We start from the raw sequence: 115,223 nt of genomic DNA, 5'->3' as shown, positions 1-115,223 counted from the left end.
TGCGATCCGATGATTTTCTCCCTCCCCCCTTGGGGGGGAGGGCTAGGGAGGGGGGTAACCTCCCTTCCTCGGACGCGATCCTCACATCGGGAGGAAGCTCACCCCCCACCCTAACCCTCCCCCTCAAGGGGGGAGGGGACAAAGCCGGTCGTCGCTCGTGTGAGGTGTTCGCGATGTCGTCGTTCCGCTACACGCACATCGACCACTGCTCCGTCCTCGTCACGGACGTGGCGAAGGCGCGGCACTTCTACGGTCAGCTGCTCGGCCTGACGGAAATCCCGGCCCCGCGGGAGTTCGACTTCGTCGCCCTCTGGTACGACCTCGGCGGCACGTACCTGCACTTGTTGCTGAAGCCGCAGCCCGACACCATCAGCCCGCGGCACTTCTGCCTGCACGTCACGGACGCGGCCGCCGCCCACGCCGACCTGGCGGCGAAGGGCGTGGCCATCGACGAGACGGTCAAGATCGCGGCGGCGGATCGCTTCTTTGTCCGCGACCCGGACGGCAACCGAATCGAGATTCTCCAGTGGCACCGGCCCTACACGCCAGAAGCGGACGGCCGGTATCGGGCGTGAGGCGGATCAGTTTCGCAGACGGAGCCGGGCACAATAAACCTGAACGTCGCCGGGCACGTCGCCTCGTCACGGGCGGCATCGGCCGGGCGGCCGCCGGGGTCGGGGGCCTCCAGGTCGTAGCGAACAGCTCCGGGGTGAACGTCCGCGGCCCCGTCGCCGCGCGAATCATCATCGGCCCGGCAAGGCCGCTGATTCCCGCCCGCTGCCGGGAGGTGCTTCACCGCGGCCGGCCGGTGTGGTACAATCGGGCCGAACCCCGCCGACTCGTTCGGTCCCTCGCCAGACCGGCCTCATGAACCACCGCCCGGACACGTCCGTCGATTCGCTCCCGACCGCCCGCCTGCCCGCCAGCGATCCCCCGCGGGGCGGCCCCGACCCCGCGCCGACCGCGATCGCCGGGTACAGCATCCTCCGGGAGGCCGGGCGGGGCGGGATGGGGGTCGTCTACGAGGCCGTCCAACTCAACCCGTTGCGACCGGTCGCCTTGAAGATGCTCTACCCGGAGCAGCGGAAGTGCGCGGCCGCCGTCGCCCGATTCCGGACCGAGGTGACGGTCGCCGCCCGGCTCCACCACACGAACATCGTCCCGGTGCTCGCCGCCGTCGGCGGCCCGGACGGGCCGACCGCCTACGCCATGCCGTTGATCCGCGGGGAGTCCCTCGCCGCCGTCCTCCGGGCGGTCCGCGCCGCCGGCGGGGAGCCGGCGTCCGCCGTGACGGCGCGGGTGTCGGCCCTCGCCGCGACCGACCGGGCCGGGTACACGCGGGCCGTCGCCGAGTGGGTGCGGCAAGCGGCCGAGGCGGTCGCCGCCGCCCACGCCGCCGGGGCCGTCCACAGGGACGTGAAGCCCGGCAACCTGCTGCTCGAATTCGACCGCACCGGCCGGCCGCACGTCTGGCTCCACGACTTCGGCCTGGCCGTCCAGGACGGCGACCCGGCCACCGCGGACGACGCCATCCGCGTCGGCACGCCGGGCTACCGCAGCCCGGAGCAGGTCGCCGGCGACCCTGCCGCGATCCGCCCGCCGACGGACGTGTATTCCCTGGGCGTGACGCTAGCCGAACTGCTGACCCTGACCAGTCCGAAGGAGGGAATGCCGGTCGCCGTCGGCCGGGCCGTGCCGCGGGAACTGCGGCGGGTGATCGCGGTCGCCACGGCGGCGGCCCCGGCCGACCGGTACGCATCCGCCGTCGGGCTGGCGGACGACCTGGCCCGGTTCCTGGCCGGCTACCCGGTCCGGGCGGGGCGGCCGCGGTGGTTCCGCGGGGCCGGGCTGTGGGTCGGCCGCCACCGCCGGGCGCTGACCGCCGCCGCCGCCGCGACGGCCGCGGCCGTCGTGGTCGCGACCGTCCTCCTCGCCCGCGCCTACGCCGCCGAGCGGGCCGCCCGCCGCGCCGCCGACGTGGCCCGCCGGGCGGTGGCGACGAACACGCTGGCCGTGGACGACATCCTCTACGCCACGCCGGGGCAGCTCGACGCCGAGCGGGCGATGCTGGAGCAGGCGGTCCGGGTACAGGAACTTCAACTCGAACTGGACCCCGGCGACGTCTTCGCCACCCGCCACCTGGCCCACGCGAGCTGGCGGCTGGGCCGGGTGTACGCCCGGCTCGGCCGGCCGGCGGACGGGGCGTCGGCGGCCCGCCGGGCCGCCGACGCCTACCGCGCCGTCGCCGCCGCCGACCCGATGAACCCGCTCCACCGGCTGGACGTGGCCCGGTCCCTGTCCGTCACGGCCATGGCCCTTCGTTCCAGCCCGACGCCGGACCTGCCCGCGGCCGACGCGGCGGACGCCGAGGCATACGAGACGGCGCGGGCGCTGCTGGCCGACTTCCCGACCGACATGCGGGTGCGGGACGCGGCGGCGACGTACACCTCCCAGTACGGGGCCGCCCTCGCGGCGGCCGGCCGGTTCGCGGAGGCCGAGGCCCTGTACCGGCGGGCCGCCGCCGAGGCCGACCGCTGCCGGCTGGAACGCCCGGACCTGTGGCGGCTCGCCAGCCCCGCGGTCCACGCCCGGATGCGGCTGGCCCAGCTGCTGGCCGGCCGCGGCCGGCTGGCCGAGGCACTGGCCGCGAACGAGGATGCCCTCGCCCTGTCCGCCGGCGAGGTGGCCCGGGCCGCCCCGGAGGCCGGCGACGCGGACAAGCTGGAGTTACTCTCGTTCCGCTCGACCCGACTGGAGTTGCTGGCCGGCCGGGCCGCATGGCTGATTGCCGCCGGTGGGGACGCCACGGGCGTTGTGGCCGAGTGGGACGAACTGACGAACCTCGTGGCCGGGGAGAACCCGGAGTTCGCGACCGGCCCGGGCGAGGTCGCCCACTTCCGGGCGTGGGCGGCGTTCCGGGCGGGGCGGCCGGATGCGGCGGCCGGGGCCGGCCGGGCCTACCTGGCTCAACTGGAAGCCCAGCCGGCCGGGGCGATCCGCAGCCGGCTGCTGAGCCGCTACCACGCGGACGGGCCGGGCGGCCGCGACCTGGTCCGGGCGGAGGCCGCCGCCCGCGAGGCCGTGCGGTTGGCCCCCGGCGACGCCGCCGCGGCCGTGGCCCTCGCCGCCGTCCACTACCACGCCGGCCGGCTCCCGGAGGCGGAGGCGGAACTGGCCCGCTGCGGCGGCCGGTTCCCGACCCGGACCGGGTTCCTGATCCGCGCCGCGGTCGCCGCCCGGACCGGCCGCCCGGCCGACGCCCGCCGGCTGCTCGACGAGGCCCACGCCGCGGCCGCGGCGTGCGAGCCGTGCACGCCCGAGTGGGAGGCCGAGGCCCGCCGGGCCGTCGCGGCGGCCGGCGGCGGGTAGCCTCAGCCCCAAGACCACCCCGAGGGAAGCCCATGCCCGTTCCGGTCCGCGTCCTCGTCGCCCTTACGTTCGCCCTCGCCGCGCCGGCCGCCTTCGGCCAGGGGGAGCGGAACAAGCTCACGGCCGCCGAGGCCGCGGCCGTCGATCGGGCCGTGCGGGACGAGATGAAGAAGCAGCAGGTCGTCGGCGTCGCCGTCGGCGTGATCCGAAACCGCGAGGTCGCGTACGTCAACGGGTACGGCCTCGCGGACCGGGAGAAGCGGACGCCGGCCACGGCGGACACGGTCTTCAACTGGGCGTCGAACTCGAAGCCGCTGGCCGCCGTGGCCGCGCTGCAACTCGTCGAGAAGAAGCTGCTCGACCTCGACGCCGACGTGCGGACGTACGTGCCGGAGTTCCCGGACAAGGGGGCCGTCATCACGACCCGCCAGTTGCTCTGCCACCAGAGCGGGCTGCCGCACTACGCGAACGGGAAGGTGGTCGCCACCGACCGGACGTACAAGGAGGCGGACCCGTACCTCGACCCGGTGCATGCGCTCGACAAGTTCAACAAGTCGCCGCTGATCTTCCCGCCCGGCGAGAAGGCGGACTACTCGTCCTACGCCTACGTCCTGCTGAGCGCCGTCGTCCAGCGCGCCGGGAAGGAGCCGTTCGACCAGCAGGTCCAAGCCCGCGTCGGGAAGCCGCTCGGCCTCGCGTCGTTGCAGCAAGATGTGGCGGCGAAGGGCCAGCCGCACTGGGCGGCTGGGTACGTCAAGGACAAGGACGGGGCCGTCGCCCCCACCGCCGAGGACGCCCACTACTGGAAGCACGGGGCCGGCGGGTACAAGTCGAACGTCCGCGACTTCGCCCGGTGGGCGCGGGCGGTCCTGGCCCGCGAGCTGGTGACGGCGACGACCGAGACGGCGATGTGGACGCCGCAGAAGCTGCGGTCCGGCGGGGAGACGAAGTGGGGCCTCGGGTTCACAGTCGAGCAGCAGGGCGGGCTGAAGGTGTCGCACAACGGCAGCCAGCCGGAGGCGACGACGCGGATGGTCCTCTACCCGCGGGCCGGGACCGGCGTGGTCGTCATGACGAACTGCCGGTTCGCGGAGGTCGGCGCGATCTCGACGGCCGTGTTCGCCGCACTGAAAGAGTGACCTCACACTGCGTCGAGCCGGCCGGTGCTGTCGCCGACCTTCTCCGCCTTCACCCCCATCCGGTCCAGGAGCGTCACGAACAAGTTCGTCATCGGCGTTTGCGACGGGACGACCGTGTGCCGGCCGGGCCGCAGCGCCCCGCCCCCGCCGCCGGCGAGGACGACCGGCAGGTCGTCGTGGTTGTGCTTGTTCCCGTCGCCGATGGCGCAGCCGTACACGATCATCGAGTTGTCCAGCACGCTCGTGCCGTCGGCCTCTTTCATCCCGTCGAGCTTGGCCAGGAACTTGGCGAACTGCTCCATGTACCACCGCTCGATCTTCGCCACCTTCAGCTTCTTCTCCTTGTTCCCGGCGTGGTGCGTCAGGAAGTGGTAGCCCTCGGCGATGTTCAGGTGCGGCATCGGCCGGTTCGCCCCCTCCGGCGCGACGGCGAAGCTGACCACCCGCGTCGAGTCGGTCTGAAACGCGGCCGCGAGTAGGTCGTACATGACCGCCAGGTGTTCCGGGTAGTCGTCCGGGATGGCGTCCGGCGGCGCGACCTGCCCCGGCTTCGGCGCGCGGAACCGCTCGTACTTCTGCACCTGCTCCTCGACCCGGCGGACGCCGGCGAGGTACTCCTCGACCTTCTGCCGGTCCGTGCGGCCGAGGTCGCGGCTGAGGGCCTTCGCGTCGTCGCGGACGAAGTCGAGCACGCTCTTGCGGCGGGCCAACCGCTCCTTCGCGGCCGCCCCGTCGCCGCCGTGGCCGAACAACTTCTCGAACACGGCCCGCGGGTTCGCCTCCGGCGGCAGCGGCAGCGTCTCGGACGCCCACGACAGGTTGTACTGGTACGCGCAGGCGTACCCGGTGTCGCACGACCCGTACAGCCGCCCGCCCTCCGTGCCGAGTTGCAACGAGTCGATCCGCGTCAGGTGGCCGACCTGCCGGGCCGCGATCTGATCGACGGAGACGCCGAGTTGCAGCTTTGCCCCGTGCGTCTTCCAGGCGTGGCAGCCGGTGAGGAACGACGCCCCGGACCGGGCGTGGTCGCCGGGGCCGTCGCCCCAGTCGCGGGCCGCGTCGTGGGCCAGTCCGGTGACGATCTGGAACCGCCGCTTCAGGTCGGCCATCGGGGCGAACGTCTCGTTGAGCGTGTAGTCCTTCCCCTCGCCGGTCGGCAGCCACCGCTCGTAGTTGCACCCGTTCGGGAAGCCGACGAACGCGGCCCGCAGCGGCCGCCCGCCGGCCGTCGTGGCGAGGGCGGTCGGCTTGGCCGCGGCCTTCGCGAACGCCTCCAGGCTCGGCAGCGCGACGCACACGCCCAGCCCGCGGAGGAACGCACGGCGGCTCGAATCGAACACGGCACGGGTCATGGTCGGCCTCACGGCTTGTCGGGACGAACTTGTCGCTTCTGGTCCAGGTCGCCGATTTTGTGGGCGGGGGCGGCACGCTTCGGCTGCGAGGTCGTGCGGACCGCCTCGGCGGTCGCGCCGGAATCCCCGCGGCGGGTCTGGAACGGGGCGCTCGCGACGACTTCGGCGAGCAGCACGGAGAACTTGCCGTTCGCGGCGGTCACCCGGTCGGTGATCCGGTCCACGGTCACGGCGTCGGCCGCCTCCAGCCCGCGGCCGAGGGCGTAGGTCAACAGCTTCTCCGTCACGCACCGGTAGAACACGGCCTTCCGCGCCGCCAGCACGCGGCCGAGGTCGGCGGGGCCGTTCACTTCCTCCCCGGTGACCAGTTCCGCCTTCGCGTCGATCGGCTCGCGGCCGTCCTTGTCCCGCCACCAGCCGATGTTGTTGAAGTTCTCCATCGCCAGCCCGATGGGGTCGAAGTGGGCGTGGCACGCGGCGCAACTTCGCTGCTCGCGGTGGATCGCGAGTTGCTCGCGGAGCGTCTTCGGCGTCTTCCCGTCGGCCTTCGCGTCCTCGAGGTTGCCCACGTCCGGCGGCGGGGGCGGGACCTCGCGGCCGAGCAAGTTCTCCAGCACGAACAGCCCGCGCTTCACCGGCGACGTGCGGTTCGGGTTCGACGTGGAGATCAGCACGCTCGCGTGGCCGAGGACGCCGGACCGCCGGCCGTCGGAGGGGTACGACACCCGCCGCATCTCCTCGCCCTTCACGCCAGGGATGCGGTAGTACGCGGCCAGCCGCTCGTTCAGGAACGTGTAGTCGGCCGTGAGCAACTCCGTCAGGTCGCGGTCCTGTCGGGCGACGTGCTCGAACAGCATGTCGGTTTCGCGTTTCATCAGCCCGCGGAGCGGATCGACGGCCGACTGCGCCCTGCCGGACACCGGGGCGAGCATGATGTTCCGCGTCCGCAGCCACTGCCCGGCGAAATCCTCGAAGAACCTCCCGGACTTCGGGTCGGCGAGCATCCGCCGCAGTTGCGCGTCGAGGTTCTTTCGGAGTTGCCCCTTCGCGGCGAGGCCACTCAGCTCGTCGTCCGGCAGGCTGAGCCAGAGCAGGTACGACAGCCGAGACGCGAGGGCGAACTCGTCGAGCGGGTGGACGGCGGCCGGGTCGTCGGGTTGCGGTTGGAGTTCGGCCCGGAAGTAGAACCGGGGCGAACTCAGGATCGCGGTGACCGCCTGCGCAACGCCGGACTCGAACGACTTGTCCGCGAGGACCATGTCCGTCAGCCGGTCGAGCATATCCGCGGTCGGCGGTCGGCGGAACGCGCTGCCCGCCATGCGGCCGAGGATTTCGCGAGCGTACTCGCGTTTCGCTGTCGGGTCGGCCGGGGCCGCGCCCTTCGTGAAGATGCGGGTGTGCGACGCCGGGTACTCGTACACGCCCGTGCCGAGCGGCCCGGTGACGATGACGCGGGGCGACAGCGGCAGCGGCCGGAGTTCGCCGTCGGCGGCGGCCTTTGTCGGGATCGTGGCGGTGAGCAACTCGTGCTTGCCGGCGTCGAGCGTCACCTCGGCCGTGAACGTGTACGTCTTCTGCCCGCCGACGCTGACCGGTTTCTTCGTCACGACCTCACGGCCGCCGAACGTCGCCGTCAGTTCGTACTCGCCGCCGTACTCCTGCCACCCGCCGAGCGGGAACTCCAGTTCCACCTTGTACTTCCCGGTGTGCTTGAGTTCCACGGTCGCGGCCTGCTCCGCCCGCTTCCCCTCGCCCTTCTTCGGCCGGAACGCGGACGGCCGGACGTTCACCGTCGGGTGGCGCGGCCCGCCCTCGACGATGGCGGCGGCGACGATCTTCTCCGCGAGCGTCAAGTAGGTTTCGAGCAGGGCCGGCGGCAGCGTCTGGGCGTCGCCGATGTTGTCGAACCCGAAGGCGGTGTCGTCCGGCGGCAGTTCCTGGGCGAGGTCCAGGTCGAGGCCGAACAGGTCGCGGACGGTGTACTGGTACTCCATCCGGTTCAGCCGCCGGATGGTGACGCGGCCGGGGTCCGGGGCCTTCTCGTCCACGCGGAAGACTTCCCGCTCGACCCACCGGGCCATCGCCTGCCGGTCGGCGTCCGTCGGCCGGTCGGCGTGGGCCGGCGGCATGAACTCGTGCCGGAGCGTCTTGCGGACCTTCTCCCACTTCGCCCGGTCGGCCGTGCGGTCCTTCGCGTCGAGTAGCGTGTCGAGGGTGAAGCTGCCGCGGCGGTTGTCCCCGGCGTGACAATCGAAGCAGTAGGTTTTGAGCAACTCCCGGCCGTCGGCCGCGGCGGCCCGGAGCGGCGCGACCGCGACGAGGAGAACGGCGATGAGCACGGCCCGGCGCATGAGCAAGCCCTCGGTTCCTATTACACTACAGGGCGGCGGGAGCGTGTCGCAACCGGGAACCGGCCGGCCGCGCTTTTCCCTTCCGCCGCCCGGCCGCATCGCTTACGCTGGCGGACTCCCCCTGAGTCCCCACGCATGGCCCCCGACCCCCGCCGGCTCGCGGCGCTCGACCAGTTCCGCGGGTACACCGTCCTCGGCATGTTCCTCGTCAACTTCGTCGGGTCGTTCGCCGTCGTCCGGGCCGACCTGCCGCTGCTCGCGCACCACCACACGTACTGCGGCTACGCCGACACGATCATGCCGCAGTTCCTGTTCGCCGTCGGGTTCGCGTACCGGCTGACGTTCCTCCGCCGCCGCGCCGCCGACGGCCCGGCCGCGGCCTACGGCCACGCCGCCCGCCGCACCGCCGCCCTCGCCCTCGTCGCGTTCGCCGTCCACAACGTCGGGTCGAACTGGCAGACCTGGCATGCGGCCGACCAGCTGCACGCCGTACTCCTGCGGTGGGCGAAGCAGGACTTCTTCCAGACGCTCGGCCACATCGCCGCGACGTGCCTCTGGGTGCTGCCGGTGATCGCCGCCCGGCCGGGCGTCCGCGTCGCGTTCGCCGTCGCGTCCGGGGCGCTGCACCTCGCCCTGTCCTACGTCGCGTACTACCGGTGGGTGAACACGCCGCCGAACGGCGTGGACGGCGGGCCGCTCGGGTTCCTGACGTGGTGCGTCCCGCTGCTCGTCGGGTCGCTGGCCCACGACCTCGTGACGACCGCGGCGGACAAGGGGAAGGCCGTCCGCGTACTCCTGGCGTATGGCGTGGCTGTGATGCTGCTGGCCTACGGCCTCTCGTGCCTGCGGCTCGCGCCGATGGACCAGGATTACGGGGCGTTCGCCGTGACCGTCGCGGCGACGGAGCCGCCGCTGGTCCACGTGGACGCGAAGCCGCCGACGAACAACCTGTTCACGATGAGCCAGCGGTCCGGGGGCGTCACGTACCCGCTGTTCGGGGCCGGGTTCTCGCTCGCCGTGCTGGCGGTGTTCGTGGTCGCGTGCGACATCGGCGGGCGGCAGGTCGGCGTGTTCCGGACGCTCGGGTCGAACGCGCTGGCCGGGTACGTCATCCACGGGCTGGTGAACGCGGCCGTGAAGCCGTTCGTCCCGCGGGACGCGCCGCTGTGGTACGTGGCCGCCGGGCTGACCGTGTCGCTGGCGCTGTGCTACCTGTTCGTGCGCTACCTGGAACGGCAGAAACTGTTCCTGAAACTCTGACGGCGGCGAGCGGTTCCGCCCCCGTCACGCGCCGCCCAGTTCGACCTCCACCTGTTGTTGCTTTCCGTCCCGCTCGAGGGTCAGTTTCACCTTGTCGCCGATCTTGTGCTTCCGCAGCACCCGCGTCAGCTCCTGGACGGTCGGCACGCCCTCGCCGTTCACGGCCAAAATCAGGTCGCCCGGCTCCACGTCGCCGGACCGCGGATCGACCCGCACGCCCCGCAGCCCGGCCTTCGCCGCCGCTCCTGCCGGCAGCACGTCTTGAACCATCACCCCCGTCGGGAACCCGGCCCGGCGGAGGCGGCGCTCGTCCACGAACTTCGCCCCGAGGTCCGGCTTCAGCACCCGGCCCCGCTGGATCAGTTCCGTCACCACCGTATTCACGGTATCCACCGGGATCGCGAACCCGATGCCGACGTTCCCGCCGGACGGCGACGCGATCGACGTGTTCACCCCGATCAGCCGCCCGTCCTTGTCCAACAGCGGCCCGCCGCTGTTGCCGGGGTTGATCGGGGCGTCGGTTTGAATCGCGCCGCTAATTGTCTGATCGGTCAGCGAGTCGATCTCCCGGTCGAGCGCGGAAATGATCCCCTTCGTCATGCTCAGGCTGAGGCCGAACGGGTTGCCGATGGCGTACACCTTCTGGCCGACTTCCAGGTCGTTCGACCGGCCGACCTTGATCTTCGGCAACTTCCGCCCCGGCGTGGCGATCTGAAGGACGGCCAGGTCGAACTCCGGGGCGATGCCGACGATTCGCGCGTCCCAGGCGGTGCGGTCCGCGAGGACGACCCGCAGCCCGACCCGCCGCGCGGCCGCCTCCTTGACGACGTGGAAGTTCGTAACGACGCGGCCGTCGTCGTCCCACACGAACCCGGACCCGGTCCCGGTCTGCCGTTCCTGGACGCTCATGTCCAGCCGGCGGACGAGGACGACGGTGTCCACGTTCACCACGCTCTCGCGGGCGTCCTTGAAGACGCGGATCGCCTCCGCCTCCTCGGCGTCGTGCCCCGTCCGCGGGTCGGGCGTTCGCTCGACCGCGTCCGGGTTGTTGGCCGGGGCCGACGGGCCGAGGAAGCGCACCGCCTCCCGGACGACGAACGCGAGGGCGACGGCCGCGAACAGGAAGGCCAGGATCGTCGGGACCGGGCTGGGCCGCCGGCGGTGGCGGGCGGCGGCGTCAGGGTCGGTCGGCATGGGTTGCGTCTCGCGTCGGGGAGGTGTCCGAAGGCGTGCAAATCCGTCGCCAACGCCGCGGGCCGGGGGTCGGACCCGTTCATATGCTAGTAGTTTCGTCTCGAATCCTGGAGGTCAACGGGTTCATGGAAGCTGGCATCGTCGGGCTGCCGAACGTCGGCAAGAGCACCCTGTTCAACGCCCTCACCGCGTCCAAGTCCGCCCAGAGCGCGAACTACCCGTTCTGCACGATCGAGCCGAACGAGGGGATCGTGCCCGTCCCGGACGACCGGCTCGAGCGGATCAGCAAGTACATCGTGCCGAAGAAGCTCGTGCCGACGGCGCTGAAGCTGGTGGACATCGCCGGCATCGTGAAGGGCGCGAGCGAGGGGCAGGGGTTGGGGAACAAGTTCCTCAGCCACATCCGCGAGGTCGATGCCATCCTGCAGGTCGTGCGGTGCTTCGACGACCCGGACATCGTCCACGTCGCCGGGAAGGTCGATCCGGTGTCGGACATCGAGACGGTCGAGATCGAACTGATGCTGGCCGACATCCAGACGCTCGACAACGCCCTGCCGCGGGCCGAGCGGGCGGCGAAGGGCGGCGACGCCGAGGCCGTCGCGCGGGCGGAGGTGATCCGCAAGTGCCAGGCCCACCTCGCCACCAACCAGCCGCTGCGGAAGCTCCGGCTCGACCCGGCGGAGGCAAAGGTCGTGTCCAGCTTCGGGCTGATGAGCGCCAAGCCGATCCTGTACGTCGCGAACGTGGACGAATCGGACCTGCACGGGACCGGGCCGCTAGTGAAGGCCGTCCGCGACTTCGCGGCGAACGTCGGGGCCGAGGTCGTGCCCGTCTGCGCGAAGCTGGAGGCGGAGATCGCGGAACTCGACCCGGCCGACCGGCGGGAGATGCTGGCCGCGTCCGGGCTGGCGGAGCCGGCGCTGGCGGTGTTGGTCCGGGCCGCGTACCGGGCACTCGGTTTGCAGAGCTACTTCACCGCCGGCGAGAAGGAAGTGCGGGCGTGGACCGTGCCGGTCGGGGCGACCGCGCCGCAGGGGGCGGGGGTCATCCACACGGACTTCGAGAAGGGGTTCATTCGCGCGGAGGTCTACACGCTTTCCGACCTAGAATCACACGAGAGCGAGAAGGCGATCCGGGCGGCGGGGAAGTTGCGGGTCGAAGGGAAGAACTACGTCCTGCAAGATGGCGACATCTGCCACTTCCTGTTCAACTAGTAGGGCGGGTCCAGGCTTTGCGCCGACCCGCCGTCGCGCCCGATCCCCGGCGGGTCGGCGCAAAGCCTGGACCCGCCCTACGCCGAGTGGCACGGCTCGCCCGCCGCGGAGAACGACGTGACGCGATTGGACCCGGTCAACATCCTCCTCGTGGACGACCGGCCGGAGAACCTCCTCGCGCTGGAGGCGATCCTCGGCGAGCTGGGCGAGACGCTCGTGCGGGCGAACTCCGGCGAGGCGGCGCTGAAGCGCATCCTGGAAACCGACTTCGCGGCCGTCCTGCTGGACGTACAGATGCCCGGCCTGTCCGGGTTCGAGGTCGCCAAGCTCATCCGGTCCCGCGAGCGGTCCCGGCACACGCCGGTCATCTTCCTCACCGCTGCCCACGCGGACGAGTTCCCGATCGAGCGGGCCTACGCCCTCGGGGCGGTGGACTACCTCGTCAAGCCGCTCGTCCCGGTCATCCTCCGGGCGAAGGTGGCCGTGTTCGTGGACCTGTACCGGAAGTCGCAGGAGCTGCGGGCGGCCGAGCGGCGGACGGTCGAGGACGTGTACCGGCCGCAGCAGGAACTGTGGCACACGACGCTCGCCAGCATCGGCGACGCGGTCATCGCGACCGACCTGTCCCGCCGGGTCACGTTCCTCAACCCGGAGGCCGAGCGGCTGACCGGGTGGCCGCGGGCGGAGGCGGTGAACCGGCAACTGGACGAGGTGTTCGCCATCCACACGGCCGGCAGCCGGGACCGCGTCCCGTGCCCGGTCGGGCGGGTGCTGGCGACCGGGCAGGTCGTCGGCCTCGCGAACCACACGATCCTCGTTTCCCGCGACGGCACGGAGCGGCCGATCGACGACTCCGCCGCCCCGATCCGCGGGGAGGCCGGCGACGTGTACGGCGTCGTGCTCGTGTTCCGGGACGTGACCGAGAAGTACGAGGCCGAGCGGCGGTTCCGGGAGTTCGCGAACACCGCCCCGGCGATGCTGTGGGTGACCGACCCGGACGGGAGTTGCTCGTTCCTGTCCCGCGGGTGGTTCGAGTTCACCGGGCAGACGCCGGACACCGGGCTGGGCTACGGGTGGCTCGACGCCGTCCACCCGGACGACCGGGCGGCGGCCGGGGAGAAGTTCCGGGCCGCGAACGCCGCACGGGAGGCGTTCACGCTCGAACACCGCCTCCGCCGGGCGGACGGGGCGGACCGGTGGGTGCTGGACATGGGCCGGCCGCGGTGGGCGGCGGGCGGCGCGTTCCTCGGGTACGTCGGGTCGGTGATCGACATCACCGACCGCCGCGAGGCGGAGGAGGAAGTTCGGGCGGCCGAGGAGCGGTTCCAGTTCATCCGCCGGTCGTCCGGCGTCGGGTTTTGGTACTGCGACCTGCCGTTCGACGTGCTCGTCTGGGACGAGACGGTGAAGGCGCACTTCCACCTGCCGCCGGCCGCGCACGTCACCATCGACACGTTCTACGCCCGGCTGCACCGGGACGACCGCGAAATGACCCGCGGGGCGATCGAGCGGTCGATCAACGACCGGACGCAGTACGACGTGGTCTACCGCACGGTCGCGCCGGAAACCGGGGCGGTGAAGCACGTCCGGGCCATCGGCCGGACGTACTACGCGGCGGACGGCACGCCCCGCCGGTTCGACGGCGTGACGCTGGACGTGACGGCCGAGCGGGCCCGGGAGACGCGGCAGGAGCTGCTCGTCAAGGTCGCCGATCGGACGCGGGCGGCCGCCCGGCCGGCCGACATCCTCGCGGCCGTCGTGACGAGCCTCGGCGAACACTTCGCCGCGAACCGCTGCACCTACGCGGACGTGGACGAGGCGGCCGGCGTCGCGACCGCCCGCGGCGACTACGCCGCCGGCGTGCCGAGCATCGCCGGCCAGTACCCGGTCGCGTCGTTCGGCCCGGCCGTCATCGCCGACCTGCGGGCCGGGCGGACGGTGGCCGTCGCCGACGTGGCGGCCGACCCGCGGACCCGCGACGCGGCCGACGCCTACGCGGCCGTCCAGTGCCGGGCCTACGTCAGCGTGCCGCTCGTGAAGGCCGGCCGGCTGGTCGCCACGCTGAACGTGATGGACGGGAAGCCGCGGCCGTGGTCGCCCGAGGACGTAGACCTCATCGAGGCCGTCGCCGAGCGGGCGTGGCAGGCGGTCGAGGTCGCGCACGCGCAGGCGCAACTCGTCGCCAGCGAGGGGCGGTTGCAACTGGCCGTCGGCATCGCCGGCATGGGGCTTTTCGAGATCGACCTGGCCTCCGACCGCGTCACGGTCAACGAGCCGGGCCGGGCCATCTACGGCTGGGATTCCGCGGACACGACGTTCGCGCGGGTGCAATCGCACTTCCACCCGGACGACCGGGCCGAGGTGATGCGGCGGGTGGAGGCCGCGTTCGACCCGGCCGGGCCGGGCGGGTTCGAGGTCGAGCAGCGGGTTGTCCGGACGGACGGCGAGGTCCGGTGGATCCGCGTCCGCGGGCAGGCGTTCTTCGCCGGCGAGGGGAAGGAGCGGGCGGCCGTGCGGTGCGTCGGCTCGTTCCTCGACGTGACCGACCGCCGACAGATGGAGGACGTGCTCCGCCGGCAGGCCGACCAACTCGTCGAGGAGGACCGGCGGAAGGACTTGTTCCTGGCGCTGCTCGCGCACGAACTCCGCAACCCGCTCGCCCCGATCCGCAACGGCCTGCAGGTCATCCGCCTGTCCGAGGACCGCAAGCACCGGGAGCGGTCGCAGGCGATGATGGACCGGCAGCTGACCCACATGGTCCGGCTGATCGACGACCTGCTCGACATCACGCGCATCCGGCAGAACAAGATGGAACTGCGGCGGGCGCGGATCGACCTCGCGGCCGTCGTCGAGAGCGCCGTCGAGACGGCCCAGCCGCTCGTCCAGGCGGCGAAGCACGAGCTGACGGTCGCCGTGCCGCCGGACCCGGTCCTGCTCGACGCGGACCTGACGCGGCTGGCGCAGGTGTTCTCGAACCTGCTGCTCAACGCGGCAAAGTACACGGAGCCGGGCGGCAAGATTTGGCTGACCGCGGCGCGGGAGGGGGGCGAGGTCGTCGTCGCAGTCCGGGACACGGGCATCGGCATCCCGGCCGAGTCGCTGAAGTCGATCTTCGACATGTTCTCCCAGGTCGATTCGAGCATCGAGCGGACGACCGGCGGCCTCGGTATCGGGCTGGCGCTGGTCAAGGGGTTGGTCGAGATGCACGGCGGCATTGTGACGGCCGACAGCCCCGGCCGCGGGCAAGGAAGCACGTTCACCGTCCGGCTGCCGGTCCCGGACGACCGGGCCGCCGCGGCACAGCCGGCGGCCGAGGGCCGGGCGGCCGCGCCGGCCGGCCGGCGCATCCTCGTGGCGGACGACAACAGGGACTCGGCCGAGACGATGGCGATGATGCTCGCGCTACTCGGCCACGACGTGCGGACGGCCCACGACGGCCTGGCGGCGGTGGCGGCGGCGGCCGAGTTCCGCCCGGACTTCATCCTGATGGACGTGGGGATGCCGCGGCTGAACGGGCTGGACGCGACCCGGCGAATTCGGGAGAAGCCGGGCGGCCAGCTGCCGGTTATCATCTCGCTGACCGGGTGGGGGCAGGAGTCGGACTACCTGAAGTCGATCGACGCCGGGTGCGACGGCCACCTCGTCAAGCCGGTCGAACTGGCCGAGTTGGAGAAGATGCTGAAGACGCACTACCGCCCGCGCGGGTGAACACCGATTTGACCGTTCCGCGGGTGGCCGGGGCTGTGGCTTTGCGATCCCCGGGGGGCGCCACACGGGGGATTCGCAACGCCTCAGCCCCGGCCACCCCAGTAAACGGCCACACTCATCCCGGCGCTCGCCCCAACCCCTTCAGGTCTTCGGCCAGCATCCGGTCGATCAGTTCCGTTACCCCGAACCCCCGCGCCCCGGCCGTCACGAGGTCGGCCCGGTCCTTGACCGCGGGCAGGGCGTTCCCCACCGCCACGGCGCACCCGCACATCGACAGGAAGGCGTGGTCGTTCTCCGCGTCGCCGACGCCGACCACCCGCTCCAACGGAATCCCCAGGTCGCCGACGGCCGGGACGAGGCCGGTCGCCTTCGTCACCCCGGACGGCAGGGCCATGACCGACCCCTTGTTGAAGCTGAGGTGGTACTCCAGCCCGAGGTCGCGGATCGCCGCCAGCATCGCGTGCTCGTGCGGCACGACCGTCGCCACGATGGTCCGACCGACCGAGAAGGGCACGCCCCGCTCGGTCAGAGCGCCGAGGAACCGGGGCGGCGGCGGCTCCGTCAGGACGCGGATGTTTTTCGTGGCCGGGTCGTAGACGATCGCCCCGTTCTCCGCGACGACGCGGTCGAACCGGGTCAGCTCCGGGAAGATGTTCAGCAGGTCGTCAAACTCGCGGCCGGTGACCAGGATCAATTTCCGGCCGGCGGCCCGCAGCCGCTCCATCGCCGCGAGCGTCGGCCCGTCCACCACGCCGTCGTGGGCGATCGTGCCGTCGTAGTCCGTCGCCAGCGCCTGATACCGCATCGCGTCCCCCGTTAGCGCACCACCCGCCACGTCCGCACCGGCTCGTCGCGCTCCTTGTGAACCTCGACCCACTCGTCCCACAGCCGGAACCCACCGGTGAAGGCGTCCTGGTTCCCGCCGCGGCGGCACTTCGGCGGCAGTTGTTCCAGCTTCTCGACGTTCCCGCCCCCGAGCAGAATTTCGTCCACCCGGAACGCGGCCAGCAGCTCCTCGGCGATTTCCGTCAGTGTCGCCGCCCACGTCTCGAACCCGTACTTCTCCAGCCCGGCCTTGCCGAGCCGGTCGAAGAACAGCTCGCCCGGCCCGTACCGCAGGCCGCCGAGTTCCAGCGGGATGACCACCCGCTCCGTGACGAGCGCCGACCCCAGCCCGGTGCCGAGGCCGAGGAACAGCATCCGCCCCTGCTCGTACCCGCCGAGGGCCTGCATGGCCGCGTCGTTGACCACCCGCGTCGGCTTGCCGAACGCCTTCTCGTAGTCGAACCCGACCCACCCGTTGCCGAGGTTGCCGGGTTCGGCCTCCGGGCCGTGCGGCCCGATGACGCACGGCAGCCCGACGGAGACCACGTCGTACGCCCAGCCCTTCGTCTCCTTGCGGACGTGGCCGACCATCTTCGCGGGGGTGAGGTCCGGCCCGGACTCGAACGCCACCGGTTCCTGCACGTCCGAGGCCAACATCTTCACCTTCGACCCGCCGACGTCCACGACGAGGACTTTCATGGGAGATTTCCGGGGGAAGTGAGGCAGCCCCCTTGTTGTAGTGCAACTTTAGGGCCGAAGTGAGACGTAGCGATTTGTGGAACCCGGAGCGGTAGCGACGGGGTGTGGTACCACACCCCGTCGCTACCGCTCCGGGTTCCACAACAGTCAAAAGCGGCGGGCGGCGCGATCGCGCCGCCCGCTACGGTTGAATCGCACGTCGTCTTAATCCCGGTCCGGCTTCAATTCGCCGACCGGTTTGCCGTCCTTCATCCCGAAGACGCGGACCGTTCCCGTGAAGTCGCCGACGAACGCCCGCGCGCCGTCGTGGGCGAACGCCGCCTGCGTCGGCACGTCCGGGAAGCCCTCGAACTTCGCCACCTGGCTGCCGTCCGCCCGCCAGACGCGGGCGCTGTTGTCCCGGCCGCACGTCAACAGCGTCCCGGTGCGGCCGTAGTCCACCGACAGCACGCCGGGCAGCTTGTACCGCGAGGAACTCGTCGCCTTGCCGTCCGGCTGGGCGTTGATCGAGCGGGTGGGGAACCCGTCCTCCGCGTACCAGAGGATGAGCTTGCCGTCCTCGCTGACGGACGCGAGCATCTGCGAGTCGGCCCGCCAACTCAGGTCCGTCACGGCGTCCTTGTGGTCCCCTAACGTGAACATGCCGCCGCCGGTCTCGGCCTCCCAGACGTAGGCCCCGCCGTTGCGGTCGCCACTGGCCAGCATCGTCCCGTCCGGGCTGAACTCGATCGCCGTCACCCAGTCGGTGTGCTTCTTAATCTTGTGCTTGAGTTCGCCGGTCGCCACGTCGTAAATCTTGACGAGCTTGCCCGGCCCGCCGAGGGCGACGAGCTTGTGGTTCGGGCTAACGTCCGCGGCGAGGACGCTGTCCGCCTCGTCCCCGACCTCGGTGACCCGCTTCCCGGTGACAACGTCCCACAGCACGACCTTCCCGGCGCTCGCCCCGCGGCCGCCGGCGGCGAGCAGCCACTTCCCGTTGCGGCTGAACTTCAGGACGTGCGGGATCCGCTCCGGGAACGGCAGCGTGCCGACCGGCTTGAGCGTGTCCGTGTTGTAGAGCAGTACCCGCTCGTGCCCGGCGACGGCCAAGAGCGGTGCCCACGGGCTGGCGGCCATCGCCGTCACCGGGTGCGGCCGGGCCGTCCGCGGCAGGGAGACGCTGGCCCAGTTCGCGGGCATCGGCGGCGGGCCGCTCGGCTTCGCCTGCGAGACGGCGACCGGGTCCACGTCCACCTTCCGGGACGCGGCCTTCGCCGCGCCCGCGGCCGTCTCCGGCGCGCCCTGCTCGATCCACTTCTTGATGACGGCGAGGTCCGCGTCCGGGATCTTCTTCGCCTTCGGCGGCATCTTCGGCTCGACCTCGTGGTTGGTCACGCGGTAGAGCAGGCTCTGGGCCGGGTTGCCGGGCTTGACCGCCTCGCCGCTCGACCCGCCGGCGATCACGGCCTGGTACGTGGTGATGTCGAAGTCGGACGACGCCTTGTCCGCGTTGTGGCAGTTCAGGCAGTGCTTCTGGAGGATCGGCCGGACGTGGTCTTTGTACGTGACGGCGTCCGCCTTCGGGGCTTGCGCCGTCGCGAGGCCGGGGAGCAGCAGGAGGAGGGCGAAGGAGTGTCGAAGCATGTCGAGGTTTCCAAGAATGGCCCGCAGATGACGCGGACTTCGACGCAGATGAAGAGGATAAATCATCTTCTGGTTTTCATCTTCTTCATCTGCGTCGAAGTCCGCGTCATCTGCGGGCCAATGTCTTTCAATGGTTGAACGTGAACTCGGTGGAGTTGAACAGGCTCCACAGGATGTCGCCGTAGACCGTCACGGCGGCGTTCGTCTCGTACCGCTCGGCCGTCGCCTTCATGTTGTCGCTCATGTTCTTGATCAGCTTCTCGGCCGCGGCCAGTTCCCGGCTGCCCTTCGGCAACTTCGCCGCGTCGGCCTTCGCCTGCTTCAGCCGCTCCTGCTGGCGGGCGTACTGCGGGTCCTGGCCGGCTTGCAGGCTCACGATCTCTTGCACCCGCTTCGGGTCGCCGACCTCGCGCTTCACGATGTCCAGCAGCCGCTTCGTCTCGCTCTCGTTCGGCTTCCGGCAGAGCGTGCGGACGTACAGCTCCTCGATCACCTCCTCCGGCGTCTTCTTCTTCGCGAGCATCCCGGCGATGAGCTTGCTCTGTGCGATCTTGCCCGTGAGCGTGTCGCCGTTGACGAGGTGCAGGGCCTGCGACAGGTTCGCCTCCTTGTTCACCTCGCACGAGCACGGCGTCTCCCGCGGGGCGCGGCCGAACGTCGTCAGGAAGTACGTGGACACCTCGCCGGAGTGGATTTGCACCGCCCGCGTGCCCGGCGGCGAGAGCGGGAACCGGTCCTCCGTTCCGGTGATGCGGGTGATCGCGTCGAGCAGCACCTCGGCCCGTAGCCGGCGGACGTAGCTGTGCGAGAAGTAAATCTCGTCCAGCTCATTCGTCGGGTTCGTCGAGACGGACAGTTGGTACGTCCGCGAGTTGCAGATGTCTTTCACCAGCTTCTTCATGTCGAACTTGTACGCGGTCAGTTTCTTGCCCAATTCTTCGAGCAGTTCCTTGTTGCTCGGCGGGTTGCTGATGCGAACGTCGTCCACCGGGTCGATGATCCCGCGGCCGAAGAAGTGCGCCCAGATCGTGTTCGCCATCGTCTCGCGGAACGCGGCGTTGTCCGGGGCCGTCAGCCACGCGGCCAGCGCCTTCCGCGGGTCCTGGCCGTCCACCGCCGGGGCGTCGCCGCCGAGGAACTTCGGCTTCATCCGCCGGCCGTCCACCGGGTGCGCGACGGTGTTGTTGCCGTTGTTGTTCGTCACCAGCACCTCGCGGCCCTCGACGCCGCGCTTGAGATTGACGCCGGCGAAGAACGCGGTGAACCCGTAGTAGTCGTCCATCGTCCACCGGTCGAACGGGTGGTTGTGGCACTGGGCGCACTGGATGCGGGTCCCCAGGAACACCTGCGCGATGTCCTCGGCCGTCTTCTCCGGCGTGATGCGGTCCGACGACGTGTACAGGTTGGCCGTCGGCTGCTTGAAGTTGCTGCCGGTCCCGACGAGCAGGTCCGCGACGAACTCGTTCAGCGGTCGGTTCTGCTGCATCTGTTCCTTCACCCACTGGGCGTAGGTGAACATCGCCTTCGCGTCGCGGCCGTACTGCGGCACTTGATTATTCGCCCGGATACGGAGCGCCTCGCCCCACCGCATCGTCCACATGTCCGCGAACTCCGGTCGGGCGATCAGCGCGTCGATCAGCTTCGCCCGCTTGTCCGCGGCCTTGTCCTTGAGGAACGCGTCGAACTCCTCTCGCGTCGGCGGCAGGCCGACGAGGTCCAGGTAGACGCGGCGGAGGAACGCCTCGTCCGTGCAGAGGTCGGACGGGGCGACGTGCAGCTTCTTGAGCTTGTCGAAGACGAGCGTGTCGATGTAGTTCGCTTCCGGCGGGTTCGGCCAGGTGAACTGGTCGTCGGTCGGGAGGACGATGACCTCCGCGCCGACGGTGAACTTGCTGAACCGGGCGAACACGAACGCCCCGCCGCGGCCGCCGCCCTTGACGACGCCGTCCTTGTCGATGGCGGCGACGGCCTCGTTGTTCGTCATGTACAGCGCCAGCCGCGTCACGTCCCGCACGGACCCGTCCGAGTACTTCGCCAACACCACCGTCTTCTGCGTCCGGTCGCGGCCGGGGAACACGACCTTCGCCGGCAGCAGTTCGATGCCGACCGGGACGGGGGTGTCGTTGCCGTCGTCCGGCGCGCCGGCCTTCAGCCAGGAGAGGAGCGTGCGGTAGTCGTCGTGCGTCTCGTCGAAGAGCTTGCCGCCGGTGTGCGGCACGGCGTTGGTGGTCTTCTCCAGCAGCAGGCTCTTATCCGGCGCGGCGAGGTCCACCCGGCGGCCGACGACGGCCCGCGTGAGCCGGTAGTAGTCGCCGGCCGGGTCGTACCCGAACAGCGAGAGCATGAACCCGTCCTTGCCGCGGGCCGCGCCGTGGCAGCTGCCGTTGTTGCACCCGTGCTTCATGAACACCGGCATCACGTCCAGCCGGAAGCTGACCGGCCGCGACTGCGCCGCGTTCGTGACGACGACCTCGGCCTCGGCCGTCAGGCCGTCCGCCTCGACGCGGAGCTTCGTCGTGCCATCCTTCGCCGGGGCGAGTTTCGCGCCGCTGACGGTGGCGACGGCGTCCGCGAGGGAGAGTTTCGCGGCGGCCGTCACGTCCTTCGTCAGCCCCTGCGCATCGACGTGCTGCACGACGACGCTGACGCGGTCGTCCTTGCCGTTGAGCGCGACCTTCGCGGGGAAGACTTTGAGCGACGGTGGCGAGTCGGCTCGCGCGACCCCGGCGGCGAGGACAACCAACACGAGTGCGAAGAAGCGATCACGCATCGTTAACTCTCGGGAAGAATGGCCCGCTGATGACGCAGATGGGAGCGCAGATGAAAACCGGATAAGACCGAAGAATGATCTTGGTACTGATCCTCTTCATCTGCGTCGAAGTCTGCGTCATCTGCGGGCCATGTATTACTTGCTGGGCTTCACGCCGCGCTCGGCGTCCACCCGGATCGTGCCGCTGCCGCTGAGCTGGCGGACGGTCTGGCCGTTCTCGATCACCGTCAGGTCCATCGCCACGCCCTGGTAGTTCCCGACCAGCGCCTCGGTCGTCGCCCGCAGCGTGAAGCTCACCTCCTTGTCCGCGGCCGTGATCTCCTTCGTCGGCTCGACGAGTTCGACCCCCCGCGGCAGTCGGGCGAGCGTCACCGTCGCCTTGCCGTCGAACTTCTGCAGGTGGTTGAGCTTCAGCGTCAGCGTCGTCGTCTTGCCCCGCTCGACGGACGCCCGCGGGACGCGGGCCTCGACGTGCGGCTCGGCCACGGACACGGTGAACATCTTGGACGCCACGTAAGTGCGGTCGGTGTCGTCGTTGCGGCGGACGCGGCCGCTGCCGCCGGCGACGGCCGTGAGCGTGAGCGAATGCTTCCCGGCCGCGGCGTTGCGGGCCGCGCCGAGCAGGTACGCGCCCTCGGCCTTGCCGGCCGGGACGGTCACCGGCGTGCCGGTGTTCAGGCCGCTCGGCCGCCAGTCCATCATGACCGTGACCGACCCGTCGAAGCCGGGTTGCCGCACCACCTTGAACTTCACCAGCATCTCGCCGTTCTGCACGAGCGACGACTTCGGCTCCTCGACCTCGACGGCGAACGGGGCCGGGTCGGTCACCGCGAGGGCGAGCTTGTCCACGACCGCGTGCAGGTAGTAGTCGTTGTTGCCGTAGCCGTTCATCATGATCGTCTGCCGGTAGCCGCTGGCGAACGCCGCGTCGCCCTTGACCGGCCGGAGGGCGAGGTCGATGAGGACCGCCTGCGGCTTCGCGTCCGCCGCCGCCTCGAACACGACCGGCACGCGGGTCATGCCCGGCGACAGCTTCGGGGCCGTCATCGTCACGCCCGCCGGCAGGTTCAGGGCGACGAGTTCGAGTTCGCCGTTGTACGGGCGGCTGGTGGCGAACGCCCCGACCTGCGAGGTCCACCGGTTGCCGGGGGCGAGGACAACCGCCTGCCGCAGCTGCGGGGCGTTCTGGTTCTCGGCCTCCGGCGAGAGGTACGTGTGGATCGCGTTCGCCTCCGGGGCCGCCTCGACGCGGTAGACGAAGTCCGGGCCGCCGTCGCCCCGCTCGTCCTCGACGCCGAGGACGTACTCGCCGTCGGCCGGGGCGGTGAACTCCAACACCGGGTCGTGCGTGTCGCGGTTCAGGCCGTTCGCCGGGGCGTAGCCGAGCTGGTTCGGCCGGGAGTCGGTGGCCCGCAGCGTGCCGCCCTTGCCGGACAGCGGCTTCACCCAGATGACCGGGTCGCACGCGGAGCCGAGGGCGTTCGCCAGGGCGTGGAAGCGGAACTGCTCGCCCTTCTTGGCGCGGAAGACGAACGTGTCCACGTCGCCGGGCTTCCCAATGATGCCGTTGAATGCGGCGGGCAGGCTGGCGACGGCGGATGAACTCGGCGTGTCATTTGGCTCGGCTTCGAGGACGTTGGGGAACGGCGAGAGGCGGAGCCGATTCGGCGTCGGGGCGGAGACGCCGTCACTGACGACGGCGAAGTCGAAGTTGCCGGCCGCGGCCGGGAGCTTCACGGCCTGCGACCACTGGCCCCGCGGGTCGCCGAGGACTTCGACCTTCACCTCGGTCCCCGCTTGGCCGCCGGCCGGGTAGAGGGCGGTCGGCCGGGCGAACGTGCCGACGTGCAGCCGGTACTGCTCGTTCGCCCCGTTGTACATGCTGTGCCGGACCTCAACGAAGTGCGGCCCGTCCTTCTTCGCCAGTACGGACACCACCGGGTCTTGCACGAACAGCGGGGAGTCGTCCGCGGCGGCGAGCTTCGTCCCGTCGGCGTCGTAGATGGCGACGTGCAGGTCCGGCACGCCCCGCTCGACGCCGAGGCGGGCGGCCTCGATTTCCGCCGACACGCGCTCGCCACGCTTCACTTCAATTTTGAACACGTCCACGTCCGTCGGCTCGTTGATCCGGCCGAACACGGTCGTGTTCGCCGGCACGCTCTTGGCCGATTCCCGCTTGTCGTTGCGGAACGCTTGCGACTCGTCCTCGTCCACCGTCGGGAAGGGTCCGACGAAGAACCGGTGGTACTCGGTCAGCCCGGTGGCGGTCCGCAGCCGCAGGCCGTGCGCCCCGAGGGCGGCGTCCGCGGCTACCTTCAGCTTCAGCCGCACCCGCGTGCCGGGGTCGGCCGGGACGGGGCGGCCGTTCGGGTTCACGGTCGTCTCGACCTTTTCAATCGCTTCGACGGCGATGCCGGGTTCGTAGAAGAGGACTTCTTTCGGGTCGTCGAGGTGACGGCCGGCAAGTTCGACGGTGACGGCCGCGCCGCGTTGCCCGCCGGGCGGCGTCAGGCGCGTGACCCGCGGCGTCCCGGCAACGGCGGGGACGGCCAGCAACACGAGGGCGAGAAGGGACAGGCGCATCGCGGGACGCTCCGGGCGAGAGATATATAGCCGCCGGCTTGCCGGCGGGTTTTCAGAAAACCCGCCGGCAAGCCGGCGGCTATATAGAAGGCGGGAACAGGCGACGGCTTAACCCAGCAGCCCCTTCACGACCTCGCCGCCGTCGATGATCTCGATCGGCCGGCCGCCGGGGGCCATCAGTTCCTTATCCGCGTTGATGCCGAGTTGGTGGTACACCGTCGTCAGCACGTCCTCCACCCGCACCGGGTTCTCCTCCGGCTCGCTGGCGGTCGAGTTCGACGAGCCGTAGACTTGGCCCCGCTTGAACCCGCCGCCGGCCACGGCCAGCGAGAACACCCGCGGGAAGTGGTCGCGGCCGGCCGACGCGTTGATCTTCGGCGTCCGCCCGAACTCGCTCGTCACCAGCACGACGGTGCTGTCGAGTAGCCCGCGGTCGTCCAGGTCCCGGATCAACCCGGCGAGCGCCTGGTCCAGGCCGGGGGCCTGCCGCCGCATCGCGTTCTCGATCCCGGCGTGCATGTCCCAGCCGCCGTAGGAGACGGTCACGAACCGCACGCCCGCCTCGACCAACCGCCGGGCGAGCAGGAACCGGCCGGCAGCGTCGCCGCTGCCGTACTTCGCGCGGGTGGCGGCCGTTTCCTTGTTGATGTCGAACGCGGCCCGCGCCTCCGGCGAAGAGATCATCGCGTAGGCCCGGCGGTAGAACTCGTCCATCGCGCCCAGGGCCTCGGCCTTGCCGGCCTGGTAGCGGAAGTGGTCGTCCACGACGTTCCGCATCTCGCGGCGGGCGGTGAACCGGCGGTCGTCCACGCCCGGCGGCAGGCTCAGGTCGCGGACCTGGTAGCTGCCGCGGGCCGGGTCGGTGCCGAGGCCGAACGGCCCGAACTGCGAGCCGAGGTAGCCGGTCCCGCCGTACTCGTTGGCGTTCGGCACGGCCACGTAGGGCGGCAGGTCCTTCCGCGGGCCGAACTCGTGCGACACGACCGCCCCAAGGGCCGGGTGCTCGATCGCCGGACTCTTGCGGTAGCCGGTGAACATCGTGTAGCTGGCCCGGCCGTGGTCGGCCTCCTTCCCGGCGATCGACCGCACGATCGTCATCTTGTCCGCGACCTGGGCGACGCCCTTGAAGTTCTCGTTCAGCACGACGCCCGGCAACTTCGTCTTCGCGACGTTGAACGGCCCGCGGTACTCCAGCGGGGCGTCCGGCTTCGGGTCCCAGCTCTCTTGGTGGGCCATGCCGCCGGGCAGCACGATCTGGATGACGCTCTTCGCGACGCCTTCCTTGCTGACGTAGTTCTTCTGCTCGCCGCGGGCCTGGAGGGCGAAGAAGTCGCCGAGCGTCAGGCCGAGGGAGCCGACGACGCCGACGCGGATGAACTCGCGGCGGGCCGCGCTCTGCGGAGTGGTGGAAGGCATGGCCGAGCACCTTTCGGATGGCGGGATGGAATCGGCGGGAGGGTCGTCGCGGCGGGCACGCCCGAACTCGTTCGCGGCGTGTGGTTTAAGTATAGCATGGTCCGCCCGCCGCCGGAAAGCAAGCGGAAAGCGGGGACACGAGATTTAGAACCCGCGACCCCGCCGAAGGTTCCGGGGAGCGGAGCAAGATTTCTGCCTTGTAGGGCGGGTCAAGGCTTTGCGCCGACCCGCCGGGGACACGGCAACCGTGCGGGGGAATTGTCGATGTACGGGGGCGTCGCGGCGGGTCGGCGCAAAGCCTTGACTCGCCCTACAAAAATCACTCCTTCACCGTCTCCAGCGCCGGCAGGTCCAGCGCCGGTAGCGACGCCGGCGGGTTCAGGGTCGCGCGGCGGGCCTGCGACGGGCCGCCGAGGTGCTGGTCGAAGAACGCCACGAGCCTCGCGTGGTAGGCGTCGCCGGCGACGTGCAGGGCCATGTTGTGCTTCGCCCCGTCCACCAGCCACAGTTCCTTCGCCTTCACCCGCTTCGCCTGCGACAAGAGCGTCTCGGCCATCTCCGGCTTGATGTACGTGTCGCCGCCGCCGTGGACGCACAGCCACGGCTGCTTCATCCGCCGGACCGCCTTCTCGACGCTCACGAACGCGACGTGCCGCTTCTTCTCCACGTCGCCCAGCGCGGCGACGGCCAGCCCGCCGTAGAACCAGTCCGGGATGTTGCGGCGGACCCACTCCCGCCGCTTGATGTAGATGCTCACCCACTTGCGGATGAACGGGACCATCGTGGTGTACGTGCCGAACGCCCCGTCGGTCGCCACGCACCGGACCAGCCGGTCTTCGGACGCGAGCAGCAGGCCGAGGCTGCCGCCCTTGCTGACGCCGAAGACGCCGACGCCGAACGGGTCCGCGTCCGGCCGGTAGTGCAGGTACTTCAGCGCCGCCCGCGCGTCCGCGAGGTCGCGGTCGGTCACCCACTGCAGCGGTTCGTAGTTCGCGTCCTTGTCGCTGTCCCCCTGGTTGCGGGGTTCGTAGGCGAACACGTCGTACCCGGCGGCGACCAGCTTCTCGCAGTAGGTTTGCGCCGACCAGCGGTCGGAGCCGAACTCGAGGCCGAAGAGGATGACGCCCTTGCGGTCGTCGGTCGATGTCTTGAGGTAGCAACCGCGGAGGGTGCGGCCGTCGCCGGTGGTGATCCGAACGTCCTCGGCCGCGTCCGTTTTCTCCCCGCGGGGGATGATGAACAGCGGCTTCTCTTCAAAGATGCGCGTGATGACGTGGACGTAGTTCCAGCGGTAATAGAGGTAACAACCCAGGATGAAGAAACCCGTGATCGGCACCGGGCCGAACACGAAGATCAACACGAGGTACATCCAGTCGGGCACCGGTCCAATCTCCGCGAGGAAAAAACGTCTCAGAATCGGCTGGCGATCAGCGTGATGTTCTGACCGCCGAAGCCGAAGCTGTTGGACAACACGTGCCGGATGCCGCCCTTCTCGCGGGCGACGTTCGGCACGTAGTCTAGGTCGCACTTCGGGTCCGGCGTTTCGTAGTTGATCGTGGGAGGGATTACGTTCCTCAGCATCGCCTGGATGCTGAGGATCAACTCGACCGCGCCGCCGGCGGCGATCAAATGACCCAGCATACTCTTACTTGAACTTACGGGTATCTTATAAGCCTTCTCGCCAAAGGCACCCTTCAGGGCGGCGGTTTCGCACTCGTCGTTGGCGGCCGTGCTCGTGCCGTGGGCGTTGACGTACCCGATGTCGTCGGCCGTCAGCCCGGCGTCCTTGAGGGCGTCCTTCATCGCCTTCACCGCGCCGCGGCCCTCCGGGTGCGGGTCGGTCATGCGGTAGGCGTCGCCGGTCGTGCCGTAGCCGGTCAGTTCGGCGTAAATCCTGGCACCCCGCTTCCTGGCGTGCTCCAGGTCCTCCAGGACGACCATGCCCGCCCCCTCACCCAGGACGAACCCGTCGCGGTCGAGGTCGAACGGCCGGCTCGCCTTCTTCGGGGCGTCGTTGCGGGTGGACAGCGCGGTCAGCCGGTTGAACCCGGTCACGCCGAGCGGGTGGATCATGCTGTGCGCGCCGCCGGCGAGCATGACCTCGGCGTCGCCGTGGCGGATGAACGCGGTCGCCTCGCCGATGGCCTGGGCGCTGGCGGCGCAGGCCGTCAGGCAGGTGAAGTTCGGGCCGCACAGGTCGAACTCTTCGGCGAGGTGGCCGGCGGTCGTGTGCATCTCGAACTCGGCCTCGCGGCGGCCGTCGAACAGCCCCATCGCCGTGGAGCTGAACTGCGCGGCGTTCACGCGGAACCCGTTCTCGTCGGAGGCGCGGCCGACGCTGTCGATGAGGCTGTAGAAGTCTTCGGCCCCCTCGCCGCTGCCGAGGTAGACGCCCATCCGCGTCCGGTCGAGGCCGGTCAGCAGGCCGGCGTCTTCGAGCGCCTGCTTCGCGGCGACGAGGCCGAATTTCGTGTTCTCTCCGGCCTTCGCGTAGTTGTCTGCGGTCTTGGGGAGCCACCGCTTCAGGTCGAAGTCCTTGACCTCGGACGCGAACTTCGTCGGGAACGTGCGGGCGTCGAACCGGGTGATGTAGTCGATGCCGCACTCGCCCTCGAGGGCGGCGGCGAAGGTTTTCTCGGCCGAGTGGCCGATCGGGGTGATCGACCCGATGCCGGTGATGACGACGCGACGACGCATGAATTCCTCGAACTGGCCCGGCCCCCCCGCCAAAGGGAAGCCTACTTGCTACCAATCAACTGCCACCCGAACCGCTCCCGGAAGTCCGCCACACACTCCGGGCACACCCACCGATACCGGTCCGGCGTGGCGAACCCGGCGTGTAGGGCGTCGGGCGACTCCGGCCCGGCGAACATCGCCCAACAGAACTCGCAGTGGTCGTGGTCCCAACCGGGCCGCGGCGAGCGCCACTCCGCCCACTCCAACGACGCCCCGGTGAGGTAACGCTCCTGACCAGTCAGTCGCCAGTCGTCGGCCTCCGGCATCGTAACGCCCTCCGCCGAACCGACCGTCACGACGACCGCGCACGGCCATCTTGTAGGGCGGGTCAAGGCTCTGCGCCGACCCGCCGTCGGTCCCAGTCACCCCCGGCGGGTCGGCGCAGAGCCTTGACCCGCCCTACGAGAACTTCTTCACCACCATCACCGCACACTGGCCCAGGTCGGTGTAATTGATCTTCACCGCATACGGCTTCGTCACCGGCCGCGGCGCACCCGTGTGAACCGCAATCGGACAGTCCTCAGACGCTTTCGCGTGGTTCACGGTTCCCGGCAGTTCGCCGTGCTTCAACGCCAGAACGCTCGCCGCCAGCTCGATTGCGCCGGACGCGGCCCCGGTGTTCCCGATTTGCCCCTTGATCGCGTACACCGGGACGGCCGTGCCGAACACGTCGCGGATCGCCCGCGCCTCGAATGCGTCCAACTCCGGCGAGCCGAGGCCGTGGGCGTTCACATGGTCCACGTCCGCAGGCGTGATGCCGGCTTCCTTCATGGCGTTGCGGATTACGGCGGCCAGCACCGGGCCGCGCCGGCCGCGGTCGAACCCGCTGGCAAAGCCGGCAAGTTCGCCGAGGATGGTCGCACCCCGCTTCCGGGCGTGGGCCAGGTCTTCGAGGCCGAACATCACCGCCGCCTCGCCGATGGCCGTGCCGTCGCGGTCCTTGTCGAACGGGCGGACGGCCGTGGCGGGGGTATCGTTCTTCCGCGTGAACGGGTTGAACAGGTTGTTCCGGGTGAAGCTGAGCGGGTTGATCTTCGAGTCGCACCCGCCGACGAGGAAGTAGTCCGCCGCGTCGCGCTGGAGCAGGCGGTACGCTTCCCCGATGGCGAGCGAGCTGGCCGCGTCCCCGGCCGTGATGGTGTTGTTCGGCCCCTGCGAGTCGAAGAAGATCGAGACGTGGCAGGCCGGCATGTTGGGCAGGTACTTGAGCATCCAGAGGGGGGTGATCTTCTCGACCCCCTCGTGCCCCCACTTGGCCATGTCGATGGCCCGCGGCGTGCCGGTGATCGTGTGCTTGGCGGCGGCGGCGAGGTCTTCCAACTCGCTGGCGACCATGACGCAGCCGAACTCGATGCCGAACCGGAACGGGTCGATGCTCCCCTTCGGCGGTCCGCCGGCCGTCGCGAGCTGCCCGGCGCAGAGGCCCATCTGGACCGTCTTCGCCATGTTCTTCAGCGACTTGCGGCCGTCCTTGTTACTGGCCGGGATGTACTTCTTGGCGTCGAACGGCTCCGGCAGTTCCCCGGCGACGCGGCACGGCAGCGGGGACGGGTCGAAGGCTTTGATGGCGCGGACGCCGGGAGTGCCGGCGCGGAGGTTGGCCCAGAACGTGTCCGGCGTGTCGCCGATCGGGGAGATAACGCCGAGGCTCGTGAAGACGGCCCGGCGGTGCGAAGCAGGCATGTCAGGGTGCAAACTCACGGGTGTCAGGGTCAGGCGAACGGCACGGCGTCAGCGTGCCGGTGTTGCTCCCGGCGGCCGCCACCGGCACGCTGACGCCGTGCCGTTCGCCTACGCCTTCTCGTCCCGAACCTCCGGTTCGGGATGCGACGCCGCAAACGTCTCGTTTGCGGCGAGCAGGCGGCTGCAACCGCCCGTGCCCGCAAACCAGAGGTTTGCGGCGAGGCGTCCCGAACCGGAGGTTCGGGACGAGGAGTTTAAGCCTTCTGCCCGTCGCCGAGCGCCGTCCGCTGGGCGAGGCCGAGTAGGTACTTCAACTCGCCGCTGAAGACGAAGTTGTGGTCGCCGAACAGTTGGGCCGACCGGTTCTGGTCCAGGTGGGCGAAGAAAATCTCCGCCTCCGCGATCAGGTCGTCGCCGCTCGTCACCCGGCCCTTCACCACGGCCCCTTCCGGCCGCAGGTCGAGCACGTCGGTTGTGTACGTCAACTGCTCGCCGGGGACGGCCTCGCGGTGGAACTTCGCGTTCGGGACCTTCGCGAGGACGACCTTCTCCTGGAAGTTGTTCGCCTCGCCGACGAGGATGCCGCCGGTCTGGGCCAGCCCCTCGAGGATCAGCGGGGCGGGCATCACCGGGTAGCCGGGGAAGTGCTCGCCGAAGTGGTCCTCGGCGTGGCTGAGGCTCTTCACCGCCGTGGCCGTCTTCTTCGACTCGAAGTTCGTGAACCGGTCGATCCAAATCCAGCGCATGGTGCTCTCCCCGCGGACGTTCGTCCGCGGGCTTTCGGGTCAAACCCCTAGCTTGCTTTTCAAGTAGCGGACGATCAGGTTCACGGTGAACAGGTCGCCCATCTTGTCGAGCTTCGGGTCGGCGGCGAACTTGTCCAGCTCGGCCGGGTCCGCGAACGGCATCTTGTCCCGCAACTCGGCCAGGCCCTTGTCCGTGATCTTGCCGCCGGCCACCAGCGACGGGTCGCCCTGGAAGATCGACTCCGGGAAGAGTTCGCCCCGCGGAATCTTGATCCCGAACTCGCGCTCCAACCGGAACACGATGTCCAGGAAGTCGATCGACTCCGCGCCGAGGTCGGCTTGCAACCGCGAGGACGGCGTGACCTCGTCGTCGTCGCGGTTGAGCGCGTCCACGAGCGTGGCCTTGACCTTCTGGAAGATGTCGTCTTGCGTCATGTCGTAAACCTCAACCCGTCACCGCGCCGAGGCTCAGGCCGCCGTCGACGGTGATGACTTGTCCGGTGATGTACGCGGCCCCTGGCCCGGCCAGGAACGCCACCACGTTCGCGATGTCGTCCGGCTGCCCCAGGCGGCGCAACGGAACCAACTTCTTCTCGATGAAATCGCCCGCCTTGGACCGCACCGCCTCGCTCATGTCCGTGGCGATGAAGCCGGGGGCGACGGCGTTCACCGTCACGTTCCGGCTGCCGAGTTCCACGGCCAGAGCTTTCGTGAACGAGTTCACCGCCCCCTTGCTGGCGGCGTAGTTCGTCTGCCCCTGGTTGACGTGCTCGGCGGCCACGCTGGACACGTTGATGATCCGCCCGGCGCGTTGCTTCAGGGCCATCTGGCTGGCGACGGCCTTGCAGAAGGCGAACGTGCCGTTCAGGTTCGTGTTCAGCACCGTGTTCCAGGCGTCGGCCTCCATGCGGATGAACAGGCCGTCGCGGATGACGCCGGCGTTATTCACCAGGATATCGACGCGGCCCCAGTCCGCTAGGACGGCGGCGACGACCTTCTCGGCCGCGGCCGGGTCGGACACGTCCGCCTGGATCGCCTTGCCGTTGGCCCCGAGTTCCTTTTCGAGCGCCTCGGCCGCGTCCTTCGCGCCGCGGTAGACGAAGGCGACTTTCGCGCCATCGCCCGCGAGCTTCTGGACGATCGCCTTGCCGATGCCCCGGCTGCCGCCGGTGACGAGGGCCACTTGGTCCTTCAACTGCATTCTGTCTCCCCGCGATCCGACTTACTGTGCCTTCGCGTACAACTCGCCGGTCAAGAGCGACCACCGCTCCCGCCAGTGCGTCCGCAGCTTCGCGTCGGCGGCGACCCCGGCCGGGCCGCGGTCGGCCAGCGAGTAGCCCTTCAAAATAAACTGCGCCGACACCGTCTGCTCGCCGGCGTCGTTCCCGCCCTTGCCCTGGAATACCGCCAGGTCGCCGTCGATCTTTTTCAAATCGACCGCGACCGTCATCCAGTGGCCGGGCTGCATGAACGTGCCGTACTTGACGTTCCGCACTTCCCGGAGGACCGTGACCGAGTGCTTGTAGTCGCTGGACGCCCGCCACAGCCACGCGGCTGCTTCCACCAGGCACTCCAGCATGAGCACGCCGGGCATGACCGGGAACCGGGGGAAGTGGTCCGCGAGGTACTCTTCCCCCAGGGCCAGGAACTTCGCCGCGCGGAGGGACTTGCCCGATTCGCAGTGGTCTATTCGGTCGATCAACTGGAACCGCATCAGTGCAAACCCTACGCCCGGCCGGACCCGAAAATTTCGCCCCGATAAAGGCTGAAAGTCTATTCATTCGTCCGGTTTCGACAACCCCGGCCGGCGAGTCCGAGGCCGTCCCACACGCTCTATCCTGTTGAACGGCGTCAGCCGCCGCAACCGATAAAGGCGGCGGAATCACCGGGAGGGTGGCGGTTCGCGTCGTCCTGACGGGGTTGGCGCGGATGTGATTTTTGCGCCGCCAGGTGGGAAACCGGCCCGGCCGGTTGCCGCGCGGCGGGGGCCGGGCTAAGATGCCCGTCTATCGAATTTTCGGCGCGGGTCACGGAGACACGACATGGCGGGGCGACGACGGGGAACCGGGCGGCGGAAGGTCGGGCGGAAGAAGCGCCGGATGCGGGCCAAGATCCGCCACCGCAAGTAACCGCGCGTCGGCGAGTGGAAAAGGGGTCGGGAGTCTTTTCGCCGCGAAAAGACTCCCGACCCCTTTTTCCACTCGCCGACGGGTTCACATCGTCCGGCCGCCGTCCACGACGACGACCTGCCCGGTCATCAGGCTTGTTTCCGCGGCCAGGAACAGCACCACGTCCGCCACGTCGTCCGGCGTCGCCGCCCGCTTCAGCGGCGCAAGTTCCAGGTACTTCTCGACGTGCGCTTCCCGGCCGGCCAGCCAGCGGGTGAGGATCGGTCCCGGCGCGACGGCGTTCACCCGCACGTCCGGCCCGAACGCGCGGGCCAGCGATTGTGTGAGCGTGTTCACCGCCCCCTTGCTCGCGCAGTACGGGATCGAACTCCCCTGGCCGGTCAGCCCGGCCACGCTCGACACGGTGACGACGTTCCCCTTCCGCGCCTTCAGGTGCGGCACCGCCGCGCGACAGCAGTAGAACGTACCCTTCAAGTTCACCTGAAAGATTTCGTCCCACACCCGGTCGGTCAGCGCGTCGAGGTTGTCGTGCGGGACGAAGTGCGTGGTGGCGGCGTTGTTCACGAGCACGTCCAGCCCGCCGAACGCCTCCACGGTGCGGGCGACCATCTCCCGGACCTCGGCATCGCTCGCGATGGTGGCTTTCTGCACCAGCACCGGGACGCCGCACGCCTCGACGAGCCGGGCCGTCTCCTCGGCGTCGGCCGCGGACTTCGAGTAGTTGACCGTGACGGCGTAGCCGAGCTTCGCGAACCGAACGGCACACGCCCGGCCGACGCCGGTGGCCGAACCCGTCACGAGGGCGACTTTACGGGACGACATCAGAACCCCCTGGAATCGAACAAACCCGGCCGAGGCCGGGTTTGTTGTATCGTCCCGCCGTCAGGCATACGCCTCGTCTTCCTCGTCCTCGTCCTCGTGGTACCGCCGCCGTTCCTCCTGAGCCTCGGCCTGTTTGTGCTCGAACACGTAGTCGCGGACGCCGATCGGGGCCTCGTGCGGCTTGATGCCCGACGGCTCCCGGCGGACCGACAGCGCCGCCACGCCCATCGCCAACACGACCGCCCCGCCGGTGATGGCCGGGTCGATCCACCAGTACTTCTTCTGCATCTTCTTCGTGTCGGCCGGCGGTTGGTTCGCGATCAGCGCCTTGATCGACTCCGCCGCCCCGGCCGACGTGCCGACGAAGAAGCACATCGGCAGTTGGAAGAAGAGCAGCGCCCCCATGTAGAAGTTCGCCGGGGTGCGGACTTCGTACCCGGCGTAGTTCAGCCGCTTGGCGATCATCCACCACAGGCCGACGCCGCAAAGCATGACCTGGAAACCCAATAAGCAGAGCATCGGCCGGTCCCCCGCACCACGAGGCGTGTCCCGGCAGAACCCTAGTTCAGAAAAGCTAACGCGCCAAACGGGGATGAGAACGGCGGTGAAAAATCGCGTCCGGTCAGAGATTTCCGGTCGGCGGTCAGCGGCGCTCACTTTCGTTCAAACACGACCCGCCCGCCGACGACGGTGACGACCACCTTCGCCTTCCCGATGGCATCCCGCTCCGCGTCGGCCAAGATGTCGGCACTGAGAATGACGAAGTCGGCCAGCGCCCCGGCCCGGAGCGTGCCCCGGTCCTTTTCCTGGAACGCCGCGAACGCGCTGCCCGCCGTGTAGGCGCGAACGGCGTCCGCGACGCCGATCCGCTGCTCCGGGAACCACCCGGTCGGGTGCTTGCCGTCGAGCGGCCGGCGGTTCACGGCCGCGTCGATCCCGGCCATTACGTCCAGCGGGGCGACCGGCCAGTCGGACCCGAACGCCAGCACCGCCCCGGCGTCCAGGAGCGACCGGAATGCATAGCTGGACGAACACCGCTTCGCCCCGATGCGGCCCTCGGCCCACCGGCCGTCGTCGATGACGTGGTACGGCTGCATCGACGCGATGACGCCGCCGGCCTTGAATCGCGGGTAGTCGGCCGGGCGTAAATGTTGCGCGTGCTCGATCCGGAACCGCCGATCCGCGCCGCCGGCCTCCGCGAACAGGTCGAGCAGCACGGCATTCGCTTGGTCGCCGATGGCGTGGATGCCGACGGATAACCCGGCCGCGGTCGCCTTCTGAATGAAGTTCCGCATGACCGCCGGCTCGGTGACGTAGACGCCGCTCGTCTTCGGGTCGGAATCGTACCCGGCGAACATCTTCGCCGTGCTGGACCCGAGCGACCCGTCCATGAACCCCTTCACCCCGCCGATGCGGACGAAGTCGGTCCCGAAGTTCGCGCTGACGCCGAGGGCGGCCAACTCGTTCGCCGCCGCGATCGGCCATCGGAGATCGACGCGGGCCTTCAGCTTGCCGCCGCGGTCCAGTTCCTGGAGAACGCGGAAGAGGGTCTGCCGCGTGTCGCGGCCGCTGCCGTCCATGTCCTGCACGCTGGTGACGCCGTTCTCGACGAGGGCGTTCATCGCGGCTTCGACGGCTTCGCGAATCTCTGCTTCGGACGGCTCGGGGATGAGCCGGTCGAGCAGGCCCATCGCGTTGTCCTTCAGGATGCCGGACGGCGTCTTGCCGTCCGCGAGGCGGTAGATGACGCCGCCGGGCGGGTCCTTCGTGTCCGCGGTGATGCCGGCGAGCTTCAGGGCCGCCGTGTTCGCCAGCCCCATGTGCCCGTCGTACCGGCTGATGAACACCGGGCGGTTCGGCACGTATTTGTCCACCGTCGCGGCCGTCGGCAGCGTGCCGGCGAACGCGCGGTCGTGGTCCCAGTTGCCGCCGAGCAGCCACCGGTCGCGGGGCGTCTTCTCGTCGAACGCCTTGAGCTGTCGGCCGAACTCCGCCTCGTCCGCGGCGTCCTTCAGCTTGACTTGCGAGAGCGACCGCCCGCCGCTGAGGAGGTGCAGGTGGCTGTCGTAGAACCCCGGCACGACCCGGCGGCCCTTCGCGTCGAGGACTTTCGTGTTCGGTCCGACAAGCGCACGAACCTCCGCGTCCGTGCCGAGCTTTAGGACGCGGCCGCGCCACACGGCGAGGGCCGCCGCTTCCGGGTTCGCGGCGTCGCCGGTCCAGACTTTGGCGTTGACACAAACGAGATCGGCCGCGACGGGATCGCCCGGTGCGGCGAGCAGGGCGGACAGCACGAGCGTCGGGAGCATGGTCTGTTCCTCGTAGAACCCAGAGCGGTAGCGACGGGGTGTTGCGCAACACCCCGTCGCTACCGCTCTGGGTTCTACAAAACGATTACACGAACAGCGGCTTCAGGTGGCGGTCGTACAGGTTGCCGGTCACGTTCTTCGCGATCGTCTCCTCGCACGCCTTCAGCATGTCCAGATACCGCTCGCCCATCTGGGCCGCGACCTTGAACCCGACGTGCAGCAGTTGCCGGAAGTGCGGGTTGAACGCCGGGTGCGTCGGGACGTGCTGGAGCGCCGCGACGAACTGCTCCGGCCCCCAGTCGGCGACCCGCTCCGGCGTCGGCAGCCTCGCCGCGTCGATGTCGATGACCGTGGCGTAGGGCGCACACAACTCGTCCTTCTTCATGAGCGCCTTCGCGTAGATCGCCTTCGCCATCTCCAGCCCCGGCCCGTCGGACTCGGCGAGGCCGATGACCTCCTCCAGCCACGTCGTCCCGGCGGTCTTCAGGTGCAGCCCGGCGTCGAACGCGCGGATCGCGGCCCGGATCGGCGGGTAGATCGAGAACTTGTCGCTGCCGGAATGCACGCTCAGCTTCAGGTTGGCGGCCAAGCCGAACTTCTGAACCGCGAACGCGATCACGGCCAGGTCTTCGCGGAACTCCTTCTCGAACTGGTGAACGTCGCCGACGTAATCGACGCCTTTGTTGAACCGGCCGGTGAACTTCGGCGCGATCGTCTGCACCGGCACGCCCTCGGCCGCGAGCGCCGCGAGGATGAGCAGCAACTCCGGCGGCGTCTGCGGGCTGTCCGTCTCGTCCATCGAGACTTCGGTGATGAAGGTTGCCTTCCCCTTCGCGGCCTCGATCTTCCGGTAGATCGCGCCGGCGTCCTGCACGGCCTTCAGGTACTTGTTCGCGATCCACTCCAAGTCGCCGCGGTCGATGGCGAACGGCGTGTCGATGTTCGGGATGGCGAGCGTCCCCGTCAGGTGCGCGTGCTTATCCACGAATGCTTTCACCGCCGCGGGGTCGGCCGCATGGTCGATGGAGTCCGCCACGTCGATCGTGAAGAAGTCGCACGGCGCGAGGAACCGGTCCACCGTCTCCAGGCGGATGTGATCGGCGTCCAGGTGGTACGGCTTCGCCCACCCCAACTCCCTCACGGCCGCGTCCGCCGCGATCCGGGTCGTCGTCGGTTCCGTGCCGATGATCGTGTGTTCGCGGTTCGACTTGTTCCAAACCGGAACGACCTCGATCCCATGCTCGGCGGCCAACATGCACGCCCGGAGCTGGGCCTTCGCCTGGTGTGCGAACCGGTCCCCGACGCCGATGGAATACTTCGCCAACGTGAGCATGGCCGCGCTCCGTGAGGTCTCGATGTTCTATCGAAGCAGGCAGGAAGATTGAGCCACAGATGAACACAGAGAGCAGAGATCAAAACCGAGAAATGATTTCTTCCGATCTGTTTTCATCCGTGTTGATCTGTGGCTAAATTCCTTCTCCATCCTCCTCTTGCCCAAATCGTCCAGCTTGGTTACAAGCCACGGTGCATCGGACTCGATTTCGCGGGGCGGGGGCACGGCCATGGCCTTGTTGGAAGTTCGCGGGTTGGTCAAGCGCTTCGGCTCGCGAACCGTCGTCAACGGCGTGTCGTTCGACGTGGACGCCGGCGAGGTCGTCGGGCTGCTCGGCCCGAACGGGGCCGGCAAGACGACGAGCTTCCGCATGGCGACCGGGCAACTCACCCCCAACGAGGGCCGCGTGCTGTTCGCCGGGAGCGACGTGACGCACCTGCCGATGTTCCGGCGTGCCCGGCTGGGGATGGGCTACCTGTCGCAGGAATCCAGCGTCTTCAAGAAGCTGTCGGTCGAACAGAACCTGCTCGCGATCCTGGAGGCGCTGCCGCGGAGCCGGACGCTCGACCGGCGGCTGACCCGGTCCGAGCGGTGGGACCGCACAGACGAGGCGCTAACGCGGTTCAACCTGCAGCACGTCCGCAAGAACAACGCCGCCCGCTGCTCCGGCGGGGAGAAGCGGCGGCTGGAAATCGCCCGCTGCCTGGTGTGCGAGCCGCTGCTCATCCTGCTCGACGAGCCGTTCGCGGCCGTGGACCCGCTGACGAAAGAAGACATCCGGCACAACATCCGCGACCTGGCGCGGCAGGGAATTGGCGTGTTGCTGACCGACCACGATGTCCGTGAAGTGTTGAAGATCACCGACCGAAGCTACCTCATCAAGGACGGCGTCGTCGTCCTGCATGGCACGCCGGAGGAGATCAAGCGGAACCCGGTGGCGGTCCGCGAGTACCTCGGCCGGACGTTCGAGGACGAGGGGTACGTGCCGCTGATGCGGGAGACGCCGCCGCAAATCCCTACGGCCGCGACGAAGCGGCTGGTCCCGCCCGCGCCGCCGCCGGAGGCGGTGCCGCCGACGCCGATCCTCGACCCGTTCCTGCCGTCGAACGCGGAGCAGGGGCCGCGGGACGACGACCCGCCGCCGGCCGGCCCGAACGGCGGCCGGCCCGCGCCGAAAACGGCCCCGTCGCTGGGGGCCGTGCCGCCGACGCTGACGGCTGCGAGGCCGACGCCGGTGACGATCCGTGACGAGATTCCGCTGTCGCCGCCACCGCCGCCACCGTCACGACAGCCGCACCAACCCGCCCTCGGCCCACCGATCATGCCGCCGATACGCATCCCGGCCGGCAACGCCGGGCCGCCGTTCGGGTCCGGCTCGCCGGGCAGCTTTAGCCAGCCTGCTCAGCAGATGCTGGAGTACGAGAAGATGCGGCGGTTGGTCGATTTGCTCGATACCGACAACTGGCAGACCGGCTGGCACGAGTTGACGCTAAAGGGGCAGGACGCCGTGCCGGTGCTGATCGAGGCGCTCGAACGGCGGCAGTTGAACATCCGGCACTACGCCTACCGACTGCTGGAGCAGATTACGGGCGAGACGCTGACGTTCCAGGCGGACGCGGCCGACGACGTGCGGCTGCGGCAGATTGCCTACCTGCGGGCGAAGCTCGAACCCCGCCGCGGGGCGGCGTAGCGGAATGCAGTTTCGGGCTAGCAGGAAGCTATTTCCCAAAGCTGGGTGAAACGTTCAGACAGCAGAGCTATCTCGCCAAGGCAGTGATCCCGAAGGCCAATCCTATACTTCTCCTGCCGACCGCAAACGACCCAGGGCGGCTTGAAACGAGACGTGGTAATGCAATCCGGCCACCGCGAACTCAGCTTGCAGCTCCTGATGGAGTTGGGAGCTCTGAGGTTCGGCAAAGTCATTTACGTTGGAACTGATCCACAACCTGGACCCTTGATGCCCGGCCGCCTGGAGCCGTCGGCTCATTTCTAAGCATTGCTCCAAATTGACCGAGTCTTTGATGTGATTCTTGTGGGACGGACGAACTTTGTTAATGACGCGGGTCATCGCGCGGGACAGGCAGTCCGGGTCATCCGCCAAGACGATGGCGTGGTTCAATAAGTCATTGGCAAGGGAACGGAGTTGTTTCGGGAAGTCGAAAGGCATTACTTGCGTCGGTGCGGGCAGGGGCATGCCGATCGTTGAACTGACTTGAACGAGCCAACCGTGGTTCTGGTCGTGAAACTCGATCCACTTTCGGAATGTGCTCTCTTCTCTGTCGGCATTGTCGGCAAACTCACGCGGAACGAAAGTTGGGACGAACAAATACACCAGTGGAGGCGTGACTGCAGCCAGTTGGAGCAAGTCGACAGCCGCACGAACTTCCCCTGGGGGGACTCGCGGTTGTCGTCGTGTCTCATCTCGCCTAAAGAGGTCGATCAGAGAGCAGGCGTCGATGACCGCGACTGGTGCGGGACCGGCTAGAACTTTGGCAACGGCGTTGGCGAGCGAGGTCGTCATGCGGCCGTTACTTCTTCTGAGAACCGGGACAATAGGCGACACTGCTCGAAGAATTGCGTACTCAACTCTCTCGCGTCAGCCGTTCCCCACCCCGCGGTCACGAGCCAGTCGACGAACTGGTCAGGATCGACCACCGCCCGCATCCGGAATGCACTGATCACGAACGACTGCCAACGCTCCGATTCTTCGCGATTCAGGGGTAAACGCTTCTGCGAACTCGTTGAAAACTCCCGCAGCCGGGACGCTACTTCCGCGGGCAGTTCTCCCATAAATACTTCGTCCGGAGAGGGATCCCAGGTCGAAGCGCCAGCAGCCTTGGCGGCTGGTAAAACCCCTTCGTCGAGAAACACTACTACTTCGTTCCAGGCTGTGGAAATATTCGTGGGTTGACGATCAAATGTCAGCGGTGTGAACCAGAGCCGCCGCCCTCGTAATTCGGCGTCTCGTACCCGGTCAATCGTCAACAGCACCCCTGCACGGGTTTCCGTCGGGGGTAATTCATAGGCGTAACTGTTCGGGCCCACATCCGATCCAAGCGGTTTCAAATCATCTCCCGTCACCCTGACCCACTTTGAGGGGAGCCTCCCGTCTAGATTGTCGATGGTGTTCTTGAGGACGGACTCGCTTCCCCGAACAACCCACCGCCACCAACGGTTGGCTACCTGAAGGGTTTCCATCGTCTTCCCTCTCGTGGCCGTTCAAAGCTCGCCCTTGACAATTGTAGTTCCCACGTGGGTGTGTTCGTGCAGAACAGGATGGCGACAAGTTGAAGGCACGGGAAGTGAGCGGCATCTGCAAGTTACTTTTTCTTCTTCGCCGCCAGCAGCGTCGTCACCTTCTCCGGGTTGTCCCGCAGGTGCGTCGCGACGCCGCTGAAGAAGAACAACAACTGCTCCGCCCCGTCCTCGGCCAGCTTCGGCGCGGCCGGGCCGACCATCCGCAGCAGCACGTTCGCCGCCCGGCTCTCGGACAGCAGGTACACCGACGCCTCCGGCGTCAGCGTCACGATCCCCGTCTGGTCCGTCGGCTTGCTCGGGTACTTCACCACGGCCACGGCCTTCACCGGGACCATCGGCAACAGCGTCGCGGCCTTCACCTTGCCGGTCGCGTACCAGACGACGCCGTCGGTCAGCTTCGCGACGGCCTGCCACGTCAACTGGCTGCCGTTCTCGTCGGCCCACGCGAACGTGCCGTTCCCGGCGTCCGTGATCTCGACGCACGGCACGTTCATCCGCTGCCACGCCAGCGACACCCGGTCCGGGTGCTCCAGCAGCCACGGGTAGACGGCGGCGTGGGCCTTGAACGGCTCCTCGGTGTACTTCGCGGACAGGGTCGGCTTGGCCAGCACCTTCGCGACCGCGTCCTTGTGCGCCGAGGGCACGGCGTCCAGGATCGCGGCGGCCGGCGACGCCTTCGACTTCGACTGGGCAAGTAGCGGTGGGGCGGCAACCGGGAGGCAAACCAGCAGCAAGGCGAAACAGAGTCGGCGGGGGAACATGGGGACTCCTTTCGTCATCCCTCTCTATCGTGCGGGTTGCCCCGCTTGCATGAATTATTCCGGCGAAGAAATGGCCCGCAGATGACGCAGACTTCGGCGCAGATGAAGAGGATCAAAACCAAGAATGGATTTGGTCTTATCCGGTTTTCATCTGCGCCGAAGTCTGCGTCATCTGCGGGCCATTCTTAAAGTGTATCTTCCACCATCCCCAGCAACCCATCATTGAGGATGCCCAGCTCCTTCGCCGAGAGGGGGTGGTGGCCCAACAGCAGCGCCTGCACGTACAGCATCTGCACGGCCCGTGTCAGCTTCTTCGCGTCCGTCACCGCCGCCAGCCGTTGCACCAGCGGGTTGTTGAAGTTGAAGCAGAACTGCGCCGTCGTCAGGCTCGCCCGGTCCCGGCGGCTCAGGTTGTCCAGCACGCCGGACCACATCGGGTTCGCCACCTCTCGCGACTGCTCCAGCGACCGGAAGAACCGCCCCTCGTTGTTCGTGCTGTACAGGGCCGGCAGGTCCGCCGGGTGGAACCGCTTCGCCTCTGCGGAACACCGGAACGGCCGCAGGATTTGCTCGGCCGTCGCCAGGAACTCCTGAAGCCGATCCAGTTCCGCGTCCGACAGGTCGTCGAAGTCCTGCGAGATCGTCGTCGGGTCCACCGCCTCCACGGTCAGGCTCGGGAACACGTCCGGGGCCTTCGCCAGCAGTTCCGCGTCGTGCAGGTAGCCGGCGTTGATGACCGGCAGCTTCTGCGCGGCGGCGACGCGGGCGACCTGCCGGAACGCATCCACGTTCGGCACGTAACGCACCCGGTCGGTCGCCTGCCGGTACTCGCCGAACGTCATCTCGCCGAGCGTCGTCTCGAACGGCAGCCAGTCCAGGAACAGCCGGCAGACCTCGTCGTCCTCGATGGCCAACCCCTTCAGCGCCCGGTGGTGGACGGCGATGAACCGCCGCATCCGCTCCGGCCGCTTCTCCGCCAGATCGACGAGGTAGCTCCGCAAGCCTTCGCCGATGGCCTGCCGCGCCTTCGCCAGCTTCGCGTCCTCGTAGAACGACTCGCGGGACGCCGTCGGCCGCAGGTCGTTCGCGTTCACCACGGCTTGCACGAAGAACGCCCAGTCCGGCAGCAGGTTGTCCACGTCGTCCGACAGGAACATGTTCTTCAGGTAGACGCGGTGCTTCCGCCGGGCGTTGACGGACGGCGTGAACGGCAGGATGAACGCCACACCGTCGAGCTTCCCGGCGTCCGACTTCAGGGGAACGGCGTCGAAGAAGTCCGCGCCGAACGTCTCCCGGCCGAACGCGAGCAGCACCCGCTGCCGCTCCTTCTCGCTGGAATAGTTCTCCCGCCACGGCGCGCCGCCCTCGTTGACGACCTCCGTGGTCCGCCCCGCGATCAGCCGGATCGGGTACGGCAGCAGGCCGCCGTAGGCGCGGGCGAGTTGCCGCACGCGGTCCGGCTGGAACAGCTCCTCGCGGCCGGCCTTCGCCGTCAGCCAGACCTGCGTGCCCGGCTCCAGGTCGCGGTCGAGTTCCTTGAGCGTGTACGTGCCGTCCGCCCGCGCCCGCCACTCGACCGGCTTCGCGGCCGGTTCGGTCGCCGACTTCGTGATGACGACGATGTCCTCGCTGACGACGAACGCGGAGAGGATGCCGATGCCGAACTGCCCGATGAAGTCGCCGGGCCGCGGCTGCGTGCCGCCCTTCTTGGAGCTGAGGCCGATGGTGGAGAGGAACTTGTGGACCTCGTCCGCGGTGAGGCCGACGCCGTTGTCGGTGACGACGAGCGTGGGCGGCTTCCCTTTCGGCAGGTGGCACTCGATGCGGACGTCGCCGGCGTGCCCCGGCTCCGCGTGCCCGCGGGCGGTGATGGCGTCCACGGCGTTCTGGAGCAGCTCTCGGACGTACACCTCCGGGCTGCTGTAGATGTGTTCGGACAGGAGGTCGATGATGCCGCGGAGGTCGATCTGAAATTTATGGTCCAAGCGGGAGGCTCCGTTCAAAACCTGGGTGTGCGTCTATTGGAGCCAATCGCAGGACCGGAGACAAGCACAGTCGGGCCAAACGGGCCGTAGAATCAGTACATGCACACGCCGACCCAACCCGAACTGCTCGCCCCGGCCGGGGACTGGGAGGCGATGCGCGCCGCCGTCGCGAACGGGGCCGACGCCGTCTACTTCGGGCTGTCGCAGTTCAACGCCCGCGCCCGCGCCGCCAACTTCGCGCTCGACGAACTCCCGGCCGTCATGGACTTCCTCCACCGCCGGAACGTCCGCGGGTTCGTCGCGATGAACACGCTGATCTTCAGCGACGAACTGCCGGACGCGGAGCGGTTCGTCGTCGCGATGGCCCGCGCCGGCGTCGATGCCGTCATCGTGCAAGACCTCGGCCTCGTCCGATTGATTCGCGCCGTCGCGCCGTCGCTCGAAGTCCACGGCAGCACGCAGATGACGCTGACCGAGCCGCGGGGTATCGCGTTCGTGAACAACCTCGGCGTCGAGCGGGTCGTTCTCGCTCGCGAACTGTCGCTCGACGACATCCGCAAGGTGACGGCGAACACGACCGTTCCCGTGGAGGTGTTCGTCCACGGAGCGCTGTGCGTGGCGTACAGCGGCCAGTGCCTGACGAGCGAGGCGCTCGGCGGCCGCAGTGCCAACCGCGGGCAGTGCGCCCAGGCGTGCCGCCTCCCCTACGAGCTGATCGTGGACGGAACCCGCCGCGACCTCGGTGACAAGGCGTACCTGCTCAGCCCGCAGGACCTCGCCGCCTACGACCACGTCGCGCCGCTCATCGACGCCGGCGTGATCTCGTTCAAGATCGAGGGCCGGCTGAAGGGCGGCCCCTACGTCGCGGCCACGACGAGGACGTACCGCCAAGCCATCGACGCGGCCGTGGCGAAGAATGATTTTCACCTGGACCGCAAGGAGGAACTGGAACTGGCCCAGACGTTCAGCCGCGGGCTGACGCCGGGGTTCCTCGACGGCGTGAACCATCAGAAGCTCGTCCGCGGTCGGTTCCCAAAGAGCCGCGGGGTGAAGCTCGGCACGGTCGTCGGCGTGGCGAAGGGCGGTGTCATGGTGCGGCTGGCGGAGAAGTTGCCGGCCGAAGAGTTGGTGCGGGCCGGGGACGGGGTGCTGTTCGACATCGGGACACCAGAAATCCAAGAACCGGGCGGGCGGGTTTGGCGCGTGGAGGTTCCCCACGGACGTTCGTCCGTGGGCTTTGCCCAGATGATATTGTTTTTCGAGAAGGAGGCGGTCGATCTTTCGCGCGTGCCGGTCGGGTGCGACGTTTGGAAGACCGACGACCCGGCGCTGCGGAAGAAGCTGGAGCAGACGTACTCGCAGGACAAGCTCGTTCATCGCGTCCCGGTGACGGCGACACTGAGCGGTACGGTCGGCGGTTCCCTCGAATTGAAGTTGGGGGGCGCGGTCGCGACGTGGCCGGGGCCGCTGGAACTTGCCACGAAGCGGGCCACGACGCCCGCCGAAATTCGCGAGCAACTCGCCCGCCTCGGCGAGACGCCGTTCGAGCTGGCCGACGTGACGCTCGACCTGCCGCCGGGCGTCCTCGTGCCGAAGAGCGTGCTGAACGACCTGCGGCGGCAGGCGGCGAAGGAACTCACCGAGAAACATTTGACATCGCGGTGTCACGCGGTCGCCCCGGCCGTCTCGCTGGCCGCGTTCCGGTCGCGGCCTTCGGCTCCGCGATCCGCGATCCGCGATCCGCGCTTGACGGTCCTCGTCCGCAACCTGGACCAACTCGACGCCGCGCTCGCGTTCCGGCCGGCGGCCGTGTACTGCGATTTTGAAGACGCCCGCCGGTACGCGGAGGCCGTCGATCGCGGGAAGACGGCCGGCGTGCCGCTCGGCGTCGCGCCGCTCCGTGTCTGGAAGCCGGGCGAGGACGGGTTCCAGTCGCTCGTCGTGCGGGCGCGGCCGGATATCGTCCTGGCGCGGAACCTCGCCGGCATCGACTACTTCCGCCAGGAACTGCCGGACGCGCGACTGATCGGCGACTTCAGCCTGAACGTGGCGAACGACCTGACGGCCGACGTGTTGCTCGCGGCCGGCCTCGACCGGCTCGTGCCGAGCTTCGACCTGAACTGGGACCAGTTCGCCGCGCTCATGAAGCACGCCGACCCGTCGCGATTTGAGCCGGTCGTGCATCAGCACATGCCGATGTTTCACATGGAGCATTGCGTGTTCGCGGCGTTCCTCAGCACGGGGAAGGACCATCGCGACTGCGGGCGGCCGTGCGAGACGCACAAGGTCGAGCTGCGGGATCGCGTGGGGGCGAACTTCCCGGTGCATCCGGACACCGGTTGCCGGAACACGGTGTTCAACAGCGTGCCGCAGTCGGCGGCCGAGTACGTCGGCCGGATGCGGCAGCTCGGCGTCGGGTGGTTCCGCGTGGACCTGCTGCGGGAGACGCCGGCCGAGGCGACAGCCCTGTTGGAGCGGTACGCGCGGGTACTCCGCGGCGAGGACGACGGCCGCGCGACGTGGCGGCAGTTGAAGGCGCTGAACCAGCTCGGCGTGACGCGGGGGACGTTGCAGATGGCGTGAATAAGTAGGTCGGCCGAGCCGCGGCCGACCTATTACGTCAACTCGTCACCAGCACCACGCGGAAGCCGATCGTGTTGCACGGCTGCGTCGGCGACATCGCCTTGCGGGTCGCGCTGCGGCAGTCCGCCGGCGGGTCGGCCCAACTGCCGCCGCGGACGACCTTCTTGTCCCCCTTCGCCGGGCCGCGGGGGTCCGTGCCGGGGCTGTCGAAGTAGTAATACTCGTGGTACCAGTCGGCGCACCACTCCGCGACGTTCCCGTGCATGTCGTGCAGGCCCCACGGGTTCGCCGCCACCCGGCCGACGCCGTGCGGCTGCCCCTGGCCGGTCGCCCCGCTCTTGAAGTGCGCGTCCTTCGTCGCCAGCGTCGTGCCGCCCCAGAACGGCGTCGTCGTCCCGGCCCGGCATGCGTACTCCCACTCCGCCTCCGTCGGCAGCCGGTAGGTCCGCTCGGCCAGCGTCTCGTCCGCCAGCTGCGACAGCTTCTGGCAGAACTTCTCCGCGTCGAGCCACGACACCGACTCGACCGGGTAGTCCCCGCCGCCGCCCTGGACCTTGTGGAAGAACGACGGGTTCTTCCCCTTCAGCTTCTCGTACTGCCCCTGCGTGACCGGGAAGATCGACAGGTAGAACCCGTGGCTGATCCGGACCGGGTGCTGCGGCGTCTCGTGCGGCTTGCGACCCGTTTCCTCCTCGGTCGCCCCCATCTGGAACGTGCCGGGCGGGACGTAGGTGAACGTCATGCCGAGCGAGTTGCGGATGAGCTTCGGCCGGCCGTCGGCCGTCTTTTCGGTGAGCGCGAGGCTGGCGTGCGACCCGGTCCCGCTGCCGGGTACGTTCGGCCGCGTCCCGAACTTACCGCCGACGCCGCCGCCGCCGAGCAGCGCGGCCGCGGCCGCGGCCGCCGCGTCCGCCTCCGTCGGCTTGCCGCGGACGGTGATGATCGGCTTGTGCGCCGCCGTGCTCTGGTTCGTCAGCGAGATCAGCTTCGACCCGTCCGGCTCGCCGGACGGCAGGGTCGCGGCCGCGGCCGCGGCTTCCGCCTTCAGCAGGTCGGCCAGCGCCTTCGCGTCGCCGGGGCGGCGGTCGGCCCGCGTCGCCACGCACGCGGCCAGCAACTTCGCCTGCGACGCCGTGAACCCGTGCCGGGAGAACTCCTCCACCCAGTCCATGCCGACCGGGGCGGCGACGTGCGGGTCCCGCTTGAGCAACTGGTACCAGATGACGCCGAGGGCGTGGACGTCGTCCCGCGGGTCCGGCGGCTCGTTCTTCTGCTGCTGCGGCGACGCGTACAGCGGCGTGTACGCCCCGCGGTAAGACAGCCGGTGCTGTTCGCACTTCGGCGTCTCCCCGTGCTTCGCCAGTTCCAGCGACCGCTCGGCCTCGATCTGGCCCCACCCGAAGTCCGTCACCCACAGCGAGAACTTGCCGCCGTCGCCGGGGTGGATGAGGACGTTCGACGGCTTCAGGTCGCGGTGGACGATGCCCTGCGCGTGCGCCCGGCCGACGATCTCCGCCAGCCGGCGGATGAGCTTCATCGCCGCCTCCGGCTTCGGGGCATCGTACCGCCACCGCCACTCGTTCATCAGGCCGGTCAGGTCGTACCCGTACACGTAGGTCGATTCCAGGCACGGCAGCTCGGCCTCCAGGTAGACCGCCCGGAGCGGGACGATGCCGTTCACCTCGTTCAGGTTGAACACCTTGACGAAGAGCTGTTCGTTCGTCCGCAGTCGCTGCGCCGTCTCCGGGTCCACGGCGAACTTGAGCGCCGTCGGCGGGCTGCCGGTGGCCGCGTCGTCCGCCCCGAGCCAGACCTCGCTGCACTCGCCCAGGCCGCGGAGTTCGGTCAACTGCCAGTTGTCGAGCTTCGCCGGCTTCGTCCCGGCCCGGAAGTGCGACCGCCGCGGCGGCAGGTACGACAGGAGTTGCTCCGGCTTGTAGAACTCGAGCTTCTCGGCCCCGGTCCGGCCGGTCGGGTCGGACGGCCGGCGGAACATCTGCCGGACGGTGGACGGGTAGTGCGTCAGGTAGTCCCGCAGCGCGTCCCGCCACGGCAGCGGCTGCACCCGGCTCAGGCGGTCGAGCATCGTGTGCAGGGTCTTCTCGTACTTCGCGGCGTCGCTCGACGCGATTTCTTCCAGGGCGTGCTGGATGTCTTCCGTCGGGCCGTGCTTCCGCATGTAGTCGAGCGTCACGCGGGCCACGTCGGACATCACGTCGCCGTAGGAGATTTCGCCGGTGAGGGCACGCCGGCCTTTCTCGCAGAACGCCTGCCCGGTGGCGTCCAGAAGGGTGTCGATGAGAGCCATGGCGACGGCTCCTGGGATGAAAGTGGGAACCGAAGGGGAGATTTATGAAAAGGATTGTAAACCGTCGTCCGGGGGAAACACAAGCGATTGTCGATGAACTTGACGTGAGAAAATTTCGCCCGGACGCGGACCGGGCGGGGGCAGGCGACCCGAAAAACGATACGGCCGGCGCGATTGGCACGGCCGGGAATCAGTAAAGGGTGACGACGTTGGACAGCTTCGTGCCGGTCGCCGGCTCGTAGTCGATCCAGATGTTGAACGCCGGGCGGCCGCCGAACCCGCCCCAACCGGGGTTCGTGAACGTCACCCGCGACCCGGCCATCACCAAGGTCGCGCTCCCCTTCGACATCCCGTCCGGGGACTGCCACGTCACCTGAAACCGGCCGGCCGGCGGCCGCCCGTCCACGGTTTCCACCTGCACCGTGAACCCGTTGTTCCCGAACGGCTGCGGGTTGGCGAGGCGGAACTTGCCGCCGGCCGGGACGGCCCCGCCGCCACCGCCGCCACCGCCACCGGTCCGCGTGCCGAACCCGAACGCGAAGAACAGGCCGACGCCGACGAGTAGCGTCATGAGCACGAGCAGGCTGCCGAAGATCATCGGGGCGAGGTTGCTGCTGCTCCGCTTCGGCTTGCGGCGGACCGGCCGGTCCTCGTCGTCGAAGTCGTCCGCCGGCCGCTTGGACCGCGGCTTCTCCTCTTCCGCGTCCTCGTCCCGCCGCCGGGACCGGGGCCGGTCGTCGTCGCGGTCGTCCCGCTCCCGCCGCCGGGTCTCGCCGCTCTTGCCGGCCGCGGCCGGCTTCTCGACGGTGAACTGCTTGTCGCACTCCTCGCACAGCACCGACTGGCCGACGAGGTCGTCGCCGACGATGAGCTTCGTCTCGCAGTGCGGGCAGCGGATCTTGATGTCCATGGATCAAAAACCGTGATTGGTGATTGGTGATTAGTTGTTGGTGGGCCTTTTCCAATCACCAAGAACTAATCACCAATCACGGTTTTCACCGTTACTTCGGTTTCGGCTTCGGCTTGGTCTCGGCGGCGGGCTTCTTCCCGTACTCCTGCCCGACGGGGCAGTCGGCCTTCAGCGGGCAGTCCGGGCACTTCGGCTTTTCCTGGCAGATGACGGCGGCGTGCGTCGAGAACCGGTCGGTGAACGTCGGACCGCTCGCCTTCGGGACGTAGTGCTCGAGCGTCGTCCGGACGGCCTCCCAGTCCTCGACCTCGCCCTCGATCACGCCGAGCCGGCGGAGGACGCGGACGGTCGGCTCGTCGAGCGGCAGGGCGTGCCCGCCGAGCGCCCGCTGGAGGACCCACGCGACGGCGAAGTCGGACATGCCGGTGAACCGGCCGAGCTGCTTCGCGGCCTGCTTCAACCCCTTCTTGTCGAGGTCGGTCAGGTCGAACGAGTAATACATCTCGAAGACGTATTGGAGGATTTCGTTGATCCGCTGCGCCTTCCGGCTGGCGTCCGGCACGCCCTTGAGGGCGTCGGCGATCTCCGGGACGGTGCTGACCCGGACCTCGTTCCAGTCGAAGAACGTGCCCTTGAACTTGGCGAATGCGGCGTCCGCGTGCTCCGTCGTCGTCCCCTCGCGGACGACGGCGTACAGCACCTCCTCCAGCACCGGCCGAGGGTCGTGCTCGGCGTTCGGCGGGAACCGCTTGTCGAGCAGCTTCAGCGACTTCGTGAGGAGGTCTTGCTTGTTCATAATCGCCGGCATGGCGGAAGGCTCGCGGATCGGCGGACGCGGTCACCCGGCCGGGTTCTCCCCCCGGTCGGGGCGGGCGGTCGCCGAGTCGTCCTCGTCGGCGGCCTGTTCGTCTTCCCCATCATCGGTATCCGTCGCGGCGGGTTCGGCAACCGCCCCGGCGGACCTAGCTTTCTCTTCCGCCAGAATCTTACTGATTTCGATGCTCTTCTTCACGCCGAGGTCCAGCACGAACTGAATGACCGGCACGAACCGCGTGGCCAGTTGCTTCGCCACCTTCGACTGGATGAACCCGGCGGCGTGTTCGAGGCCGTACAGGGCGAGCTGCTGCTGCTTCTCCGTGCCCATGATCGAGACGTACACCTTCGCGTGCTGGAAGTCGGCGGCGACCTCCGTGCGGGTGACGGTGACGCCCTTGACGCGGGGGTCCTTCAGATCGAACAGGATCGTGGTGCTGGCCGTCTCGCGAATCACTTCGCTCACGCGGGCCAGGCGGTGGGATTTCATGTCTTTGGGTCTGGGTAAAGGTCTGGGCCGACGGACTATTCTAGGACGGTCGGGAGAGGGAGAAGGTTCTGTTCTGTTACATCGGCTCACCGGCCGACTTCGATCTCGCTGTCGAGGTACTCGGCGACCGGGTGTGCCCGCAGGGCCTCGGCGATCTGTTGCAGCACGCCCTTCACGCCGGCGGCCTCCGGGCCGACGGCCGCGACGCCGAGGGTGATGACTTTCACGTCGTCGAGCGTGTCCACCTCGGCGGCGGACACGTTGAAGGAGTTGTGGAGCCGGTCCAGGACCGACCGCACGACCTGCCGCTTGTCTTTCAGGGTGCGGCTCGCCCGCAGGTAGAGCCGCACCCTGAGGGAACCGACGATCATGATCGCAATCCGTATATAGCCGCCGGCTTGCCGGCGGGGTTTTGCGAACCCGAAACCCCGCCGGCAAGCCGGCGGCTATATAACAGCGGCCTCGTCGGGCGACGGGTTCGGACCGGTTACAGCGTCCGGTGGCGGATCTCGATCTTGAACGCCTCGATCACGTCGTCCACCTTCACGTCGTCGAACCCGCTGATCTTCAACCCGCACTCGAAGCCCTCGCGGACGTCCTTCGCGTCGTCCTTGAACCGCTTCAGCGAGTCCAACCCCACCACCTTCTCGGACGGCGGGTAGATGACCACGCCCTGGCGGATGACCCGGACGCGGGCGGAGCGTTCGATGACGCCGCTGGTGACGTAGCACCCGGCGATCGTGCCGACCTTGCTGATCTTGAACGTGTCGCGGATGACCGCCCGGCCGAGGTGGACGACCTCCTCGATCGGCTTCAGCTTCCCTTCCAGGGCCGCCTTCACGTCGTCCGTCAGCTTGTAGATGATGTCGTACTCGCGGAGGCTGATGCCCCGTTGTTCCGCGAGCCGCAGGGCGGCGTCGTCGGCCGTCACGTTGAACCCGATGACGAGCGTGTCGCTCGGGCTGGTCAGGGCCAATTCCACGTCCGACTCGTTGATCGCCCCGATCCCGGCGTGCAGCACGCGGGCGCGGACCTCCTCGTGGACGAGCTTCTCCATCTCCTTCTTGATGGCCTCGATCGACCCGCGGGCCTCGGCCTTGACGATGACCTTGAGTTCCGTGATCTTCTGGGCCGCCTTCGCCGCGTTGAACGTGTCCAGGCTGACCGGCGTGAAGCTGGACAGGGACGCCCGCTGGCGGCTGACCTTCTTCGCCTCGGCGATCTCGCGGGCCTTGCTCAGGTCCTCGTCCTCGACGACGTAGAACGGGTCGTCGGCGTCCGGGACCTCGTCCAGGCCGGTGATCTTCACCGGCGTGCTCGGGCCGGCCTCGTCGATCTGCACGCCGAGGTCGTTGTACATCGCCCGGACGCGGCCGAACGTCGCCCCGCAGAAGATCACGTCGCCCTTGTGCAGCGTCCCCTGCTGGACGATGAGCGTGGCCTTCACCCCCTCGTCGGAGTCCTGGTACGCTTCGAGGCACGTCCCGGAGCCGGGGTGCTGCGGGTCGGCCTTCAGCGGCGGGTCGGCCAGTTCCGCGACGAGCAGGACCTGCTCGAGCAGTTCGCTGATGCCCTGGCCGGTGACGGCGCTCGTTTCCACGAACGGCACGTCGCCGCCCATGTTGTCCGGGAGCAGTTCGAGCTGGTAGAGTTGCCGCCGCGTCTTGTCGAGGTTGGCGTTCGGCATGTCGATCTTGTTGATGGCGACGATGATGCTCACGTCGGCCGCCTTCGCGTGGCTGATCGCCTCCTCCGTCTGCGGCATGACGCCGTCGGTGGCGGCGACGACGATCACGACGATGTCCGTGACCTTCGCCCCCCGCGCCCGCATCTTCGTGAACGCCTCGTGGCCGGGGGTGTCGAGGAACGTGACGTGGTTGCCGTCCTTCTCGACCTGCCACGCCCGGATGACCTGGGTGATGCCGCCGGCCTCAGTGGACACCACGTCGGACTTGATGCCGTACTCCTGCCGAATCTTGTCGAGCAGCGTCGTCTTGCCGTGGTCCACGTGGCCCATGATGGTGACGATCGGCGGGCGGGTGACGGCCAGCGCCGGGTCCATCTCCTCGGCCCGCTTCTGGTAGCCGGCGACGACGATGTCCTCGGCCGTCATCTGCTTCTTGAGCTGGAGCTGGATGCCCTTCTCGATGGCGATGAGTTCGGCCACCTCGAACTCGACCGGCGAGTTCACGGAGTAGAGCTTGTTCGTTTCCTTCACGAGCCGCTTGCCGAGTTCGCCGACCTTCATGCCGATCGCCTCGGAGAGCGACCGAACGGTGATCGGCGGGGCGATCTCGACCGGGCCTTCCTTCTTGACCACCTGCTGCTGCTGGCGGCGGCGCATCTTGCTGAGCAGGGCGGCGCGGGGGCCGCGGCGGGACCCGTGCTTCTCCTCGATGATGTCCACGCTGCCGCCCGCGCCGATGACGACGGAGTTGCGGTCGGTGGACCCGCCGCCGTGGCGGCCGCGGTCCTGCCGGCTCTTGTGCCGGGCGTCGCGGCCGATGACGCCCGCGCCGCCGCCGCCGCCCGGCCCCTTCGGCTTCTCGTCGTCGTCGCCGCCGGTCCCCGCGCCTTGCGGCCGGGGCAGCGGGGGCCGGGTCGGGCCGCCGGTTCGCGGCGCGTCCGGGCCGCGGCCCGGCCCGCGGTCGCCGCCGCCGGGCGCGCCGGTGGTCGTGACCTCGCCGGTCTTGTGGATTTCCTTGATGTCCACCCGCTTCCCCTGCTTGGCGAGGTTGCGGATCTTTTCGAGCATCTCCGGCGTGAGCTTGGTCGGGCCGGCCGGGGCGCGGGGCGGGCCGACCTGGGGCGGCCCCTTGCCGGTGTGCGGCTTCGGCGGGCCGCCGGGCGGCGGGCCGCCGGGGCCGCGGTTCATGTTGCTGCCGATGGGCCGCGGGCCGCCGGCCTGGGGCGGGCGGGGCGGCTGGCCGGGGCCGGGCCGCTGTTGCGGCGGGCCGCCGGTCGTCGTGATCGGCCGCGGCGGGCCGACCTGCGGGGCCGGCCGGCCGGTGCTGCCGCCGAGCGTCGGCACGCCGGGCCGCGGCATGGTCGGCGGGAGCGTCGGGCGGACGGGCGGGGCGGTCGCCGCGACCGGCGGCGGCACGCTCGGCGCGGCCGGGGTCGTGGCCGCGGGGGCGGGCTGTTCGGCCGCCGGCGGGGTCGGCGCGACGGCGGGCGGTTGCTCGACCGGCTTCGGCGGTTGCGGCTTCGGGGTCGGCTTCGCGGACAGGTTCTGAATCTTGCTCCCGCCGAACGTCGGCAACTTCGGCAGCACCGGGGCGGCCGGCGGCGGGGGCGGCGACACGGCCTCCGGCTCGGCGGCGGGCGGCGCGACCGTCTCGACCGGCGGCGCGACGGCCTGCGGCTCGGCGACCGGTTCGGGTTCCGGCTCGCTAACGTCCGGCTGCTCCACCGGCCGCACGACCGGTTTCGCCTTCGGGATGGTGTGAATCTTGGCGTCGATCTTCGTCGGAAGTGTCGGCTTGATCGCGGTCGGGAGCGGCGCGGCCGGCGTGCTAACCTTCGGCCCCTTCTTGGACCGGTCCTTCAGGGCATCGACCTGGTCGCCGGTCAGCCCCTTCAACTGGTTCTTCACGTCGGAATAGCCGAGCTCCTTGCAGTAATCGAGCAGGAGCTTGGACTCGACGTTGAGTTCCTTCGCTAGCTCGAATACTCGGACCGCCTTCTCTTTCGTTGACGAATTCGACAAGCGCAACTCCTTAAGGGGTGGCCGTAGCACCCCGTGGTCCCCGCACCCCGCCGCCCGTACCGAGGGAGAGTGACTGGTATTCTAACTTGAATCAATTTTCCGAACAGGGGGACAATTCCGCCCCGGTCGGGTGTCCCGGCCGTCACGCGGCCGGGGTGGTCCATTCTCGTCCGTCGGTCAACAGCGGTGGCGGGTCGGCTCGTCATGCCGACGGCTCCGATTCCTTGCCCGCGGCGACCGGTTCGGCCTCGCCCTCGGCGGCGGGTTCGGCCGGGACTTCCTCGCCCTCGACAGACACCGCCTCGGCCGAAGTGTTCGCCTCTTCGCCGGCCGCGGCGGCCGCTTCCGCTTCCGCGGCGGCCAGCGCCTCGGCTTCCGCCGCGGCGGCCGCTTCCGCCTCGGCCTGCGCCGCGGCGGCGGCCGCCCGTTCCTCCTCGACGCTCGCTTCCATGTGGTCGGCGTACTCTTCCGCGTAGGCGATGATCTCGTCCGCCTGTTCGGCCGGGATGCCGGTGAACTTCGTCAACTCCTCGCCGTCGATGAACGTGAGGTCGTTGTAAGAGAGGAACCCCTCGCCGATGAGCGTCTGGACGTGCTCGTCGGTGATGTTCGGCAGTTGCGCGAACCACCGCTCGGCCCGCTCCAGCCCTTCGGCCAGTTCCTCGTGCGTCATGATCTCGATGTCCCAGCCGACGAGCTTGGACGCGAGCCGAACGTTCTGCCCGCGGCGGCCGATGGCCAGGGACAGTTGGTCTTCCGTCACCAGCACGAGCGCCCGGCCGAGCCGCTGGTAGGTGAACACTTCCGAGATCTGCGCGGGCGAGAGGGCGTTCGGGATGAGCACCTGGAGCGAGTCGTTCCACCGGACGATGTCGATCCGCTCGCCGTTGAGTTCCTCGATGATGTTCTTGATCCGGCTCCCCCGCACGCCGACGCACGCCCCGACGCAATCGACCTTCAGGTCGATGCTGGAGACGGCCAGCTTCGTCCGGTACCCGGCCTCGCGGGCGACGGCGCGGATGTCGATCGTGCGGTCGTCGATTTCCGGAATCTCGTCCTCGAACAGCGACTTCACGAAGTCCGGGTGGCAGCGGGATAGGATGATCTTCACCCGCTGCCCGGCCTTGCGAACTTCAATCACCACGGCCTTCACCCGCTCGCCGAGGTGGTGCGTTTCGCCCGGAATCTGCTCGCTGCGGGGCAGCAGCGCCTCGCTCTTGCCGAGGGAGACGATGGCCGTGCCGGCGTCGATCCGGGTGATCTGGCCCTGGATGAGTTCCCCCTTCTTGCCGGAGAACTCGTTGTAGACGGTGTCGGACTCGGCCTCGCGGATCTTCTGGATCATCACCTGCTTGGCCGACTGCGCGGCGATCCGGCCGAGGGTCACCGGGTCGATGTCCTGCGCCTCCTCCGAGCCGGGCTGGGTGACCTTGGCGGAGATGTCGCCGGTGACCCGGTCGATCTGGACGAGGACGCCCTCCTCGAGGCCGAAGTGCCGCTCGGCCGCGAGCTGGATGGCCGACTCAATCCCGCTGAAGATCACGTCGCGGGAGATCTTCTTCTCCTCGTGCATCTTCTCGACGAGGTCGAGGATGGCCTTCCCGGTATCGGGCTTCTTGAGTTCCGGCATGGGTGAACCTCGTCAGCGGCCGCCGGTCGCGGCGGTCAAGTAGTAATGCTTCGCCCAGTGTGGTCGAACCACAGGCAGCGGTCAACGGGCGAGAGCCAGTTTGCGGGGTCGCCGACCCGGGGCGGCGCGGTGGAAGGCCAGCCCACCCGGACGCGGGTTCGACCCCGCGCCGCCGTGAGCAACCATCCGCTGCCGACCGGTTCGGCCGAGATGACCGGCCACCCGCGGAACGCCGCCCCGATGACCGGGGCCTCCGAAGGCGGCCGAAGGTGAACATCTTCGGGCCGGATGCCGAGCGTCAGATTGGGGGCCGGTTGATTCGCAATTCTCCGGGCAACCGCCGGGGGAACCGCAGCCTCGACCGACCCATCCTCGGAAACGAATTTCGCGTCCGAGGAATCGCCGCCACACACTCGCCCGTCGATTAAACTCAGCCGGCCCACGGTGAACGCCACGAACCGGTTGTTGGGGCGGTCGGCCAGCTCCTCGAACGTGCCGAGTTGCTGGAGCCGTCCGTCGCCCAACACGCCGACGCGGCGGCCGAGGGCCAGGGCATCGATCGGGTCATGAGTGACTAACAGTATTGTTGCGAGGGAGTTGCCCAGGAGCAAGTGCAGATCGTGGCGAATTTCGGCGCGGAACACCGGGTCGAGCGCCGCGAACGGCTCGTCGAGCAGCCACACCGCCGCTTGCCGGCCCGCGGCGCGGGCGAGCGCCACCCGTTGCTTCTCGCCGCCGGACAGTTGGTGCGGGTGGCGGTCGAGTAGGTGGGCGATGTTGAAGTAGTCGTGGTTCCGGGCCGGGACTTCTTGTTCCCTCCCCCCTTGGGGGGGAGGGTTAGGGAGGGGGGTAAGCGCGTCCCGCCCGGTGAGGATCGCGTCGGAGGGAGGAACCTCACCCTCCTCCCTAACCCTCCCCCCCGAGGGGGGAGGGAACAAAACCGCTCCGACCGCGAGATTTTCCCTCACCGTTAGGTGCGGGTACAGCGCCGGCCGCTGCGGGACGAACGCGACACCACGCTCGTGCGGCGGGACGCGGTTCACGACCTTGCCGTTGATCCTGACTTCGCCGGCGTCGGGTTCCTCCAGCCCGGCGACGAGCCGGAGGAGCGTGGACTTGCCGGACCCGGACGGGCCGAGGAGAACGAGCCGGTCGCCGGCCGGCACGTCGAGGTCGAGCGGGTACAGCCCGGCGGTCGGGGCGAACAGCTTCGAGACGCCGCGGAGGGTGAGCATGAACCTTACAGTGGGCCGAAAACGTCCTGGGGAACGGGGGTGTCGTCCGTCCACCCGTTGGCGTGAACCAGCAGAACCAGGCGATCGAAGTCCCGACGGATGGCCGTCGCGTCGGGCCGGTTCGCGGCTTCTCGGAGGGCCGTTCGCTCGGCGAACGCCTCGCGGGCGGCGCGGGGCAGTTTCGCCACCTCGTCCGCCGTCGGTCCGACGACCGGGGACGAGGGCACGGCACGGGAAGTCGGGCTGGTGCGGACCGTCACCGTCGGGACGCCGTCGGCGGACGGCGGGAGTTCCGCCGGGACGTTGAGCGTCACGACGAGGCCGTTCGGCCGGGTGTGGGTTCGGCGTTCGATCGTCATGGTTCGCACTCGAAGACGACTTCGGTTTGCGCCACCGGCAGCCATCGCTCGGCCGGCATGACGGGCCGGTCGAGCGGCTCCCGCACGTACAACACGAACCGGTACGGGCCGAGCCGCGGCAGGTAGAACCGGCGGATCAGTGAGCCGTGGAGGAAGGCCCGCACCCCGGCGGTGAAATTGTACCGCAACTCCGGCCCGTCGTAAGGCAATTCCGCCCGCGCGTGATCGCCGACGTAGGCCGGCGGGTAGGGCACGGGCGACAGCGAGCCGTCCGGCTCGACGTGGTACGCCTGGACCGCGAACTGCCGCTCGCCGACGAACGCGGCCAGTAGCTCGACGTGGTAGAAGACCCACAACTCGCTTAGGTACACGCCCGGTCGGACCGCCGGGTCGGAGGCGCGGCGGTCCCATTCGGTCCGGCTCAGGCCGACCGTCAGGACCGGCCCGCGGTCACTGGGCATTCCGTCCACGACGGTCGGGCAGACGAAGAAATCAACGGTGCGGAACAACGGGTGCTCGAACATGCCATCGCGCCCCGGTCGGTATTCAAGTCGTGAGCGCCTTCCTCGCCAACACCACCGCCCCCCGCGCCGGCTCGTCCACCGGCGTCACCGCGCCGGGCGACACGCCGAGCGCCCGCAGTGCGTCGAGGAACAGCCGCCGGTACAACTCGCTGTTCAGCAGCAGCCCGCCGGCCAGCGCGATCGGTAGCCCGTCCCGCGGCAAGCCGTTGTTCGTCACCGCCCCCAACGCCGTCTGCGCGAACGCGGACACTTCCTCGTCGAGAATCTGCTTCGCCACCGCGTCGCCTTCCGCCGCCGCGTCCAACACCAGCGGGGCCATGCCGGCGATGGCCGCGCGGTCCCACGGGCCGCGGTACACGGCCGGGATCAGGCCCGGCGGGTCGCCGGCGTTCATCCGCTTCACGAACCGGTCGAGCAACACCGTCGGCGGGCCGACCTTGTCGTGCGCCCGGCACGCGGCCCGCAACGCCAGGTGCGCGATCACGTAGGCGCTCCCCTCGTCGCCGAGGGTGTAGCCCCAGCCGCCGCACCGGCCGATGTTGCCGTCCGGCGTCCGCACGAACGCGATCGATCCCGTGCCCGCGATCACGGCCAGGCCCCAGCCGTCCGGCGTGCCGGCCGCGAGGAGCAGCGTCGCGTCGTTGGACACCTTCACCGTCTCGGCCACGGCCGACCGGTTCGCCCAGCCGTGGAGGATGTCCAGCCCCTCCTGCCGGTCTACCCCCGCGAGGCCGAGGCAGATCGCGCGGACCTTCGCCCGCGGCAGGTTCGCCGCGCGGAACGCCTGGTCGATGGAGTCGTCCAGCGCCTTCAGGGCCGTGTCCACGCCGACGGACTGAATGTTCGACGGCCCGCCCTCCGCGCGGCCGAGAATCGTGCCCGTCGCGGCGTCGGCCAGCAAGGTACGGGTGCTCGTCCCGCCGCCGTCGATGCCGAGAACAAGATCGCGCCGCAGCGGGCGGGTTTCGGCCGCGGCCGTCTTGATCGTCGTCCCGACGGCGACGCGAATCCGTCCGCCGGCCGCGTGCAACTTCTGCCGGGCCTCCGCGGGCGAAACCTCGGCGAGGTGCGAGACGATGGCCGTCTTCACCTCGCCGCCGCAGTTCTGGAGCAGGCTCACGGCCGTGTTCGCGTCCAGCCCGGTGACCGTCCGCACGATTCGCTGCGACCGGTCGATCAGCTTCCGGTTCGACGCCTTCAGGTCCACCATCAGGTTGCCGAACGCCTTGCCGAGGCGGACCATCGCCCCCGTCGTGAGCATGTTCAACACCATCTTCGTCGCGGTCCCGGCCTTCAGCCGCGTCGAGCCGGTCAGCACCTCCGCGCCGACGACCGGGGCGATGAGCAGATCGACCTCGGGGGCCAGCTCCGAGTTCGTCGTGCAGACGACGCCGAGCGTCGCCGCGCCGACGGACCGCGCGTGCCGGGCCGCGCCGATCACGTAGGGCGTCCGGCCGCTGCTGGCGATGCCGCACACCACGTCGTCCGGGCCGACGTTGAGTTGAACCAGATCGGCCGCGCCCTGTTCGGGCGAATCCTCGGCCCCTTCCACCGCCTTGAACATGGCCGACTGGCCGCCCGCGATCAGGCCGACGACCTGCGCCGGGTCGGTCTGGAACGTCGGCGGGCACTCGCTGGCGTCGAGCACGCCGAGCCGCCCGGACGTGCCCGCGCCGCAGTAGATGAGCCGCCCGCCGCGGCGGAGGCGGTCCGCGATCACGTCGATGGCCTGCGCGATGAACTGCTTCTGCGTGGCGACGACGGCCGCGAGCGTGGCGTCCTCCCGGTTCATCAGCTCGACGATCTCGACGGACGTGAGTTCGTCCAGCCGCTCGGACGCGGGGTTGCGGGCTTCGGTTTGCAGGTGGTCGAACATGTGCGTGTTAAGCAGCCGGTTTCGATCTGATGAAGGCGGAGGTCACGAGCGCCACGAGTACCGTCGTCCCCGCGCCGAGCGGGGCGTACCACGGGAACGCGAGAGATGTTTTCTTATCGGCCGGGAACACGCCGGGCACGTTCGCCTTCAACCAATCCTGGGCGAAGTCGAACGACGGCAGGTAAGCCAGCGACACGACGACCGCCCCGGTCAACAGCCCGGCGATGGCCGCCGCCGACGGGACCGGCTTCCGCATCCGGCCGAGCAGGAACAGCCCGAGGATGAGGCCGGTCGTCAGGCCGGCCACGGCCAGCACCCGGTCCACGACACTCCGCTCGCTGCCGCTCCGATGCGCGACGACCGCCACGGCCATCTGTGCGACGCCCCACACCACGGTCATGACGCGGGACAGCGTGACGTAGCTCGCCTCGCTCCGGTTCGGTACGAGCGGCTTGTAGAAGTCCGTCACGAAGGCGTTCGCGGAGCTGTTCAGCGACGACGACAGCGTGGACATCGCCGCCGCCAGGATCGCGGCGACCAGGATGCCGACGACGCCGACCGGCATCTTCGTCACGATGAACAGGCCGAACACCTCGTCCGGCCGCGACGCGCCGACCTCGAACGTGCCGGTCTGCTTCGCCACGTACAGCCCGACGCCGACCATCAGGAACAGCAGGAACTGCACGGCCACCGTGACGCCGCTGAGGACGAGCGCGAGGCGGGCCTGGCCGAGCGACTTCGCACACAGGTACCGCTGCACCATGAGCTGGTCGGCCCCGTGCGACGCCATGCTGAACACCGCCCCGCCGAGCAGCCCGGTCCACAGCGAGTACGCCTTCGTCACGTCGAACACCGGGTCGAGCCAGACGAACTTGTCCGCGGCCGACCCGATTTCAACGTACTGCTGCCAGCCGCCCGCGAGGCCGTCGAGCACGAAGACGCCGGCGAGCGCGGCCCCGGCGATCTTGATGACGAACTGCACGAGGTCGGTCCACAGCACGGCCTTCATGCCGCCGAGGAACGTGTAGACGATGGTGACGACGCCGACGAGCAGGATGGAGCCTTCGATGTCGCCGACGACGTACTGCATGACGAGGGCCGTCAGGTACAGCCGCAGGCCGTCGGCGATGGTGCGGGTGACGAGGAACAGCCCGGACGCGACCCGCTGCACGGCCGGGCCGAACTTCTCGCGGAGCACCTGGTACGCGGAGAAGAGTTCGCCCTTCATGTACAGCGGCAGCAAGAGCCACGCGACGAGGCAGCGGCCGACGACGTACCCGAACGAGAGTTGGAGGAACGTGAGGTTCCCGGCGTACCCGACGCCGGGGACGCTGAGGAACGTGACGGCGCTCGTCTCCGTGGCGACGATCGACACGAGGACCATGAACCAGCCGACGTTACGGCCGCCGACGAAGTACGCCTTGAGGTCCTTCTGCTTGCGGGTGAACCACGCCCCCATGACGGTCATCGCGAGGATGTACGCGGCGACGATGACGAGGTCGAGGGTCGAGAGGGTCGCGGATGGCATGGGGGAAGGATATGAACCGAACGGCGGGCGTCCGGCCTGTCAATTCGGCAGCGCCACCGCCACCGCCGCCACCGCCACGAGGGTGGCCCCGTGGCGGAATCGCCACCTGGGTTGACGCGACGGGTATAATGTCTATTTGTTCACATTTGAGCGTCGGCCAGGGAAAAGCGCAATTGCTGGTGCAACGGCGAGCGTCCCGGCGTAAGCGGGACGTGTCTCGAACCCGCCGGCATCGGGAACGCGGTTGTGGCGAGCCGAGCGGCGTGAGCCGCCGGGTGGTGGCCGCATGCTTTGGCTTTCGTCCGGACGGGTTTTCACCCCGAAGGGGTGGGAGATGTTAGCCCAGGGCAAGGGCCGCAGGCCCGCCGCCCTGGGTGGGGGCCGCAACCACCCGGCAGGCTGAAAGCCTGCGAGAAGGCGGTCGCGAACACGCCGGACGCCCGCGCCCAGGGCGTTGCCGTGGGCTATGAACTCCCACCCCTTCGGGGTGAAAACCCTGTCCGGGTGCGGGCAACAGCACTCACCCGGCGGCTCACGCCGCTCGGCTCGCCGTTGCGTCGGGAGGACGGTTTCGGAAGCGGGCAGGTGGTCGGCCTCGGCTCGGCCGACCTACTTCGGCGGCATCCGCACGACGAGGTCGTCGCCGCAGCGACGACTGCTCACCTCACGGCGTCGCCGTTCAACTGTTGCCCTTGCTGAGTGACCGTTTACTCAACTACCTGCTATGAACTGCTCCAATTGTTCTCGTGCATTTGCGAGATACGCTGATGGCCCCCCTTCTGGACAACCCGCTTGCTTCCAAAGGTCTCCCGCCAGTTTTTCGATCTGAGCCTGTTTTAATCGATCCAGTCGAGCATGTTCCTTTTCGCCGGCTCCCAGTCCCGGCAAGTCGTCTCGTAACGACCGGAGCACGTCGGGTGTGATCGCGTGATGGTGGCAGTATTGCGCAAACCAACCTGACACAACTCGGCCTACGGCCCTGATTTCTCGACCTCGCATCCAAATTTCGTGGTGGAAAAGCCAAGCCAAATACGAGCAGTTTCCGTGTACTTCCCGCAGGCATTTCGTGAACTGCTTCTGACGCCTCTCGTCCGGTTGATGGGCGTACTGCGTGTAGAGAAACACGTCGATCAGCCGCTTTGACGTAAAAGTGCAGGTTCCCAAAGGCAGAAACGGACGAGTATCCGGTACTGCGGACAGTTGCCGACTGAATTCAGCCGCCGAACCCGCCACCCACTTTGAATAGGGGTGATCCCCGAGGGTTTTGACAAACAGTGCCGCGGCCGTTGCGAAGTTGGCAGGCTCGTTCTCCATGTAAAGTCGGCGAAAAATAGTGACGAATGAACGGATTTCGTCATCGGTAGAGGCGGTGGTCAAAACTGGAGTGCTGCCTAACGCGAGCGACATGTGCCCGGTCATTGATAACGTGCCGGGACCGTCCCGAAGAAAGGCGGAGTTGGTCAGCTCTTGTAAATCTCTGGCAAAGTAACCCAACAGCCTTACCTCTTGTCCGGTAAGGCATATCTCGGCGACCGGGAGCGGCCGTGGTTCGGAGAACATGAAGTCAATGTCGTGCCGCTTTGCTCCGTGTGGAATTAGGCGGGCAGTGGGACTACCGGTCAAGAGCCGGCCCAACTCGTCTCCACTGACTTCCTCTCCCGTCTCGTCCTCGAAATAGTCATCCACACCAAAGCATCGAATCTCGCTCGCTGGATCCGGGTCGCCGTAATTAGTGCCGGGTACTTCTTCGACAAAGAGATGGCGATATTTCACTACATCACGGCCCCTTCGTGTGGCCTCATTGTTGACGACCAACTCGATTGCGGCCCGACAAACCGGGTCGAGAGTTTGCGTATCGAGGCGAAGCGACCGGTCTTTGAACTTCCGGTCATTTCTGTCGAAGTAACGAATACCCCAAAGCAGCAACAAGGCCCGTCCCTCCATCTAACCAAGGTAAGGAGCCTGTCATTTTGCCGCAGGTTCGATCTTTTGAGAGGAATTCATCGAGTGAAGAATAACATGGATCGATCTTCTCGGTGCTAATGCAAAGCAGGGAACATACCTCATCCCTGCAAGCGGCACATTCGTCAAATTCACAGGCTACCGCTTTCGCTGGTCCCGCTGCTGCTTGCGGTAGTGGGCCAGCACGTCCGGGCGGAGGCAGTTGTCCAGCCACGCCTCGTACCACGACAGGAACGTGTGCGGCTCACCGGCGTCGTCACAGTCGCGGACCAGCTCGCCGCCGCCGTCGCTGCCCCACATCGTGCCGCGGGATTCGCCGTTCACCACCAGGAACGCATACGTGCCGCACCCGGCGTCGCTCAGCATCAGGTTGCCGTCGTTGTAGTTCACGTCGTCGAACGACAGCGGCTCGTCCGCCCACCGCTCGATGGCCTCACGGCCGAACGGGAACGGCCGCCGCAAGGACTCGACTTCCTGTTTCAAATCGAGCGGCAGGAGGCCGTAGTACGGCCCCACTTGGCCGTTGCCGAACCGCAGGAGGAACGCCCGGTAGTCGGCCGGCAGTTGGTAGCCGATAGTTTTCTCGAACGCCAACAGGTCCGGCTCCGGTAGCGGCGGCGACAACTCGTACCGGTGGCCGAAGTCGCCGGTCTTCTCGGCCCCGAACAGGGCGAACGTGGCGTCTTCTTTCCGCACGGCGGCGAGCTTGTCCCGGACGCGGGCGAGGTCCGCGGCGTACTCCCACCCGCCGAGCGGCCGCTTCGCCTTCTTGCACAGGGCGGTCAGCTGCGGCACGCGCTTCGCGAACGGCCGGGCGTCGCATTCGAGGCGGACGTAGGCCGCGAGGTCGGCGTCGCCGTGTTCCTCCAGCCAGTCGGCGTACACCAGCCGCGGCACGGCGTCGGCCGGGTCGGAACGCACGGCGGCGAGGAGGGCGGGTTCGTGTGGTTCGGTCATGCGTGTTCACTCTGCGTACAGCAGGAACGACTTCCGCCGCTCGCGGAACGCCGCCTCCTCCAACTCCCAGAGCTTCGCGATCTCGCGCCAACGTGCGCCGGCCTCGATCATTCTCCGCTCCCGGTCGCTGCCGAACAGCAGGTCGATGGCGGGGACGTGGTCCACGAACTCGTAACGTTCCGTCCGCCACTTGAACTGGTCGCCGAGCAGGTCGCGGAAGGCGATCAGCACCGCGAGGCCGGTGCGGACGGGGCGGAAGTCGGCCGTGGTTGGGACGATGAACACGCCGCCACAACTTTGCCCCGCGTGCTTCTGGAAGGTGGGCCGGAACGTGACGGGCAGGAAGTCCACGCCCGGCAGCCCGTCGGACCGCAGGCGGTCGGCGAGGTGCTGCGGGTTGACGCCGGGGAAGCCGACGTACTCGAACGGCCGGGTCGTGCCGCGGCCTTCGCTGAGGTTCGTGCCCTCGTACAGGCAGCCGCCGGGGTAGACGAGGGCCGTTTGCATCGACGGCATGTTCGGCGACGGCGGCAGCACCCAGCCCCATTCGCCCGCGCACTTCACCACTTCCAGTTTCACGCCGGGGACGCGCTCGGCCTTGTAGAGCATGGCGAGTTCGCCCATCGTCAGCCCGTGCCGGATCGCGATCGGGTGGGCGCTCACGAAGCTGTCGAAGCCGGGGCGGATGGTCGGCCCCTCGACGGGTCGGCCGATCGGGTTCGGCCGGTCGAGGATCATGACTGACAGCCCGATGTCGGCGGCCGCCTCCATGCAATACAGCATCGTCGCCTGGAACGTGTAGTACCGACTACCCACGTCCACCATGTCGATGACCAGCACGTCGAGGCCGCGGAGCATCTCCGGCGTCGGCTTCAGCGTGTCGAACGTGTCGCCGTAGAGGGAGTGGATCGGGACCGCGGACGACGTGCCCGCGACGGGGATGAGGTCCTGCGCCTCGCCGGTGAACCCGTGCTCCGGGCCGAACAGCGCGACGAGGTTCGCGTGCGCGGCGAACAACTCCGCGGCGGACCGCCGGCCCGACGACAGCGCCGCCGGGTGCGTGACGAGGCCGACCCGCTGGCCGCGGAGCGGGGCGAAGTCCTGCCGAACGAGTACGTCGAGGCCGGTCATCGGGACGCCGCTCCTTTCACGTGCTTGTCGAACCACGCCACCTGCTCGGCCAGGACGTGCTCGATCGTCTCCTTCGCCGCGTACCCGTGCGACTCGTGCGGCAGCATCACCAATCGCGCCGTGCCGTTGTTCCCGCGGATCGCCTGGTACAGCCGCTCGCTCTGCACCGGGAACGTGCCGGGGTTGTCGTCCGCCGCCCCGTGGACGAGCAGGATCGGCTCGGTGATCTTGTGCGCGTTGTGGAACGGCGACATCGTCGCGTACACGGCCGGCGCTTCCCAGAACGTCCGCCGCTCGTTCTGGAACCCAAACGGTGTGAGCGTCCGGTTGTACGCGCCGCTCCGGGCGATGCCGGCCCGGAACAGGTCGCTGTGGGCGAGCAGGTTCGCCGTCATGAACGCCCCGTAGCTGTGCCCGCCGACGCCGATCCGGTCGCGGTCCACCGGCCCCATCTCGACCGCCTTGTCGATGGCCGCCTTCGCGCTGGCCGTCAGCTGCTCGACGAACGTGTCGTTCGCCTTGTCCGGCGCGCCGACGATCGGCACGCTCACCTCGTCCATCACGACGTAGCCGGCGAGCAAGAAGAACAGGTGCGAGTACCCGGCGACGGTCGTGAACCGGTTCGTGCTGCCGGTCACCTGCCCGGCCGTGTCCGCCGTGTTGAACTCCCGCGGGTACGCCCAGAACACCGTCGGCCGCTGCTCGCCGGCCTTGTAGTCCGGCGGCAGGTAGAGGGTGAACGACACCGTCACGCCGTCCGGCCGCTTCGTCGTCACGAGCTGCTTCTTGATCTTCCGCAGGACCGGCGCGGGATCGACGAACGTGGTGATCGGCGTCTCCATGCCGTTCGCCCGGAGGAAGTAGTTGCCGGGGTCGGTCGGCGACTCGCGGCGGACGAGCAGCTTCGTGCCGTCGTCGGTCAGCGGGGACGTGACGAACTCGTACACCCCCTCGCCGCACTGGAACAGCCGCTCGCTTTTCTTGGTCGAGATGTGGAACCGGTCGAGGAACGGCCGGTCGCCCTTCGGCGTCGCCCCGTTGCCGCTCAGGAACAGCGTGTCGTTGACCACCCACAGCGCGACGCGGCCGTTCGGCATCCGCTTCGTCAGCGGCGTGCCGGGGTCGTTGTACCGGTCCTGGATCGAGCGGTCGAACACGACCGTCGGCTCCGCGGCCGGGTCGGACAGCTTCCGCAGCACGGTCCGCGTCCACCGCCGGTCGCGGTCGTAGTCGCTGGTGAGGACGCGGTCGCCGTCCGGGAAGTGGCTCGTGCCGCTGTACCGGTGTTCCACCTTGAAGAGCGGCGTCGGCTCCGGGTTGACGGGCAAGGGGAAGCTCAGGGTGAATGTCTGGTCGCGGTGCGGGACCTTCACCTTCGGGTCGCCGCCGTCGAGCGCCTCGACCCACATGAGCGTGGCGTCCCGCGTCGGCATCCAGGTCACGCCTCGCGGGCCGGTCGGCACGCCCTCGATGGGCACCTTGTCCTGCAACGGCAGGTCGGCGACGGTACGAATCATTCGCGACTGCTCGTCCCAAACTTCGACCGTCCTCGGGAACGACGACGCCGGATAGAGGTAGGAGAACGGCCGCTTCAGCTTCGACACGAGCAGGTACTTGCCGTCCGGCGAGAGGGACGCGGACGTGTACATCGCCGGCGGGCCGCCGGGCAGGACGTTGCCGGTGGCGAAGTCCACGACGGCCAGCCGCGACGTGGCGTAGTGCTCGAACAGGTCCTCGTCGTGCGCGTTCTGGAGCAAGTCCTGGTACGTGCGAACCGGCCCGGCCTTGCCGGCGGTTTCCTGCACCGTCGGCCCCGGCGGCGCGGCCGGGGCGGCCGGCGCGGCCCCGCGGTCGGCCGGGACGCTGCGGACGATCAGGTGCGCCGAGTCGTGCATCCACTGGATCGGGTCGCCGAGGACGCCGTTGAGTTTCAGGTCGGGGACCTTCCGCAGCTTGGCGTCGGCCACGTCGCCGACCCAGAGTTCGATGGCGTCGTCGGTCGTGACGGTGACGGCGATCCGCTTCCCGTCCGGCGACCAGTCCGGGGCGGACACCTTCCCCTTCGGCAGTTCGACCGGCCGCGGGTGTCCGCCCTCGACCGGCAGGAACGTGAGGGCCGTGACCCGCGGCGGCCGGGCCGGGCCGCTCGTCTTCGGGTTGATGCGATACCCGGCGAGCCGCAGTTGCGGCTCCGCGAGTTCGGCGATGCCGGGGTAGCGGGCCGTCTGGACGAGGGCGAGCGTGTCCCGCGTCGGGTTGAGGCTGACGCCCGGCGGCAGCTCGGCGTTGAGCACGTCGAGGATGGGTTGCGGCGGCTTCTGGTACGTGGCCTGTCCGGGGGCGGCGTCGGCGAGCGCGAACAGGGCGAGCGTGACGGCGGCGGCCTGGGTACGGGTCATGTCGTCGTCTCCGGTCATGGGTCCGTCCGTGAAGGGCGCGAGAGGATCGCGTTAGTTTATTGGTAAGATCGAGCCGTCGCACGCGATCGACTTTTGACCCGCGCCGGACGGGACGCTATGCTGGTTCGCGGAACGGGCGGCGTGGGTGGGAACGGTTGGCGGGTTCGGCGGGATCGGCCGGAACGCCGCCTATGATGGACACCAACGGCGGTCAACTTTGGAGGCTGCGATGGGGGCACTCTTACGACTTCTCGTTCAGATGCTGACGCGGCTCGGGTCGCGCGGGGCGGTGGTGGTCGGGCGGGTCGGCCGGGTCGCGTTCACCGGCCTGATCCGCAACCAGCCGTTCCACCAGCTGACCCAACAGCAGATCCGCAACGCCCTGAGAGACGCGGGCCTGCGGGAGGCGCACAACGCCCACTTCATCAGCCGCCTGGTCGAGCGCGGGCCGAGTTTCGGCATCAACACCCTCGACGACCTGGCCCGGGCCATGAACAACGGCATCGCCCGGGCCGGGCGGGACGGCACCGTCGAGATCGTTCTTCCCAACGGCCGGGCGGCGATCATCGTCAACCGCCTGGGGGAGCTGGTCACCCTCACCGGCCTGTGAGACGACGGGTGCTTCCGCCTCCGCCGCGGGGAACCAGACCGGGCCACGCACAACTTACACTCGCCCCCGACGTTTCACGAGTTGAACGACGAGGCCGTGACGTAGCTTCACGGCCGGGTGCGGGCGTACCATGACATAATGCCGAAGCAACTCCTGCCCGCGGGCTGATCGAGCGAACAATCAACCGCTTACCTTCCTGGTTCCTCACGGGCCGCAGCAGGTGAGCGGGGGTCGATCGGCGGCGGAGGGGGAACTCATCCGAGCGGGCGTACTCATTTGGGTCGATTGGATCGCCGGGGCTGTCGTCGGCGCGCTGGTGCTGGCCCTCCGCGGCTGGCTGGCCGACCTCTACGCGCTGCCGGCCGACCTGCTGCTGGGGATGGGCCTCGCGAACCTCGCCTACGCCGGCGTCTCGTTCACGCTCGCCATGCGCAGCCGGGGCGACCGGGTCCCGTTCCTCCGCGCGGTCGCGGCGGCGAACGTCGCGTGGGCGGTCTTCTGCGCGGCGCTGGCGGTCGCGTGGGTCGGCGAGGCAAGTCCGTTCGGGGTGGGCCAACTGGTCGCGGAGGCCGTATTCGTGGGCGGGCTAGGCCTCCTGGAGTGGCAGGCGGCCGCGCGGACGGGGTGCCGCGGCGACACGTCGCGCCTAGCTTGTGAGTTCCGCGACGGCGGCCGGGATCGTCACGAACGGGGGTGATGCGATTCGTCCTTTCCACCAATTCTGGCTAAAGGTCCGGTACAGTTTTTGGTTCCTCCCGGCCCTCTGCGTGCTGGCGGCCGTCGTACTCGCGGCCGTGCTGATCGACGCCGACGGGTGGCTCCCGGCGGGCACGCTGGCGGGGTCGCCGCGGCTGTTCGGGGCCGGGGCCGAGGGCGCGCGGGGCCTGCTCACGGCCGTCGCCAGTTCGATGATCACGATCGCCGGCGTGGTGTTCTCCATCACCCTCGTCGCCCTGTCGCTGGCGTCCAGCCAGTACACGTCGCGGGTGCTCCGGAACTTCCTCCGCGACCGGGTGACCCAGTCCGTCCTCGGGGCGTTCGTCGGCATCTTCGCCTACTGCCTGGTCGTACTTCGGACCATCCGGGGCGGCGACGAGGGGGCGTTCGTCCCGTCCGTGGCCGTCCTGGGCGGCCTTATCCTCGGGTTCGCCGGCATCGGCGTCCTGATCTACTTCATCCACCACATCTCGGCCTCCATCCAGGCCAGCCACATCCTGGCCGCGGCGACCGGCGAGACCCTTCGGGCCGTCGATCACCTGTTCCCCGAGGGGGTGGGCGAGGAGGACCCAACCGGCGAGCCGGACGCGGCCGGCGGCCCCTGGCATGCGGTGGCGGCCGCCCGGACGGGGTACGTCCAGGCGGTGGATACGGCCGGGCTGTTGGCGTTCGCCGGCGAGCGGCGGGCGGTCGTCCGGAAGGAACGGCGGGTCGGCCAACACGTCATCGCGGGGGAGCCGCTGGCCTCCGTCCACGGGTTCGCCCCGAGCGACGAAGATGCCGATCGGGTCCGCGGGCTGTACGCCATCGGCCGCCAGCGGACGGTGGAGCAGGACGCGGCGTTCGGCGTCCGGCAGATCGTGGACGTGGCCCTGAAGGCGCTCTCGCCCGGCGTGAACGACACCACCACGGCCGTGATGTGCATCGACCACCTGACGGCCATCCTGGTTCGCCTGTCCGACCGCCGCATCGAGTCCCGGTTCCGCGGCCGGGACGGGGAGTTGCGGGTGCTGACGTGCGGCCCGACCTACGCCGACCTGGTCGGCGAGGCGTACGATCAAGTCCGGCAGAACGCCGACGCAAATGTAGCAGTTCTGGAAGGGCTGCTCGCCTCGCTCGAACGGGTGGCCGGCCGGACGGCGTCCCCGCCGCGGCGGGCCGTCTTGTTGGAACACGCCCGCGAGGTGATCGACTTGAGCGAGCGGACCTTGTCCGCCCCGCGGGACAAGCGCCGCGTGGCCGACCGGGCGGCCCGGACGCTCGAGTCGCTCGGCGGGGCCGGCCGGTAGGCCGGCCCCGCGGGTCAGTCGGTCGGGCCGACCCGCGGCCGGGCGGCCTTTTCGTCCACCGCCACGCGGATCGGCGGCAGGCCGACGACCTCGAACGTGGCCGACGCCAACCCGATCCCGGCCGCCTCCAACTCCCGCAGCACGTCCCGACTCATGGCGTCCTTGACGTCCCGGATGCCGTGGTCGGCCACCACGAACCGGACCGTCAGTTCCAGCCAGTTGTCGGTCAACCGGTAGTACACCCTCGGCTGCACCCCGAGCCGGTCCAGGAAGTACCGCCGCTTCAGTTCGTCGATCCGGGCGGCCTGCAATTCTTCCTGCGGGACGGCGTGCCGGCGGGCGGCGGCGAGCAAGATTTCCTCGGCCCGGCCGCGGTCAGCGGCGTACGGGATGGGCAGCATCATCTCCTCCCACAGGTACGGGAACTCGTGGGTGAAGTTGTACACCGGCTCGTCGAAGAGCTTGGCGTTGCTCACCGTGACCACCCGGCCGGTGTACTGCCGACTCTGCACCCACATGGCCGGGTCGGCCCCCTGCACGGCCGGCGGCTGGCCCATCTCCATGATCGTCGTCTGGGTGAGCCCGAGCGCGATCACGTCCCCGCGGACCCCGCCCATGGCGATCCGGTCGCCGACGTTGAACGTCTTCCCGCGGAGGATGACCAGGTACCCGGCGACGGCCGTGATGACCTTCTGGAGGGCGAACGCCAGCCCGGCCGACACCAGCCCCAGCCCGGTCGTCAGGGTGGTCGGGTCGTCGAACCAGATGCTCGCCACGCCGAAGACAAGCGCGACGCCGACGAACAGGCGGATGCCCTGGCGGGTCCAGAACGCCGTCCGCTGGTCGGCCCGGTCGCGGAGGATCAACCGCGTGAGCGCCCGCAGTGCCCAGCCGAGCGCGAGCAGCAGGGCGACGAGGGCGAGCGTGAACAGCAGCTTTTTGCCGTTCTCCGCGTTCACGCCGACGAGGCGGGTGTCGAACAGGTACACGGCCCGCTGCGGCCCTTCGAGACGGATGAAGTCGCCCATGTGTGCCCTCCGGGGAGCCAATTCCCGGTCTCAGAGGCTGCACGGGGCGCGCCGATCCAGGCGAAGTCGGTGCTGAAGTGCGCTTTGTCGGCTCGGCTCACGGCCGCGGCCGCGGGGGCGGGGCGGCCTCGCGGGGGTACGTCGCCCGTTCCGCCCGCCACTTCGCGGCGTCGGCCGGGCGGTCCAGCCGGTCGTACACGGCGACCAGCCGGTCCGCGGCCGCGACGACGACCTCGCGGAATTGCTCCGGGATCGTCTCGGCCCGCCGCTTCACGCCCTCGTAACCCCGCAGCAGCAGCGGCTCGGCGGCGGCCGCCCGGCCGCGGCCGAACACCGCCCACCCGAGCATCCACGCGGCGTTGTGCGTCTGCCACGCGTCCGGGGCCTCTTTCTCAAGGATCGCCACGCACTCGCGGAGGACCGGCTCGGCCTCGGTGAACTGCCGGACCGTAAGCATGTACCAGCCGACGAACGCCAGGCCGTCGGCGCGGGCGAAGGTGTACGGCTTCTCGATGGCCCGCACCTCCGCCGCGATGGCCCGGTTCAACGCCCGCAACGACTCGTCCCGGCCCGCGGCCTTGTAGGCGGCCACGAGCGAGTGGTACGCGTGGTCCCGCAGGTCCGCGAGGTTGTGCTTGCGGCGGAGGTGCTCGCCCCGTTCCAGTGCGGCGACGGCCTCGGCCGTGCGGCCGACCGCGTGGAGGTCGCTGCCGAGGTGCAGCAGCGGGCGGCAGGCCCCGGCGGTGTCGCCGGCCTGCTTCACCACCCCCTCGAACAGCGGGACGGACCGGTCGAACTCGCGGTGGAACGAGTGGTAGGTCCCGAGCCGGATCGCCTGCTCCCGCGTCCGCTCGTGGGCCGCCCCGATGGCGGCGGTGAGGCGGGCCAGGTGGTCGCGGATCTCTTGCCCGGCCGCCGCGTGCTTCCCCTGCTTGGCGAGGCATTCCTCCAGGCCCCACGACGCGAACGAGACGACCCAGTCGTCCCCCCCGCGGGCCGACACCGCGGCGGCGATGATGCCGCGGAACTCCCGCTCGGCCTCGGCCAACTCGCCGTTCTGCACGAGGGCGTTGGCCAGCAACTGCCGCACGTTGAGGACGGCCGCCGAGTCCGGCCCGGGCGTACCCCGTTGGGCGAGCGGCAGCCCGCGGCGGAGGTACCCGACGGCGTCGGCCGGCCGCTTGAGCTGTTGAGCGATGGCGGCGAGCTGTTGCGCGGCCTTCAGGCCGAAGAGGGCGTTGAACCCGCTGTCCTTCTCGAACCCGGCGAGCACCCGGCGGAACGGCGGCTCGGCGTCGGCCCACCGCTTGAGGCTCACGTAGAACCCGCCCAGCCCCCGGGCCGCGTGCAGCGTCACGTCGTGGTTCGGGCCGAACGCCTCCTCGAACAGCTCGAGCGACCGCTTGAGTTGCGCCTCGGCCTCGGGCACGGCCTTGAGCGTGTCGTACATCATGCCGATGGTGTTGCGGATCTCGGCCTCGGTGGCCGGCTTGCCGTCGAAGTCGTCCAGCCGGCGGACGGCGTAGTCGAGCTTGTTCTTCGCCTCCCGGTTGGCCGCCTCGACCTCGGCCGGGGTGGCGTCCTTCTTCGCGTCGGCCTTCGCCAGGATGTCGCAGACGAAGTCCTTCACGGCCAGGGCGGACGCCGCCTCCTCCTTCGCCTGCCGCTTCTGCTTGTCGGCGTCGGCGCGGGCGGCCCGCTCCTTCGCCTCGCGGTCCTTCGCCGTCGCCTCCGCCTCCTTCGCCCGCGCCTCGGACTCCCTCGCCTTCCCCTCCTCCCCGCGGGCCTTCTCCTCGGCCGCCTTCGTCTGAATCAGCCGCTCGGACGCGGCCTGCTCGGCCCAGTACGCGCGGACGGCGAGCCACGAACTCAGCCCGGCCGCAGCCGCGAACACGGCCGCCACCGCGCCGACGGCCCGCAGCCAGACCCGCCGCCGCTTCCGCTCCTCGGCCGCCTTCACCTCGGCTTCCGCCGTCGCGATCTCGGCCCGCCTCGCCCGCTCCAGCGTCGCCCGGCGAAGGGCCGCCGCCTCGGTCGCGACGACGCCGGCGTCGGCCGGGCGGTCGGCCGGTTCGGGTGCGAGGCACTTCTTGCACAGCGCGACCCAATCCGGCTCGGCCCCGCACCCGTCGAGGGCGGCGAAGGCGTCGTCGAGTTTGGCGCGGGCGGCGAGCTGCCGGGTCGATTCGGAAGACGCCCCGACGTACGGCGGGCGGCCGGTGAGGAGCACGCACAGGATCGCGCCGAGGCCGAACACGTCCGACCGGGCGTCCACCTGCTCGTTCGCGCCGATGGCCTGCTCCGGCGGCATGAACGCCGGCGTGCCGAGGACGTTCCCGGCGTGCGTGTGGTCGCCGTCGTCGCGGAGCGACCGAATCTCCGTGCCGCCGCGGGTCGTGTCCGGGTCGGCGACGGCCGCCGGCCGGTCGGACAGAACCTTCGCGAGGCCCCAGTCCATCACCTGGACTTCGCCGTAGGTTCCGACCATGACGTTCGCCGGCTTCAAGTCGCGGTGGATGACGCCGTGGGCGTGGGCGTACCCGACGGCCTGCGCGACGGCCTCGAACACCGCGAGCTTGTCGCCGACGGCCTTGGCGTCCGCCAGCGTCTCGCCCTTGATGAGCTTCATGGCGAGGAACGGCCGGCCGTCGCCGAGCGTCCCGACGTGGTGGATAGGCGGGATGCCGAAGTGCTGGAGCTGGCCGGTGATCCGGGCCTCGGCGACGAACCGCTTGGCGGACGAGCCGTCGATGCTGAAATCGTCCCGGAGGACCTTGATCGCGACCTCGCGGTCCAGCGCGGTGTCGCGGCCGCGGTAGACGACGCCCATGCCGCCGCGGGCGATCTCCGCCCCGATGTCGAACCCGGCCGCGGCCGGGACCGGGCGGGCAACGGCGGTGTCCGCGGCCGCCACGGTGGCGGCGTCCGCGGTCGGCGTGTGGTCGCGAGTCAAGTCGTCGGACATGGTGGCACCCAGGGGAGCCGATCGGCTCAGTATACCGGAAGAACGAGTGGCCCAGACTTCCGAAGTCCGGCTTCGACTTCGGAAGTCGATGCGGGAGGGGGCGGTACTCCCCGCCCGTCGGCGCTGGCCCCGTTCGACTTCCGAAGTCGAAGCCGGACTTCGGAAGTCGGGTCGCCCCCGCCGCCGGGTCGCGGGGAAACACGGGGTCGTGTATCATCCCCGAATGAAGTCGCTGGCCACCATCGTCACCCCGCCGCACCCGTGCAGCTACCTGCCGGGCCGCGTCGCCACCATGCGGTACGAGTTCCTCGCCGACCTCTCCGCCGCCGAGTACGAGCCGCTCATGCTCGCCAACTGGCGGCGGTTCGGGTACTCGATCTTCCGGCCGCAGTGCGACGCGTGCGACATGTGCCGGTCGCTCCGGGTGGACGCGGCGAGGTTCGCCCCCAGCCAGAGCCAGAAGCGGGCGTGGAAGGCGAACGCGGGCGAGGTGACGGTGAGCGTCGGACAACCGAGCGTCAGCGACGAGAAGCTCGAACTGTACGACCGCTACCACGCCTTCCAGAGCGACCACGTCGGCTGGCGGGACCGCGACCCGAAGAGCCGGGACGACTACGTCGAGACGTTCGTGGCCCACCCGTACCCGACGCAGGAGTGGGTCTACCGCGTCGGCGGGAAGCTGGTCGGCGTCGGGTACGTGGACGACCTGCCGGGCGGCCCGTCGGCCATCTACTTCTACTACGACCCGGACGACCGCGACCGGTCGCTCGGCACGTTCAACGTGCTGTCGGTCATCCGGTACGCCCAGGCGAAGGAGCGGCCGTTCGTGTACCTCGGGTACTTCGTGGACGGCTGCCGGTCGCTGGCGTACAAGGCGAACTTCCGGCCGAACCAGGTGTTCACCCCGGCCGGGTGGGTCGATCATCGGGCGTGACCCCTCTTTAGCCCCGTGAACGGGGCTGAAAACCCGCCGCGGTCCGGTCATTTCGCTCGCTGCCGAGGGCGGAAGCACTTCCTAAAACAACGGCGCGAACCGATCCGCGGCGGGTGGCGTAGATCACCCAGACCCACCGACGACGAGAGGCCCGACATGACCGAGTACGTGGTCGAAACGCGAAGTCTCACCAAGATTTACCGCGACTTCTGGGGCCGAAAGAAGAAGACCGCCCTCAACGCCCTCGACCTCACCATCGAGAAGGGCGAAATCTTCGGCCTCCTCGGCCCCAACGGGTCCGGCAAGACGACCACCATCAAGCTCCTCCTCGGCCTCCTCTTCCCGTCCGGCGGCGATGCGTTCGTGTTCAACCAGCCGGCCGCGAAGGTCGAGAAGAACGAGCGCATCGGCTACCTGCCGGAAGAATCGTACCTCTACCGGTTCCTCAACGCGGAAGAAACTCTCGACTTCTACGGCCGCCTCTTCAACATCCCGTCGTCCGTCCGCGAGAAGCGGGCGGCGGAGCTGATCGACATGGTCGGCCTGTCGAACGACAAGAAGCGCATCCTCCGCGAGTACTCGAAGGGGATGCGGCAGCGGATCGGCCTCGCGCAAGCCCTCATCAACGACCCGGACCTCGTCATCCTGGACGAACCGACCTCCGGCCTCGACCCGCTCGGCACGCGGTGGATGAAGGACCTCATCCTCGACCTGAAGAAGAAGGGCAAGACCATCCTGATGTGCTCGCACCGCCTGGACGATGTGCAGGACGTGTGCGACCGGATCGCCATCCTGTACGGCGGCGACCTCCAGGAACTGGGGCAGGTCAACAAGCTGGTGGAAGACCAGAAGCGGCTCGAAATCCGCGCCACCGGGCTGGAACTGAACGACGCGCTGCGGGCCGACCTCGCGGCCGTGATCGACAAGCACGGCGGCAAGTTGGAGTCGTTCGGCCACCCGACGACGACGCTGGAAGACTTGTTCCTGCGGATCGTGGACGAGTCGAAGGCCCGGCCCGGCCGCCGCTACCTGCCGCCGGCCGAAACGACCCCTGCGGGGTCGTAGGGTATGGGGTATCGGGTGTGGGGTATGGCAGAAATACCCCCCCCACCCGATTGGCCCGCCCGCTTCCCAGACCCGTTCCGACCATACCCCATACCCCATACCCCATACCCCATACCCCATACCCCATACCCCATACCCATGTCCCTGTTCGGCATCCTCATCCTCGACCGCGAGCCGCTCGCCCTCCAGCACCTGCCGGGCCTCGCCCAGGTGTGGCTGACGGACGCCGGCGGGTTCGCCGCCGTCGGGCTGTTCATCTACCTGCTGTACGCCATCTTCGCGCCGACCGACCAGCCGGAATCGACCAAGCTCCGGATGCCGGTGACGACGTGGATGCTGTTCATGGCCGTCCTGTCGCTCATCTGCTACGCCGGGTTCGCGGCCGCGTACCTCGTCGGCGTCGGCCGGCCGGAGGCGCAGTACATCTCGAACGCCATCGCCACCGAGGCGCTCGTCTACCTGCCGCCGGTCGTGTCGTACAAGCTCCAGCCGCTGCTCCTGTCCGCCGGCGGGCTGTTCGCGCTGCTCGGCCTCGGCCACCCGTTCGCCCGCGACCTGCTCAAGCTCCGGTTCCAGCGGGTCTACGCCATCGCCAAGCTGAGCGTGAAGGAGGCGTTCCGCGACCGGCTGTTCTTCGTGTTCCTCCTGTTCCTGCTGGTCTTCCTCTTCCCGGTGAAGTGGTTCCTGCCGAACAACAAGCCGGAGGACGAAATCCGGCTGACGCTCGACGTGACGGCGTTCGCCAGCACGCTGCTGTTGCTCGTGCCGGCCGTCATCCTGGCGGCGTTCCGCATCCCGAACGACATCAAGCACCAGACGATCTACACGATCGTCACGAAACCGGTCGAGCGGTTCGAGATCGTCCTCGGCCGGTTCTTCGGGTACAGCGCGCTGCTGACCGTGGCGCTGGCGCTGATGACGCTGGTGGGGTGGGTTTACCTCACGTTCGGGACGACGTTCGACCCGAAGGCGGTGGAGGAGAGCCAGCGGTCCCGCGTGCCGCTGCGGGGGAAGATCGACTTCCGGGCGCGGACGGACAACTACACCGGCATGAACGTCGGCCGGGAGTTCGACTACCGGAAGTACATCCCCGGCTCGAAGACCACGTCCGAGCGGGCGCTGTGGAGCTTCGCCACGATCCCGGCGAACATGGCCGAGCCGCTCACGTCCCGCGAGCAGGTCCCGCTGGAGTTCACGTTCGACATCTTCCGGCTGACGAAGGGGGACGAGAACCGCGGGGTGGACGTGAACGTCCGCGTCGTGTCGTGGCAGTGCGAGCAGAAGCCGCCGACCGTCCGCGGCGGGGACGGGTCGTGGACGTGGGCGCGGGAGGAGGAGTACAAGGCGAAGCGGGCCGAGATCGACGCGAAGCTGCGGAAGAAAGAGATCGGCGGCCCGAACGCCCCGCCGTCGCTGGCCTACGCGAAGCCCGGCACGGAGGCGTGGAAGTACGTCGACCAACTGGCCGAGGAGTTCGGGTTCTTCGAGATCGGCACGACGGAGGTTTACGACTACCACCCGGCGACGGTTTACGTCCCGACGGGCCTGTTCCGCAACGCCCGCCAGGGGACGCCGCCGGCCGGCGCGCCGCGGGCGATCGTGTACGTGAAGTGCCTCAGCCCCGGCCAGATGCTCGGCATGGCCGAGGCCGACCTGTACCTGATGGAAGGGGAGAAGACGTTCAGCGAGAACTACTTCAAGAACGCCTTCGGCCTCCTCTGCCGGGCGATCATCCTGGTCGGCGTGGCGGTGACGCTGAGCACGTACCTGTCCGGCGTGATCGCGCTATTGGCGGCGGCGTTCCTGTACGTGTGCGCGTACTTCGCCGACCACCTGCGGGACGTGGCGACCGGCCAGAGCACCGGCGGCGGGCCGTTCGAGTCGCTGACCCGGCTGTTGCAGGCGACGACGCCGACGGCGGAGTTGGAGGACACGGCGACCCGGCGGACGATCGGGTACGGCGACCAGTTCTACGCGTGGGTGTTCCGCCGGTACGAGAACATCGTGCCGAACATCGACGCGTTCACGTGGACGAACTACCTGAAGGAAGGGTTCAACATCAACGTCGAGTACCTGGTGATGAACGTGATCATCCTGATCGGGTACTTGCTCCCGTGGGCGCTGCTGTCGTACTACCTGATCCGCAACCGCGAGGTCGCGGCGTAATCTCGTAGGGCGGGTCAAGGCTCTGCGCCGACCCGCCGTCCGGTTCCAGCCGGTTCGGCGTGTCTCTCTTGTGGTTACGACCCCCTCGGCGGGTCGGCGCAAAGCCTTGACCCGCCCTACATGAACCGCGAAGTGGCGACGTACGTTTTCATATAGCCGCCGGCTTGCCGGCGGGGTTTTGCGACCGCCGAAACCCCGCCGGCAAGCCGGCGGCTATATAGCTCGGAGACCGACCTGTCATGGCCAACCCGTTCCAGCGAGCCGTCACCCGGCGGAAGTGGACGTACTTCCTGCTCATCATCGGCCTGTTCACGCTCAGCCTGCTGTGGCGGGGCAAGCTGCAGGTCCCGCTCAGCAACGCGGCGCGGGCCACGTACATGAACCAGGAGCGGCGGGGCGGGGCCGACGCCGACGCCCGGCCGGACGACGCGCCGAACAAGGTCGCCCACTACGCCGACTGGCTGTACAGCCGCACCATCGAGCAGCAGGCGAGCAGCGAGGCGCTCGAGCTCCGCGAGTTGGAACAGGGCGACCCGGAGATCACCAGCACGGCCATGCGGCTCGGCACGCTCGGCAGCCGCGGGTTCGTCATCACCGCCCTGTGGCGGGCGGCCATCGAGAAGTTCAAGCGGAACGAGTGGCACGAGTTCGAGTTCCTCGTCCGGACCGTCACCCGCCTCCAGCCGAACTTCACCACGCCCTGGATTTATCAGTCCTGGAACCTGTCGTACAACGTGTCGGTCGAGAACGACCGGCTCAACGACATGTACTTCTACATCACCCGCGGCATCGAGCTGCTCGCCGAGGGTGAACGGATGAACCGCAAGTCGCCGGACATGCGGTACCAGATCGGGTTCTACTACCAGAACAAGTTCAGCGTCTCGGACAAGGTCCGGACGCTGTCGTCCCTGTTCCAGCTGAGCTGCGTCCCGCCGGAGGACCGCAAGCCGGCCCGGCTGCGGGACAAGACCGGGCAGATCGACCTCGCGGCGTTCGCCGAGTTCGCGAAGAAGAACCCGCAGCTCTGCCGCCGGCTCGCGGACCAGCTCGGGTACACCCGGCCGGAGCAGGTCGTGCAGTTCCTGGAGGACAACCAGAGCGTGCCGACGCGGTTCGACAAGACCAAGAACGACAAGCTGTTCCCGGCCGAGCAGCAGTTCCCAGCCCTGCCGCTGAAGCTGCCGGACACCGGCGTGGCCGGCGTGCTGGCGAACCAGTTCCGGTTCACGGCGAACACCCCGCCGGACGAGATGAGCGACGCGTTCGACGCGTTCCAGGCGGCCGGGGCGTGGTACGCCTACTCGATGGAACCGCTCCCGCCGACCTCGGCCGACGGGCTGCCCGAGTACTCCCCCACGCTGACCGGGGTGGACCGGTTCCGCTACCGCATCCCGAAGTCGCCGATGCTCGTGCTTTTCCGGCAGGCCGCCCCGCGGGCGCAGTCGTACCGGGCCGAGCGGCTGACGAAGGAGGGGTGGCTGGACGCGAAGACCGTCTGGTTCCCGGACAAGCGGGCCGACTCCGAGGCCGACCGGTGGTTCCCGACCGGCGGCGCGGTCGGCCTGGACACCCCGGCGAACGCCCAGAGCGAGTGGGCGAAGGCGTTCAACATGTGGTCCGACCACGCCCGCGCCAACGGGCTAAACCTGGAGGCCGAGCCGGCGAAGCTGGCCCGGCTGCAGGAAGCCGCCCGCGGCGTGCCGGCCGACCCGAACCTGCTGCTGCTGGACGACGACGCCCTCCGCGCCCGCGGGCTGACCCGCGAGCGGGTCCGGGCGGCCGACACGCTGCGGACCTACGAGCAGCAGCGGCAGGTGACGAACATCGAGTTCTTCCTGACGAACAGCGAGCTGGAGAAGGACGACACCACGGTGGACGCCCGCAAGGCGATGTGGGAGGCGAAGGACGAGGACCGGGCCGGGAACAAGCTGAAGGCGAAGCAGAAGTACGCGGAGGGGATCAACCTGACGCGGGAAGCGCTGCGGAAGTTCCCGGCGTACCACCGCACGCGGACCTCGAAGGGGGAGGAAGACCTGCTGGAGAACCAGACGCACCTGATCCGGCTGTTGGAACTCGACCCGGAGGTGGACGCACAGGCCCGGAAGCTGGCGGTCGCGGCGCGGGGCGTCATCCCGTCCCCGCACGTGGACGAGGAGACGTTGCGGAAGGCGTACGCCCAGAGCCTGGCCTACGACCGGGCCGGGGTGATGGTGACGACGCTCGATCGTCGGGTGCAGGGCCGGGCGGACCAACTCATGAAGCTGCCGCCGACCGACCCGGCGCGGGCGAACGTGCCGGTCGATCAGGGCCGGGACGCGGTGCTGAACTACCTGGTGACGAAGGGCGAGTTCAAGTACCTGTGGGAGTACGTGTCGGAGGCGACGGAGAACGAGGCGAACCGGTGGGTTTCCAAGTCCACGGAGCAGGCGATGGCCGAGCGGCTGCAACGCATCGGCCGGCCGGGCCAGACGCCGTAGGCGGGCCACCCCTGGGACCGCGGGCGTCCCGCCCGCCCACCTTCTCGTGAACGGAGACCCGTCTTACGTGGCTGGGACCGCGGCGGGCGGGACGCCCGCGGTCCCAGGTAATGCCGCCCCTCCGAGGCGTAAGCCAGGGCGTCACCCCTTCACCACGTCCCGCACGTCCACGACGTACACCTGCCGCTGCGGGTCGTGGCAGCCGTCGAAGCAGACCTGCGTCCCGTCCCGGTTCCACCGCGGGTGCAGGTCGCACCGCACCGGGCCGGTGAATTGCTTCGGCGATAGGAACTGGTTCAGGTCGTACCGCCGGTTCTTCGTTGGGTCGTAGAGCATCAGCCACTGCAACCGGTTCTTGTCCGGGTACGTGTCGTTCAGCACCCACTTCCGGTCCGGGCTGTACGAGCAGTGCCCGTCCTGCGTCAGCACCCCGTCGCCGATCACCGCGAGCGCGTCCGTCGCCACGTCGATGAGGGCGAACTTGTTCCCCGTCGTCGGCGTCTTCACCCAGGCCAAAAGCGTGGCGTCGTCCCGCCAGTCGAAGTGCGACACCATCCCCGTGTCGAGGTGCAGCCGCAGGTCCGTGCCGTCCGGCTTCGCGGTGTAGAGGCGGGTGCTCCACGGCTTCTCGCCGACCCGCCACCGGTGGAGGAAGACGAACCGCGTGCCGCCGGGGTTGAACTGGAGGTGGTTGACCCAGTGGTGCGCGCCGGCGAACCGCGCGTCCGGCTTGTTCGCGGCCAGCTGCTTGAGGCTGACGATTTGCCGGTCCTTCCCCGTCGCCACGTCCATGTGCCAGATGCCGAGCTTTTCCGGCGCGGGGTCGTCCGCGAACGTCTCGTCGTAGGAGGCGTAGCCGTACCCCGGCCGCAGCCGGTGGAGGCGGGCGAAGTCGAGCGTCACCGCCTGCTTGCCGTCGGCGCTGACGGCGTAGATCGGCCGCGGCAGGTCGCGGGTCTTGTTGGATTTCACGTCGCGGACGATCGCCGTCGGCTTCCCGTCGAGCAGCGAGTTGTAAATGACTTCGCGGTCCGGGGCCGACCCGAGCCACTGGAGCATCGTCCCCTGCTGCCAGCCCCAGGCGTTGGTCTGGTCGAGCGGGATGAACGTGTCGTTGTCCTTGAGATCGACCATGCCGACGGTGACGGCGTCGGTCGCGGTCGGTTGGCGGTCGCAGAAGTCGCTCTCCATCGCGAGCAGGTAGCGGCCGGTCGCGTCCCACGGGCACTTGTCGTAGTACCCGAACCAGTGGTGCTTCGGCCCCGTCGTGACGGCGCGGGCCGGGAGCTTCACGCGGTCGTCGGCGGCGAACGCGGGGGCGGCGACCGCGGCGGCCGCGAGGCCGAGCCATTCGCGACGGGAGGGGTGCGGCATGGGGGGACTCCGGGGAGGGCATGGGAGAGATAAGAAGGCGGTGGGGCGGGAGCAAGGAGCCAGACTTCCGAAGTCCGGTTTCGACTTCGGAAGTCGATCCCCCGCAGGGGCGTCCCTTGCCGCTCCGTTGGTGCTGGTCCCGCTCGACTTCCGAAGTCGAAACCGGACTTCGGAAGTCTAGGTTTTGAACTTGTCGCCGCTCGCCCATCGCGGGTATGTTCCGCCGTCATTCCCAGGGGCGTCGTCATGCGAACGTGGACGAAGCGAATCGTCGTCGGCATCCTTGTCCTCGGCGGCGGGTTCGCGGCCCTCAATGCCTCATTGCTGCGGGCCAAGTACGCCGGCCACCAACTGCGGTCGGCGACCACCGACGACGCGCGGGCCGACCACGCCCGCTCGCTGCTGGCTCTCGGCGACGCGGGAATCGCGGAACTCGTGGAGGCACTGCGCACCGACGACCCGCCGACGTGCCGGGCCGTCGTCGCCGCGCTGCGGGACAACTTCGCCGCTCATGCAGCAGCCGTTCTCGATGCCGTGCCGACCCTCAAGGACGACGGGCTGGAGGCGGTCCTCGACCTCGTGCCGGAAGCATTGAAGGCGAACGACGCGGCCGTCGCGGACAAGTGCCGGGCGGCCGTCGAGCGCGGCCTTCAGTCATCACCCGTCGCGAAAGTCGCGGCCGCGAAGCTCGCGGCCCGGCCGGCGATCCGCCTGACGGCCGCGCTCGTGCCGCTGACCACGGACGCGGACGCCGCGGTGCGGGCGGCAGCGTTCACCGCCCTCGGCACGGCCGGGGACGACGCGCCGATCACCGAGGACGACCTGTTCCGCGGCACGAACGACCCGGACGCGGCCGTGCGGACGGTGTGCATGGCCGTCCTCGAAACCCGCGGCCGCACGGCCGAGGAGATCGACCTCGGCCGCCGGCTGACGCACCCGCAGCCGCGGGTGCGGCTGCAACTGCTCGTCGATCTCGCCTCGGAAACGAGTCGCGACATCGGGCCGTGGCTGGAACGGCTCAGCCGCGACGCGGAGCCGGCGGTGCGGGCCGGGGCCGTGCGGGTCGCGTCCGAGCGGAACCTGCTCTACGCCGATTGGGCCGACAAGCTCGCGACGGCCGACGCCGACCCGACCGTCCGGCAGGTCGCGACGTTCCACCGCCGCAAGGCGGCCGGGTTGGTGACGCCCGCCGGCTTCGCGCCGTGAGAAGATGGCAGAGCCGTTCGGACACCTCCCACACGGTATTCATTTTTTCATCTCTCATCCCGAAAAATCGCTCAAACTCTGAAAATGCGGCTTGACTACCCAAATTGCCCGCTTTTACAGTGGAAGGAGAAGCCTTGAAAAGTCAACGGAAATGACTTGACAACCCGCGAGTGGACAAATGGTTCCGCTCCGGCAAGCGTAGGATTCTGATAGCCGTTTCAGGGCACTCGCGAAGGGACGTTCGCACGGCGGCACAGGGACCGTGACCCCACCAGGGAGGACTTCCAGACCGGCCCGGTCTTTGGATGCGACCTACGGAAAGATAGACCCCATGCTTGTACTGTCCAGAAAAAAGAACGAGTCGATCGTCATCAACAACGACATCGTCATCACGGTGGTGGAAATCCGCGGCGACAAGGTTCGGCTCGGCATCGTCGCGCCGAAGGACGTGCCGGTCCACCGGGAAGAGGTGTACGAGGCGATCCACGGGACGACGCCGACGAAACCCCCGGCCGAGGCCAAGGGCACGCCCTGATCCTCGCCCCGTCCCGCCCCACCCGCCGCCGGTCCCACGTTGCGCGGCTTGTTCCCCCCTACCCCAACTCCGCCATGCCAACCATCGCCGTCGTCGGGGCCGGGCCGGACCGTCGCAAGTTCGCGAACAAGTGCGTCCGCGCGTACCTCGCCGCCGACTGGACCGTGTACCCCGTCCACCCGTCCGCGGAGGTCGTCGAAGGCTTACCCGTCTACAAGACGCTCGCCGACGTGCCGCTCGACCACCTCGACCGCGTGAGCGTGTACCTTCCCCCCGCCGTCGGCGTGAAGGCCGTCGAGGGCTTCACCGCGAAGCAGATCGGCGAACTCTGGCTGAACCCCGGTGCGGACGGCCCGGACGTGGTCGCGAAGGCGGCCGAGCTGGGCCTGAACGTGGTGCAGGGGTGCAGCATCGTGGACATCGGGTACTCGCCGAGCCAGTTCTCTGAGTAGTTGGCAGTTGGTAGTTGGTAGTTGTTAGTTGGCAGTTGGTAGTTGGCAGTCAAAAACGACGGTCGGCCACTAAAATTGTCTTTCACTAACAACTACCAACTGCCAACTAACAACTACTGAAACGCCCCGTGCTGCCTCCGGCGGTCGCTGGTGAACTCCTCGGCCGTGCCGCGGGCGACGACCTCGTACAGCACCGCCTGTTTGCCCTGGTACTTCCGCAGGATGCGGCCCAAACGCTGCACGTTCTCCCGCGTGCTGCCCGTGCCGGAGAGTACGATCCCGACGCTCGCGGCCGGGATGTCCACCCCCTCGTTCAGCACCTGACTCGTCACGACGACCGTGTACTGGCCGCTGTGGATGCGCTCCAGGATTTGCTTCCGCTCCTTCACCTTCGTCTGGTGCGTGATCGCCGGCACGAGGTAGCGGCGGGCGATCTTGTACACCGTCGCGTTGTCGGCCGTGAACACGATCGTCCGCTCCCCGGCGTGCCGGTTCATCAGCTCTTCCAGCTTCGCGAACTTGCCGGAGGCGGAGCGCTCGACTTCCTTCTGGGCGCGGTACGCCTTCATCGCCTTCCACCCTTCCGGTGAGCGGCTCGCCTCGAAGATGAACCGCTGCCACCCGGCCTGCGATCCGAAGCTGATGCCGCGGTCCGCGACGAACTTCCGGTAAATCTCGCGGCTCGTGCGGTAGATTTCCTCCTCCTCCGGCGTCAGGTCGATGAGCACCCGCTTCGCCTGGTACTCCGCGAGGAAGTCGCCGGACAGTTCGGTGATCTCGCGGCGGTAGACGACGGGACCCACCAGTTCCGGGTAGATCGTCTCGCCGCCGTCGGCCCGTTCCGGCGTGGCCGTCAGGCCGAGGCGGAACGGGGCGAGGCTGGCGACGGCCGTTTCCGCGTAGCTCGGCCCCGGCAGGTGGTGGGCCTCGTCGTACAGGACGAGGCCGAACTTGTTCGCCCACCGCTCGACGTGGATGCGGGCCGAGTCGTAGGTGATGACGGTGATCGGGTGGAAGAAGTAGTCGCCGCCGCCGACCGCCCCGACCTCGACGCCGAAGAAGTCCGCGAGCTGCCCGACCCACTGCCGGAGCAGGTCGAGCGTCGGCACGACGACGAGCGTGGGCCGGGACACCTTCTGGATGACGAGCGCGCCGAGGAACGTCTTCCCGGTCCCGGTCGGCAGCACGACGAGGCCGCGGCGGCCGGTCTTCACCCACGTCTGCAGCGCCTCCGCCTGATACCAGTGCGGGGTCCAATCGACTTTCAGTTGCCAGCCGGCGTCCTTGTTCTCCCACCCGCGGGCGGCGTCGGCGAACGGCAGCTTCTCGCGGACGAGGTGCTCGACGATGCCGCGGTAGTGCCGGCCTTGGGCGCGGTACGCGCTGGTCCGCGGGTCGAACAGCACGCCGGGCAGCGTGGTGAAGTCGAACCCGCGCGGCCCGTCGGCGAGCAGCACCGTGCCGCGGTCGTAACTGAGCGAGATGAGGGTGTCGGCCATACGGTCCGTTGTATGGCCGCCGCTCTATATAGCCGCCGGCTTGCCGGCGGGGTTTCGCGCCCCCAAAACCCCGCCGGCAAGCCGGCGGCTATATGAAATCGCGTTGACCGCGCCGCCGGCCCTCGTTATCACGCGCGAAACTGTGCGAGGACTGTTCACCATGAAGCGGCACTGCCTCGGCCTGCTCGCGGGCGTCTCGATCTGCGGCTGCCAGCCCACGGCCCAACCGGAACCCAAGCCCGCCGACATGCCGGCGGTCGTCACGCCCGCGCCGACGGCGGACGTGCCGTTCGACCAGGCGACGACGAACGTGCTGCCGCCCGGCTTCGACCTGCCGCCGGACAAGACGCTGGCCGGGAAGTCCGCGGCGAAGCTGGCCGACGACGTTCGCGCGATCTGGCCGACGATCAAGCTGGGCGAGAACCCCCGCGCGACGATCGAGACGGAGCACGGCAGCGTCGAGATCACGTTCGACGCGGCCGCGGCCCCGAACCACGTCCGTAACTTCCTGGCGCTGGCGAAGGCCGGGTACTTCGACGGCCTCGTGTTCGAGCGGGTGGTGACGCAAGCGTTCGTGAACACGGACGGCGCGACGGAGTTGCTGGAGTACGTGACGGCCGGCTGCCCGCTCGGCGACGGCACGCCGGGCCGCGGCCACCTGGGCTACTTCGTGAAGCCGGAGCTGACGGAGGTGAAGCACGCCGAGGGGACGGTCGGCTTCCTCCGCGAGGCGGACGGCGCGACGAGCGGAACGCGGTTTTACGTGACGCTCGGCCCGAACCCGCCGCTGGACGGCGACGGCATCGTGATCGGCAAAGTGACGCTCGGCCTGGACGTGCTGCGGAAGGTCGCGGACGCCGAGGCGAACGGCGAACTACCCGCGAAGCCGGTGGCGATGAAGAAGGTGACGACGCGGTAGAACCCGGAGCGGTAGCGACGGGGTGTCTTGTGGAACCCGGAGCGGTAGCGACGGGGTGTCTGGGTGCGCCAGACACCCCGTCGCTACCGCTCCGGGTTCCACAAGACACTACAGCCGAAGTGACTTGCGTACTTCGTCACTAAGCCAGACGATCAACGGCTTCTCCTGGTTGCGGACGTAGTCGATCAACGCGGGCCGGGCGTCCTCGGGATACCAGCGCTTCGACCCGCCTTCCGCCCACCAATTCTGCCGGCCGCGACCGGCGTTCAACGCCCGACTCGCGTAAGCCTTCCAGTCGGCCAACGCCCGGTCGGGATCGGGTTCGACATCGTACCAGCCGACCAAGTGAACGTGATCCTCTAGGATGGAGAAGGCATCGATCGCGAACCGGCGGTACGGGGCGTGGTCTTGGATCGCCATCGAGATTTGTTGTGCTTGCGCCAACACCAACCGCACGGGCGGCGACCTCAATTGTCCGGCCGCGTAGCGGGCCAAGGCTGGTTGGGCCGGGGCGGTAGGCTGGTTGTGGGCGTTGTCGGTCCGGCGTTCCCAGGAGGTAGGGCGGTAGTTGCCGACGAAGCCTTCTTTCCCAGGGAGCCAAGTGCCGTAGGTTCGCCAGGTGAACATCCAGAGATGGGCCACGGGCGGCCTCCTTTACACCCCGTCGCTACCGCTCCGGGTTCCACAAGACGCACCCCGTCGCTGCCGCTCCGGGTTCTACGCCACCGCGGCCGTGACCACGTCGCCGGCCACGTCGGTCAGCCGCTCGTCGCGGCCGTTATGCCGGGTCGTCAGCTTCTCGTGGTCCAGCCCCAGCAAGTAGAGGATCGTCGCGTGGTAGTCGTTCACCGAGATCGGCCGCTCGACCGCCTTCAGCCCGAACTCGTCGGTCGTGCCGACCGACCCCGGCTTCGACCCGCCGCCGGCGAACCACATCGTGTACCCCAGCGGGTTGTGGTCCCGGCCGCGGCTGCCCTGGCTGTTCGGCGTCCGCCCGAACTCGCTGCACCAGACCACTAGCGTGTCGTCCAGCATCCCCGTTCGCTTCAAATCCTTGATGAGCGCCGCGATCGGCTTGTCGGACAGGCCGCACATCTTCTCGTGGTTGCCGTTCAGGTCGTCGTGGGCGTCCCACTGCATGTTCACCGGCCCGCCGCCGCTGTACACGCTCACGAACCGCACGCCGCGCTCCAGTAGCCGGCGGGTGAGCAAGAGCCGCGTGCCGAACTCGGCCGTTTTCGCGTCGTCCAGGCCGTAGAGCGATTTCGTCTCCTTCGTTTCCTTCGACAGGTCCACCGCCTCCGGCGCGTGCGTCTGCATCTTGAACGCCAGCTCGTAGCTCGCGATCCGCGCCTCCAGGTCCGTGTCCCCCTTCGACAGGTTGATCTCGTTCAGCTGCTTCACGAGGTCGAACGTCCGCTTGTTCTGTTCGGCCGTCACGCCGGGCTGCGGCTTGAGGTTCAGCACCGGGCTGGCCCCACGGCGGAGGAGCGTGCCCTGATTCACCGCGGGCAGGTAGCCCGCGCCCCAGCACGGCGCGCCGCCTTCGAGGATGCCCTCCGGCTGCGGCATGACGCAGTACGCCGGCAGGTTCTCGCTTTCGGAGCCGAGGCCGTACACGACCCACGACCCGAGCGACGGGTGGCCCATCGTGATCCGCCCGCTGTGCAGCTCGTACATGGCCGGGGCGTGGATCGTGTTCGCGCACCAGCACGACTTCAGGAAGCAGATGTCGTCCGCGACCGTCGCCAGGTGCGGCATCAGGTCGGACACCCACGCCCCGGTCCGGCCGTGCTGTTTGAACTTCCGCGTGCTCGCCAGGATCGTCTCGTTGCCGGTGGTGAACTGACTCTTCGGGCGGCCGGTGCCTTCCGGCAGCGGCTGGCCGTGCCGCTTGGTGAGTTCCGGCTTCGGGTCGAACAGGTCCATCTGGCTCGGCCCGCCGACCATGAACAGGAACACGACCCGCTTCGCCTTCGCCGGGAAGTGCGGCTTCCTCGCCGCGAGCGGGTTGACGCCCTTCGGCGCGTCGGCGGCGCTCGCAGTGTTCGCGAGCATCGAGTTGAGCGCGATGCCGCCGCCAGCCTGCGTGAGGAACTGACGGCGGGAACGGAGCGGGGGAATGTGCGGTGTCATGATTGAAAGTGTACCCGATACGATGACGGCATGAAAGTTTTCGACGCCATCGTCCTCGGCTGCGGCGGCATGGGGTCGGCCGCTCTGTACGAACTCGCCCGCCGCGGGCGGCGGGTCCTCGGGCTGGAGCAGTTCGCCCCGGTCCACGCCCGCGGCAGCTCGCACGGGCACACGCGGGTCATCCGCACCGCGTACTACGAACACCCGGCCTACGTCCCGATCCTCCGCCGCGCGTGGGAGCGGTGGTACGACCTCGAACAGCTCACCGGCCGCCACCTGCTCACGGAATGCGGCTGCCTCTCGATCGGCCCCGCCGACGGCGAACTCGCCCAGGGCGTGAAGGCGTCCGCCGCGCAGCACGGGCTGAAGCTGGAACCGCGCGACCCCGGCCCGTTCCGCGTGCCGGACGGGTACGAGACGGTCTTCGAGACGCAGGCCGGGTTCCTCATGGTCGAAGACTGCGTCCGCGCCCACCTCGACGCCGCCGTCGAGAAGGGGGGCGAATTTCACGCGGAGGAACCGGTCCTCGGCTGGCAGCCGGACGGGAACGGCGTCCTCGTTCGCACCGCGAAGGATACCTACCGCGCCGCGAAGCTGGTCGTCACGGCCGGGGCGTGGGCGACGCAGTTACTCGCGGACCTCGGCGTGCCGCTGACTGTCATGCGGCAGACGATGCTCTGGTTCGAGCCGGCCCACCGGGAATTGTTCCGCCGCGACCGGTTCCCGGTGTTCCTCTTCGAGTCGCCCCTCGGCGCGTTCTACGGCCTGCCGATGATCGACGCCCGCGGCGTGAAGCTCGCGAGGCACTACGGCCAGCCCGAACTCGCGTCGCCGGACCAAGTGAATTGGGAAACGACGGACGATGACGAGCTACCGGTCTTGGAGTTCCTTCGCCAATTCGTCCGGACGCCGTTCGCCCGCAACGCGACCCGCCAGGCGTGCCAGTACACGCTCACCCCGGATCGACACTTCGTCCTGGACGTTCACCCGGCGGACCCGAACGTGGTGGTTGCGGCCGGGTTCAGCGGCCACGGGTTCAAGTTCGCGTCCGTCGTCGGCGAAATCCTCGCCGACCTCGCCGAAATGGGTACTACGTACCATCCCATCGACTTCTTCAGTGTTAATCGTCGGAGGTCGGCCACAGAGGAACACGGAGGTAAGCAGGTCGGAAAAGAAGATTGAGTTAAGGCCCGTCATCAATGAGATCGGTTTTCTCCTCCTTCTGATCTGTTTTCATCCGTGTTCGTCTGTGGCCAATTCCTCAAATCCGGAACGTCGGGATTGGCGAACCGGTCGAAGTGTGATGAAATAGATTTCTCATGAAACTCCGCGACGCAGTCCTGTTCCGCGTGCAACGCCTCGTGCCCACGGCCGAGCGGGGCACGGCCATTGCCGTCGTCGGCCTGCTCGTCGGGCTGGAGTTCGTCGGCCGCAACGCCACCACCGACCTGCACGACCTGCTCGCCGGCGTCGCGCTCCTGCTCGGCGGCATGTTCGTCGCCGCGTGGCACCGGTCCGAGCCGGTCCCGTGGGTGACGAAGCTGTCCGCGTTCGCGAGCAAGCAGGCCAGCCGGTTCGACCAGTTGAAGTACGACGTGGGCCTCGACTTCCGCGGCGTCCCGCCGATCCAGCGGCGGGTCCCGCGGGCCGTCTACCTCGCGTTCCTCGGCCTGCTCGCCTGGGACGCGCTCGCGCTGGCCGCGTGGGCGTGGTTCCCCAACGGGTGGCGGGACGTGGGGATGCGGACCTCCTACGTGCTGTACATCGTCGTCCTCGTGTCGCTCTGGCTGATGCTCCTGACGGCGGTGGCGGCGAGCATCTACCTGCCGGTGTACGTGCTCGACAACCAGATGCGGAAGCTGGCGGACACGGACGCGAACCCGCACCGGTCGGTGCTGGACGCCGACCCGCCGCCGCAGTCGCCGGACGCCGTCGTGCTGGTCGGGTACTGGCTGTTCGCAATGCTCGTCACGCTGGTGACGCCGCCGATGTACGGCCTCGGGCTGTGCGGCGTCGTCGCCGTGCTGGCGGCGGCCGCGTGCTTCCTCCGCGGCGACGGGGACGCGAGCATCCTGTGGCGGACCGGCGGCCCGAAGGCGGCCCAGGCGATCTACAGCATCCCGATGCGCCGCATCCTGTCGCTGGCCGTGGCGTTCGCCGCCGTGCTGATCGCGTCGCTCGTGCTGTCCGCGTGCGGCGGCCGGCTGACCGCCCCGCCGTCCCTCGAATCGCCGATGGTCGTCACCGGGTTCCTCGGCGCGCTGGCCGCGTGGCTCGTCCCCGGCATCGTGCTGCTGGGCGTGTACCAACTCGTCCGGTTCCGCCGGACCGACCCGACCCGCCGCGACCCGCTGACCGTCCGCGTGGACAACGCCGCCGACCAACCGACCCGCGTGCTGGCCGGGCGGCTCGTCCGCCGCTGGGGGTTCCGCACCGCGTTCGCCCCGGCCCCCGAAACCGACGCCCCGCACGTCGGGTTGAATCTGGTGCCGAAGGAACGGTCCGAGGCGACCGAGTTCGACCCCCGCTGGCCGCTCAAGGTGTCGCTCGACGACCTGGCCGGCGCGGTGGTAAAGGACCGCGTGGCCCGGCGGGACGAGATTCAACTGCGGCGGCGGTTCCTGAAGTGCCTCGCGAAGTTGCTGAAGCAATCCTCGCACGTCGTCCCGGAGAGCGGCGGCGGGTTCTGGATCGCGCCGCACTGGTGGTTCGTCGAGACGCTGCTCTGGGAGGCCCCGCCGAAGGGGAAGAACGCCGACCACGGGGCGACGCTGCGGCCGGTCGGCCCGAGCTTCGAGAAGTTGCTCGGCCCCCGCGTCCGGCAGCACGTCCACCAGATGCTGCGGGCCACGCACATCGACCTGATCTACCTCGAAGACGGGGTGAACGCGCGGAAGCTGGAGAAGGTGCTGCGGATGCTGTTCGAGCTGTACGACGTTCACGGCGGCAAGCGGCGGGCGGAGGACCAGCACTTCCAGGGCGTGCCGAAGGTCAAGGTGATGTTCCACGAATACGCGCCGGGCAACGAGTTCCACTCGGACACGTACCCGGAGCCGAAGTTCGACGACGTGAGCCGGTTCCGGGTGATGCACGTGTTCCGCGACCGGGAGGAGAGCGAGGAGACGACGGACGCGCCGTTCGACTTCTCGTGGGAGCCGTCCCCGCTGGCCGTCGTGTGACCGGCGAGTGTCGGGGCGTAAGCCCGACGTGGCCGGCGGCAAGAAAATGACGTGTGCCGGTAAGTTGACGCGCTCAACGCCGGAAGCCACGTCGGGCTTACGCCCCGACGCTCGCCAATGCAACAGCACACCGGGCTTTCATTCGCCGATTTGTTTTTCCCGAGGTTCGCCATGGCGAAGCGACGACGCGATGACGACGACGACGGCTTCGAGGTCGTGGACGAGGAGCCGCCGCCGCGGAAGAAGAAGCCGAGCCGCCGGCCCGAGTCCGAGAACGACACCCGCCCGGTCCGGTCCGCCGCGGCCGAGACGAAGGTGGACAACGACTTCGAGGTCGTGGACGACGACGAGGACGACCGGCCGCGGAAGAAGAAGGCGTCGAAGTACCGCGACGACGACGCGGACGACGACCGGCCGCGCGCCAAGAAGTCGTCCAAGTACCGGGACGACGACGCGGACGACCGCCCGCGGTCGAAGCGCCGCCGGGACGACGACGAGGACGAGGACCGGTCGCGGAAGAAGAAGTCCACGTCCCGGCTGACGAAGAAGGACCGCGCCCGGATGCGGCGGGAGGACGAGGAGGCGAAGGACGCGGCCCGCGACAACGCCGTCATGGAGTGGGGCGTGCCGATCTTCCTGATGTTCCTCGGCACGATCATGATGGTCGTGGCCGGCACGATCTTCGCCAACCGCAGCGAGGGCCTCATCAACCCGCCGCTGTTGCTCGGCATCGCGTTCGTGTTCACCCTCGTCATGATCCCGCTCATCATCATCGCCCTCATGGTGATCGGGGCGGTCATGGGGATCGAGTACGGGACGTTAAAAAATGCCGTGAGATCGCTCGCCGCCATCTCGCTGATGTCGTGGGGCATCTTCTTCGTCAGCCACCTGTACTTCATCGGGTGGGCGATCGGCCCGGTCGTGAGCTTCATGGTCACCCTCGGCCTGTTCATGACGTTCTTCAGCCTGGACATCAACGAGGCCATGTCCACGCTCGGCGCGCTGAACCTCATCATGTGGCTGATGGACAAGCTGTTCTGGCTGGTGGTCATCGTGGCCATCTCCCGCGGCGCGAACCGGGACCGGGACTTCGACCCGGACGACGGCCCGCAGATTCAGCAGAACCAGGGGAACTTCGACGACGGCGACGGCGGCGGAAACAACTTCCGCGGCCGTCGGAACCGCAACAACATCGACCCGGACGACGACGACGGGTTCTGATCCGCCGACGGCCGCCGCAAGGCGGCCGTTTGTTTTTGGAACCCTGAGCGGAAGCGACGGGGTGTGGAGGCTGCCTCCCCACCCCGTCGCTTCCGCTCAGGGTTCCACAGTGAATTGCCCGTGACACGTCGCCCGGTTCCCGGTTACCATCCCGCCCACCCCGGAACGGAGTCCGTGCGATGGGTCCCGCCAAACCGCGTCGGCCGTGGGCCGACTTCCTCGTCTTCCTCGCCGTGCGAACCCTCGTCGGCGTCGTCCAGGCCGTGCCCGTCCGGTGGGCGCTGCACTTCGCCGAACTGCTCGCCGCCGTCGTCCACCGCGTGGACCGCCGCCACCGCGAGGTCGCGGCCGAGAACCTGCGGTTCGCGTTCCCCGAAAAGTCGCCCGCGGATATCGACCGGCTCGTGCGGGCCTGCTACCGGCACTTCTGCGTGCTGCTCATCGAGATCATCCTCCTTCCCCGCAAGCTGCGGCTCGTGAACTGGCCGAGCGCCGTCGCGATGGTCCACGGGCCGGAGGTCGTCGGGTCGTACCTCCGCGGCAAGCCGACGCTCGTGGTCACCGCGCACCTCGGCAACTGGGAACTCGCCGGGTACTACACCGGCATGTTCGGGTTCCGCACCTACGCCATCGCCCGCGTGCTAGACAACCCGTACCTGGAGCGGTTCCTGAAGAAGTTCCGCCAGGCGACCGGGCAGACGATCATCGCCAAGAAGGACGACTTCGACCGGCTCGAGGGGGTGCTGAAGAACAACGGCATCGTCGCGACGCTCGCGGACCAGGACGCCGGGCCGCGGGGCGTGTTCGTGGACTTCTTCGGCCGTCCGGCGAGCGCGCACAAGGCTGTCGCGCTCATGGCCATCGAGTTCGACTGCCGGATGGTCGTCGTCGGCACGATCCGGCGGTCCCCCGCGATTTCCGACCGCATCGGCCCCTACGACATCGTCTGCGAGGACGTGATCGACCCGGCCGAGTACGCCGGCCAGCCGGACGCGGTGAAGGCCATCACGCAGCGGTACCACGACGCCCTCGCCCGGCTGATCCGCCGCAGCCCCGAGCAATACTTCTGGCTGCACCGTCGGTGGAAGTCGCAGCCGGCGGCGCGGAAGACCCCGGCGAAAAAGGCGGCGTGATGCTCCCGTTCGTCCTGCTCCTGATCGGCGGCGGCCTCGGCGCGAACGCCCGGTATTGGCTCGGCGAGCTGTTCAAGGCCCGCGGCTGGGCGGACGCCTTCCCGTGGCACACGTTCGCCATCAACGTCGTCGGCTCGCTCATCCTCGGCGTCGTCGCCGTCGCGTGCAAGGACCGGCCGGGCTGGGTGCTGTTCCTCGGCGTCGGCGTGTGCGGCGGGTTCACGACGTTCAGCACGTTCAGCCTCGAAACCCTGACGATGCTCGAAAAAGACCGCTGGCTCGCGGCGACCGGGTACGTGCTGGGGTCGGTCGCCGCCGGGGTCGTCGGGGCGTGGATCGGGATGAAAGTGGTTCGATAAGGCGACTCCCGTTCGCCCGCCCATCAATTTTCCCCCCGCCTCGTAACCGGCCACCGTCCTCGTTCACTTTCGTTCCGGCGTCCTTGACAAGTGCGCAGTAGAGTTTCCCGCCGACTTCCACCGACCCACACGGGGAGCCTGCGGTGAGTGCTTCGTCCGACGTTTTGCCACACGCCCCGGCCGCCGTGACCGAGGACACCAACCCGCCCCGCGGCAACCCCGACCGCACCATCCCGAACGGCGGCGCGCCGCCCGCCAGCCTCGACCACATCTCCGCCCGGCTGTTCGTCTTCAAGCCGTCCGACCATCCCGGCGACCTCGGCCGGCTCGACCGGTATCGCGTCCTGAAGCAGCTCGGCAAGGGCGGCATGGGAGCCGTCTACCTCGGGTTCGACGAGCGGCTGCAGCGCCGCGTCGCGCTGAAGGTCATGCTCCCGGACGCGGCCGGCGACCCGCAGGCGAAGGACCGGTTCCTCCGCGAGGCGCGGGCGGCGGCCCAGATCGGGCACGACAACGTCATCGCCATCCACGAGGCCGACGAGGCGGACGGCATCCCGTACATCGCCATGCAGTACCTCCAGGGCTACCCGCTGGACGAGTACCTGGCGAAGAAGGGGCGGCCGTCGTTCGCCCAGGTGATCCGCATCGGCCGCGAGATCGCGCTCGGCCTCGGCGCGGCCCACCGGCTCGGCCTCGTCCACCGGGACATCAAGCCCGGCAACGTCTGGCTCGAAGCCCCGCACGGGCGGGTCAAGATTCTCGACTTCGGCCTCGCGAAGCCGGTCCGGTCCAACGACGGCGAGCTGACGAAGAGCGGTACCGTCGTCGGGACGCCGGCGTACATGCCGCCGGAGCAGGCCCGCGGGCTGACCGTCGATCACCGGGCCGACCTGTTCAGCCTCGGCGCGGTCCTGTACCGGCTCGTCACCGGCAAGCTGCCGTTCGACGGCCCGGACGTGATGGCCATTCTCACGGCCCTCGCGGTCGAGGACCCGACGCCGGTGTGGGAGGTCGTGCCGAACGCGCCACGGCCGCTCGCCGAGTTGATCCACCAACTGCTCGCGAAGAAGCCGGCGAACCGGCCGCAGACGGCCGACGAGGTGTCGGCCCGGCTGCACACGATGATGGAACGGCAGGCGAACCCGAACGCCGTCACCACGAACGGTAACCCCGGAACCGGGTCGCAGCAGGTCGTGTACGTCCCGGTCCCCGTCACGGTCATGGCGACGGCCGCCGACAACGCCTTCGCCCACCTCGAAGAGGAGGGGCCGACGACGGCCGAGACGCCGACCGTCGTGACCCGGCCGAAGGCCGCGAAGGCGTCCCCGAAGGCGATGATCGGCCTGCTGCTGGCGGGCGTCCTCACGATGGTCGTCGGCGGGTTCATCGTCATCAAGGTCGTGAACCCGGACGGCACGACGACGGAACTCAAGGTTCCGGACGACGCGAAGGTGACGGTCGAGAAGAACGGTAAGAAGGTGTTCGAGACCGTCAAGCCCGCGGCGGTGGACCTCGGCCCGTTCCCGAAGCTCGACCCGGAGTGGGTGAAGTCCGTGGCCGCGCTGCCGCCGACGGACGCCCTCGGCCCGATCAACGAGGAGCTGAAGCGGCGGAACCCCGGCTACGGCGGCACCGGGCTGGCGTGGGTCGCCGACCCGCTGCTCGGCACGAAGACCGGCCTCGAGTTGCGAACGGACGCCGTTTCCGACCTGACGCCGCTCCTCGCCGTCCCGGCTCTGGAGTATCTCGCGATTCCGCACGGCGGGAAGGAACCGTCCCCGCTCGCAACGCTCGCCCCGCTCCGCGGGCTGAAGAAGCTCCGCGGCCTGCGGCTCGAATCCCACCCGCTGTTGAAGGACCTGTCGCCGGTCCAAGACCTTCCGCTCGAACATCTCGCGGTCCTGAACTGCCCGGTCGAGTCGCTCGCCCCGCTCAAGGGGATGAAGCTCGACCGGCTGGAAATCCACGACACGCCGGCCCTCGACCTGACGCCGCTGGCGAACCTGCCGCTCCGCACCGTCGTCCTCGGCCTCCCCGAGGTGCGGCTCGACCTGTCGCCGCTGGCGGGTTGCCCGCTCGAGCACGTCCAATTCCAGTGGGGCCGCGGCACGGACCTGACGCCGCTGCGGAAGTGCCCGCTGAAGACGTTCAAGATGATCTACACCGCCTTGCCGGACCTGTCGCCGTTGGAGGGGACGGGCATCGAGCACTTCTCCGGGTTCGACCCGGTCCAGTACGAGTCGTTCCTCCGGACGTTGCCCAAGCTGGAGACGGTGACCAGCTACACGCACCCCGCGCCGCAGCCGCGGGCGGCGTTCTTCGCGGCGTGCGAGGAGTACCGCCGCAAGGCGGACGAGTTCGCGGCGGCGACGGCCAAGCTCCCGGTCGCGGAGCAGGTCGAGGCCGTGCGGAAGAAGTGGGCCGAGCAAAACGGGAACGGGAAGCCGACCCTCCAGGCCACGGTCGAGAACGGGCACGTCGTCGCCGTCGCGTTCGCCGGGAGCGACCCGCACAGCAACGTCTGGAACCTGAGCTTCCTCCGCGCCTTCCCGAAGCTCAAGCGGATCGACGCGCGGGTGTTCGGGTACACGCCGCTGTTCCACCAGGTCCTCGACCTGCCGATCGAGGAGGTCCACGTCGCCGACTCGACCATGCACCACTCGAAGGCCCTGCACTCGCTGGCGAAGCTGAAGCACCTGAAGCAGGTGAACGGCCGGCCGGTCGAGGAGTACGCCCGCGAGTGGGGCCTGTACCCGGCCGCGTCGAAGTTCCCGCCGCCCGACCCCGCGTGGGTCAAGTCGGTCCTCGCGCTACCCGTCCCGGACCGCACCGCCGTCGTCATCGCGGAGCTGAAGCGCCGCAACCCGGATTTCGACGGCCGGTACGAGGAGTTCACGGACGCCCGCGTCACGATCCGGTCGGACGCCCTGGTCGATCTGACGCCGCTCGCCGCCGTGCCGGACGTGGAATACCTCGACCTGGCCGGGCCGGGGCCGGGGGCGCGGCTGACCGACCTCCGGCCGCTCCGGGCGTTGAAGCGGCTCGCGGAACTCCAACTGCCCGGCCAACGGCAACTCCGCGACCTGTCCCCGCTCGCCGGGCTGCCGATCCGCCAGTTGAACCTGTACGCCACCGGCGTCGCCGACCTGACCCCGCTCCGCGGGCTGCCGCTGGAGGAGCTGAACGTCCACGGCACGCAGGTCGCCGACTTCGGGCCGCTCCGCGGGCTGCCGCTGAAGACGCTGTATTTCGGCCGCCCGGACCGCGCGTTCGACCTGTCGCCGCTGGCCGACACGCCGCTCGAGGCGCTGCACGTCGAGGAGGCGCAGAACCTGGACCTGACCCCGCTGAAGCGGACGCGGCTGAAGAACTTCCAGAACCGCGGCGTCGCGTTCGCCGACTACTCGCCGCTGGAAGGGTCGGCCACGATCGAGCACTTCGCCGGCGTCGAGCTCGACCTGTTCGAGCCGCTGCTCCGGACGATGCCCAACCTGAAGACGGTCGCCCCGAGCCAAACCCGGCGGGCGATCCCGGCCGCGACGTTCTTCGCGCAGTCCACGGAGCGGCGGGCGAAGCGGGAGGCGTTCCTGGTTGCCGTCGCGCAACTGCCGGTCGCCGAGCGGGTGACGGCCGTGAAGGCGAACCTGGAGGAGCAAAACGGCAAGGCGATCCAGTTCGACACCCAGCTCGAGGACGGCGAGGTCGTCGGCATCACGATCACCGCCGAGCACGACGCGAAGCCGCTGTGGGACCTGTCCCCGCTGCGGGCGTTCCCGAAGCTCCGCCGGTTCGAGTCCTATGCGTTCAAGTCGTCGCAGCTCTACCCGCTCGTCGATCTGCCGATCGAGGAGGTGAAGTTCGGCGGCGTGTACGGCTACATGAACACGAACTTCTGGGCATTCGCCCGGATGAAATCGCTGAAGAAGGTCAACGGCCAGGACTACGCCGCCTTCGCCCGCGAGTGGAAGTTGCCGGCGAGATAGAAAACTCGCGCTGGCGTCCGGCGGCGGCATCGGGTACAACTGTTTCATCCCACCGTCGGAACCCATCGCATGCCTGTTCATCCCCACCCAACCCGCCGGGCGTTCGTGCAAGCCGGGGCGAGCGCCGCCCTCGGCCTCAGCCTGCCGACGCTCTACGCCGCCGCGGCGAAGCAGCCGCGGGGGTCGAAGTCCGTCATCCTGGTCAACCTCACCGGCGGGATGAGCCACATCGACTCGCTCGACATGAAGCCGGACGCCCCGGCCGAAATCCGCGGCGAGTTCAAGCCGACCGCCACCAACGTCACCGGCATCCAAATTTGCGAGCACCTGCCGCAGCTGGCGAAGCGGATGCACCACTTCGCGCTGGTGCGGTCGCTGTCGCACCGGGAGAACGGCCACCTGCCCGGCACGCACCGCCTACTGACCGGCGCGACGATGCCGCTGCAGCGCGGGTCGGACCTGGACAACGTGCTGTCCCGCCGCGACTGGCCGAGCTACGCCGCCGGGCTGAACTACCTCCGCCCGCGGCACGACGGCATCCCGAACGGCGTGACGCTCCCGCACTCGCTGATCGAAGGCCCGCTGACGTGGCCCGGCCAGCACGCCGGGTTCCTCGGCCAGCACCACGACCCGATGCTCGTGACGCAGGACCCGAACGCGCCGACGTTCCGCATGGACACGTTCACCCTCGCCGAGGGCGTGGACCCGCCGCGGGTCGCGTCCCGCCGCGGCCTGTTGGACCAGCTCGAATCCCCCGGCGCGACCGACCCGGCGTTCCGCGGCCACCAGCACCGGGCGTTCGAGCTGCTGAGTTCGGGCAAAGTCGCCGGCGCGTTCAAGCTCGACCGCGAGCCGGTGGCGACCCGCGACCGGTACGGCCGCAACCAGTTCGGCCAGTCGCTCCTGCTCGCGCGGCGGCTGGTGCAGGCCGGCGTGCCGATCGTGCAGGCGAACATGGGCATCGTGCAGACCTGGGACACGCACGTCGATAACTGGGGTCGGATGAAGAACCGGTTGTTGCCGTGGCTCGATCAGGCCGTGTCGGCGCTCGTCGATGACCTGCACGCGGAGGGCTTGTTCGGCGACACGTTCGTCGCGGTCCTCGGCGAGTTCGGCCGGACGCCAAAAATCTCGAACCTGCCCGGCGAGGCGGTCCCCGGCCGCGACCACTGGGCGGCCGTCTACTCCGGCCTGTTCGCCGGCGCGGGCGTGGTCGGCGGGCGAGTGATTGGCAAGTCGGACAAGGCCGGGGCGCACCCGGTCACCACGGCGTACACGCCGTTCGACGTGGGCGCGACGATCTACCAGGCGCTCGGCGTCCCGCCGGACGCGGAGATTCGCGACCCGCAGAACCGCCCGACGGCGATCAACGCCGGGAAGGTCATGGACGTGCTGTTCCAGAACCGGTAAGCCCCGACTTCCGAAGTCCGGCTTCGACTTCGGAAGTCGATGTGGGACGGGGGCCAACGCGGAAGATGTGAACGTCCCCGCGCGGGATCGACTTCCGAAGTCGAAGCCGGACTTCGGAAGTCTAGGTTCGCGCCCCGCCCCGCGACTGAACGGCCTTCAATTGAGGGTTCCCCGCATGACCCGCCTACTGGTCGCCGTCCTGCTCCTCACCTCGGCCGCCCGCGCGGACGAGAAGCTGTTCGTCGCCACGCCGCTCACGCCGGAACACGCCTTCACGCCCGGCATCGAAGGCCCCGGCTGCGACAAGGACGGCAACGTCTTCGTCGTCAACTTCGCGAAGCAGCAGACGATCGGCCGCACCACGCCGGCGGGCAAGACGGAAATCTTCGTCACGCTGCCGAACAAGAGCACCGGCAACGGCATCGTCTTCGACAAGAAGGGCTTCCTGTACGTCGCGGACTACGTCGAGCACAACGTCCTCAAGATCGACCCGGCGACGAAGGCGATCACCGTGTTCGCCCACGAGCCGAAGATGAACCAGCCGAACGATCTGGCCATCGCCGCGGACGGGACGCTGTTCGCCAGCGATCCGAACTGGGAAAAGGAGACGGGGCAGCTCTGGCGGATCGACACGGACGGCAAAACCACACGGCTGGCCGACGGGATGGGCACGACCAACGGCCTCGACCTCAGCCCGGACGGGAAGACGCTGTACGTCAACGAGTCCCGGCAGCGGAACGTCTGGGCGTTCCCGGTGAACGCGGACAAGTCGCTCGGCGCGAAGAAGCTGGTGAAGAAGTTCGACGAGCACGGCTTCGACGGCATGCGGATCGACGTGGACGGCAACCTGTACGTCACCCGGCACGGCAAGGGGACGGTCATCAAGATGACGCCGGCCGGCGAGACGCTGAAGGAGATCGACGTACTGGGGTCGAAGCCGAGCAACCTGTGCTTCGGCGGGCCGGACGGCCGGACGGTGTACGTGACGGAAGTGGACCACGGCCGGCTCGTCTCGTTCCGCGTGGACAAGCCCGGCCTCGCGTGGCAGCGGCTCAAAGAGTAGTAGGCACACTCCGTGTGCCGTCGCGGAACGGAGTCTTCGACGTTCCGCGAAACCTTCCTGCCTGCAAACGCTCACGCGAATTCTCGAAGACTCGAATTCGCGACGGCACACGGAGTGTGCCTACTACTATGGGCCGACTCCTACCCATCCTCGGCTTCCTTTTAATGGCGGTCGCGCAGGCCGACCCAGCGGCCGAGCGGTGGTGGGCGTTCGCGCCGCTGAGGTCGCCGCCCGTCCCGAAAGGCCCGGCCCATCCCGTCGATGCCTTCGTCCTCAAGAAACTCGCTGACACCGGGCTGTCACCGTCGCCGGAGGCGGACCGCCGCACGCTCGTTCGCCGCGTCACGTTCGACCTCACCGGGCTACCGCCGACGCCGGACGAGATCGACGCCTTTCTGAAGGACACGTCGCCGGACGCTTACGAGAAGCTGGTGGACCGGCTGCTCGCGTCGCCGCACTTCGGCGAGCGCTGGGCACGGCACTGGATGGACGCCGTCCACTTCGCCGAGACGCACGGGCACGACCAGGACCGCGCCCGGCCGCACGCCTGGCGGTATCGCGACTACCTCATTGAGAGCTTCAACGCGGACACGCCGTACCCGCGGTTCGTCCATGAGCAGCTCGCCGCCGACGTGCTGTTCCCGAAGGAGCCGCGACTGCTGCCCGCGCTCGGGTTCCTCGCGGCCGGGCCGTGGGACGAGAGTTCGCTCCGCGACATCCGCGAGGACAGCATCGACCGGCAGGTCGGCCACTACCTCGACCGCGACGACATGATCGCGACCGCGATGGGCACGTTCGTTAGCCTCACGGTCGGCTGCGCCCGCTGCCACGACCACAAGTTCGACCCCATTCCCATCGACGACTACTACCGGCTGCAGGCCGTGTTCGCCGGCGTCGGCCGCGGCAACGTCGCGTTCGACCTCGACCCGAGAGTCACGGCGAAGCGGCGGGAACTGACGGCGGCGCTCAAGTCGCCGGACGTGAAGGCGCGGCTGGCCGACGCCGCGTTCGTGGCGGAACTGCGGGCGTGGGAGAAGCAACAAAGTGGGGCGAAGAACCCGTGGCAGCCGGTCGCGGTGTCGGCGGCCGTCGCGGAGCAGGGTTCGACGCTCACGGCCCAGCCGGACGGGTCGTACCGGTCCACGCACGAGACGCGGCCGGAGCGGGAAACCTACGTCGTCACGTTCGCGACGAAGCTGCCCCGCGTCACGGCCGTGCGGCTGGAGGTGCTGACCGACGACACGTTCCCGCACCGCGGCCCCGGCCTTCAGAACAACGGCAACCTGCACCTCAGCGAGGTGACCATCCGCCGCGGCGCGGACGCGGTGAAGCTCGGCCCGCCGACGAGCGATTTCGACCAGGACGGCTGGACGATCAAGCACGCGACGGACGGCAACCCGGCCACGGCGTGGGGCATCTACCCGAAGGTCGGCGTGCCGCACGAGGCGGTGCTGCCGTTCGCGACGCCGACGGCCGGCGGCGAGTTCACGATCCGCCTCGAGCAGTTGCACGGCGGCGGTCACCTGATCGGCCGCTTCCGCCTGAGCGTGACTTCCGAGGAGAAGGCGGGGTTGGCCCAACCGCTGCCGCCGAGCGTCGCGGAGAGCCTTCGCACGGCCGAAGGGCAGCGGACGGCGAAGCAGCAGGAAGAACTCGCAAGGCACGTCCTTCATGCGAAGCTGACGGCGGACCTCGCGGCCGTCCCGCCGCCGCAGATGGTGTACGCGGTCGCGGCGAACTTCGAGGCGGACGGCAACCACAAGCCGATCGCGAAGCCGCGGGCCGTCCACCTGTTGAAGCGCGGCGACATCCGCAAGCCCGGCGACGAAATGGCCCCCGGCACGCTCTCGCTGCTCCCGGAACTGCCCGGCGACTTCGCCCTCGCGGAGAACCACGCGGAAGGCGACCGCCGCGCCGCGCTCGCGAGGTGGCTGACCGACCCGATGAACCCGCTCTTGTGGCGGAGCATCGTCAACCGCGCGTGGCAGTGGCACTTCGGCCGCGGGATCGTGGACACGCCGAACGACTTCGGCAAGATGGGCGGCAAGCCGTCGCACCCCGAGCTGCTCGACTGGCTCGCCGTGTGGTTCCGCGACGAGGCGAAGGGGTCGCTCAAGAAGCTGCACAAGCTGCTGGTGACGAGTGCCACCTACCGGCAAACGTCTTCCGTTCCGCGTTCCGCGATCCCCGATCCGAGATCGAAAGACGAGGACAATCGCCTCTTGTGGCGGATGCCGCGGACGAAGCTCGACGCGGAGCAAGTCCGCGACGCGATCCTGCTGGCCAGCGGCCGGCTCGACCGGCGGCGCGGCGGGCCGTCCGACCAGCAGTTTTCCATGAAGCCCGGCATCCACGTCACGCCGACGGTCGAGTACGACAAGTTCGACTGGGACCGGCCGGAAGGCCACCGGCGGAGCGTCTATCGGTTCGTGTTCCGCACGCTGCCGGACCCGCTGGTGGACTGCCTCGACGGGGCGGACGCGTCGCAGTTGACGCCGACGCGGAACTCGTCGGTTACGGCCCCGCAGTCGCTGGCGCTGCTCAACAACGACTTCATCCTGGCCCACGCGAAGGCGATGGCCGCGTCCGCGAAGGACGTGGACACGACCTGCCGTCGGCTGTGGGGCCGCGCGCCGACCGCGGCCGAGCGTGAGGAACTGGTGGCCTACGCGAAGAAGCACGGGCTGGCGAACGCCTGCCGCGTGCTGATGAACTCGAACGAGTTTCTATTTCTCGATTAGTAGGGTGGGCATTGCCCACCGACGCGGGTGACCGTCACGGAGAACGGTGGGCAATGCCCACCCTACACAATGACCACACGACGCGACTTCCTCTGGCACTTCGGCGGCGGCCTCGGCGGGATCGCGCTCGCACAGATGACGTCCGCCGCTCCGCATTCCGCCCCGAAGGTCAAGCGGGTCGTCCAGATCTTCCTCAACGGCGGCCTCAGCCAGCCGGACACGTTCGACTACAAGCCGGAACTCGAGAAGCGGCACGGCCAGCCGTTCGAGCCGAACGCGAAGGAGAAGGTCGAGGGCGTCACCAGCGTGCCCGGCAAGTTGATGAAGTCGCCGTTCGCGTTCCAACAACACGGGCGGTGCGGCCGGTGGGTGAGCAGCGTCTTCCCGGAAGTCGCGAGGCACGTCGATGAGATGGCGTTCCTGATGGCCGTCGCGTCGAAATCGAACGTCCACGGCCCGGCCAGCTACATGATGAACACCGGGTTCGCCCGCCCCGGCTTCCCGTGCCTGGGGGCGTGGCTGTCCTACGGCCTCGGGAAGCTGTCCGACAACCTGCCCACGTTCGTGGTGCTGCCGGACGCGCGGGGGCTGCCGTACAACCAGAAGGGGAACTTTTCCGCCGGCTTCCTGCCGGCCGCGCACCAGGCGACGATCCTCAACGCCGCCGGCACGCCGCCGATCCCGGACCTGCAACCGTCGGGGAAGGTTCCGCTCGTCACGCCGGAGGCCGACGCCGAGGGCCGCGAACTGTTGGCGAAGATCAACCGCCGGCACGCGGACGAGCGGTCCGGCGATTCGCGGCTGGAAGCTCGCATCGCCAGCTACGAACTCGCCGCGAACCTCCAGCGGCACGCCCCGGAGGCGCTCGACCTGGCGAAGGAAACGAAGGCGACCCGCGACCTGTACGGCGCGGACGACCCGGTGACCGCCGACTTCGGCAAGCGGTGCTTGCTCGCCCGGCGGCTGCTCGAGCGGGGCGTGCGGTTCGTCCAGGTCTGGAGCGGCGCGGGCGGGCCGACGAACAACTGGGACAACCACACGGACATCGTGAAGGAGCTGCCGGCCATCGCCCGGCAGGTCGATCGGCCGACGGCCGCCCTGTTGAAGGACTTGAAGGACCGCGGGCTGCTCGCGGACACGCTCGTCGTCTGCAGCACGGAGTTCGGCCGGCAGCCGTTCACGCAGGGGGCGACCGGCCGCGACCACAACCAGGGCACGTCCGTCGCGTGGCTCGCCGGGGCCGGCGTCAAGGGCGGAACCAGTTACGGCACGAGCGATGAGTGGTCGTGGCGGGCCGCGGACGGGAAGCTCTACTGCTACGACGTTCACGCCACGATCCTGCACCTCTTGGGCCTGGACCACGAGAAGTTGACCGTGCGGCACGACGGCATCGACCGCCGGCTGACCGACGTTCACGGCCACGTCGTCAAGGAGATTCTGGCCTGAGCAACTCGTCGAGCGCGGCCACCCGGTTCGCGATGTTCGGATGCCGACCCTGCGGGTCGAGCAGGATCGCGAGCATCCCCGCCGCCGTCGCGCCGGCGTAGTCGTTCTCCACGTCGTCGCCGACGAACGCGATCTCGTCCGGTGACAGCCCGTTGACAGTCCCCAGCACGGCGGCGAAGAACGCGCCGCCCGGCTTGCGGTGGCCGACCCGCGAGCTGATGACGACGTTCGGCAACAGGCCGCGCAGTTCCGCGTGCCCGTCCACGACTGCTTCCAACCGCCGGTCGTAGTTCGACGCCAACCCTAGCACTAACCCGCGGCCGCGAAGCTCGGCGAACACCCGCGTAGCGACCGGGTCCACGGCCCACGCTTCCGGCTCGGCGTAGTGGTCGTACAGCTCGCGGAACAGGGCGTCGGGGTCGGCCGCCCCGGCCAGCGTTCGCGCGACGACGTGCCGCCACCGGGCGACCTCCCGCTCCTCGGACGTGACCCAGCTCGCTTCCCGGTCCCGTTTCTCCTCATCGCGAAAGACCGCCACGAATCGCGCGCGGACTTCGCCCTCGGTCAGCGTCAGCCCGGCGCGGGCGGCGGCGTCGGCGTACTTCCGCGGGGCGGGGACGGCCGGATGAATCAGCGTCCCCACGGCGTCGAAGAACACGGCCCGGACGTGCGGCGGCAGCATGTTTGGCCCGGCGGGTGGAGGCGGCTATGATGGGTAAAGCATATCGAAAGGAGTCCGTGCGATGGCCGCGCCGGTGGAAGCGAACGCCCTGTTCAAGGCGGCCCTCGCCGACCCCGCGGACGAACTCCCGCGGCTCGTGTTCGCCGACTGGCTCGACGACATCGGCACGGCCGACCAGGCCGCGTGGGCGCACTTCATCCGCCTCGGGACCGTCACGCACTACGGCCCGATGCTCCCGGCCGAGCGACACGAACGCCGCGCGGCCGCGGCCCAGGACGTGGTCGCGAAGTTGACGCTCGCGCTGCCGGACTTCGTCGCGAAGGCGGCCGGCCTGTTGAACCTCCTGCCCGCGGCGAACGTCACGGTGAAACTGGCAAACCTGACGATGCCGGTGGCCGTCACGTCGCAGGTTTGGGAGTGGACGGCCCGCGACCAGAAACTGTTGCCGGTCGAGTGGTCCGGGTGGCACCCGCCGGGGCCGCCGCGGGCGTGGACGGAGCGGACGCTCGTGGTGGCGTCCGCCCGCCCGCGGGAACTGAAGGCGAAACTCGCCCGCGACGAAGTTCGGCTGTTCGGCGGGCAGGTGCATTGCGTCGGGGCGGACGCCGCGGAGTTGCAGGCGGCGACCGACCGGAGCTACGCCGCCCTGCGGGAGGAGACGGCCGTGCGGGCGCTCTTGCTCGGATTCCCGGCCGAGTCCGCGGTCGCGGACGGCGGGCCGGTCGGGTCGTTGGCCGTGCCGCCGGTCGCCCGGCTCATCCAGGGCATCTTCGCCGACGCGATCCGCGAGCGGATGACGATGATCCGCATGGCCCCGCAGGAGCACGGCAGCTCGATCGCGATGCGGAACGACCGCGGCTGGCGGACGTGGAACTTCGTCCCGTGGTGGCTGCACTTCGACGTGATCGCGGAACTCCGCGAGTGGGCCGGGCTGCCGGACCTCCGCGACGGCCGGCCGGGGTACGAGCTGGGCCTCGTGCGGTACCGACATCAGGAGCGAGCATACGAGTTGCCGATGGAGATCGCGGACACGCCGGCCGGCCCGGACGTGACGATTCAGGTGACCGACCCGGTGGGGTGACGTTGAAGCCGGGAATCACGCCCGCGGGCGGGCGAGTTTCACGACCAGCCGCTCGACCTGCACCCGCGGCGGGAGGTGGCTGCCGCCCTTCAGCCCCAGGTTGATCTCGACCAGCCACTCGGTCAGCTTGTCGAGCCGGCGGCGGCCGAGGTGCTTCACCTGCTTCTCGCAGTTCTGCCGGGCCTGCGGCCACTTCGCGATGCCCGCATTGTCCATCGCCACTCCCAGCGACTGTCCTTCCGTCGTCAGTCGCCCCACGGTCGCGAGCTTGCGGAGTTGCGCCGTCAGCGGCCCCATTACCGCGAGCGGGTCCTCGCCCTCCTCGAACAGCTCCGTCAGCAACTTCAGCGCGACGGCCGGTTTGTTGTCGCCGATTGCGTCCAGGATGTGGAACACGTTCGCCGCCCGGCTGCGGCCCACGAGCGAATCGACCGCCTCGGCCGTGATCCTTCCCTTCGCGCCGACGGCGACGCTCAGCTTTTCGAGTTCCTGCGCCAACAGCCCCATCTGCGGGCCGACGAGTTCGATGAGGAAGTTCGCGGCGTCGAGGTCGAGCTTCGCGTTCAGCCGCGCCCTCGCCCAGCCGACGCACCACTCCGGCAGCTTGTAAGCCGGCGGGGCCTTGCACACCACCTTCGCCGCGTCCGGCAGGGCTTTCGCCAGCTTCGTCGTCTCCGGGAACGTCTTCAAGTCCAGGATTAGCACGCCGATCTTGCTCGGCGCGGCGACGTACCGTTCGAGGCTTTCACGGTGGTTCGTCACGAACGGGTCGGCGTTCTCGACGACGACGACGCGGGCCGGGCCGAGGAACGGGAGCGTGTCGAGTTCGTTGCGGACGGTCGAGAAGTCGAGCCGGTCGCCGGGGAACGGCGAGACGGCCAAGTCGTGGTCGGCGTCGCCGAGGACGAGGGCCAGGATCGCCTCGCGGGCGTGCCGCTTGAGGAAGTCCTCGTCGCCGACGAGCGCGTAGACCGGCTGCCGCTTCTGCTTCGCCGCCTTGTCGAGAAACGCGAGCGCGTCCATGAGGCCGTTTTCATAGTAGTAGGCACACTCCGTGTGCCGTCTCCTTCCCGCCGAGGAGACTCGCACGGAGTCGCTGTGACCGACAGCAGACGGCACACGGAGTGTGCCTACTACTATGGCCGGTAGTCGTCCACCAGCTTCCGCGGCGCGCCGATGTCGATGACGTGGACCTCGCCGGTCCACGCCCGTGACGCCGGGTTGCGGAAGCCGAGCTTCTCCGCCACGAACGTGGCCGTGTGCGCCGCCCGGACCGTCGGGCCGAGCGGCTCGCCGGTGTCGCAGTCCAACCCGGACGGGATGTCCACGGCGAACACCGGCAGCCCGCTCGCGTTGATCGCGGCCACCACGGCGTCCAGCGGCTTGCCCAGCCCGCGGCTCAGTCCCGTTCCGAACAGCGCGTCCACGACCCACCCGGCCGCCGGCCGCCAGTCCGCAATGGACCGGACCGGCAGCCCGGTCTTCGTCACGATCTCGAAGTTGATCTCCGCGTCGGCCGGGAGGTAGCCTTCGACCAGGAAGATTTCGACCGGCCACCCGCGGTTGTCGAGGTGGCGGGCGAGGACGAACCCGTCGCCGCCGTTGTTGCCGGGGCCGCACAGAATGGCCGTCGGCTCGCGGGCCGGGTTGAGCTGCATCAGCAGCTCGGCGCAGCCGCGGCCGGCGTTCTCCATCAGCACGACGCCCGGCACGCCGTACCCGGCGACCGCCCGGCGGTCCAGCTCGCGAACCTGCTCGCGCGAAAGGTAGAACTCGCTCATCGGCGAATCCTCAAGCCGTGGCCCGTCAGCAACTCGTCGATCTCCTCGCGGGTAACCCAGGGCAGGTCGCCGGGGATGGTGTGCTTGATCGCGCCCATCGCGGCCCCCACGTCCAGGCCGCGTTGGAAGTCCCCGGCCAGCACGCCGTCGATCAGCCCGGCGGCGAGCGCGTCGCCCGCGCCGAGCCGGTCCACGATCTCGACCTCGTAGTCGGCCGTCGTGAACAACTTATTCTCAAAGAAGCCGACCGCGCCGAACGTGTTCCGCCACACGAGCGGCGTCGCCCGGCGGACGCCGGCGACCATCTTCAGCCCGAAGCGGTCGATCAGCTTCTTCGCGACCTCGGCGAAGTCCCTCCCGGTGACGCCGAACAGGTGTTCCGCGTCCGGCTCGCTGGCGAGCAGCAGGTCGCAGCGGGTGAGCAGCTCGCCCATCGTGCGGCCGGCCTCCTCGCGGGTCCATAGCTTCGAGCGGTAGTTCAGGTCGATGCTCGTGCCGACGCCCGCCGCCTTCGCGGCCCGTAGCGCCTCGTCAGTCACGGCCGTGGCACTCGGGCTGATCGCGGGCGTGATGCCGGTGACGTGGAACCACTTCGCCCCGGCAAAAATCGTCGGCCAGTCGAACTCGCCGGGCGAGACGCGGGAGATGCTGGAGTCTTTGCGGTCGTACAGGATCGAACTCGCCCGCGGGGCCGCGCCGAACTCCAGGAAGTAGACCCCGCACCGGCCGTCGTCCACGAACTTGACGAGCGGCTCGACGCCGGCCTCGCGGGCGCGGTTCGCCACCAGCCGGCCGAGCGGGTTGTCCGGCAGCCGCGACACCCACGCCGCGGACCGGCCGAGTCGGGCGAGGCCGACGGCCGTGTTCAGCTCCGCGCCGCCGACCTCCACGTCGAGCTGCCGGGCTTGCTCGATCCGCTGGAAGTGCGGCGGGGCGAGGCGGACCATCGCCTCGCCGAACGTAATGATCTCGGCCATGTCTCAACTTATGACGTGTAGTTGTCGGGCAGGGCGTTGACCTTGATCGGCTTGTCCTCCTCGATCGTCTTCTCGTCCTTCTTGGCCCCCTTCGGCTCCTCGCCGAACTTCACCGTGTACTTGAAGTTCGCGATGGCCAGCGTGTCGTTCGGCAGCAAGGCCGCCCGCCGAATCCGCTGGCCGTTCACCCGCGTGCCGTTCGTGCTCCCCAGGTCGCGGACGAGGACCAGCCCTTCCGTCTTCACCAGCACGCAATGCTGCTTCGACACGCTCTTGTGGTCGATGAAGATGTCGCAGTCGTCGTTCCGGCCGACGAGGGTGAGGTCCTTCGCCAGTTCCAGCGCCGGGCCGCCGTCGACCGGGATCAGTCGCGCACGCATGGGCGAATCACCTGGGTGGTTGGTTCCTCGTGTGCCGTCATTCTTACCCGATTCCGGGACGAGTGCAATCGGTTCCGGCCGCAGATATAGCCGCCGGCTTGCCGGCGGGGGTTTGCGACCCCCAAAACCCCGCCGGCAAGCCGGCGGCTATATCGGGCAACCCGAAACGTCGGACCTCATTCACCACGCGGCCGTCGGATTGACCGCCAACGTCCCGGCCCGCTCGGCCAGCTTGCGGGCGTGGGCCGTCCGCTCCGGGTTCAGCTTCAGGTACGGCTCCGCCGCGGCGAGGTAGCGGCCCCAGGCGTCCTTCGCCACGGCCCACGCCTCCTTCGTCGCCCGCTCGGCCTCGGCCCGGCCCTTGTCCGCCGGCGGCGTCCGGTGCATCCGGATGCCCGCCCGCTCCGCCTGCTCGTGCTTGCACACGGCCACGAAGTACCCGACCTCGGCCAGCCCGACCGGCACCATCGTCGTGTCCTCGATCTGCTGGACGACGGCCCCGCCCTGGCCCCAGAACTGCTCGAGCGCCGCCTGGGCGGCCGGCAGGTTGCCGGCGTTCTGCGGCAGCCGGGCGGCCGACAGGCTCTGGTACAGCTCGTTCGCCGTCTGCGTCCACTTCGCGAGGTCGCCCTCGGTCACGGCCGCGCCCCGCGACCGGTCCCGGAGGGCGTTCAGCTTCTGCTCCCGGTCGATCATCCCGCGGATGACCTCGTTGAACTGGCCGCGGTGAATCTTCTCCCGCGGGTTCGCGTCCACGACCCACTCGAGGAACCGCACGACGAACCGCGTCCGCAAGCCGGCCTGGAGTTCCGGGGCGGCGATGTCCGGCGGCGGGGCGTACAGCTCGCTCGGCACTTGGCCGAACCGCGAAACTTGGTCGAGCAGCCGGAGTTCCTTCACCGGCGTCGCGTCCGTGCCGCCGTCTTCCGTCGGCAGGAACGAGGCGAGCGCGCGGGTCAGGCAGAACGGGTCGGGCGAGGCCCAGACCTTCGCCGCCGGGCCGAGGCGGGCCACGGCCTCCACCGGGTTCCGGTACGCCTTCACGCCGACCTCGGCGGCGACCTTCTCTTCCAGCATCTTCATCCGCGGCGTCACGGCCATGAACGGGACGGCGACGTAGGCCGTGGCCGCCTTCACGTCCGCGGCCGACACGTCCCACGGCGTGTTCTTGTCCTCCATCCACGGCTTCATCTGGTCCGGGTTGGCGAGGACTTCCGCCAGCGTGCCGACCCCGCCGTTCGGGCCGGGGAACGGCTGGCCGCGCCACGGGTCGAACAGCAGCACCTGGCCGTCCGCCGTCCGCGCGCCGACGGCCCAGAACGGCCCCTTCGTCGGCTTGTCGTTCTCGATCGCGATGCTCGGGGCTTGCTCCCGGCCGGGCGGGCCGATCAGGCAGCCGTCGAACCCCAGTTGTTGCAGCGCGGCGAGGAAGACGTAGGCCCGGTCCAGCCCCGTGCCGTACCCGCGGAGCAGGGCGTACTGCGGCGGCAGCGGCGGGGAGTACGTCAGCCCGTTGCCGACGCGGATGACGCCCTGGCGGAGGTAGACCTGCCGGCAGACCCAGGCGAACGCGAGCTGCGCCTTGCGCTCGGGCGAGTGGTTGCCGAGGTCGAGCGACCGGACCGCGTCGCGGAGTAGCAGGCACTCGCCGAGGTACGCGGCGTCCAGGGTCGTGTACGTGCCGCCGGAGATTTCCTTCGTCTCGCCCGGCGTCAGCCGCAGGAGGTCGGCGAGTTGCTTGACCGCGTCCGGTGGGAGGGCGGCCGGGGCCTCGGCCTTCGGGTTGTTCGCGAGGTCGGCGGTCAGCTGCGAGACGACCTGCCGCGCGCCGCCGAGGTCCGGCTGCTTGCGGAGGGTGGTCGCGGCCGTCGGCCACGGGTCGGCCTGGCTCGTCGCGGTGTCGCCGCCGGGCAGGTCGGTCCGCGGCTTCGTGGTGCATCCGGCCAGCGCGACCGCTACGACCGTCACGCACAAGAGGGTTCGGGGCATGTCCGTCTCGGTGGGGGAAGTATCACGTCGAAGTTACGGCTTCGCGAACCCGCAGGCACGCCTTCAGGCTCGCCGGGAGTTCCGCGAGCGGGATCATGTTCGGGCCGTCGCTCGGGGCGCGGTCCGGGTCCGGGTGCGTCTCCAGGAACAGCCCGTCGCACCCGGCCGCGACGGCCGCCCTCGCGAGCGTCGGGACCATCTTCCGGTCGCCGCCGGTCCGGTCGCCGAGCGCGCCCGGGGTCTGTACGCTGTGCGTGGCGTCAAAGATCACCGGGGCCGTGGTTTCTTGCATCCACGGGATCGAGCGCATGTCGTTGACGAGCAGCCCGTAGCCGAACGTCGTGCCGCGTTCCGTGAGGAGTACGTTCGGGTTCCCGACCTCCCGCAGCTTCGCGACGACGTTCTTCATGTCCCACGGGGCCATGAACTGGCCCTTCTTCACGTTCACCACGCGGCCGGTTTTCCCCGCGGCTTCGAGCAGGTCCGTCTGTCGGGCGAGGAACGCGGGAATCTGCAAGATGTCGATGACGCCCGCGGAGGCGGTGCAGTGCGCGATCTCGTGAACGTCGGTCGTGACGGGGAAGCCGAAAGTTTGCTTCACCGCTTCGAGCACCTTCAATCCGGCGTCGAGGCCGACGCCGCGGAACGACTTCCCGGAGCTGCGGTTCGCCTTGTCGAAGGACGCCTTGAACACGACGGCGATCTTCAGCTCGTCCGCGATGCGGCGGACGGTCTCGGCGACCCGCAGCGTGTGGTCGTGCGACTCGATGACGCACGGGCCGAGGATGAAGAGCAGCGGGTTGCCGCCGCCGACGGCGTGCGGGCCGACGGGCACGGGTGTGGTTGGCATGGGGAATAGGGTATGGGGTCTGGGGTCTGGGGTCTGGCAGAAGTCCGGGGCGGGTTGAATACCTCAATGTCAACCCCGATCTGTTTCTGCCAGACCCCATTCCCCAGCCCCCAGACCCCTTCTGAAAAAATTGCCCTCCCGTTGTAAGAACGACTCTGGTATTGTCCCCGTCCCGAATCGTGGGTGTCGGTTCAACGCGGCAAGGAGGCTGCGCGTGGCCCGTCCGTGGCGGCTGCGGCACAAACTGGTTTTCGGCCTCGTCCTGGTCATCGCCAGCATCGGCCTGCTCATTAGCGGGGCGGCGCTCGGCCTGACCTCCTACGTCGAGGCCGAGCGGCTGGCCAACCACAAGCTCGAGCAGATCAAAGTCATTATCATCCTCCGCGACATCATCCACGCGATGGCCGACGGCAGCCCGAAGACCCGCCAGGAGGAACAGGCCCACATCCTGGTGCAACTGACCGAGGCCGAGAAGGCGGTCGCGTACTACCGCGAGACCCTCCGGACGACCGACCCGTACCGCCGCAACGACCCGGACGAGGGCGAGGGCGAGCGGCACGCCCTGACCCGGATCGAGGGGTCCCTCGCCGCCATGCGGAAGGGCGTCGTCAACCGCGGCCCGGCCATCAGCTCGCAGGGGGACCGCCGGCTGATCGACGAGGACGCGATCCGCGGCCTCCATTCGGAACTCAAACAGGAATCGACCGAGTTGTTCAGCCTGCTCGGGGCCGACATCAAGTACTCGTTCACGCAGGCCGATTCCGACCGGAAGCGCGGGACGGTCATCGCCGTCACCGCGACCGTCATCGCCGTCATCCTGATCTTCACCCTGCTCTACTACTTCAAGGTCTGGGTCTTCAGCCCGATCCGGCAGCTCCAGGCCGGCGTTCAGCGGGTCCATGCCGGGGACTTCGACAGCCCGATCCGCCTCGGCTCGCAGGACGAGTTGGAGGAACTCGCGAACGAGTTCAACACGATGACCGCCCGGCTGCGGGACGTGTACGCCGACCTCGCCCGGCAGGTGAACGAGCGGAGCCGGCAGCTCGTGCGGTCCGAGCGGATGGTGTCCGTCGGGTTCCTCGCGGCCGGCGTCGCGCACGAGATCAACAACCCGCTCGCGTCCATCGCGTTCTGTTCCGAGGCGCTCGAGCGGCGGGTGGACGAGCTGACGAAACGCCTCTCACCGGGGGACGCGGAGGTGCTGGCGAAGTACCTGCGGGTCATCCAGCAGGAGGCGTTCCGGTGCAAGCAGATCACGCAGAAGCTCCTGGACTTCAGCCGGTCCGGCGAGGGGCGGCGGGAGGTCACGGACCTCGGCCGGCTGCTCCAGGACGTGATCGACGTGGCGAAGCCGCTGCCGAACTGCCGCGGGAAGAGCATCGAGTTTTCGCCGGTGTACCTGGTGGCCGCGGTGAACCCGCCGGACCTGAAGTCGGTGGTGCTGAACCTCGTGGTAAACGCCCTCGACAGCATGGAGGAGGGCGGGGTATTACGGATCGCCGCGGCCCCGCAGGGCGAGTTCGTCGAGGTCGTGTTCCGCGACACGGGTTGCGGCATGACGGCGGACGTGTTGCAGAACCTGTTCGAGCCGTTCTTCACCCGCAAGCGGACGGGGAACGGGACCGGGCTGGGGCTGTCGATCAGCCACCAGATCATCGACCAGCACGGCGGGACGATCACCGCCGCGAGCGACGGGCCGGGGAAGGGGAGTACGTTCGTGGTGCGGCTGCCGGTGAAGGCGGTCGTCGCCCGCCCGGCCGACGGGCCGGACGTGCTCCCGCTGTTGCCGATGCAGAAGGTGGCGTGACGACGTTGGCCGGTGAGCCGAGGCTTTGCGAGGCTGGTTTTGTTCCCTCCCCCCTTGGGGGGGAGGGCTAGGGAGGGGGGTGAGCGCGTC

At 69.0% G+C, this 115,223-nt stretch carries 85 protein-coding genes; 31 read left to right on the top strand and 54 right to left on the bottom strand.

Translation table 11 applies throughout. From position 1 onward, the window contains the following. Positions 1 to 173: 173 nt before the first annotated feature. The 3 genes from AC5JJ2_RS04885 to AC5JJ2_RS04875 all read left to right on the top strand — a co-directional run bounded on the left by AC5JJ2_RS04885 (position 174) and on the right by AC5JJ2_RS04875 (position 4,508). Entirely contained in the window at positions 174 to 575 is a 402-nt protein-coding gene (locus AC5JJ2_RS04885; RefSeq protein ID WP_495856840.1) for a VOC family protein, read from the top strand. A 292-nt stretch (positions 576 to 867) separates the two neighbouring features. Next, a complete protein-coding gene (locus AC5JJ2_RS04880) occupies positions 868 to 3,369 on the top strand; it encodes a protein kinase domain-containing protein (RefSeq protein WP_495856839.1) in 2,502 nt (833 codons plus the stop codon). Between the two features lie 32 nt (positions 3,370 to 3,401). Further along, a complete protein-coding gene (locus AC5JJ2_RS04875) occupies positions 3,402 to 4,508 on the top strand; it encodes a serine hydrolase domain-containing protein (RefSeq protein WP_495856838.1) in 1,107 nt (368 codons plus the stop codon). Between the two features lie 2 nt (positions 4,509 to 4,510). Here AC5JJ2_RS04875 and AC5JJ2_RS04870 read toward each other — a convergent pair whose 3' ends face one another. Both AC5JJ2_RS04870 and AC5JJ2_RS04865 read right to left on the bottom strand, forming a co-directional pair. Then, positions 4,511 to 5,860 (bottom strand): DUF1552 domain-containing protein, encoded by a 1,350-nt coding sequence (locus AC5JJ2_RS04870; protein ID WP_495856837.1) that lies wholly within the window; start codon positions 5,858 to 5,860, stop codon positions 4,511 to 4,513. 8 nt (positions 5,861 to 5,868) lie between these two features. Next, a complete protein-coding gene (locus AC5JJ2_RS04865) occupies positions 5,869 to 8,211 on the bottom strand; it encodes a DUF1592 domain-containing protein (protein ID WP_495856836.1) in 2,343 nt (780 codons plus the stop codon). Between the two features lie 135 nt (positions 8,212 to 8,346). Between AC5JJ2_RS04865 and AC5JJ2_RS04860 the strand changes: the two genes are divergently transcribed. Continuing rightward, positions 8,347 to 9,471: a hypothetical protein gene (locus AC5JJ2_RS04860; RefSeq protein ID WP_495856835.1), complete on the top strand. Its 1,125-nt coding sequence runs from the start codon at positions 8,347 to 8,349 to the stop codon at positions 9,469 to 9,471. 24 nt (positions 9,472 to 9,495) lie between these two features. On the opposite strand, the gene AC5JJ2_RS04855 is transcribed toward AC5JJ2_RS04860, so the two are convergent. Further along, positions 9,496 to 10,665, bottom strand: a complete 1,170-nt coding sequence (locus tag AC5JJ2_RS04855; RefSeq protein WP_495856834.1) for a S1C family serine protease — start codon at positions 10,663 to 10,665, stop codon at positions 9,496 to 9,498. A gap of 125 nt (positions 10,666 to 10,790) precedes the next feature. Between AC5JJ2_RS04855 and ychF the strand changes: the two genes are divergently transcribed. Beyond that, the gene (gene ychF, locus AC5JJ2_RS04850; RefSeq protein ID WP_495856841.1) at positions 10,791 to 11,879 is read left to right on the top strand and encodes a redox-regulated ATPase YchF; all 1,089 of its coding nucleotides are present in this window, start codon (positions 10,791 to 10,793) and stop codon (positions 11,877 to 11,879) included. Positions 11,880 to 11,996: 117 nt separating this feature from the next. Further along, on the top strand, positions 11,997 to 15,587 hold the full coding sequence (locus AC5JJ2_RS04845) for a PAS domain S-box protein (RefSeq protein ID WP_495856833.1): 3,591 nt from the start codon (positions 11,997 to 11,999) through the stop codon (positions 15,585 to 15,587). Positions 15,588 to 15,702: 115 nt separating this feature from the next. On the opposite strand, the gene AC5JJ2_RS04840 is transcribed toward AC5JJ2_RS04845, so the two are convergent. The 18 genes from AC5JJ2_RS04840 to AC5JJ2_RS04755 all read right to left on the bottom strand — a co-directional run bounded on the left by AC5JJ2_RS04840 (position 15,703) and on the right by AC5JJ2_RS04755 (position 37,261). Continuing rightward, the gene (locus tag AC5JJ2_RS04840) at positions 15,703 to 16,392 is read right to left on the bottom strand and encodes an HAD family hydrolase (protein WP_495856832.1); all 690 of its coding nucleotides are present in this window, start codon (positions 16,390 to 16,392) and stop codon (positions 15,703 to 15,705) included. An 11-nt stretch (positions 16,393 to 16,403) separates the two neighbouring features. Continuing rightward, positions 16,404 to 17,111 carry an ROK family protein gene (locus AC5JJ2_RS04835; RefSeq protein WP_495856831.1) on the bottom strand — a complete coding sequence of 236 codons (708 nt, stop codon included), beginning with the start codon at positions 17,109 to 17,111 and terminating at the stop codon, positions 16,404 to 16,406. 204 nt (positions 17,112 to 17,315) lie between these two features. Further along, positions 17,316 to 18,734: a c-type cytochrome domain-containing protein gene (locus AC5JJ2_RS04830; RefSeq protein WP_495856830.1), complete on the bottom strand. Its 1,419-nt coding sequence runs from the start codon at positions 18,732 to 18,734 to the stop codon at positions 17,316 to 17,318. Positions 18,735 to 18,861: 127 nt separating this feature from the next. Further along, the gene (locus AC5JJ2_RS04825; protein ID WP_495856829.1) at positions 18,862 to 21,504 is read right to left on the bottom strand and encodes a DUF1549 and DUF1553 domain-containing protein; all 2,643 of its coding nucleotides are present in this window, start codon (positions 21,502 to 21,504) and stop codon (positions 18,862 to 18,864) included. Positions 21,505 to 21,639: 135 nt separating this feature from the next. Continuing rightward, positions 21,640 to 24,087: a PPC domain-containing protein gene (locus AC5JJ2_RS04820; RefSeq protein WP_495856828.1), complete on the bottom strand. Its 2,448-nt coding sequence runs from the start codon at positions 24,085 to 24,087 to the stop codon at positions 21,640 to 21,642. A gap of 108 nt (positions 24,088 to 24,195) precedes the next feature. Then, on the bottom strand, positions 24,196 to 25,503 hold the full coding sequence (locus tag AC5JJ2_RS04815) for a DUF1501 domain-containing protein (protein ID WP_495856827.1): 1,308 nt from the start codon (positions 25,501 to 25,503) through the stop codon (positions 24,196 to 24,198). Between the two features lie 319 nt (positions 25,504 to 25,822). Continuing rightward, a complete protein-coding gene (locus AC5JJ2_RS04810; protein WP_495856826.1) occupies positions 25,823 to 26,884 on the bottom strand; it encodes an alpha/beta hydrolase in 1,062 nt (353 codons plus the stop codon). A gap of 29 nt (positions 26,885 to 26,913) precedes the next feature. Next, the gene (locus tag AC5JJ2_RS04805; protein ID WP_495856825.1) at positions 26,914 to 28,200 is read right to left on the bottom strand and encodes a beta-ketoacyl-[acyl-carrier-protein] synthase family protein; all 1,287 of its coding nucleotides are present in this window, start codon (positions 28,198 to 28,200) and stop codon (positions 26,914 to 26,916) included. A gap of 41 nt (positions 28,201 to 28,241) precedes the next feature. Then, the gene (locus AC5JJ2_RS04800) at positions 28,242 to 28,505 is read right to left on the bottom strand and encodes a hypothetical protein (protein ID WP_495856824.1); all 264 of its coding nucleotides are present in this window, start codon (positions 28,503 to 28,505) and stop codon (positions 28,242 to 28,244) included. Positions 28,506 to 28,638: 133 nt separating this feature from the next. After that, positions 28,639 to 29,922 carry a beta-ketoacyl-[acyl-carrier-protein] synthase family protein gene (locus tag AC5JJ2_RS04795; RefSeq protein WP_495856823.1) on the bottom strand — a complete coding sequence of 428 codons (1,284 nt, stop codon included), beginning with the start codon at positions 29,920 to 29,922 and terminating at the stop codon, positions 28,639 to 28,641. A 254-nt stretch (positions 29,923 to 30,176) separates the two neighbouring features. After that, positions 30,177 to 30,668 (bottom strand): 3-hydroxyacyl-ACP dehydratase FabZ family protein, encoded by a 492-nt coding sequence (locus AC5JJ2_RS04790; RefSeq protein WP_495856822.1) that lies wholly within the window; start codon positions 30,666 to 30,668, stop codon positions 30,177 to 30,179. A gap of 39 nt (positions 30,669 to 30,707) precedes the next feature. After that, positions 30,708 to 31,103 carry an acyl carrier protein gene (locus AC5JJ2_RS04785; protein WP_495856821.1) on the bottom strand — a complete coding sequence of 132 codons (396 nt, stop codon included), beginning with the start codon at positions 31,101 to 31,103 and terminating at the stop codon, positions 30,708 to 30,710. Between the two features lie 10 nt (positions 31,104 to 31,113). After that, entirely contained in the window at positions 31,114 to 31,869 is a 756-nt protein-coding gene (locus AC5JJ2_RS04780; protein ID WP_495856820.1) for a 3-oxoacyl-ACP reductase family protein, read from the bottom strand. Between the two features lie 21 nt (positions 31,870 to 31,890). Then, complete coding sequence (locus AC5JJ2_RS04775; RefSeq protein ID WP_495856819.1) at positions 31,891 to 32,382, bottom strand: 3-hydroxyacyl-ACP dehydratase FabZ family protein; 492 nt, start codon at positions 32,380 to 32,382, stop codon at positions 31,891 to 31,893. Positions 32,383 to 32,881: 499 nt separating this feature from the next. After that, positions 32,882 to 33,619 (bottom strand): SDR family NAD(P)-dependent oxidoreductase, encoded by a 738-nt coding sequence (locus AC5JJ2_RS04770; protein ID WP_495856818.1) that lies wholly within the window; start codon positions 33,617 to 33,619, stop codon positions 32,882 to 32,884. A gap of 60 nt (positions 33,620 to 33,679) precedes the next feature. Beyond that, positions 33,680 to 34,138, bottom strand: coding sequence for a hypothetical protein (locus AC5JJ2_RS04765; protein ID WP_495856817.1), 459 nt, complete (start codon positions 34,136 to 34,138; stop codon positions 33,680 to 33,682). A 134-nt stretch (positions 34,139 to 34,272) separates the two neighbouring features. Beyond that, complete coding sequence (locus AC5JJ2_RS04760) at positions 34,273 to 35,928, bottom strand: amidohydrolase (RefSeq protein WP_495856816.1); 1,656 nt, start codon at positions 35,926 to 35,928, stop codon at positions 34,273 to 34,275. 85 nt (positions 35,929 to 36,013) lie between these two features. Next, positions 36,014 to 37,261, bottom strand: a complete 1,248-nt coding sequence (locus tag AC5JJ2_RS04755) for a tagaturonate epimerase family protein (RefSeq protein WP_495856815.1) — start codon at positions 37,259 to 37,261, stop codon at positions 36,014 to 36,016. 229 nt (positions 37,262 to 37,490) lie between these two features. Here AC5JJ2_RS04755 and lptB point away from each other — a divergent pair, with 229 nt between their 5' ends. After that, positions 37,491 to 38,951 carry an LPS export ABC transporter ATP-binding protein gene (gene lptB, locus AC5JJ2_RS04750; protein ID WP_495856814.1) on the top strand — a complete coding sequence of 487 codons (1,461 nt, stop codon included), beginning with the start codon at positions 37,491 to 37,493 and terminating at the stop codon, positions 38,949 to 38,951. 102 nt (positions 38,952 to 39,053) lie between these two features. On the opposite strand, the gene AC5JJ2_RS04745 is transcribed toward lptB, so the two are convergent. The 4 genes from AC5JJ2_RS04745 to AC5JJ2_RS04730 all read right to left on the bottom strand — a co-directional run bounded on the left by AC5JJ2_RS04745 (position 39,054) and on the right by AC5JJ2_RS04730 (position 43,265). Then, positions 39,054 to 39,782: a hypothetical protein gene (locus AC5JJ2_RS04745; protein ID WP_495856813.1), complete on the bottom strand. Its 729-nt coding sequence runs from the start codon at positions 39,780 to 39,782 to the stop codon at positions 39,054 to 39,056. Next, positions 39,779 to 40,459, bottom strand: coding sequence for a hypothetical protein (locus tag AC5JJ2_RS04740; protein WP_495856812.1), 681 nt, complete (start codon positions 40,457 to 40,459; stop codon positions 39,779 to 39,781). The genes AC5JJ2_RS04745 and AC5JJ2_RS04740 overlap by 4 nt, the downstream gene beginning before the upstream one ends. A gap of 122 nt (positions 40,460 to 40,581) precedes the next feature. Further along, positions 40,582 to 41,280, bottom strand: a complete 699-nt coding sequence (locus AC5JJ2_RS04735; RefSeq protein ID WP_495856811.1) for a hypothetical protein — start codon at positions 41,278 to 41,280, stop codon at positions 40,582 to 40,584. Positions 41,281 to 41,465: 185 nt separating this feature from the next. Beyond that, positions 41,466 to 43,265 carry an HSP90 family protein gene (locus AC5JJ2_RS04730; RefSeq protein WP_495856810.1) on the bottom strand — a complete coding sequence of 600 codons (1,800 nt, stop codon included), beginning with the start codon at positions 43,263 to 43,265 and terminating at the stop codon, positions 41,466 to 41,468. A gap of 99 nt (positions 43,266 to 43,364) precedes the next feature. Here AC5JJ2_RS04730 and AC5JJ2_RS04725 point away from each other — a divergent pair, with 99 nt between their 5' ends. After that, positions 43,365 to 45,848 carry a U32 family peptidase gene (locus tag AC5JJ2_RS04725; protein ID WP_495856809.1) on the top strand — a complete coding sequence of 828 codons (2,484 nt, stop codon included), beginning with the start codon at positions 43,365 to 43,367 and terminating at the stop codon, positions 45,846 to 45,848. A gap of 37 nt (positions 45,849 to 45,885) precedes the next feature. Here AC5JJ2_RS04725 and AC5JJ2_RS04720 read toward each other — a convergent pair whose 3' ends face one another. The 16 genes from AC5JJ2_RS04720 to AC5JJ2_RS04645 form a co-directional block, all read right to left on the bottom strand. Beyond that, positions 45,886 to 48,156, bottom strand: coding sequence for an SUMF1/EgtB/PvdO family nonheme iron enzyme (locus AC5JJ2_RS04720; RefSeq protein ID WP_495856808.1), 2,271 nt, complete (start codon positions 48,154 to 48,156; stop codon positions 45,886 to 45,888). A gap of 190 nt (positions 48,157 to 48,346) precedes the next feature. Further along, positions 48,347 to 49,066, bottom strand: coding sequence for a zinc ribbon domain-containing protein (locus AC5JJ2_RS04715; protein ID WP_495856807.1), 720 nt, complete (start codon positions 49,064 to 49,066; stop codon positions 48,347 to 48,349). Positions 49,067 to 49,157: 91 nt separating this feature from the next. Continuing rightward, positions 49,158 to 49,874, bottom strand: coding sequence for an endonuclease III domain-containing protein (locus AC5JJ2_RS04710; protein WP_495856806.1), 717 nt, complete (start codon positions 49,872 to 49,874; stop codon positions 49,158 to 49,160). Positions 49,875 to 49,904: 30 nt separating this feature from the next. Further along, positions 49,905 to 50,369, bottom strand: coding sequence for a 30S ribosome-binding factor RbfA (gene rbfA, locus AC5JJ2_RS04705; RefSeq protein ID WP_495856805.1), 465 nt, complete (start codon positions 50,367 to 50,369; stop codon positions 49,905 to 49,907). 86 nt (positions 50,370 to 50,455) lie between these two features. Beyond that, complete coding sequence (locus AC5JJ2_RS04700; RefSeq protein WP_495856804.1) at positions 50,456 to 50,740, bottom strand: DUF503 domain-containing protein; 285 nt, start codon at positions 50,738 to 50,740, stop codon at positions 50,456 to 50,458. Between the two features lie 116 nt (positions 50,741 to 50,856). After that, a complete protein-coding gene (infB, locus tag AC5JJ2_RS04695) occupies positions 50,857 to 54,078 on the bottom strand; it encodes a translation initiation factor IF-2 (protein WP_495856803.1) in 3,222 nt (1,073 codons plus the stop codon). A 202-nt stretch (positions 54,079 to 54,280) separates the two neighbouring features. After that, the gene (gene nusA / locus AC5JJ2_RS04690; RefSeq protein ID WP_495856802.1) at positions 54,281 to 55,708 is read right to left on the bottom strand and encodes a transcription termination factor NusA; all 1,428 of its coding nucleotides are present in this window, start codon (positions 55,706 to 55,708) and stop codon (positions 54,281 to 54,283) included. A gap of 35 nt (positions 55,709 to 55,743) precedes the next feature. Continuing rightward, on the bottom strand, positions 55,744 to 56,943 hold the full coding sequence (locus AC5JJ2_RS04685) for an ABC transporter ATP-binding protein (protein ID WP_495856801.1): 1,200 nt from the start codon (positions 56,941 to 56,943) through the stop codon (positions 55,744 to 55,746). A gap of 5 nt (positions 56,944 to 56,948) precedes the next feature. Next, complete coding sequence (locus tag AC5JJ2_RS04680) at positions 56,949 to 57,302, bottom strand: hypothetical protein (protein ID WP_495856800.1); 354 nt, start codon at positions 57,300 to 57,302, stop codon at positions 56,949 to 56,951. Further along, on the bottom strand, positions 57,299 to 57,826 hold the full coding sequence (locus AC5JJ2_RS04675) for a hypothetical protein (RefSeq protein WP_495856799.1): 528 nt from the start codon (positions 57,824 to 57,826) through the stop codon (positions 57,299 to 57,301). Before AC5JJ2_RS04675 ends, AC5JJ2_RS04680 begins: the two co-directional genes overlap by 4 nt. 22 nt (positions 57,827 to 57,848) lie before the next feature. After that, the gene (gene murQ / locus AC5JJ2_RS04670; RefSeq protein ID WP_495856798.1) at positions 57,849 to 59,702 is read right to left on the bottom strand and encodes an N-acetylmuramic acid 6-phosphate etherase; all 1,854 of its coding nucleotides are present in this window, start codon (positions 59,700 to 59,702) and stop codon (positions 57,849 to 57,851) included. A 7-nt stretch (positions 59,703 to 59,709) separates the two neighbouring features. Further along, positions 59,710 to 61,230 (bottom strand): sodium:solute symporter family transporter, encoded by a 1,521-nt coding sequence (locus tag AC5JJ2_RS04665; RefSeq protein ID WP_495856797.1) that lies wholly within the window; start codon positions 61,228 to 61,230, stop codon positions 59,710 to 59,712. 711 nt (positions 61,231 to 61,941) lie between these two features. After that, positions 61,942 to 63,159, bottom strand: a complete 1,218-nt coding sequence (locus AC5JJ2_RS04660; protein ID WP_495856796.1) for a hypothetical protein — start codon at positions 63,157 to 63,159, stop codon at positions 61,942 to 61,944. 171 nt (positions 63,160 to 63,330) lie between these two features. Beyond that, positions 63,331 to 64,149 carry a TIGR02996 domain-containing protein gene (locus tag AC5JJ2_RS04655; protein ID WP_495856795.1) on the bottom strand — a complete coding sequence of 273 codons (819 nt, stop codon included), beginning with the start codon at positions 64,147 to 64,149 and terminating at the stop codon, positions 63,331 to 63,333. A 6-nt stretch (positions 64,150 to 64,155) separates the two neighbouring features. Next, the gene (locus tag AC5JJ2_RS04650; RefSeq protein WP_495856794.1) at positions 64,156 to 65,280 is read right to left on the bottom strand and encodes an exo-beta-N-acetylmuramidase NamZ family protein; all 1,125 of its coding nucleotides are present in this window, start codon (positions 65,278 to 65,280) and stop codon (positions 64,156 to 64,158) included. Further along, entirely contained in the window at positions 65,277 to 67,679 is a 2,403-nt protein-coding gene (locus AC5JJ2_RS04645) for a prolyl oligopeptidase family serine peptidase (RefSeq protein ID WP_495856793.1), read from the bottom strand. The genes AC5JJ2_RS04650 and AC5JJ2_RS04645 overlap by 4 nt, the downstream gene beginning before the upstream one ends. A gap of 229 nt (positions 67,680 to 67,908) precedes the next feature. Between AC5JJ2_RS04645 and AC5JJ2_RS04640 the strand changes: the two genes are divergently transcribed. The 3 genes from AC5JJ2_RS04640 (at position 67,909) to AC5JJ2_RS04630 (ending at position 70,295) form a co-directional block, all read left to right on the top strand. Next, positions 67,909 to 68,289 carry a hypothetical protein gene (locus AC5JJ2_RS04640; protein WP_495856792.1) on the top strand — a complete coding sequence of 127 codons (381 nt, stop codon included), beginning with the start codon at positions 67,909 to 67,911 and terminating at the stop codon, positions 68,287 to 68,289. 220 nt (positions 68,290 to 68,509) lie between these two features. Beyond that, positions 68,510 to 68,986 (top strand): hypothetical protein, encoded by a 477-nt coding sequence (locus AC5JJ2_RS04635; protein ID WP_495856791.1) that lies wholly within the window; start codon positions 68,510 to 68,512, stop codon positions 68,984 to 68,986. After that, a complete protein-coding gene (locus AC5JJ2_RS04630) occupies positions 68,943 to 70,295 on the top strand; it encodes a DUF2254 domain-containing protein (protein ID WP_495856790.1) in 1,353 nt (450 codons plus the stop codon). The genes AC5JJ2_RS04635 and AC5JJ2_RS04630 overlap by 44 nt, the downstream gene beginning before the upstream one ends. 14 nt (positions 70,296 to 70,309) lie before the next feature. Here AC5JJ2_RS04630 and AC5JJ2_RS04625 read toward each other — a convergent pair whose 3' ends face one another. After that, a complete protein-coding gene (locus AC5JJ2_RS04625; protein ID WP_495856789.1) occupies positions 70,310 to 71,323 on the bottom strand; it encodes a mechanosensitive ion channel family protein in 1,014 nt (337 codons plus the stop codon). A 97-nt stretch (positions 71,324 to 71,420) separates the two neighbouring features. Next, entirely contained in the window at positions 71,421 to 74,288 is a 2,868-nt protein-coding gene (locus AC5JJ2_RS04620; protein ID WP_495856788.1) for a serine/threonine-protein kinase, read from the bottom strand. Between the two features lie 208 nt (positions 74,289 to 74,496). Between AC5JJ2_RS04620 and AC5JJ2_RS04615 the strand changes: the two genes are divergently transcribed. The 4 genes from AC5JJ2_RS04615 (at position 74,497) to AC5JJ2_RS04600 (ending at position 80,930) form a co-directional block, all read left to right on the top strand. Then, positions 74,497 to 75,222: an arginyltransferase gene (locus tag AC5JJ2_RS04615; protein WP_495856787.1), complete on the top strand. Its 726-nt coding sequence runs from the start codon at positions 74,497 to 74,499 to the stop codon at positions 75,220 to 75,222. Positions 75,223 to 75,378: 156 nt separating this feature from the next. Further along, a complete protein-coding gene (locus tag AC5JJ2_RS04610) occupies positions 75,379 to 76,287 on the top strand; it encodes an ABC transporter ATP-binding protein (RefSeq protein WP_495856786.1) in 909 nt (302 codons plus the stop codon). A gap of 138 nt (positions 76,288 to 76,425) precedes the next feature. Then, complete coding sequence (locus AC5JJ2_RS04605; protein WP_495856785.1) at positions 76,426 to 78,453, top strand: ABC transporter permease; 2,028 nt, start codon at positions 76,426 to 76,428, stop codon at positions 78,451 to 78,453. Between the two features lie 239 nt (positions 78,454 to 78,692). Beyond that, positions 78,693 to 80,930, top strand: coding sequence for a hypothetical protein (locus AC5JJ2_RS04600; RefSeq protein WP_495856784.1), 2,238 nt, complete (start codon positions 78,693 to 78,695; stop codon positions 80,928 to 80,930). 141 nt (positions 80,931 to 81,071) lie between these two features. Here AC5JJ2_RS04600 and AC5JJ2_RS04595 read toward each other — a convergent pair whose 3' ends face one another. Continuing rightward, positions 81,072 to 82,304 (bottom strand): TolB-like translocation protein, encoded by a 1,233-nt coding sequence (locus AC5JJ2_RS04595; protein WP_495856783.1) that lies wholly within the window; start codon positions 82,302 to 82,304, stop codon positions 81,072 to 81,074. A 246-nt stretch (positions 82,305 to 82,550) separates the two neighbouring features. Here AC5JJ2_RS04595 and AC5JJ2_RS04590 point away from each other — a divergent pair, with 246 nt between their 5' ends. The 3 genes from AC5JJ2_RS04590 to AC5JJ2_RS04580 all read left to right on the top strand — a co-directional run bounded on the left by AC5JJ2_RS04590 (position 82,551) and on the right by AC5JJ2_RS04580 (position 84,497). After that, complete coding sequence (locus AC5JJ2_RS04590) at positions 82,551 to 83,510, top strand: hypothetical protein (RefSeq protein WP_495856782.1); 960 nt, start codon at positions 82,551 to 82,553, stop codon at positions 83,508 to 83,510. Between the two features lie 331 nt (positions 83,511 to 83,841). Next, on the top strand, positions 83,842 to 84,045 hold the full coding sequence (gene csrA, locus AC5JJ2_RS04585) for a carbon storage regulator CsrA (RefSeq protein ID WP_495856781.1): 204 nt from the start codon (positions 83,842 to 83,844) through the stop codon (positions 84,043 to 84,045). A gap of 74 nt (positions 84,046 to 84,119) precedes the next feature. After that, the gene (locus AC5JJ2_RS04580) at positions 84,120 to 84,497 is read left to right on the top strand and encodes a CoA-binding protein (RefSeq protein ID WP_495856780.1); all 378 of its coding nucleotides are present in this window, start codon (positions 84,120 to 84,122) and stop codon (positions 84,495 to 84,497) included. 113 nt (positions 84,498 to 84,610) lie between these two features. On the opposite strand, the gene AC5JJ2_RS04575 is transcribed toward AC5JJ2_RS04580, so the two are convergent. Next, positions 84,611 to 85,996, bottom strand: a complete 1,386-nt coding sequence (locus tag AC5JJ2_RS04575) for a DEAD/DEAH box helicase family protein (protein WP_495856779.1) — start codon at positions 85,994 to 85,996, stop codon at positions 84,611 to 84,613. 160 nt (positions 85,997 to 86,156) lie between these two features. Between AC5JJ2_RS04575 and AC5JJ2_RS04570 the strand changes: the two genes are divergently transcribed. Beyond that, a complete protein-coding gene (locus AC5JJ2_RS04570) occupies positions 86,157 to 86,915 on the top strand; it encodes a peptidylprolyl isomerase (RefSeq protein WP_495856778.1) in 759 nt (252 codons plus the stop codon). Between the two features lie 108 nt (positions 86,916 to 87,023). Here AC5JJ2_RS04570 and AC5JJ2_RS04565 read toward each other — a convergent pair whose 3' ends face one another. Continuing rightward, on the bottom strand, positions 87,024 to 87,557 hold the full coding sequence (locus AC5JJ2_RS04565) for a transposase (protein WP_495856777.1): 534 nt from the start codon (positions 87,555 to 87,557) through the stop codon (positions 87,024 to 87,026). A 75-nt stretch (positions 87,558 to 87,632) separates the two neighbouring features. Beyond that, positions 87,633 to 89,051, bottom strand: coding sequence for a DUF1501 domain-containing protein (locus AC5JJ2_RS04560; protein ID WP_495856776.1), 1,419 nt, complete (start codon positions 89,049 to 89,051; stop codon positions 87,633 to 87,635). A 30-nt stretch (positions 89,052 to 89,081) separates the two neighbouring features. Here AC5JJ2_RS04560 and solA point away from each other — a divergent pair, with 30 nt between their 5' ends. From solA to AC5JJ2_RS04510, 10 genes are all read left to right on the top strand, one after another. Continuing rightward, on the top strand, positions 89,082 to 90,233 hold the full coding sequence (gene solA, locus AC5JJ2_RS04555) for an N-methyl-L-tryptophan oxidase (protein ID WP_495856775.1): 1,152 nt from the start codon (positions 89,082 to 89,084) through the stop codon (positions 90,231 to 90,233). A gap of 137 nt (positions 90,234 to 90,370) precedes the next feature. Beyond that, entirely contained in the window at positions 90,371 to 92,230 is a 1,860-nt protein-coding gene (locus tag AC5JJ2_RS04550; RefSeq protein WP_495856774.1) for a hypothetical protein, read from the top strand. A 171-nt stretch (positions 92,231 to 92,401) separates the two neighbouring features. Next, positions 92,402 to 93,451: a hypothetical protein gene (locus AC5JJ2_RS04545; RefSeq protein ID WP_495856773.1), complete on the top strand. Its 1,050-nt coding sequence runs from the start codon at positions 92,402 to 92,404 to the stop codon at positions 93,449 to 93,451. A 179-nt stretch (positions 93,452 to 93,630) separates the two neighbouring features. Further along, positions 93,631 to 94,584, top strand: coding sequence for a lysophospholipid acyltransferase family protein (locus AC5JJ2_RS04540; protein ID WP_495856772.1), 954 nt, complete (start codon positions 93,631 to 93,633; stop codon positions 94,582 to 94,584). Continuing rightward, the gene (crcB, locus tag AC5JJ2_RS04535; RefSeq protein ID WP_495856771.1) at positions 94,584 to 94,943 is read left to right on the top strand and encodes a fluoride efflux transporter CrcB; all 360 of its coding nucleotides are present in this window, start codon (positions 94,584 to 94,586) and stop codon (positions 94,941 to 94,943) included. The genes AC5JJ2_RS04540 and crcB overlap by 1 nt, the downstream gene beginning before the upstream one ends. A 143-nt stretch (positions 94,944 to 95,086) precedes the next feature. After that, positions 95,087 to 98,926, top strand: coding sequence for a protein kinase domain-containing protein (locus AC5JJ2_RS04530; protein WP_495856770.1), 3,840 nt, complete (start codon positions 95,087 to 95,089; stop codon positions 98,924 to 98,926). Between the two features lie 69 nt (positions 98,927 to 98,995). After that, positions 98,996 to 100,336 (top strand): DUF1501 domain-containing protein, encoded by a 1,341-nt coding sequence (locus AC5JJ2_RS04525; protein ID WP_495856769.1) that lies wholly within the window; start codon positions 98,996 to 98,998, stop codon positions 100,334 to 100,336. Positions 100,337 to 100,511: 175 nt separating this feature from the next. Next, a complete protein-coding gene (locus tag AC5JJ2_RS04520) occupies positions 100,512 to 101,399 on the top strand; it encodes an SMP-30/gluconolactonase/LRE family protein (RefSeq protein ID WP_495856768.1) in 888 nt (295 codons plus the stop codon). Between the two features lie 128 nt (positions 101,400 to 101,527). Continuing rightward, positions 101,528 to 104,140: a DUF1549 and DUF1553 domain-containing protein gene (locus tag AC5JJ2_RS04515; RefSeq protein ID WP_495856767.1), complete on the top strand. Its 2,613-nt coding sequence runs from the start codon at positions 101,528 to 101,530 to the stop codon at positions 104,138 to 104,140. 69 nt (positions 104,141 to 104,209) lie between these two features. Beyond that, positions 104,210 to 105,586: a DUF1501 domain-containing protein gene (locus tag AC5JJ2_RS04510; protein ID WP_495856766.1), complete on the top strand. Its 1,377-nt coding sequence runs from the start codon at positions 104,210 to 104,212 to the stop codon at positions 105,584 to 105,586. On the opposite strand, the gene AC5JJ2_RS04505 is transcribed toward AC5JJ2_RS04510, so the two are convergent. Further along, complete coding sequence (locus AC5JJ2_RS04505) at positions 105,567 to 106,268, bottom strand: HAD-IA family hydrolase (RefSeq protein WP_495856765.1); 702 nt, start codon at positions 106,266 to 106,268, stop codon at positions 105,567 to 105,569. The genes AC5JJ2_RS04510 and AC5JJ2_RS04505 overlap by 20 nt on opposite strands. Before the next feature lie 61 nt (positions 106,269 to 106,329). Here AC5JJ2_RS04505 and AC5JJ2_RS04500 point away from each other — a divergent pair, with 61 nt between their 5' ends. Beyond that, positions 106,330 to 107,349, top strand: coding sequence for a TIGR02996 domain-containing protein (locus AC5JJ2_RS04500; protein WP_495856764.1), 1,020 nt, complete (start codon positions 106,330 to 106,332; stop codon positions 107,347 to 107,349). 15 nt (positions 107,350 to 107,364) lie between these two features. Here the strand turns inward: AC5JJ2_RS04500 and holA are convergent, their stop codons facing one another. The 6 genes from holA to kdsA form a co-directional block, all read right to left on the bottom strand. After that, entirely contained in the window at positions 107,365 to 108,372 is a 1,008-nt protein-coding gene (gene holA / locus AC5JJ2_RS04495; RefSeq protein ID WP_495856763.1) for a DNA polymerase III subunit delta, read from the bottom strand. Positions 108,373 to 108,485: 113 nt separating this feature from the next. Beyond that, the gene (locus AC5JJ2_RS04490; protein WP_495856762.1) at positions 108,486 to 109,130 is read right to left on the bottom strand and encodes an NAD(P)H-hydrate epimerase; all 645 of its coding nucleotides are present in this window, start codon (positions 109,128 to 109,130) and stop codon (positions 108,486 to 108,488) included. Continuing rightward, positions 109,127 to 110,107, bottom strand: a complete 981-nt coding sequence (locus AC5JJ2_RS04485; protein WP_495856761.1) for a PfkB family carbohydrate kinase — start codon at positions 110,105 to 110,107, stop codon at positions 109,127 to 109,129. Before AC5JJ2_RS04485 ends, AC5JJ2_RS04490 begins: the two co-directional genes overlap by 4 nt. An 8-nt stretch (positions 110,108 to 110,115) precedes the next feature. Beyond that, entirely contained in the window at positions 110,116 to 110,487 is a 372-nt protein-coding gene (locus AC5JJ2_RS04480; protein WP_495856760.1) for an FHA domain-containing protein, read from the bottom strand. A gap of 180 nt (positions 110,488 to 110,667) precedes the next feature. Continuing rightward, the gene (locus tag AC5JJ2_RS04475) at positions 110,668 to 112,476 is read right to left on the bottom strand and encodes a hypothetical protein (RefSeq protein WP_495856759.1); all 1,809 of its coding nucleotides are present in this window, start codon (positions 112,474 to 112,476) and stop codon (positions 110,668 to 110,670) included. A 22-nt stretch (positions 112,477 to 112,498) separates the two neighbouring features. After that, positions 112,499 to 113,326 (bottom strand): 3-deoxy-8-phosphooctulonate synthase, encoded by an 828-nt coding sequence (gene kdsA / locus AC5JJ2_RS04470; RefSeq protein WP_495856758.1) that lies wholly within the window; start codon positions 113,324 to 113,326, stop codon positions 112,499 to 112,501. A 214-nt stretch (positions 113,327 to 113,540) separates the two neighbouring features. Between kdsA and AC5JJ2_RS04465 the strand changes: the two genes are divergently transcribed. Continuing rightward, complete coding sequence (locus AC5JJ2_RS04465) at positions 113,541 to 115,133, top strand: sensor histidine kinase (RefSeq protein ID WP_495856757.1); 1,593 nt, start codon at positions 113,541 to 113,543, stop codon at positions 115,131 to 115,133. Positions 115,134 to 115,223: the final 90 nt, after the last annotated feature.

This window comes from Limnoglobus sp. (assembly GCF_059499385.1).
This window is presented reverse-complemented; position numbering and strand designations above follow the sequence as displayed.

Coding starts and splice junctions, on each gene's coding strand:
- AC5JJ2_RS04885 (WP_495856840.1), top strand. CDS start 174: ATGTCGTCGTTCCGCTACACGCACATCGACCACTGCTCCGTCCTCGTC.
- AC5JJ2_RS04880 (WP_495856839.1), top strand. CDS start 868: ATGAACCACCGCCCGGACACGTCCGTCGATTCGCTCCCGACCGCCCGC.
- AC5JJ2_RS04875 (WP_495856838.1), top strand. CDS start 3,402: ATGCCCGTTCCGGTCCGCGTCCTCGTCGCCCTTACGTTCGCCCTCGCC.
- AC5JJ2_RS04870 (WP_495856837.1), bottom strand. CDS start 5,860: ATGACCCGTGCCGTGTTCGATTCGAGCCGCCGTGCGTTCCTCCGCGGG.
- AC5JJ2_RS04865 (WP_495856836.1), bottom strand. CDS start 8,211: ATGCGCCGGGCCGTGCTCATCGCCGTTCTCCTCGTCGCGGTCGCGCCG.
- AC5JJ2_RS04860 (WP_495856835.1), top strand. CDS start 8,347: ATGGCCCCCGACCCCCGCCGGCTCGCGGCGCTCGACCAGTTCCGCGGG.
- AC5JJ2_RS04855 (WP_495856834.1), bottom strand. CDS start 10,665: ATGCCGACCGACCCTGACGCCGCCGCCCGCCACCGCCGGCGGCCCAGC.
- ychF (WP_495856841.1), top strand. CDS start 10,791: ATGGAAGCTGGCATCGTCGGGCTGCCGAACGTCGGCAAGAGCACCCTG.
- AC5JJ2_RS04840 (WP_495856832.1), bottom strand. CDS start 16,392: ATGCGGTATCAGGCGCTGGCGACGGACTACGACGGCACGATCGCCCAC.
- AC5JJ2_RS04835 (WP_495856831.1), bottom strand. CDS start 17,111: ATGAAAGTCCTCGTCGTGGACGTCGGCGGGTCGAAGGTGAAGATGTTG.
- AC5JJ2_RS04830 (WP_495856830.1), bottom strand. CDS start 18,734: ATGCTTCGACACTCCTTCGCCCTCCTCCTGCTGCTCCCCGGCCTCGCG.
- AC5JJ2_RS04825 (WP_495856829.1), bottom strand. CDS start 21,504: ATGCGTGATCGCTTCTTCGCACTCGTGTTGGTTGTCCTCGCCGCCGGG.
- AC5JJ2_RS04820 (WP_495856828.1), bottom strand. CDS start 24,087: ATGCGCCTGTCCCTTCTCGCCCTCGTGTTGCTGGCCGTCCCCGCCGTT.
- AC5JJ2_RS04815 (WP_495856827.1), bottom strand. CDS start 25,503: ATGCCTTCCACCACTCCGCAGAGCGCGGCCCGCCGCGAGTTCATCCGC.
- AC5JJ2_RS04805 (WP_495856825.1), bottom strand. CDS start 28,200: ATGCGTCGTCGCGTCGTCATCACCGGCATCGGGTCGATCACCCCGATC.
- AC5JJ2_RS04800 (WP_495856824.1), bottom strand. CDS start 28,505: ATGCCGGAGGCCGACGACTGGCGACTGACTGGTCAGGAGCGTTACCTC.
- AC5JJ2_RS04795 (WP_495856823.1), bottom strand. CDS start 29,922: ATGCCTGCTTCGCACCGCCGGGCCGTCTTCACGAGCCTCGGCGTTATC.
- AC5JJ2_RS04790 (WP_495856822.1), bottom strand. CDS start 30,668: ATGCGCTGGATTTGGATCGACCGGTTCACGAACTTCGAGTCGAAGAAG.
- AC5JJ2_RS04785 (WP_495856821.1), bottom strand. CDS start 31,103: ATGACGCAAGACGACATCTTCCAGAAGGTCAAGGCCACGCTCGTGGAC.
- AC5JJ2_RS04780 (WP_495856820.1), bottom strand. CDS start 31,869: ATGCAGTTGAAGGACCAAGTGGCCCTCGTCACCGGCGGCAGCCGGGGC.
- AC5JJ2_RS04775 (WP_495856819.1), bottom strand. CDS start 32,382: ATGCGGTTCCAGTTGATCGACCGAATAGACCACTGCGAATCGGGCAAG.
- AC5JJ2_RS04770 (WP_495856818.1), bottom strand. CDS start 33,619: ATGTCGTCCCGTAAAGTCGCCCTCGTGACGGGTTCGGCCACCGGCGTC.
- AC5JJ2_RS04765 (WP_495856817.1), bottom strand. CDS start 34,138: ATGCTCTGCTTATTGGGTTTCCAGGTCATGCTTTGCGGCGTCGGCCTG.
- AC5JJ2_RS04760 (WP_495856816.1), bottom strand. CDS start 35,928: ATGCTCCCGACGCTCGTGCTGTCCGCCCTGCTCGCCGCACCGGGCGAT.
- AC5JJ2_RS04755 (WP_495856815.1), bottom strand. CDS start 37,261: ATGCTCACGTTGGCGAAGTATTCCATCGGCGTCGGGGACCGGTTCGCA.
- lptB (WP_495856814.1), top strand. CDS start 37,491: ATGGCCTTGTTGGAAGTTCGCGGGTTGGTCAAGCGCTTCGGCTCGCGA.
- AC5JJ2_RS04745 (WP_495856813.1), bottom strand. CDS start 39,782: ATGACGACCTCGCTCGCCAACGCCGTTGCCAAAGTTCTAGCCGGTCCC.
- AC5JJ2_RS04740 (WP_495856812.1), bottom strand. CDS start 40,459: ATGGAAACCCTTCAGGTAGCCAACCGTTGGTGGCGGTGGGTTGTTCGG.
- AC5JJ2_RS04735 (WP_495856811.1), bottom strand. CDS start 41,280: ATGTTCCCCCGCCGACTCTGTTTCGCCTTGCTGCTGGTTTGCCTCCCG.
- AC5JJ2_RS04725 (WP_495856809.1), top strand. CDS start 43,365: ATGCACACGCCGACCCAACCCGAACTGCTCGCCCCGGCCGGGGACTGG.
- AC5JJ2_RS04720 (WP_495856808.1), bottom strand. CDS start 48,156: ATGGCTCTCATCGACACCCTTCTGGACGCCACCGGGCAGGCGTTCTGC.
- AC5JJ2_RS04715 (WP_495856807.1), bottom strand. CDS start 49,066: ATGGACATCAAGATCCGCTGCCCGCACTGCGAGACGAAGCTCATCGTC.
- AC5JJ2_RS04710 (WP_495856806.1), bottom strand. CDS start 49,874: ATGCCGGCGATTATGAACAAGCAAGACCTCCTCACGAAGTCGCTGAAG.
- rbfA (WP_495856805.1), bottom strand. CDS start 50,369: ATGAAATCCCACCGCCTGGCCCGCGTGAGCGAAGTGATTCGCGAGACG.
- AC5JJ2_RS04700 (WP_495856804.1), bottom strand. CDS start 50,740: ATGATCGTCGGTTCCCTCAGGGTGCGGCTCTACCTGCGGGCGAGCCGC.
- nusA (WP_495856802.1), bottom strand. CDS start 55,708: ATGCCGGAACTCAAGAAGCCCGATACCGGGAAGGCCATCCTCGACCTC.
- AC5JJ2_RS04685 (WP_495856801.1), bottom strand. CDS start 56,943: ATGCTCACCCTCCGCGGCGTCTCGAAGCTGTTCGCCCCGACCGCCGGG.
- AC5JJ2_RS04680 (WP_495856800.1), bottom strand. CDS start 57,302: ATGACGATCGAACGCCGAACCCACACCCGGCCGAACGGCCTCGTCGTG.
- AC5JJ2_RS04675 (WP_495856799.1), bottom strand. CDS start 57,826: ATGTTCGAGCACCCGTTGTTCCGCACCGTTGATTTCTTCGTCTGCCCG.
- murQ (WP_495856798.1), bottom strand. CDS start 59,702: ATGTTCGACCACCTGCAAACCGAAGCCCGCAACCCCGCGTCCGAGCGG.
- AC5JJ2_RS04665 (WP_495856797.1), bottom strand. CDS start 61,230: ATGCCATCCGCGACCCTCTCGACCCTCGACCTCGTCATCGTCGCCGCG.
- AC5JJ2_RS04655 (WP_495856795.1), bottom strand. CDS start 64,149: ATGACCGAACCACACGAACCCGCCCTCCTCGCCGCCGTGCGTTCCGAC.
- AC5JJ2_RS04650 (WP_495856794.1), bottom strand. CDS start 65,280: ATGACCGGCCTCGACGTACTCGTTCGGCAGGACTTCGCCCCGCTCCGC.
- AC5JJ2_RS04645 (WP_495856793.1), bottom strand. CDS start 67,679: ATGACCCGTACCCAGGCCGCCGCCGTCACGCTCGCCCTGTTCGCGCTC.
- AC5JJ2_RS04640 (WP_495856792.1), top strand. CDS start 67,909: ATGGGGGCACTCTTACGACTTCTCGTTCAGATGCTGACGCGGCTCGGG.
- AC5JJ2_RS04625 (WP_495856789.1), bottom strand. CDS start 71,323: ATGGGCGACTTCATCCGTCTCGAAGGGCCGCAGCGGGCCGTGTACCTG.
- AC5JJ2_RS04620 (WP_495856788.1), bottom strand. CDS start 74,288: ATGTCCGACGACTTGACTCGCGACCACACGCCGACCGCGGACGCCGCC.
- AC5JJ2_RS04610 (WP_495856786.1), top strand. CDS start 75,379: ATGACCGAGTACGTGGTCGAAACGCGAAGTCTCACCAAGATTTACCGC.
- AC5JJ2_RS04605 (WP_495856785.1), top strand. CDS start 76,426: ATGTCCCTGTTCGGCATCCTCATCCTCGACCGCGAGCCGCTCGCCCTC.
- AC5JJ2_RS04600 (WP_495856784.1), top strand. CDS start 78,693: ATGGCCAACCCGTTCCAGCGAGCCGTCACCCGGCGGAAGTGGACGTAC.
- AC5JJ2_RS04595 (WP_495856783.1), bottom strand. CDS start 82,304: ATGCCGCACCCCTCCCGTCGCGAATGGCTCGGCCTCGCGGCCGCCGCG.
- AC5JJ2_RS04590 (WP_495856782.1), top strand. CDS start 82,551: ATGCGAACGTGGACGAAGCGAATCGTCGTCGGCATCCTTGTCCTCGGC.
- csrA (WP_495856781.1), top strand. CDS start 83,842: ATGCTTGTACTGTCCAGAAAAAAGAACGAGTCGATCGTCATCAACAAC.
- AC5JJ2_RS04580 (WP_495856780.1), top strand. CDS start 84,120: ATGCCAACCATCGCCGTCGTCGGGGCCGGGCCGGACCGTCGCAAGTTC.
- AC5JJ2_RS04575 (WP_495856779.1), bottom strand. CDS start 85,996: ATGGCCGACACCCTCATCTCGCTCAGTTACGACCGCGGCACGGTGCTG.
- AC5JJ2_RS04570 (WP_495856778.1), top strand. CDS start 86,157: ATGAAGCGGCACTGCCTCGGCCTGCTCGCGGGCGTCTCGATCTGCGGC.
- AC5JJ2_RS04560 (WP_495856776.1), bottom strand. CDS start 89,051: ATGACACCGCACATTCCCCCGCTCCGTTCCCGCCGTCAGTTCCTCACG.
- solA (WP_495856775.1), top strand. CDS start 89,082: ATGAAAGTTTTCGACGCCATCGTCCTCGGCTGCGGCGGCATGGGGTCG.
- AC5JJ2_RS04550 (WP_495856774.1), top strand. CDS start 90,371: ATGAAACTCCGCGACGCAGTCCTGTTCCGCGTGCAACGCCTCGTGCCC.
- AC5JJ2_RS04545 (WP_495856773.1), top strand. CDS start 92,402: ATGGCGAAGCGACGACGCGATGACGACGACGACGGCTTCGAGGTCGTG.
- AC5JJ2_RS04540 (WP_495856772.1), top strand. CDS start 93,631: ATGGGTCCCGCCAAACCGCGTCGGCCGTGGGCCGACTTCCTCGTCTTC.
- crcB (WP_495856771.1), top strand. CDS start 94,584: ATGCTCCCGTTCGTCCTGCTCCTGATCGGCGGCGGCCTCGGCGCGAAC.
- AC5JJ2_RS04525 (WP_495856769.1), top strand. CDS start 98,996: ATGCCTGTTCATCCCCACCCAACCCGCCGGGCGTTCGTGCAAGCCGGG.
- AC5JJ2_RS04520 (WP_495856768.1), top strand. CDS start 100,512: ATGACCCGCCTACTGGTCGCCGTCCTGCTCCTCACCTCGGCCGCCCGC.
- AC5JJ2_RS04515 (WP_495856767.1), top strand. CDS start 101,528: ATGGGCCGACTCCTACCCATCCTCGGCTTCCTTTTAATGGCGGTCGCG.
- AC5JJ2_RS04510 (WP_495856766.1), top strand. CDS start 104,210: ATGACCACACGACGCGACTTCCTCTGGCACTTCGGCGGCGGCCTCGGC.
- AC5JJ2_RS04505 (WP_495856765.1), bottom strand. CDS start 106,268: ATGCTGCCGCCGCACGTCCGGGCCGTGTTCTTCGACGCCGTGGGGACG.
- AC5JJ2_RS04500 (WP_495856764.1), top strand. CDS start 106,330: ATGGCCGCGCCGGTGGAAGCGAACGCCCTGTTCAAGGCGGCCCTCGCC.
- holA (WP_495856763.1), bottom strand. CDS start 108,372: ATGGACGCGCTCGCGTTTCTCGACAAGGCGGCGAAGCAGAAGCGGCAG.
- AC5JJ2_RS04490 (WP_495856762.1), bottom strand. CDS start 109,130: ATGAGCGAGTTCTACCTTTCGCGCGAGCAGGTTCGCGAGCTGGACCGC.
- AC5JJ2_RS04485 (WP_495856761.1), bottom strand. CDS start 110,107: ATGGCCGAGATCATTACGTTCGGCGAGGCGATGGTCCGCCTCGCCCCG.
- AC5JJ2_RS04480 (WP_495856760.1), bottom strand. CDS start 110,487: ATGCGTGCGCGACTGATCCCGGTCGACGGCGGCCCGGCGCTGGAACTG.
- AC5JJ2_RS04475 (WP_495856759.1), bottom strand. CDS start 112,476: ATGCCCCGAACCCTCTTGTGCGTGACGGTCGTAGCGGTCGCGCTGGCC.
- kdsA (WP_495856758.1), bottom strand. CDS start 113,326: ATGCCAACCACACCCGTGCCCGTCGGCCCGCACGCCGTCGGCGGCGGC.